Source organism: Acidovorax sp. NB1 (assembly GCF_005405905.1).
Taxonomy (GTDB): Bacteria; Pseudomonadota; Gammaproteobacteria; order Burkholderiales; family Burkholderiaceae_C; genus Acidovorax.
On the sequence record NZ_BJHU01000021.1, the window covers coordinates 396,071 to 509,849 of the forward strand.

Annotated in this window: 100 protein-coding genes, 1 tRNA gene and 1 other RNA gene (2 of these 102 cut by a window edge); 33 read left to right on the forward strand and 69 right to left on the reverse strand. The window is 65.8% G+C overall.

Going from position 1 to position 113,779, the window contains the following annotated elements; genetic code table 11:
• The 21 genes from ftsZ to AvAM_RS10235 form a co-directional block, all read right to left on the reverse strand.
• Positions 1-836, reverse strand: the 5' portion of a protein-coding gene (gene ftsZ / locus AvAM_RS10135) for a cell division protein FtsZ (RefSeq protein WP_137746931.1). It extends 406 nt beyond the left edge of the window; only the first 836 of its 1,242 coding nucleotides appear in the window; it begins with the start codon at positions 834-836; its stop codon lies beyond the left edge, outside the window.
• Positions 837-987: 151 nt separating this feature from the next.
• Entirely contained in the window at positions 988-2,217 is a 1,230-nt protein-coding gene (ftsA, locus tag AvAM_RS10140; protein ID WP_063460085.1) for a cell division protein FtsA, read from the reverse strand.
• A gap of 107 nt (positions 2,218-2,324) precedes the next feature.
• On the reverse strand, positions 2,325-3,143 hold the full coding sequence (locus AvAM_RS10145) for a cell division protein FtsQ/DivIB (RefSeq protein WP_137746932.1): 819 nt from the start codon (positions 3,141-3,143) through the stop codon (positions 2,325-2,327).
• 88 nt (positions 3,144-3,231) lie between these two features.
• Positions 3,232-4,233 carry a D-alanine--D-alanine ligase gene (locus AvAM_RS10150; protein WP_137746933.1) on the reverse strand — a complete coding sequence of 334 codons (1,002 nt, stop codon included), beginning with the start codon at positions 4,231-4,233 and terminating at the stop codon, positions 3,232-3,234.
• Positions 4,230-5,663: a UDP-N-acetylmuramate--L-alanine ligase gene (gene murC / locus AvAM_RS10155; RefSeq protein WP_137746934.1), complete on the reverse strand. Its 1,434-nt coding sequence runs from the start codon at positions 5,661-5,663 to the stop codon at positions 4,230-4,232. Before murC ends, AvAM_RS10150 begins: the two co-directional genes overlap by 4 nt.
• On the reverse strand, positions 5,660-6,727 hold the full coding sequence (murG, locus tag AvAM_RS10160; protein WP_137746935.1) for an undecaprenyldiphospho-muramoylpentapeptide beta-N-acetylglucosaminyltransferase: 1,068 nt from the start codon (positions 6,725-6,727) through the stop codon (positions 5,660-5,662). Before murG ends, murC begins: the two co-directional genes overlap by 4 nt.
• Positions 6,724-7,992 (reverse strand): putative lipid II flippase FtsW, encoded by a 1,269-nt coding sequence (ftsW, locus tag AvAM_RS10165; RefSeq protein ID WP_137746936.1) that lies wholly within the window; start codon positions 7,990-7,992, stop codon positions 6,724-6,726. The genes murG and ftsW overlap by 4 nt, the downstream gene beginning before the upstream one ends.
• A complete protein-coding gene (gene murD / locus AvAM_RS10170) occupies positions 7,989-9,992 on the reverse strand; it encodes a UDP-N-acetylmuramoyl-L-alanine--D-glutamate ligase (protein ID WP_375708146.1) in 2,004 nt (667 codons plus the stop codon). The genes ftsW and murD overlap by 4 nt, the downstream gene beginning before the upstream one ends.
• Positions 9,989-11,167 (reverse strand): phospho-N-acetylmuramoyl-pentapeptide-transferase, encoded by a 1,179-nt coding sequence (gene mraY, locus AvAM_RS10175; protein WP_063460079.1) that lies wholly within the window; start codon positions 11,165-11,167, stop codon positions 9,989-9,991. Before mraY ends, murD begins: the two co-directional genes overlap by 4 nt.
• Before the next feature lie 39 nt (positions 11,168-11,206).
• Positions 11,207-12,691 (reverse strand): UDP-N-acetylmuramoyl-tripeptide--D-alanyl-D-alanine ligase, encoded by a 1,485-nt coding sequence (murF, locus tag AvAM_RS10180; protein WP_137746937.1) that lies wholly within the window; start codon positions 12,689-12,691, stop codon positions 11,207-11,209.
• Complete coding sequence (locus tag AvAM_RS10185; RefSeq protein WP_137746938.1) at positions 12,688-14,196, reverse strand: UDP-N-acetylmuramoyl-L-alanyl-D-glutamate--2,6-diaminopimelate ligase; 1,509 nt, start codon at positions 14,194-14,196, stop codon at positions 12,688-12,690. The genes murF and AvAM_RS10185 overlap by 4 nt, the downstream gene beginning before the upstream one ends.
• Positions 14,193-15,938, reverse strand: coding sequence for a penicillin-binding protein 2 (locus AvAM_RS10190; RefSeq protein ID WP_137746939.1), 1,746 nt, complete (start codon positions 15,936-15,938; stop codon positions 14,193-14,195). Before AvAM_RS10190 ends, AvAM_RS10185 begins: the two co-directional genes overlap by 4 nt.
• Positions 15,935-16,264 (reverse strand): cell division protein FtsL, encoded by a 330-nt coding sequence (ftsL, locus tag AvAM_RS10195; RefSeq protein ID WP_137746940.1) that lies wholly within the window; start codon positions 16,262-16,264, stop codon positions 15,935-15,937. Before ftsL ends, AvAM_RS10190 begins: the two co-directional genes overlap by 4 nt.
• 4 nt (positions 16,265-16,268) lie before the next feature.
• Positions 16,269-17,195, reverse strand: coding sequence for a 16S rRNA (cytosine(1402)-N(4))-methyltransferase RsmH (gene rsmH / locus AvAM_RS10200; RefSeq protein WP_137746941.1), 927 nt, complete (start codon positions 17,193-17,195; stop codon positions 16,269-16,271).
• Positions 17,196-17,197: 2 nt separating this feature from the next.
• Entirely contained in the window at positions 17,198-17,626 is a 429-nt protein-coding gene (gene mraZ, locus AvAM_RS10205) for a division/cell wall cluster transcriptional repressor MraZ (RefSeq protein WP_137746942.1), read from the reverse strand.
• Between the two features lie 252 nt (positions 17,627-17,878).
• Positions 17,879-19,204, reverse strand: a complete 1,326-nt coding sequence (gene hslU / locus AvAM_RS10210; protein WP_137746943.1) for an ATP-dependent protease ATPase subunit HslU — start codon at positions 19,202-19,204, stop codon at positions 17,879-17,881.
• A gap of 99 nt (positions 19,205-19,303) precedes the next feature.
• Positions 19,304-19,867 (reverse strand): ATP-dependent protease subunit HslV, encoded by a 564-nt coding sequence (gene hslV, locus AvAM_RS10215; protein ID WP_063460071.1) that lies wholly within the window; start codon positions 19,865-19,867, stop codon positions 19,304-19,306.
• 229 nt (positions 19,868-20,096) lie between these two features.
• Complete coding sequence (locus AvAM_RS10220; protein WP_137746944.1) at positions 20,097-21,851, reverse strand: STAS domain-containing protein; 1,755 nt, start codon at positions 21,849-21,851, stop codon at positions 20,097-20,099.
• A gap of 59 nt (positions 21,852-21,910) precedes the next feature.
• Positions 21,911-22,717: an RNA polymerase-binding protein DksA gene (dksA, locus tag AvAM_RS10225; RefSeq protein WP_137746945.1), complete on the reverse strand. Its 807-nt coding sequence runs from the start codon at positions 22,715-22,717 to the stop codon at positions 21,911-21,913.
• A 178-nt stretch (positions 22,718-22,895) separates the two neighbouring features.
• Complete coding sequence (locus AvAM_RS10230) at positions 22,896-23,963, reverse strand: GTP-binding protein (protein ID WP_137746946.1); 1,068 nt, start codon at positions 23,961-23,963, stop codon at positions 22,896-22,898.
• 111 nt (positions 23,964-24,074) lie between these two features.
• Complete coding sequence (locus tag AvAM_RS10235) at positions 24,075-25,310, reverse strand: class I SAM-dependent rRNA methyltransferase (RefSeq protein WP_137746947.1); 1,236 nt, start codon at positions 25,308-25,310, stop codon at positions 24,075-24,077.
• 217 nt (positions 25,311-25,527) lie between these two features.
• On the opposite strand from AvAM_RS10235, the gene AvAM_RS10240 reads away from it, so the two are divergent.
• Entirely contained in the window at positions 25,528-26,055 is a 528-nt protein-coding gene (locus AvAM_RS10240) for a chemotaxis protein CheW (protein ID WP_137746948.1), read from the forward strand.
• 31 nt (positions 26,056-26,086) lie between these two features.
• Positions 26,087-27,742 carry a methyl-accepting chemotaxis protein gene (locus AvAM_RS10245; RefSeq protein ID WP_137746949.1) on the forward strand — a complete coding sequence of 552 codons (1,656 nt, stop codon included), beginning with the start codon at positions 26,087-26,089 and terminating at the stop codon, positions 27,740-27,742.
• Positions 27,743-27,895: 153 nt separating this feature from the next.
• Here the strand turns inward: AvAM_RS10245 and lepB are convergent, their stop codons facing one another.
• The 4 genes from lepB to dapF form a co-directional block, all read right to left on the reverse strand.
• Positions 27,896-28,564, reverse strand: coding sequence for a signal peptidase I (lepB, locus tag AvAM_RS10250; protein WP_137746950.1), 669 nt, complete (start codon positions 28,562-28,564; stop codon positions 27,896-27,898).
• A gap of 119 nt (positions 28,565-28,683) precedes the next feature.
• Positions 28,684-29,652: a tyrosine recombinase XerC gene (locus AvAM_RS10255; RefSeq protein ID WP_137746951.1), complete on the reverse strand. Its 969-nt coding sequence runs from the start codon at positions 29,650-29,652 to the stop codon at positions 28,684-28,686.
• A gap of 46 nt (positions 29,653-29,698) precedes the next feature.
• Positions 29,699-30,391, reverse strand: a complete 693-nt coding sequence (locus AvAM_RS10260) for a DUF484 family protein (RefSeq protein WP_137746952.1) — start codon at positions 30,389-30,391, stop codon at positions 29,699-29,701.
• A complete protein-coding gene (dapF, locus tag AvAM_RS10265) occupies positions 30,388-31,269 on the reverse strand; it encodes a diaminopimelate epimerase (RefSeq protein WP_137746953.1) in 882 nt (293 codons plus the stop codon). Before dapF ends, AvAM_RS10260 begins: the two co-directional genes overlap by 4 nt.
• Before the next feature lie 92 nt (positions 31,270-31,361).
• Here dapF and AvAM_RS10270 point away from each other — a divergent pair, with 92 nt between their 5' ends.
• Together AvAM_RS10270 and AvAM_RS10275 are read left to right on the forward strand one after the other, a co-directional pair.
• Entirely contained in the window at positions 31,362-32,066 is a 705-nt protein-coding gene (locus tag AvAM_RS10270) for a glutathione S-transferase N-terminal domain-containing protein (RefSeq protein ID WP_137746954.1), read from the forward strand.
• A 132-nt stretch (positions 32,067-32,198) separates the two neighbouring features.
• Positions 32,199-32,396 (forward strand): hypothetical protein, encoded by a 198-nt coding sequence (locus AvAM_RS10275; RefSeq protein WP_137746955.1) that lies wholly within the window; start codon positions 32,199-32,201, stop codon positions 32,394-32,396.
• Between the two features lie 28 nt (positions 32,397-32,424).
• On the opposite strand, the gene AvAM_RS10280 is transcribed toward AvAM_RS10275, so the two are convergent.
• Positions 32,425-33,309, reverse strand: a complete 885-nt coding sequence (locus AvAM_RS10280) for a LysR substrate-binding domain-containing protein (RefSeq protein WP_137746956.1) — start codon at positions 33,307-33,309, stop codon at positions 32,425-32,427.
• Between the two features lie 147 nt (positions 33,310-33,456).
• Here AvAM_RS10280 and AvAM_RS10285 point away from each other — a divergent pair, with 147 nt between their 5' ends.
• The 5 genes from AvAM_RS10285 to AvAM_RS10305 all read left to right on the forward strand — a co-directional run bounded on the left by AvAM_RS10285 (position 33,457) and on the right by AvAM_RS10305 (position 39,941).
• The gene (locus AvAM_RS10285; protein WP_137746957.1) at positions 33,457-34,659 is read left to right on the forward strand and encodes an MFS transporter; all 1,203 of its coding nucleotides are present in this window, start codon (positions 33,457-33,459) and stop codon (positions 34,657-34,659) included.
• A gap of 103 nt (positions 34,660-34,762) precedes the next feature.
• Positions 34,763-36,457, forward strand: a complete 1,695-nt coding sequence (locus AvAM_RS10290) for an MBL fold metallo-hydrolase (protein ID WP_137746958.1) — start codon at positions 34,763-34,765, stop codon at positions 36,455-36,457.
• A gap of 35 nt (positions 36,458-36,492) precedes the next feature.
• On the forward strand, positions 36,493-37,287 hold the full coding sequence (locus tag AvAM_RS10295) for an rRNA pseudouridine synthase (RefSeq protein ID WP_137746959.1): 795 nt from the start codon (positions 36,493-36,495) through the stop codon (positions 37,285-37,287).
• A gap of 138 nt (positions 37,288-37,425) precedes the next feature.
• Positions 37,426-38,688, forward strand: a complete 1,263-nt coding sequence (locus tag AvAM_RS10300; RefSeq protein ID WP_137746960.1) for a YjgN family protein — start codon at positions 37,426-37,428, stop codon at positions 38,686-38,688.
• A 2-nt stretch (positions 38,689-38,690) separates the two neighbouring features.
• Positions 38,691-39,941 (forward strand): M48 family metallopeptidase, encoded by a 1,251-nt coding sequence (locus AvAM_RS10305; protein WP_137746961.1) that lies wholly within the window; start codon positions 38,691-38,693, stop codon positions 39,939-39,941.
• 68 nt (positions 39,942-40,009) lie between these two features.
• Here AvAM_RS10305 and rnpB read toward each other — a convergent pair.
• Together rnpB and rtcR are read right to left on the reverse strand one after the other, a co-directional pair.
• Positions 40,010-40,349, reverse strand: an RNA gene (gene rnpB / locus AvAM_RS10310) — RNase P RNA component class A.
• A gap of 10 nt (positions 40,350-40,359) precedes the next feature.
• Positions 40,360-41,994 (reverse strand): RNA repair transcriptional activator RtcR, encoded by a 1,635-nt coding sequence (gene rtcR / locus AvAM_RS10315; protein WP_137746962.1) that lies wholly within the window; start codon positions 41,992-41,994, stop codon positions 40,360-40,362.
• Between the two features lie 352 nt (positions 41,995-42,346).
• On the opposite strand from rtcR, the gene AvAM_RS25635 reads away from it, so the two are divergent.
• The 8 genes from AvAM_RS25635 to AvAM_RS10350 all read left to right on the forward strand — a co-directional run bounded on the left by AvAM_RS25635 (position 42,347) and on the right by AvAM_RS10350 (position 50,722).
• Positions 42,347-42,410 (forward strand) — tRNA-OTHER (locus tag AvAM_RS25635).
• Between the two features lie 301 nt (positions 42,411-42,711).
• Complete coding sequence (locus tag AvAM_RS10320; protein ID WP_137746963.1) at positions 42,712-43,854, forward strand: slipin family protein; 1,143 nt, start codon at positions 42,712-42,714, stop codon at positions 43,852-43,854.
• A gap of 3 nt (positions 43,855-43,857) precedes the next feature.
• A complete protein-coding gene (locus AvAM_RS10325; protein ID WP_249368038.1) occupies positions 43,858-44,673 on the forward strand; it encodes a hypothetical protein in 816 nt (271 codons plus the stop codon).
• Positions 44,674-44,725: 52 nt separating this feature from the next.
• Complete coding sequence (locus AvAM_RS10330) at positions 44,726-45,943, forward strand: RtcB family protein (protein WP_137746964.1); 1,218 nt, start codon at positions 44,726-44,728, stop codon at positions 45,941-45,943.
• A 159-nt stretch (positions 45,944-46,102) separates the two neighbouring features.
• A complete protein-coding gene (gene rtcA / locus AvAM_RS10335; protein ID WP_171012196.1) occupies positions 46,103-47,164 on the forward strand; it encodes an RNA 3'-terminal phosphate cyclase in 1,062 nt (353 codons plus the stop codon).
• Between the two features lie 170 nt (positions 47,165-47,334).
• Positions 47,335-48,252 (forward strand): cysteine synthase A, encoded by a 918-nt coding sequence (gene cysK, locus AvAM_RS10340; protein WP_137746965.1) that lies wholly within the window; start codon positions 47,335-47,337, stop codon positions 48,250-48,252.
• 212 nt (positions 48,253-48,464) lie between these two features.
• Positions 48,465-50,183, forward strand: a complete 1,719-nt coding sequence (locus AvAM_RS10345; protein ID WP_137746966.1) for an NAD(P)/FAD-dependent oxidoreductase — start codon at positions 48,465-48,467, stop codon at positions 50,181-50,183.
• Entirely contained in the window at positions 50,180-50,722 is a 543-nt protein-coding gene (locus AvAM_RS10350; protein ID WP_137746967.1) for a VUT family protein, read from the forward strand. The genes AvAM_RS10345 and AvAM_RS10350 overlap by 4 nt, the downstream gene beginning before the upstream one ends.
• 30 nt (positions 50,723-50,752) lie before the next feature.
• Here the strand turns inward: AvAM_RS10350 and AvAM_RS10355 are convergent, their stop codons facing one another.
• Complete coding sequence (locus AvAM_RS10355) at positions 50,753-52,096, reverse strand: amidohydrolase (RefSeq protein ID WP_137746968.1); 1,344 nt, start codon at positions 52,094-52,096, stop codon at positions 50,753-50,755.
• Positions 52,097-52,223: 127 nt separating this feature from the next.
• Between AvAM_RS10355 and AvAM_RS10360 the strand changes: the two genes are divergently transcribed.
• Positions 52,224-53,303: a GlxA family transcriptional regulator gene (locus AvAM_RS10360; protein ID WP_249368040.1), complete on the forward strand. Its 1,080-nt coding sequence runs from the start codon at positions 52,224-52,226 to the stop codon at positions 53,301-53,303.
• A gap of 21 nt (positions 53,304-53,324) precedes the next feature.
• Here AvAM_RS10360 and AvAM_RS10365 read toward each other — a convergent pair whose 3' ends face one another.
• From AvAM_RS10365 to AvAM_RS10390, 6 genes are all read right to left on the reverse strand, one after another.
• Positions 53,325-54,896 carry a methyl-accepting chemotaxis protein gene (locus AvAM_RS10365; protein WP_137746970.1) on the reverse strand — a complete coding sequence of 524 codons (1,572 nt, stop codon included), beginning with the start codon at positions 54,894-54,896 and terminating at the stop codon, positions 53,325-53,327.
• Between the two features lie 224 nt (positions 54,897-55,120).
• Complete coding sequence (gene htpX / locus AvAM_RS10370) at positions 55,121-55,999, reverse strand: protease HtpX (RefSeq protein WP_137746971.1); 879 nt, start codon at positions 55,997-55,999, stop codon at positions 55,121-55,123.
• 183 nt (positions 56,000-56,182) lie between these two features.
• Positions 56,183-56,953 carry a DUF3025 domain-containing protein gene (locus tag AvAM_RS10375; protein ID WP_137746972.1) on the reverse strand — a complete coding sequence of 257 codons (771 nt, stop codon included), beginning with the start codon at positions 56,951-56,953 and terminating at the stop codon, positions 56,183-56,185.
• Positions 56,938-58,005 (reverse strand): dihydroorotase, encoded by a 1,068-nt coding sequence (gene pyrC / locus AvAM_RS10380; protein WP_375708147.1) that lies wholly within the window; start codon positions 58,003-58,005, stop codon positions 56,938-56,940. The genes AvAM_RS10375 and pyrC overlap by 16 nt, the downstream gene beginning before the upstream one ends.
• A 97-nt stretch (positions 58,006-58,102) precedes the next feature.
• On the reverse strand, positions 58,103-59,098 hold the full coding sequence (locus AvAM_RS10385) for a tripartite tricarboxylate transporter substrate binding protein (RefSeq protein ID WP_137746974.1): 996 nt from the start codon (positions 59,096-59,098) through the stop codon (positions 58,103-58,105).
• A 48-nt stretch (positions 59,099-59,146) separates the two neighbouring features.
• The gene (locus AvAM_RS10390; RefSeq protein WP_137746975.1) at positions 59,147-60,337 is read right to left on the reverse strand and encodes a M20 family metallopeptidase; all 1,191 of its coding nucleotides are present in this window, start codon (positions 60,335-60,337) and stop codon (positions 59,147-59,149) included.
• 100 nt (positions 60,338-60,437) lie between these two features.
• On the opposite strand from AvAM_RS10390, the gene AvAM_RS10395 reads away from it, so the two are divergent.
• Complete coding sequence (locus AvAM_RS10395) at positions 60,438-61,361, forward strand: MurR/RpiR family transcriptional regulator (protein ID WP_137746976.1); 924 nt, start codon at positions 60,438-60,440, stop codon at positions 61,359-61,361.
• 126 nt (positions 61,362-61,487) lie between these two features.
• Here AvAM_RS10395 and AvAM_RS10400 read toward each other — a convergent pair whose 3' ends face one another.
• The 6 genes from AvAM_RS10400 to AvAM_RS10425 form a co-directional block, all read right to left on the reverse strand.
• Positions 61,488-62,225 carry an amino acid ABC transporter ATP-binding protein gene (locus tag AvAM_RS10400; protein ID WP_015012504.1) on the reverse strand — a complete coding sequence of 246 codons (738 nt, stop codon included), beginning with the start codon at positions 62,223-62,225 and terminating at the stop codon, positions 61,488-61,490.
• 23 nt (positions 62,226-62,248) lie between these two features.
• Positions 62,249-62,914, reverse strand: a complete 666-nt coding sequence (locus AvAM_RS10405; protein ID WP_137746977.1) for an amino acid ABC transporter permease — start codon at positions 62,912-62,914, stop codon at positions 62,249-62,251.
• 1 nt (position 62,915) lies between these two features.
• A complete protein-coding gene (locus AvAM_RS10410; protein ID WP_137746978.1) occupies positions 62,916-63,674 on the reverse strand; it encodes an amino acid ABC transporter permease in 759 nt (252 codons plus the stop codon).
• Between the two features lie 112 nt (positions 63,675-63,786).
• Positions 63,787-64,686 carry an amino acid ABC transporter substrate-binding protein gene (locus AvAM_RS10415; RefSeq protein ID WP_137746979.1) on the reverse strand — a complete coding sequence of 300 codons (900 nt, stop codon included), beginning with the start codon at positions 64,684-64,686 and terminating at the stop codon, positions 63,787-63,789.
• Positions 64,687-64,805: 119 nt separating this feature from the next.
• Entirely contained in the window at positions 64,806-65,705 is a 900-nt protein-coding gene (locus AvAM_RS10420; protein WP_137746980.1) for an amino acid ABC transporter substrate-binding protein, read from the reverse strand.
• Between the two features lie 178 nt (positions 65,706-65,883).
• A complete protein-coding gene (locus AvAM_RS10425; RefSeq protein ID WP_137746981.1) occupies positions 65,884-66,816 on the reverse strand; it encodes a LysR family transcriptional regulator in 933 nt (310 codons plus the stop codon).
• A 284-nt stretch (positions 66,817-67,100) separates the two neighbouring features.
• On the opposite strand from AvAM_RS10425, the gene AvAM_RS10430 reads away from it, so the two are divergent.
• From AvAM_RS10430 to AvAM_RS10440, 3 genes are read left to right on the forward strand one after another with little or no spacing between them, the layout of a single operon-like run.
• Complete coding sequence (locus AvAM_RS10430; protein WP_137746982.1) at positions 67,101-67,649, forward strand: TRAP transporter small permease; 549 nt, start codon at positions 67,101-67,103, stop codon at positions 67,647-67,649.
• Entirely contained in the window at positions 67,646-68,944 is a 1,299-nt protein-coding gene (locus AvAM_RS10435) for a TRAP transporter large permease (RefSeq protein WP_137746983.1), read from the forward strand. Before AvAM_RS10430 ends, AvAM_RS10435 begins: the two co-directional genes overlap by 4 nt.
• A gap of 53 nt (positions 68,945-68,997) precedes the next feature.
• Positions 68,998-70,035, forward strand: coding sequence for a DctP family TRAP transporter solute-binding subunit (locus AvAM_RS10440; protein ID WP_137746984.1), 1,038 nt, complete (start codon positions 68,998-69,000; stop codon positions 70,033-70,035).
• 97 nt (positions 70,036-70,132) lie between these two features.
• On the opposite strand, the gene AvAM_RS10445 is transcribed toward AvAM_RS10440, so the two are convergent.
• The 3 genes from AvAM_RS10445 to AvAM_RS10455 all read right to left on the reverse strand — a co-directional run bounded on the left by AvAM_RS10445 (position 70,133) and on the right by AvAM_RS10455 (position 73,369).
• Positions 70,133-70,474, reverse strand: coding sequence for a nucleotide pyrophosphohydrolase (locus AvAM_RS10445; RefSeq protein WP_137746985.1), 342 nt, complete (start codon positions 70,472-70,474; stop codon positions 70,133-70,135).
• A 68-nt stretch (positions 70,475-70,542) separates the two neighbouring features.
• Positions 70,543-71,475, reverse strand: a complete 933-nt coding sequence (locus tag AvAM_RS10450; protein ID WP_137746986.1) for a 2-hydroxyacid dehydrogenase — start codon at positions 71,473-71,475, stop codon at positions 70,543-70,545.
• A gap of 43 nt (positions 71,476-71,518) precedes the next feature.
• Positions 71,519-73,369: an ABC transporter ATP-binding protein/permease gene (locus tag AvAM_RS10455; RefSeq protein ID WP_137746987.1), complete on the reverse strand. Its 1,851-nt coding sequence runs from the start codon at positions 73,367-73,369 to the stop codon at positions 71,519-71,521.
• A gap of 128 nt (positions 73,370-73,497) precedes the next feature.
• Between AvAM_RS10455 and AvAM_RS10460 the strand changes: the two genes are divergently transcribed.
• Positions 73,498-73,920 (forward strand): acyl-CoA thioesterase, encoded by a 423-nt coding sequence (locus tag AvAM_RS10460; protein ID WP_015012492.1) that lies wholly within the window; start codon positions 73,498-73,500, stop codon positions 73,918-73,920.
• A gap of 78 nt (positions 73,921-73,998) precedes the next feature.
• On the opposite strand, the gene AvAM_RS10465 is transcribed toward AvAM_RS10460, so the two are convergent.
• From AvAM_RS10465 to AvAM_RS10475, 3 genes are all read right to left on the reverse strand, one after another.
• On the reverse strand, positions 73,999-74,574 hold the full coding sequence (locus AvAM_RS10465; protein WP_137746988.1) for a polymer-forming cytoskeletal protein: 576 nt from the start codon (positions 74,572-74,574) through the stop codon (positions 73,999-74,001).
• 153 nt (positions 74,575-74,727) lie between these two features.
• Positions 74,728-75,213 (reverse strand): thioesterase family protein, encoded by a 486-nt coding sequence (locus AvAM_RS10470; RefSeq protein ID WP_137746989.1) that lies wholly within the window; start codon positions 75,211-75,213, stop codon positions 74,728-74,730.
• A 109-nt stretch (positions 75,214-75,322) separates the two neighbouring features.
• On the reverse strand, positions 75,323-76,120 hold the full coding sequence (locus tag AvAM_RS10475) for a crotonase/enoyl-CoA hydratase family protein (RefSeq protein ID WP_137746990.1): 798 nt from the start codon (positions 76,118-76,120) through the stop codon (positions 75,323-75,325).
• 204 nt (positions 76,121-76,324) lie between these two features.
• Between AvAM_RS10475 and AvAM_RS10480 the strand changes: the two genes are divergently transcribed.
• The 9 genes from AvAM_RS10480 to AvAM_RS10520 all read left to right on the forward strand — a co-directional run bounded on the left by AvAM_RS10480 (position 76,325) and on the right by AvAM_RS10520 (position 88,039).
• On the forward strand, positions 76,325-77,200 hold the full coding sequence (locus AvAM_RS10480) for a branched-chain amino acid ABC transporter permease (protein WP_094288787.1): 876 nt from the start codon (positions 76,325-76,327) through the stop codon (positions 77,198-77,200).
• 4 nt (positions 77,201-77,204) lie between these two features.
• A complete protein-coding gene (locus AvAM_RS10485) occupies positions 77,205-78,281 on the forward strand; it encodes a branched-chain amino acid ABC transporter permease (RefSeq protein ID WP_137746991.1) in 1,077 nt (358 codons plus the stop codon).
• A 169-nt stretch (positions 78,282-78,450) separates the two neighbouring features.
• Entirely contained in the window at positions 78,451-79,290 is an 840-nt protein-coding gene (locus AvAM_RS10490) for an ABC transporter ATP-binding protein (protein ID WP_137746992.1), read from the forward strand.
• Entirely contained in the window at positions 79,287-80,108 is an 822-nt protein-coding gene (locus tag AvAM_RS10495) for an ABC transporter ATP-binding protein (RefSeq protein WP_137746993.1), read from the forward strand. Before AvAM_RS10490 ends, AvAM_RS10495 begins: the two co-directional genes overlap by 4 nt.
• Before the next feature lie 7 nt (positions 80,109-80,115).
• On the forward strand, positions 80,116-81,972 hold the full coding sequence (locus AvAM_RS10500; RefSeq protein WP_137746994.1) for a long-chain fatty acid--CoA ligase: 1,857 nt from the start codon (positions 80,116-80,118) through the stop codon (positions 81,970-81,972).
• A gap of 124 nt (positions 81,973-82,096) precedes the next feature.
• Entirely contained in the window at positions 82,097-83,263 is a 1,167-nt protein-coding gene (locus tag AvAM_RS10505; protein ID WP_137746995.1) for an ABC transporter substrate-binding protein, read from the forward strand.
• A gap of 130 nt (positions 83,264-83,393) precedes the next feature.
• Complete coding sequence (locus tag AvAM_RS10510) at positions 83,394-84,560, forward strand: acyl-CoA dehydrogenase family protein (protein WP_137746996.1); 1,167 nt, start codon at positions 83,394-83,396, stop codon at positions 84,558-84,560.
• A 78-nt stretch (positions 84,561-84,638) separates the two neighbouring features.
• Positions 84,639-85,844, forward strand: a complete 1,206-nt coding sequence (locus AvAM_RS10515; RefSeq protein ID WP_137746997.1) for an acetyl-CoA C-acetyltransferase — start codon at positions 84,639-84,641, stop codon at positions 85,842-85,844.
• Positions 85,845-85,867: 23 nt separating this feature from the next.
• Positions 85,868-88,039, forward strand: a complete 2,172-nt coding sequence (locus AvAM_RS10520; protein ID WP_137746998.1) for a 3-hydroxyacyl-CoA dehydrogenase NAD-binding domain-containing protein — start codon at positions 85,868-85,870, stop codon at positions 88,037-88,039.
• A gap of 15 nt (positions 88,040-88,054) precedes the next feature.
• Here AvAM_RS10520 and AvAM_RS10525 read toward each other — a convergent pair whose 3' ends face one another.
• Entirely contained in the window at positions 88,055-88,630 is a 576-nt protein-coding gene (locus AvAM_RS10525) for a hypothetical protein (protein ID WP_137746999.1), read from the reverse strand.
• A gap of 228 nt (positions 88,631-88,858) precedes the next feature.
• On the opposite strand from AvAM_RS10525, the gene AvAM_RS10530 reads away from it, so the two are divergent.
• Positions 88,859-89,092 (forward strand): hypothetical protein, encoded by a 234-nt coding sequence (locus tag AvAM_RS10530; RefSeq protein ID WP_137747000.1) that lies wholly within the window; start codon positions 88,859-88,861, stop codon positions 89,090-89,092.
• Positions 89,093-89,184: 92 nt separating this feature from the next.
• Here the strand turns inward: AvAM_RS10530 and AvAM_RS10535 are convergent, their stop codons facing one another.
• The 21 genes from AvAM_RS10535 to AvAM_RS10640 form a co-directional block, all read right to left on the reverse strand.
• Positions 89,185-90,081, reverse strand: a complete 897-nt coding sequence (locus tag AvAM_RS10535; protein ID WP_137747001.1) for a 3-keto-5-aminohexanoate cleavage protein — start codon at positions 90,079-90,081, stop codon at positions 89,185-89,187.
• An 18-nt stretch (positions 90,082-90,099) separates the two neighbouring features.
• Positions 90,100-91,272 carry an acyl-CoA dehydrogenase family protein gene (locus tag AvAM_RS10540; RefSeq protein ID WP_137747002.1) on the reverse strand — a complete coding sequence of 391 codons (1,173 nt, stop codon included), beginning with the start codon at positions 91,270-91,272 and terminating at the stop codon, positions 90,100-90,102.
• Positions 91,269-93,287, reverse strand: a complete 2,019-nt coding sequence (locus AvAM_RS10545; RefSeq protein ID WP_137747003.1) for a biotin carboxylase N-terminal domain-containing protein — start codon at positions 93,285-93,287, stop codon at positions 91,269-91,271. The genes AvAM_RS10540 and AvAM_RS10545 overlap by 4 nt, the downstream gene beginning before the upstream one ends.
• On the reverse strand, positions 93,284-94,093 hold the full coding sequence (locus tag AvAM_RS10550; RefSeq protein ID WP_137747004.1) for an enoyl-CoA hydratase/isomerase family protein: 810 nt from the start codon (positions 94,091-94,093) through the stop codon (positions 93,284-93,286). Before AvAM_RS10550 ends, AvAM_RS10545 begins: the two co-directional genes overlap by 4 nt.
• A 1-nt stretch (position 94,094) precedes the next feature.
• A complete protein-coding gene (locus tag AvAM_RS10555) occupies positions 94,095-95,273 on the reverse strand; it encodes an acyl-CoA dehydrogenase family protein (protein WP_137747005.1) in 1,179 nt (392 codons plus the stop codon).
• A 53-nt stretch (positions 95,274-95,326) separates the two neighbouring features.
• Positions 95,327-96,457, reverse strand: coding sequence for a DNA alkylation repair protein (locus AvAM_RS10560; RefSeq protein WP_137747006.1), 1,131 nt, complete (start codon positions 96,455-96,457; stop codon positions 95,327-95,329).
• 23 nt (positions 96,458-96,480) lie between these two features.
• Complete coding sequence (locus tag AvAM_RS10565; RefSeq protein ID WP_137747007.1) at positions 96,481-98,094, reverse strand: acyl-CoA carboxylase subunit beta; 1,614 nt, start codon at positions 98,092-98,094, stop codon at positions 96,481-96,483.
• Complete coding sequence (locus tag AvAM_RS10570) at positions 98,091-99,011, reverse strand: SDR family oxidoreductase (protein WP_137747008.1); 921 nt, start codon at positions 99,009-99,011, stop codon at positions 98,091-98,093. Before AvAM_RS10570 ends, AvAM_RS10565 begins: the two co-directional genes overlap by 4 nt.
• 16 nt (positions 99,012-99,027) lie before the next feature.
• Complete coding sequence (locus AvAM_RS10575; RefSeq protein ID WP_137747009.1) at positions 99,028-99,786, reverse strand: TetR/AcrR family transcriptional regulator; 759 nt, start codon at positions 99,784-99,786, stop codon at positions 99,028-99,030.
• Between the two features lie 993 nt (positions 99,787-100,779).
• The gene (locus tag AvAM_RS10585; RefSeq protein WP_137747010.1) at positions 100,780-101,556 is read right to left on the reverse strand and encodes an enoyl-CoA hydratase; all 777 of its coding nucleotides are present in this window, start codon (positions 101,554-101,556) and stop codon (positions 100,780-100,782) included.
• Positions 101,557-101,631: 75 nt separating this feature from the next.
• Entirely contained in the window at positions 101,632-102,501 is an 870-nt protein-coding gene (locus AvAM_RS10590) for an acyl-CoA thioesterase II (protein WP_137747011.1), read from the reverse strand.
• 27 nt (positions 102,502-102,528) lie between these two features.
• Positions 102,529-103,416 (reverse strand): alpha/beta fold hydrolase, encoded by an 888-nt coding sequence (locus AvAM_RS10595; protein WP_137747012.1) that lies wholly within the window; start codon positions 103,414-103,416, stop codon positions 102,529-102,531.
• Between the two features lie 277 nt (positions 103,417-103,693).
• Positions 103,694-104,893: an acetyl-CoA C-acyltransferase gene (locus AvAM_RS10600; protein ID WP_137747013.1), complete on the reverse strand. Its 1,200-nt coding sequence runs from the start codon at positions 104,891-104,893 to the stop codon at positions 103,694-103,696.
• A gap of 15 nt (positions 104,894-104,908) precedes the next feature.
• Positions 104,909-105,418 carry a DUF4442 domain-containing protein gene (locus AvAM_RS10605; protein ID WP_137747014.1) on the reverse strand — a complete coding sequence of 170 codons (510 nt, stop codon included), beginning with the start codon at positions 105,416-105,418 and terminating at the stop codon, positions 104,909-104,911.
• Between the two features lie 11 nt (positions 105,419-105,429).
• Positions 105,430-107,832: a 3-hydroxyacyl-CoA dehydrogenase/enoyl-CoA hydratase family protein gene (locus AvAM_RS10610; RefSeq protein ID WP_137747015.1), complete on the reverse strand. Its 2,403-nt coding sequence runs from the start codon at positions 107,830-107,832 to the stop codon at positions 105,430-105,432.
• A 67-nt stretch (positions 107,833-107,899) separates the two neighbouring features.
• A complete protein-coding gene (locus tag AvAM_RS10615; RefSeq protein ID WP_137747016.1) occupies positions 107,900-108,337 on the reverse strand; it encodes a DUF2147 domain-containing protein in 438 nt (145 codons plus the stop codon).
• Between the two features lie 44 nt (positions 108,338-108,381).
• Positions 108,382-110,178 carry an acyl-CoA dehydrogenase C-terminal domain-containing protein gene (locus AvAM_RS10620; protein WP_137747017.1) on the reverse strand — a complete coding sequence of 599 codons (1,797 nt, stop codon included), beginning with the start codon at positions 110,176-110,178 and terminating at the stop codon, positions 108,382-108,384.
• Between the two features lie 5 nt (positions 110,179-110,183).
• The gene (locus AvAM_RS10625) at positions 110,184-110,927 is read right to left on the reverse strand and encodes a TetR/AcrR family transcriptional regulator (protein ID WP_137747018.1); all 744 of its coding nucleotides are present in this window, start codon (positions 110,925-110,927) and stop codon (positions 110,184-110,186) included.
• A 184-nt stretch (positions 110,928-111,111) separates the two neighbouring features.
• Positions 111,112-111,774 carry a nucleoid occlusion factor SlmA gene (gene slmA, locus AvAM_RS10630; RefSeq protein ID WP_137747019.1) on the reverse strand — a complete coding sequence of 221 codons (663 nt, stop codon included), beginning with the start codon at positions 111,772-111,774 and terminating at the stop codon, positions 111,112-111,114.
• Between the two features lie 232 nt (positions 111,775-112,006).
• On the reverse strand, positions 112,007-113,458 hold the full coding sequence (locus AvAM_RS10635) for a sensor histidine kinase (RefSeq protein WP_137747100.1): 1,452 nt from the start codon (positions 113,456-113,458) through the stop codon (positions 112,007-112,009).
• Positions 113,459-113,547: 89 nt separating this feature from the next.
• Positions 113,548-113,779, reverse strand: the end of a protein-coding gene (locus AvAM_RS10640) for a response regulator transcription factor (RefSeq protein ID WP_063459990.1). 461 nt of this gene lie beyond the right edge of the window; the window shows 232 of its 693 coding nt (coding positions 462-693); its start codon lies off the right edge, out of view; its stop codon occupies positions 113,548-113,550.

Genomic DNA, 113,779 nt, shown 5'->3' on the forward strand with positions numbered 1-113,779 from the left:
TGGCGCGACTCGGACAGCTTGAGGCTGCCCTTGCTCGCCGTGACCAGCACCAGCACGCCCTTGGCGCCCGACAGGTCGATGCCCTCGAGCAACGGGCAGGCGATGGCCTGCTCGGCGGCGATCCGTGCGCGGTCCGGGCCGCTGGCCGTGGCCGTGCCCATCATGGCCTTGCCGGGCTCGCCCATCACGGTGCGCACGTCTTCAAAGTCCACGTTCACCTGGCCGTACTCATTGATGATTTCGGCGATGCCGCCCACGGCGTTCTTGAGCACGTCGTTGGCGTGTGCAAAGGCCTCGTCCTGGGTGATGTCGTCACCCAGCACGTCGAGCAGCTTCTCGTTGAGCACCACGATCAGCGAATCCACATTGGCTTCCAGCTCCGCCAAGCCGTCGTCGGCGTTCTTCATGCGGCGGCCACCCTCCCAGTCGAAAGGCTTGGTCACCACGCCCACGGTCAGGATGCCCATTTCCTTGGCGACGCGCGCGATCACGGGGGCAGCCCCCGTGCCCGTGCCGCCGCCCATGCCGGCCGTGATGAACAGCATGTGTGCGCCGGAAATGGCGTCGCGGATGTCTTCCACGGCGGCTTCGGCCGCATCGCGGGCCTTTTCAGGCTTGCCGCCCGCGCCCAGGCCGCTGCCACCCAGCTGGATGACACGGTGGGCCGAGCTGCGCGTGAGCGCCTGCGCGTCGGTGTTGGCGCTGACAAACTCCACGCCCTGCACGCTGCGGGCAATCATGTGCTCGACGGCATTGCTGCCGCCGCCGCCCACACCGATCACCTTGATCTGGGTGCCCTGGTTGAATTCTTCGGCTTCGATCATTTCGATGGTCATCTTGGAGCTCCTGGTTCTAAATTCGTATGCAATTGCCAAATGGGAGATGGGGTATTGACGGACGGAGAGCGTGGCGGGCCTGTGCATCGCCATCGCTCTCGCGGTCTTCGGTGTGGGCTACCGCGCGCCAGCCAAAGGGGGTATTTCATGGTCAGAAATTCCCCACGATGAAATCTTTGAAACGCCCGAACGCGGTCTTCATGGACCCGCTCTTCTGCGCCACCTTGAACCCGCGCAGGCGTGCCAGCCGGGCTTCTTCCAGAAGGCCCATCACAGTGGCTGCACGGGGCTGGGCCACCATGTCCGCCAGAGCGCTCGAATACTTGGGAATGCCGCGCCGCACAGGCTTGAGGAAGATGTCCTCGCCCAACTCAATCATCCCGGGCATCACGGAGCTGCCGCCTGTGAGCACAATGCCCGACGACAGCACTTCTTCGTAGCCCGACTCGCGCACCACCTGCTGCACGAGCGAAAAGATTTCCTCGACCCGCGGCTCAATCACGCCGGCCAGCGCCTGCTTGCTCAGCATGCGCGGGCTGCGGTCACCCAGGCCGGGCACTTCCACCTGGGCTTCAGGGTCGGCCAGCAATTGCTTGGCGTAACCGCTTTCCACCTTGATGTCTTCAGCGTCTTTGGTGGGCGTGCGCAGCGCCATGGCGATGTCGCTGGTGATGAGGTCGCCCGCGATAGGGATCACCGCCGTGTGACGGATCGCGCCGCCGGTGAAGATGGCTACGTCGGTCGTGCCCGCACCGATGTCCACCACCACCACACCCAGCTCGCGCTCATCGTCGGTCAGCACCGCTTGGCTGCTGGCCAGCGGGTTGAGCATGAGCTGCTCCACTTCGAGGCCGCAGCGGCGCACGCACTTGATGATGTTCTCAGCCGCGCTCTGCGCACCAGTCACGATGTGGATCTTGGCCTCCAGGCGGATGCCGCTCATGCCGATGGGCTCTTTCACGTCCTGCCCGTCGATCACAAACTCTTGCGGCTCCACCAGCAGCAGGCGCTGGTCGCTGCTGATGTTGATGGCCTTGGCCGTCTCCACCACGCGCGCCACGTCGGCGGAGGTGACTTCCTTGTCCTTCACGGCCACCATGCCACTCGAATTGAGCCCGCGGATATGGCTGCCAGTGATACCGGTGTACACGCGCTGAATCTTGCAGTCGGCCATCAGCTCGGCCTCTTTCAAGGCCTGCTGAATGCTTTGCACCGTAGCGTCGATGTTGACCACCACGCCGCGCTTGAGGCCATTGCTGGGCGCCACGCCCAGGCCGGCCAGTTTCAGCTCGCCGCCGGGCAGCACTTCGGCCACCACGGCCATGACCTTGGCCGTGCCGATGTCGAGCCCCACCACCACGTCTTTGTACTCTCTTGCCATATCAGCCTCTGCCCTTTTCTGTTCTGTCCCGCTGCACGTCCCACCGCGCGCTCAACCGCCCGATGGCCTGCCCCGCGCTGTGTGCTGTTCTGCTGCCCAACATCGCATCACCTCCTGCGCACGCCGCCGGTGGCACCGGCCACGGCCCCGGCGGCATCGGGGATCACCGTGGTGACCCCCCGCAGCCGCAGTGCATAACCCCCGGCGTGCCGCAAATCGGCCGACTCCAGCGCGTCCACACGCCGCCCGTACTGCGCCGCCACCTGGGTCAACGTGCGCGTAAACCGCTGCGTGCGCTGCACCACTTCTTCGGGGGTACCACCGCCCAGCTCCACCACGGCATCGCTGTCCAGCCGCGCACGCCAGCCGCCCCGGCCGGTCAGCTCCAGCTCTTCCACCTCCAGCCCTAGCGGCCGGAACACAGGCTGCAGCAGCCCCACCATCTTCAGCGCCTCTGCCGACGAGCCCTGGGGGCCCAGCAGGCGCGGCAGCCCTTCCAGCTCCACATCGCCCACGTTGGCCTCGAACACCTCGCCGTGGCTGTTGACCATGGACGAGCCGGATTCCGGCCCCCAGAACGCCACGGCGTCGTGTTCCTGCAGCTCCACCCGCAGGCTGGCGGGGTACACGCGGCGCACCTGGGCGCTGCGCACCCAGGGCACTTGCTCGAAGGCCTCGCGCGCTGCGCGCAGGTCCACCGTGAAGAAGTTGCCCACTAGGTGCGGCCCCACATTGGCCCGCAGCGCCACGGCGTTGTTGTGCACCAGCTCGCCCTGCACCACGATGCGCGCAATCGCAAAGCCCGGGTAGCGCAGCACCCACCCGACCCCCGCTGCCAGCACGGCCAGGGCGCAGCCCACGAACAGGACCGACGCGGTCAGGTTCATGAGCTTGACGTCCAGGGGTGCGGGCAGCGTGTGGGTCATATCGTCCCCACGCTCCGCACTGGCGTGTCGTCGCTGCCCCCCGGGGGGGCCGCGTTTTGCCTTGGGGCGGCCCGGCGGCAAAACAAGGTCATTGCTGCGTCCCTCCCTGTGCCGCACGCGGCGGCGTGTCCAGTGCTGCGCTTGCCAGGATGCGCAGGCACAGCTCTTCGTAGCTGATGCCCGAGGCCCGTGCCGACATGGGCACGAGCGAGTGGCCCGTCATGCCCGGAGAGGTGTTCATCTCCAGCAGGAAGGGCTTGCGGTCGCTCGCGCGGATCATCAGGTCGGCGCGGCCCCAGCCCCGGCAGCCCAGGGTGCGGTAGGCCTCCAGCACGATGCGCTGGATTTCGCGCTCCTCGGCCTCGGGCAGACCGCTCGGGCACTGGTACTTCACGTCGTCGGTGAAATACTTGTTCTGGTAGTCGTAGGCACCATCGGGCGCGACGATGCGGATCACCGGCAGCGCGCGAGCGTCGGCGCCCTGGCCCAGCACGGGGCAGGTGACTTCTTCGCCATCGATGAATTCCTCGCACAGCACATCGGGGTCGTACTGGGCAGACAGCTGCACAGCCTCCTGCATGTCGGAATAGCCGCGCACCTTGGTCACGCCAATCGACGATCCCTCGCGCGGCGGCTTCACGATCAGCGGCAGACCCAGCTCGTCGGGCACGGTGCGCACCACTTCGCGCTGCTGGCGGTCGGGCGCCAGCCACACGTAGCGTGGTGTGGGCAGGCCCTCGGCCAGCCACACACGCTTGGTCATGACCTTGTCCATGGCGATGCTGGATGCCATCACGCCCGGGCCGGTGTACGGGATGCCCAGCAGCTCCAGCGCGCCCTGGACCGTGCCGTCTTCCCCATGGCGGCCATGCAGCGCGATGAAGCAGCATGCATAGCCGTCGCGCTTCAGGTCGCCCAGCGCGTTTTGCGCCGGGTCGAAGGCATGGGCATCCACACCGCGCGAGCGCAACGCCTGCAGCACGCCGCTGCCGGACATGAGCGAGACCTCGCGCTCGGCCGAGTCACCGCCCATGAGCACGGCCACCTTGCCCAGGGTTTTCACATCAATATTCGATTCAAAAGAGGTCATACCGCGCTCCCCTTCAGCGCCTTAAGCTCACTATTTTGTAGCATATCTACGACCTTGCCAGGCACGGCACCGATGGAGCCCGCACCCATGCACATCACCACGTCGCCGTCCCTGGCGTTGTCGGCAATGGCCTGGGGCAGGTCGGCCACGTTGTCGATGAACACGGGCTCCACCCGGCCCGCCACGCGCAGCGCGCGCGCCAGCGACCGGCCATCGGCCGCCACTACCGGCGCTTCGCCTGCGGCATACACCTCGGTCAGCAGCACGGCGTCGGCGTTGCCGATGACCTTCACGAAATCCTCGAAGCAGTCGCGCGTGCGGCTGTAGCGGTGCGGCTGGAAGGCCAGCACCAGACGGCGGCCTGGGAAGGCACCGCGAGCAGCGGCCAGCGTCGCGGCCATCTCCACCGGGTGGTGGCCGTAGTCGTCGATCACGGTGAACCGGCCGCCGTCCTTCGCGGGCAAATCGCCATAGCGCTGGAAGCGCCGGCCCACCCCCTTGAAGCCTGCGAGCGCGCGCTGCACGGCTTCGTCGGGGATGTTCAGCTCCACCGCCACGGCAATGGCCGAGAGTGCGTTGAGCACGTTGTGCTCGCCTGCGAGGTTGAGCACGATCTCCATGTCAGGCAGCGTGACACCATTGCGCCGCTGCACCGTGAAGCGCATCTGCCCCGCCTCGGCGCGCACGTTGATGGCCCGCACCTGGGCGTCTTCCGAGAAGCCGTAGCTGGTGATGGGGCAGGTCACGCTCTGCAGGATGTCGCGCACGGCCGGGCTGTCCACACACAGGATGGCCGTGCCGTAGAACGGCATGCGGTGCAGGAAATCGACAAACGCGCCCTTGAGCCGGCCAAAGTCGTGGCCGTAGGTCTCCATGTGGTCGGCGTCGATGTTGGTCACCACGGCCATCACGGGCAGCAGGTTCAGGAACGACGCGTCAGATTCATCGGCCTCGACCACGATGTAGTCGCCGCTGCCCAGCTTGGCGTTGGCGCCCGCGCTGTTGAGCTTGCCGCCGATCACAAAGGTCGGGTCCAGACCCGCCTCGGCCAGCACGCTGGTCACGAGGCTGGTGGTGGTGGTCTTGCCATGCGTGCCCGCAATCGCGATGCCTTGCTTGAGGCGCATCAGCTCGGCCAGCATGAGGGCGCGCGGCACCACAGGGATCTTCTTCTCGCGGGCGGCCAGCACCTCGGGGTTGTCAGGCGTCACGGCGGTGGACGTGACCACTGCATCCGCGCCATCGATGTGCGCCGCCGCGTGGCCCAGGCAGGTCTTGATACCCAGGCCCTCCAGGCGGCGCAGCGTGGCGCTGTCGGCCAGGTCCGAGCCCGAGATGCGGTAGCCCAGGTTGAACAGCACTTCGGCAATGCCGCTCATGCCCGCACCGCCCAGGCCTACGAAGTGGATGTGTCGAATCGCGTGTTTCATGGTTGGGCCAACTCCTCGCAGGCAGTCACCACTTCGCGGGTGGCGTTGATTTTTTGCATGTTTTTGGCCTTCTGCGCGCTATCCACGAGCGTGGAGCGCTCTAATTTCAATAGCATCTGCGACAGCCCTTCGGGCGTCAGGTCGCGTTGCTGCACCAGCCACCCGCCCCCGGCATCCACGAGGAACTGCGCGTTGGTGGTCTGGTGGTCGTCCACGGCCGAGGGGAAGGGCACAAAAATGGACGCGGCCCCCACAGCGGCAATTTCGGTCACGGTGCTGGCGCCCGCGCGGCAGACGATGACGTCGGCCGCCGCAAACGCGCTGGCCGTGTCGTCGATGAAAGGTGTCAACTCTGCCTCGACCCCGGCGGCGGCGTAGTTGGCGCGGAGCTGGTCGATCTGCGTGGCGCCGCTCTGGTGGATCACCTGCGGGCGCTGGTCGGCGGGCATCAGCGCCACGGCCTGCGGCACGATCTCGTTGAGCGCACGCGCGCCCAGGCTGCCCCCTACCACCAGCAGGCGCAGCGGGCCGGTGCGGCCCGCAAAGCGCTCGGCCGGGCCGGGCTGCTGCGTGAAGGCGGTGCGCAGCGGGTTGCCCACCCACTGCCCCTGCTTGAACACGTTGGGGAAGGCGGTGAACACGCGGTCGGCCACACCGGCCAGCACCTTGTTGGCCATGCCTGCCACCGAGTTCTGCTCGTGCAGCACCAGGGGCTTGCCCGCCAGCACGCCCATCATCCCGCCCGGAAAGGTGATGTAGCCGCCCAGGCCCACCACCACATCGGGTTTGACGCGCCGCACGACCTGCAGCGCCTGCCAGAACGCACGCAGCAGGCGCAGTGGCAGCAAGGCCAGCGTGACGAGGCCTTTGCCGCGCACGCCCGAGAAGTCGATGAGTTCCAGCGCAAAACCGTGCTGCGGCACGATGCGCGACTCCATGCTGCCGGGCGCGCCCAGCCAGTGCACGCGCCAGCCGCGCGCGCGCAGCTCTTCGGCCACAGCCAAGCCGGGGAAGATATGGCCGCCGGTACCACCAGCCATGATGAGGGCGGTCTTCTGCGTCATACCCGCCCCCCACGCATCAACAATTTATTCTCATAGTCCACCCGCAGCACCACCGCCAGCGCCACCAGATTCATCAGAATCGCCGAGCCGCCAAAGCTCATCAGCGGCAGCGTGAGCCCCTTGGTGGGCAAGGCGCCCAGGTTCACGCCCATGTTGATGAAAGCCTGGAAGCCGATCCAGATCGCCACGCCCTGCGCGACGAGGCCGGAGAACACGCGGTCCAGCGCAATGGCCTGGCGGCCGATGTGCATGATGCGGCGGATCATCCAGAAGAACAGCACGATGAGCGCCAGCACGCCCACCAGGCCAAACTCCTCGCCAATCACGGCGAGCAGGAAGTCGGTGTGGGCCTCGGGCAGCCAGTGCAGTTTTTCCACGCTGCCGCCCAGGCCCACGCCAAAAATTTCGCCCCGCCCGATGGCGATCAGCGAGTGCGACAGCTGGTAGCCCTTGCCCAGCGCGTGCTGTTCGCTGAACGGATCGAGGTACGCAAACACGCGCTCGCGGCGCCAGGGGGAGCTGGCGATCATCAAGGCGAACGCACCCACCAGCACGCCCGCGATCAGGAAGAACATGCGGGCATTGACGCCGCCCAGGAACAGGATGCCCATGGCGATCACGGCCACCACCATGAAGGCGCCCATGTCGGGCTCGGCCAGCAGCAGCACGCCCACAATGGCCACGGCCGCGCCCATGGGCAGCACGGCGCGGAAGAAGCGTTCCTTCACTTCCATCTTGCGCACCATGTAGTCGGCGGCGTAGATGAGCACAGCAAACTTGGCCACCTCGGAGGGCTGGAAACCGATGGGCCCGATGGACAACCAGCGGCGCGCGCCATTGACCACCTTGCCCACGCCGGGGATCAGCACCGCCACCAGCAGCAGCAGCGCCACCACAAACAGCCAGGGCGCCACACGCTCCCACAGCAGCATGGGCACCTGGAACGCCAGCAGCGCCGCCACAAAACCCACCACCAGATACATCATGTGGCGGGTGAGGAAATGGGTGGGCGCATAGTTGGCAAAGCGGGGGTTGTCCGGCATCGCGATCGACGCCGAATACACCATCACCAGCCCCCAGGCGAGCAGCGCCACCACCACCCACAGCAGGGTCTGGTCAAAGCCCAGCACGCTGGCCGGCGTAGCAGACGACTGGCGGTACTCGGTGCCGCCCACACGCACGGGCAGCACATCGGCCGCCTTGCCGGGCAGGCCGCCAAACCAGCCGGTCAGGCGTTGCAAAAAGGAGCTGGCAGACGTGGTCATTGCATGCCCTCTGCCGACTGCCCAGCATCGTCGGCCATCGTCCGCACGGTGTCGCAGAAGACCCGCGCACGGTGTTCGTAGTCCTTGAACATGTCGAAGCTGGCGCAGGCGGGCGACATCAGCACCGCGTCGCCCGCGTGGGCGCGCTGGGTGGCCAGCGCCACGGCCTCGGGCAGCGTGGGGGCGTCCAGCAGCGCCACGCCAGCGTCTTGCAGTGCGGTGCGGATCAGCGGTGCGTCGCGGCCGATCAGCACCACGGCGCGGGCATAGCGCGCCACGGGGGCGGCCAGCGGTGCAAAGTCCTGCCCCTTGCCCTCACCGCCCAGGATGACCACCAAGCGGCGCTCAGCGCCCAGCCCGACAAGGGCGGCCGCCGTGGCGCCCACGTTGGTGCCCTTGCTGTCGTCGAAATACTCCACCCCGTGGATGATGGCCACAGGCTCCACGCGGTGCGGCTCGCCCCGGTATTCGCGCAGACCGTACAGCATGGGTGCCAGCGGGCAACCGGTGGCCGACGCCAGGGCCAGCGCAGCCAGCGCGTTGGTGGCGTTGTGGCGCCCCCGGATACGCAGCGCGTCAGCAGGCATGAGGCGCTGGATGTGGAGGTCTTCCTCCACCTCATTGCGGCCGCGCTTGCGGGTTTCGTCGGCATCCATGGCGCGCACCAGCCAGGGCATGCCACTCACGACCTCGATGCCGAAGTCGCCCGGGCGCCGGGGCATGTCGGCGCCGAAGGTGATGTGGGCACGCACCTGCGGTTTTTGCAGCTTGACCTTGACGGGCGGGGGCAGCATGCCCATCACGGCGCTGTCTTCGCGGTTCAGGACCATGAGCCCGATCTGGCCGAAGATGCGGGCCTTGGCTGCGGCATAGGCCTCGATGCTGCCGTGCCAGTCCAGGTGGTCCTGGGTGATATTGAGCACGGTGGCGGCCGTGGGCTCGAAACCGGTGACGCCGTCGAGCTGGAAGCTCGACAACTCCAGCACCCACACCTCAGGCAGCGTGTCGGCGTCCAGGTGCGTGGCCAGCGTGTCCAGCAGCGTGGGCCCGATGTTGCCCGCCACCGCCACGCTTTTACCAGCGCGCTCCACCAGTTGGCCGGTGAGCGATGTCACGGTGGTTTTGCCATTGGTGCCGGTGACGGCCAGCACCGCAGGTGCATACGCATGCGAGGCGCGCAGCGCTGCCAGTGCATCGGAATACAAGCTTAATTCGCCCCCTGCGCACACCCCGCTTGCCACCGCCGCTTCCAAAACAGGAGCAACCTGCTGCGGACTCAGCCCCGGCGAGCGGTAGACGGCCTGCAGGTTCTGCCCCACCACCAGGCTGGCATCGAAGGCGCCCGCCACAAAGCGGACCTGGGGCATCTCTTGCTGCAGCGCGGGCAGTTGTGGCGGGGTGGCACGGGTGTCGGCCACGGTGACCTCGGCCCCGCAGCGCACACACCAGCGCGCCATGGCCATGCCCGAGGCACCCAGGCCCAGGATGAGGATGTTCTGGCCTTGCAGCAACTGGGCCATGGCCTCTACGGGGCTGACCAGGGGTTCTGCGGGCGAGGCGTCTTCCTCCAAATCCGCGTCTTGCACGACATCGGGCTCGGTAGGGGCGGGCCCTTCGGGCGCCGCCACCTCGGCAAAAATCTGGGCCACAAAATCGGCGGCGGCCTTGGCGGCCGAGACGGCTGGCACAGCCTCAGGGTTCCAGGCGGTGCCGGGGGTTGGGGCCGCAGCGGCATGGGCATCGGTGGCGGGCGCTGGGGCCTCGGCCTCGGAAGAAACCGTCATTTCGGGCGCGGCCTCTTCCGACTGGCCCATGTCCACGTTGGCATCACCATCCGTATCGGCGACCGGAGCAGCAGACGACCCAGACAAAACCACCTCATCAGGCACGGGCCCGGCGCTTGCAGCGCTGGGCGCGCCCACCCCCAGCCCCGCCTCGGTCGGCGTGGCCTCGGGCACACCCGGGGTGCCAGAGAGGGTGGAAGGATCGTTCGGATTCATCGCAGTTTCAGGGTGGACAGGCCAATCAGGCACAGCAGCATGGTGATGATCCAGAAGCGCACGACGACCTGCGTTTCCTTCCAGCCGCTCTTTTCGAAATGGTGGTGCAGCGGCGCCATCTTCAGCAGACGGCGGCCTTCCCCGTAGCGCTTCTTGGTGTACTTGAACCAGGTCACCTGGAGCATCACCGACAGGGCCTCGACCACGAAGATGCCGCCCATGATGGCCAGCACGATCTCTTGCCGCACGATCACGGCGATGGTGCCCAGTGCGCCCCCCAGCGCCAGTGCGCCTACGTCGCCCATGAACACCTGCGCAGGGTGGGCGTTGAACCACAGGAAGGCCAGGCCCGCGCCGGCCATGGCCGCGCAGAAGATCAGCAGCTCGCCCGAGCCGGGGATGTGCGGGAAGAACAGGTATTTGGAGTACACCGAGCTTCCGGTGACATAGGCGAACACGCCCAGAGCCGAACCCACCATCACCACGGGCATGATGGCCAGGCCGTCCAGACCGTCGGTCAGGTTCACTGCGTTGCTCGAACCCACGATGACCAGGTAGGTCAGGACCACAAAGCCCAGCACGCCCAGCGGGTAGCTGATCTCCTTGAAGAAGGGCAACTGCAGCCCGGCCTTGGGCGGCAGGTCGAGCGAAAAGCCGGACTGCACCCACGCCACGAACAGCTCCCACACCTTGGCGTTGGAGCTTTCGGAAATGCTGAACGCCAGGTACAGCGCGGCCACCAAGCCGATGATGGACTGCCAGAAATACTTCTCGCGCGAGCGCATGCCCTCGGGGTCCTTGTTGACCACCTTGCGCCAGTCATCCACCCAGCCGATGGCGCCAAAGCCCAGCGTGACGATGAGCACGATCCAAACGAAGCGGTTGGACAGGTCGAACCACAGCAGGGTCGAGATCGCGATCGACAGCAGGATCAGCACGCCGCCCATGGTGGGCGTGCCACTCTTGGACAGGTGCGACTGCATGGCATAGCCCCGGATGGGCTGGCCGATCTTGAGCGAGGTGAGGATGCGGATCACCTTGGGGCCCGCCACTAGGCCGATGAGCAGCGCCGTCATGGCCGCCATCACCGCACGGAAGGTGAGGTACTGGAACACGCGGAAAAAGCCGAATTCGGGCGACAGCCCCTGCAGCCATTGCGAGAGCATCAGCAGCATGGGGTACCTCCGACCAAGGCAGGCACCACGCGGGCAAGGTCAATGTGTTGCGCCATGGGGTCCCTCCGGTGATTCCATCTTCTTTTGTTGTTGTTCTGCGGGTGGTGCAGCAGCGGCAATGGCCCCCACCACCTGTTCCATCTTCATGAATCGCGATCCCTTGACCAGCACGCTGCCCACCGTGGGCAGGGCCTGGCGCACCGCATCCAGCAGTGCACCCATATCGTTGAAATGTCGGGCAACACCCCCCTGCCCGTCGCCATAGGCCGAAGCCGCGTGCACCGACTGTGCGCCCAACGCAAACAGCAGGGGAATACCCGCCGCGCGGGCCAGCGCTCCGGCTTCAGCATGGAACTGCGGCCCCTGATCGCCCACTTCGCCCATGTCGCCCATGACCAGCAGTTGCGGGCCGGGCAGTTCGGCCAGCACATCGATGGCGGCGTGCATGGAGTCGGGGTTGGCGTTGTAGGTATCGTCCACCACCGTGACCTCGCGGTCCGCCACCGCCACGCTGAAAGCGCGCGAGCGGCCCTTGACGGGCGTGAAGTCGCGCAGCCCCTGGGCGATGGCGGCCAGCGGCGCGCCTGCGGCCAGCGCGCAGGCGGTGGCTGCCAGGGCATTGGTCACGTTGTGGCGACCCGCAATGTGCAGGCGCGTGACGACCTCGCCCCGGGGCGTGGCCAGGGCCACGGTCCAGGCGCCGCGCTCCCACGCGGCGCGTGTGCAGCGGACATCGCCGCCCTCGCCAAACGTGAGCGTGCGGCGGCCCGGCTGGGCCAGTGCCAGCGACTGCCACAGGCCCGTGTAGGCATCGCCCGCCGGGAACACCGCCACGCCATCGGCGGGCAGGCTGGCAAACACCGAACCGTTCTCGCGCGCCACGGCCTCCACGGTGTGCATGAACTCCAGGTGCTCACGCTGCGCGTTGTTGACCAGGGCCACCGTGGGCTGGGCCATGGCAGCCAGCGTGGCGATTTCACCCGGGTGATTCATGCCCATCTCGATCACGGCGGCGCGGTGTGCGGGTGTGAGACGCAGCAGCATCAACGGCACGCCGATGTCGTTGTTGAAATTGCCCTGCGTGGCAAACGCGCGCTCTTCGTTCGGGCCCTGCCAGGCGCGCAGGATGGACGCGATCATCTGCGTCACCGTGGTCTTGCCGTTGCTGCCCGTCACGCCGATCAGCGGCAGGTGGAATTGCGCGCGCCAGCCGGTGGCCAGCGCCCCCAGAGCGGCGAGGCTGTCGGGCACCTCGATGCCCGGCAGGCCCACAGCGGCCAGGCCGCTATGGGCAAGGGCCGCTGCGGCGCCCCCGGCGCGTGCGTCGGCCAGGAAGGCATTGGCATCAAAACGTTCGCCTTTGAGGGCCACAAACAGGTCGCCCGCCTGCAGGGTGCGGGTGTCGGTGTGCACACGGGCCAGGGGCGTGCTGCCCTCGCCCACCAGGCGCGCGGCGGGGATCTGCGGCTGCAGCAGCGCCAAGGCCTGCTGCAGGGTGAGCATGGTGCCAGGGGTGGCGCTCATGGGTGGGCTCCTCGGGCCTGCAGCGCACCGAGCGCATGGGCCATGTCGGAGAACGGCTGGTGCACACCCGCTGTCTCCTGGGTGTTTTCATGGCCCTTGCCAGCGATCAGCACCACATCGGCGGGGGCGGCTTCGGCCACGGCCAGAGCGATGGCGGCAGCGCGGTTGGGCTCGGCCCGCACAGCAGTGCTGGCGATGGTGCCTTGCAGGATCTGGTGCAGGATGGCGGCGGGGTCTTCGCTGCGCGGGTTGTCGCTGGTCACGACCACCTGGTCGGCCTGCTGCTGCGCCACGGCACCCATCAGCGGGCGCTTGCCCGCATCGCGGTCGCCGCCGCAGCCAAACACGCACCACAGCTGCCCACCGCGCTCGGCAGCGATGGGGCGCAGCGCTTGCAGGGCTTTGTCCAGGGCGTCGGGCGTGTGGGCGTAGTCCACAGCCACCAGGGGCTGGCCGCTTTGGTGGATCTGCTCCATGCGGCCCGGCACGGGCGAGAGCTGGGCACAGGCATACAGCGCGTGCTCCAGCGGCACGCCCAGCGCGCGCAACCCCGCCAGCACACCCAGCAGGTTGGAAACGTTGTACAGACCGATCACGCGCGTCTGCAGCACATGCGCCTGCACGCCTTCGGCCACGGTAAAGCGCAGGCCGCCTTCGCCCATGCCAATGTCGCGCGCCGCCAGCCGGGCGGGGCCGGTGATGGAGACGCTCCACAGGTCCAGGTGGCGCCCCGCCAGTGCCGCGTGCAGCTCGGCCCCACGTACATCGTCGATGTTGACCACGGCGGCCTGTAGCCCGGGCCAGTCGAACAACATGCTCTTGGCCTGCCAATAGGCCGCCATGCCCGCGTGGTAATCCAGGTGGTCTTGCGTGAAGTTGGTGAACAGCGCCACCCGGATGCGGGTGCCTGCCATGCGGTGTTCGGCCAGGCCGATGGACGAGGCTTCAATGGCGCAGGCGCCACGGCCTGCATCGGCAAACTGCCGGAACGCACGCTGCAGGCGGACCGGGTCGGGCGTGGTCATGCCCGTGCTGGTCAGCGCGGGGGGCGTTCCCATGCCCAAAGTGCCTACCAGCGCGCAACCATCCTGCCCATAAAGCTCATTTTTCGATAGCACATTGAGTGCTTCGGCCAGCCACCAACTGGTGCTGGTTTTGCCATTAGTGCCTGTCACGGCCAGCACGTCCAGACCCTGCGTGGGGTGTTCGAACCAGTCGGCAGCGATCAGGCCCGTGGCGGCCTTCAGTCCGTGCAGTGCGGCCACAGGCAGGCCAGACAGCGCAAACGCTTCGGCGCCTTCATGCTCCACCAGGCAAGCCACGGCCCCGCGTGCGATCGCATCGCCAATGTGCGCGCGGCCATCGGTGGCGGCACCGGGCCAGGCAATGAAACCATCGCCCGGGCGGATCTGGCGGCTGTCGGTCTGCAGCGTGCCCGTGACGCGCTCGCGCAGCCAGGCCACTGCGTCATGCACCGAGGTGAGCAAGGGCAGCGCCAGCGTCATAGCGACTCCTCCACCGCGTTGGCCACGATCTGCGGCTTGACCGCCATGTCGGGCTGCACACCCATCATGCGCAGCGTCTGCTGCACCACTTCGCTGAACACCGGCGCAGCCACGGCGCCGCCGTAATACACGCCGTTGCTGGGCTCGTCGATCATCACGGCCACGACGATGCGCGGCTTGTCGATGGGCGCCATGCCGGTGAACCAGGCGCGGTACTTGCCCACGGCGTAGCTCTTGCCGACCTGCTTGCGCGCCGTGCCGGACTTGCCGCCCACCGAGTAGCCCACGGTCTGCGCCTTCTGGCCCGTGCCGCCGGGGCCTGCGGCCATCTGCAGCATCTTGCGCACCTGGTCGGCCGTGCGCTCGGAGAACACGGGCACGCCCACGGCGGGCTGCTCGGACTTGAGCATGGTGGCGGGGATCACGCGCCCGCTGTTGGCAAACACGGTGTACGAGCGCGCCATCTGGAACAGGCTGGCCGACAGGCCGTAGCCGTAGGACATGGTGGCCTGCTCCACCGGGCGCCAGCTCTTGTAGGGGCGCAACCGGCCGCTGACCGCACCGGGGAAGTCGATCTGCGGCTTCTGGCCAAAGCCTGCGGCGGAGAAGGTCTCCCACATCTCGCGCGCGGGCATCTGCATGGCGAGCTTGGTCGTGCCCACATTGCTGGATTTCTGGATCACGCCCTCCACCGTGAGCACGCCATAGTTGTGCGTGTCCGAAATGGTGGAGCCCGTGATATTGATGCGGCCTGGGTTGGTGTCCACCACGGTCTCGGGCCTCACCCGGCCGCTTTCGAGCGCCAGGCCGATGGTGATGGGCTTCATGGTCGAGCCCGGCTCGAAGGTGTCGGTAAGCGCCCGGTTGCGCAGCTGCTCGCCCGTGAGGCTCTGGCGCTTGTCGGGCACGTAGCTGGGGTAGTTGGCCAGCGCCAGCACCTCGCCCGTGTGGGCATCGAGCACCACCACGCTGCCCGCCTTGGCCTTGTGCGCCGTGACCTGGTCGCGCAGCTTCTGGTAAGCAAAGAATTGCACCTTGCTGTCGATGGACAGCTGCATGTCCTTGCCGTCCACAGGGGGTACTGTCTCGCCCACGCCCTCCACCACCCGACCCAGGCGGTCCTTGATCACGCGGCGCGAGCCCGGCTTGCCCGCAAGATCCTTGTTGAAGGCCAGCTCCATGCCTTCCTGACCATGGTCTTCCACGTTGGTGAAACCCACCACGTGGGCGGCTGCCTCGCCCTCGGGGTACTGGCGCTTGTATTCCTTGCGCTGATAGATGCCCTTGATATCGAGCTTGGCGATCTGCTGGCCCACATCCCAGTCCAGCTGGCGCTTGACCCATACAAAGGTCTTGTCTTCGTCGGCCAGCTTCTTCATCAGCTCGGCCTGGGGCATGTCGAGCAGCTTGGCCAGCTGCTTGAGCTTGGCGCGCACCTCGGGCTTGTCCTGGTCTACATCCTCGGGGATGGCCCAGATGCTGGCCGCCGGCACGCTGGACGCCAGGATCAGGCCGTTGCGGTCCAGGATCTTGCCGCGGTTGGCGGGCAGCTCCAGCGTGCGTGCAAACCGCACCTCGCCCTGGCGCTGGAAGAAGTCGTTGCCGAACACCTGCACATAGGCCGCGCGCGCGCCCAGGCCCACAAAGCCCAGTGCGATCACCGCCACGATGAACTTGCTGCGCCAGACTGGCGTCTTGCTGGCCAGCAGGGGGCTTGCGGTGTAGACCACGCTGCGGCTCATGGCTGCGTGCCCCCCGGTTGTGCCGCCGTGCTGGCCGCCGCCACCGCAGCACCGGACACCCCTTGGGGGTCGGACACATACTGCGTGATGGCGGGGGTGGCCGTGCGCATTTTCAGCTGGTCGCGGGCAATTTTCTCCACACGCAGCGGCGTGGCCTGCGCGCGCTTTTCCACCTGCAGGCGCTGGTGTTCGGTTGCCAGGCGGCGGGCTTCGGCAATGGCCCGGTCCAGCTCGGTGAACAGGCGGCGCGACTCGTACTGGGTATGCACCAGATAGACGGCGCTGGCCAGCACGGCCACCAGCAGGACGAGGTTGAGCCGGGTCATGTTTTCAGACCCCAGTGCGTTCGGCCACGCGCATGATCGCGCTGCGCGCGCGGGGGTTTGCCTCGACCTCGGCGGCAGAGGGCTTGATGCGGTCCAGCGCCACGAGCTTCATGGCCTGCGGCTTGGCAAAGGGCGCACGGCGGTCGTACACCTCCTTGGAGTGCTTGGCGATGAACTGCTTCACGATGCGGTCTTCGAGCGAATGGAAGCTGATCACCACCAGGCGCCCGCCCGGCTGCAACACCGAGAGGCTGGCCTCTAGCGCCTGTTGCAGCTCTTCAAGCTCGGCGTTGATGAAAATCCGAAGAGCTTGAAATGTGCGCGTTGCAGGGTTCTGGCCCGGCTCGCGGGTTTTGACCGCGCCAGCCACGAGATCGGCCAGTTCGGCGGTGGTTGCAAGAGGGCCCCGCTCTTCGCGCCGAGCGACAATCGCCTTTGCAATGGGGCCAGCAAACCGTTCTTCACCGTAGTCACGTATCACCTCCGCAATCTGACCGACTTCGGCCGTGGCCAACCAATCGGCCACGCTTTCGCCGCGCGTGGTGTCCATGCGCATGTCCAGCGGGCCGTCAAAACGGAAACTGAAACCCCGACCGGGGCTGTCGATCTGGGGCGAACTCACGCCCAGGTCCATCAGCAAGCCCGCAGCACTGGCAGGCGGCAGGTCGGCCAGATGGCGAAAACCTTCGTGCCGAATGGAAAAACGCGCATCGGTGATGCGCGTTGCTTCGGCGATGGCTTCGGGGTCCTTGTCAAAAGCGACAAGACGCCCTTGGGGGCCCAGCCGCAGCAGGATGCGCCGCGAATGCCCTCCGCGCCCGAAGGTGCCATCGACCCAGGTGCCTGCAGGCTCGGGGCCGGCGCCGCCCAGCAGGGCGTCCACGGCTTCATCGAGCAGAACGGTGGTGTGTTGCAAAGGAGTGGATGTCATGGTCAGAAGGAGAAGTCCTTGAAGACATCCGGCATCTCACCCTGCATGGCCTTGGCCTCCTGCTCGTCGTAGGTGGCCTTGTCCCAGAGTTCGAAGTGGTTGCCCATGCCCAGCAGCATGGTGTCCCGGGAAATCCCGGCGGCTTCGCGCAGCTCGGGCGAAATCAGCACGCGGCCCGTGGCGTCCATCTCGACATCCATGGCATTGCCCAGAAAGATGCGCTTCCACCACTGGGCGGACATGGGCAGCTGGGCGATGCGCTCGCGGAACTTCTCCCACTCGGGACGGGGGAACACCATCAGGCAGCCGTGCGGGTGTTTGGTGATCGTGAGCTGGCCCGCCGCGGTGGCCGCGAGCACGTCACGATGCCGGGTCGGCACGGACAGCCGACCCTTCGCATCGAGACTTAGCGACGAGGCACCTTGAAACACGGACAGATTCCCAGTTCGGTTTTGCGCCTCGCAGTTCCAGAAACGGACTTTGAGGGCACTTTTCACCACTTAATTGCACTTTTTTGCACTGTAGCAGGAAAAGCACACCGAACAAGAGGGTGTCCACCAAACTTTGGTAATGAAATCAACAACTTAGGCGTGACTTTGCAGCCTGCAAAGTGCCAAAAGTTGTTGAAAAAGAAGAACTTACGGAAGCCTATGAAAGTGACCTCTCAAGGCCGGGCCGTATCGTCACAGGATGTAGCGTGACAGGTCTTCGTCCTGGCTCAGGGTCTGCAGGCGGGCGTCCACGTAGGCCGCGTCCACCGTTACCGTCTGCCCCGAGAGGCGTGCTGCGTCAAAACTGACCTCGTCGAGCAAGCGCTCCATGACGGTGGACAGCCTGCGTGCACCAATGTTCTCCGTGCGCTCGTTCACCTCGAAAGCAATGTGTGCGAGGCGTGTGATCCCCTCGGGCGCAAACTCCAGCGTGACACCCTCGGTGGCCAGCAGTGCCTGGTACTGCTTGACCAGCGAGGCATGGGTCTGCGTGAGGATGGCTTCAAAGTCCTGGACCGACAGAGACTCCAGCTCTACACGGATCGGGAAACGCCCTTGCAGCTCAGGGATCAGGTCGCTGGGCTTGGACAGGTGGAATGCGCCCGAGGCGATGAACAGGATGTGGTCGGTCTTGATCATGCCGTACTTGGTGGAGACCGTCGTGCCCTCCACCAGCGGCAACAGGTCGCGCTGCACGCCCTGGCGCGACACGTCGGCGCCGCTGCTTTCCTGGCGCGCGGCCACCTTGTCGATCTCGTCGATGAAGACGATGCCGTTCTGCTCGGCATTCGCCACAGCGCGGGTCTTGATCTCTTCCTCGTTCACGAGTTTGCCCGCCTCTTCATCGGTGAGCAGCTTGAGCGCTTCGGCGATCTTGAGCTTGCGCGCCCGGCGCCGGTCCTGGCCCATCTGGCTGAACATGCCGCGCAGCTGCTCGGTCATTTCCTCCATGCCCTGCGGCCCCATGATTTCCAGCGGCGCACGGGCCTCGGCCACGTCGATCTCGATCTCCTTGTCGTCCAGAGCCCCTTCGCGCAGCTTTTTGCGGAACACCTGCCGGGCGGTGCTGTCGGCTGCAGGCTCAGTGCCAGCAGCGGCCCGGGCGGGCGGGATCAGCACGTCCAGGATGCGCTCCTCGGCAGCGTCTTCGGCGCGCATGCGCACCTTTTTCATCTCGGCCTCGCGCGTCTGCTTGACGGCCATCTCGGCCAGGTCACGGATGATGGAGTCCACATCCTTGCCCACATAGCCCACCTCGGTGAACTTGGTGGCCTCGACCTTGATGAAAGGCGCATCGGCCAGCTTGGCCAGGCGCCGCGCGATTTCGGTCTTGCCCACGCCGGTGGGGCCGATCATGAGGATGTTCTTGGGCGTGATCTCGTGGCGCAGGCTGCCTTCGACCTGCTGGCGGCGCCAGCGGTTTCGCAGTGCGATGGCCACGGCGCGCTTGGCGCTGGCCTGGCCCACGATGTGGTGGTCGAGTTCGGAGACGATTTCCTGGGGGGTCATGGAGGACATGCGCTGCCTGCCTTCAAATTCAAAGCCAAATCAGCCGTCTGCGCGCGATGGATAAGCGCAAGCAGCTATCAAAATATGAGTAAACGCCCACGCGCCGCCTTACAGCGTCTCGATGGTGTGATTCATGTTGGTGTAGATGCAGAGTTCGCCCGCGATTTCGAGCGACTTCTTCACGATCTCCTGCGCGGACAGATCGGTGTTGACCAGCAGCGCTTTGGCCGCCGAATGCGCGTAGGCGCCGCCCGACCCGATCGCCACGATGCCTTGCTCGGGCTCCAGCACATCGCCGTTGCCCGTGATGATGAGCGAGGCACTGGCATCGGCCACGGCCAGCATGGCTTCGAGGCGGCGCAGCACGCGGTCGGTGCGCCAGTCCTTGGTGAGTTCGATGGCCGCGCGCGTCAGGTGGCCCTGGTGTTTTTCCAGCTTGGCCTCAAAGCGCTCGAACAGCGTGAAGGCGTCGGCCGTGGCGCCCGCAAAACCTGCCAGCACCTTGCCGTGGTAGAGCTTGCGCACCTTGCGCGCCGTGCCTTTGACCACGATGTTGCCCAGTGTGACCTGGCCGTCGCCGCCAATGGCCACCTGGATGCCCGTTGGCGTCTGGCGGCGTACGCTGAGGATGGTGGTGCCGTGGAACACCGGGGTGTTTTGAGATGAGTCCATAGCTGCGGAAGATGGGGGCACGGGCGCCACTTTCAAGCCAAGGTGGCACCGCATGCCGTGCGCAAATCTAAGCCACTGTCAGGCGGCTCACGCTACTGGCACGGCCCAGGCCAGCGCCCCCGCGCAAGGGCCGCCAAGCTGCGGATGCGGCGCTTCGCTTGCGTGCGCTGGGGGCGTCACCCTCCCGCGCAGCGAGAGAGGGGGAAGGCGCGAAGCGACTCAGGGGGAGTCAGTTCTTTCGTGGAACCACCCAGGCGTGCTCGTTGATGCCGATCACGTTGAAGAAAATCGCCACCAGCCGCTGCAGGTTGTGGAACTGGACCACATGGCCATGCCCTTGCTGCTCGGCCGCCCAGTTGAGCACCGAGCCAGCCGCCGCAAAATCCACGCGGATGAGCTTGTCGCAGGCGATGGTCAGGGGCACGCCCGGCCGCAGGAAAGCCTCGAATGGCTGCAGCAGCGGCGTGGCATCGCCGTCAATGTGGCCACTGAGCTGCGCCACGGGCCCGGACTCCAGCGGCGCCGGGGCCGACAGCTCACCCAGGTCGGAGGCCATGAAGTCACTGTCGGCCGCCAGGGGTGCTGCGCCGGAGGACACACCTTCGTTGTCGGAATACCCACAGCGCGGCGACACCCAGGACGGGGGCGAAACCTCGTAGGTCACGCAGTAGTCCAGCGCCACCAGCTCGAACTCATCGGGCTTGCCCATGAGCCGCATCATGGCCATGCGCAGGCGCCACCATTCAGGGCTGTTGGACCGGTCGCCCGACTGGGTCTTGGCGTCCATCAGTGCGTTGAGCTTCTCTACCCCCGAGAACACCAACTGGCCTTCGCGGTCAGACCACTGCGAGACCAGATCAGCCAAGAGGGGCACCGCCGCCTCGTCGATGCCAGTGAGGCGCGACCAGGACAACGTCCAGGGGGAGGCTGCGCGCGCCAGCGAGGCCTGCAGTGCCGCCACCGACGACACCGCCAGGGTGGGGGGCGCATTCCAGCTGAAATCGCGGCGCATGCCAGGCGCAGGCGCGGCTTCCACGGCGCCCGCAGCGGGCACGGCTGCTGCCACCAAGCCCAATTGCTCGGGTATCGAGAACCACAGGGGGGCCGAGCGGCTGTACTGGGCCGCAAAGTCGATGGCCAGCGCATCGAAACGATCGTGTTGTCCGGTGGCGCGGTACAGGTCAAACAGCGTCATCCAGATTTCGAGCTGCTGTTCGGGCTCGTCCTGCTGGTGCTGGGCCAGCACATCCAGCAGTCCGGACTCTGCACCCGCGTGGTCACCATTGGCAAACCGGATGGCGGCTTCTTCTAGGTCGGGTTCGTGCACGAATTCCTCCGGTTCGAATGCGGTCGCGGGCGATGCCGCAGGGGCCGCAGGGCTGAAGGACGCCTCGACAGGGTGTTGGCTGCCGGCAAGCATCTGCGCGTCGGTGCCACCAAACTTGCCAATGGCCATGCTGTCGTCCGCAAACAGCGGCTGGACAGCGGCTTTGTTATCGAGCGGCGCAGGCAGGCTGCCAGGTGCCGTGGGGGCATAAGCCCGGGCGTGGGCGGAGTCGGAGGGCTCCGCACTGGATTCGGGCATCACACCAGGCTGGGTGGGTGCGTCGGCGCCCTGCTTGCTCTTCCACCACTGCTGCGACATCTGCGCCTCGATCTCGTCGATCTTCTTGAGCGTGACGGCGCGCTCATCGGGCGAGGCCATGCTGCTCTGGAAGAACGAGGGACGGCCTGCCGCGTCTTCCACGCGCTGGCCTTGCAGCACTTCACGCTGGCGCAGCTTGCGTAGCTGATCGAACTCGCGGCGCCGCACAAAGTCGTTGCGGCGCTTGCGCTCGATCATCTCCTTGAGCATCTGCTTGCTGTACTGGCTCTCCCGGTCGTCCTGGATGGAGTCCAGCTCCGTCCAGTTGACGGTCGGGTTTTTCACGAACCGAACCACCTTTGATAGCAGGCCGCCGGGGGTGGTTTCTTCCTTGCTCATGGCTCAGGGTAGAGGAGAGAGTGCGCAGCGATGATCGTCATCAGGCCAGGGCGGCCGGATCAGTCTCCGAACATCTTCTGCTTGAGTTCGCGGCGCTGCTGCGCTTCCAGCGACAGCGTGGCCGTGGGGCGGGCAATCAGGCGGCCCGTACCGATGGGCTCACCGGTCTCGTCGCAATAGCCGTAGTCGCCAGCGTCGATGCGGGCGATGGATTGCTCGATCTTCTTGAGCAGCTTGCGCTCGCGGTCGCGGGTGCGCAGCTCCAGGGCGTGCTCTTCTTCGATCGTGGCGCGGTCGGCCGGGTCGGGCACCACCACGGTGTCTTCCCGCAGGTGCTCGGTGGTTTCGCCAGCGCTGTTGTGGATGTCCTGCTTGAGCTGAACGAGCTTGAGGCGGAAAAACGCCATCTGCTTGTCGTTCATGTACTCGCTGTCGGGCATGGCCATGACTTCAGCGTCGGTCAACTCGGCGGCGGACTTGGTCTTCCAGTTGTTCGCCAGCTTGGGGTCTTTTTTGGCAGCCGTGAAAGTGGGCTGCGCTTGCGCGGTCGTGGGCATGGTATGTAGATAACTGGCTTTGGCAGCGGTGGAAGCCACTGCCTGTGCCATGGATGGTACGGTCAATTGGGCCAATCGGGAAGAAGGCCGGGTTGTGCGCACGGGTACCTGTGGATCGACCGGGGCAGCAGGGGCTGCCACGGGCGCTGCGGCGGGACTGGCGGCCTTGGCCACAACAGCCTTGGGAGCGGCTGCGGCCACTTTGGCCACAGCGGCCTTGGCTGCTGCCTTGGGCGCTACCGCAGGGGCTGCAGCGGCGGGCTTGGTTGCCTTCGTGGCCGCCTTGGGTTTGCTGGTGTCGGCTTTCACTTCCTGGTCTCCTCGCTGTACGGGCGGGCCCTTGGCCGCTCTCACGGCCCGGGACTGGTGGCAAGCCTTGGGTGGTTTTACCGGGGCGCGATTGTATCGACCTGGGCTGACGCAAACGGAAACGTTGCAGATACAACACAAATCGGGCCGAATCGGCGCCCACGCACCGGCGAAAGGCTCAGACCAGGCTCTGCTCCAGCCCCTGCAGGAAGATGTCCTTGGGCAGGTCGATGCCGATAAAGACCATCTTGCTCATCCTTGGCTCGCCCTCGGCCCACTGGGGGCCCAGGTCGCTGCCCATGAGCTGGTGCACGCCCTGGAAGATCACCTTACGCTCGGTGCCCTTCATATTAAGCACGCCTTTGTAGCGCAGCATGCGCGGGCCATAAATGTTGACAATCGCTCCGAGGAAGTCTTCAAGCTTTGCCGGGTCGAACGGGCGCTCCGAGCGGTAGACAAAACTCTTCACATCGTCGTCATGGTGATGGTGGTGGCCATGCCCGTGGTCGTGCTGGTGCGAGGGATGGTTGCAGTGCTCGCCATGTTCATGGTCGTGATCATGATGGTCATGGCCATGGTCATCGCCCTCCTCCTTGAGGAAGTCCGGGTCGATGTCGAGCTTGGCGTTGAGGTTGAAGCCGCGCAGGTCCAGCACCTCGCTCAAAGGCACTTCGCCAAAGTGCACGGCCTTGATAGGCGCACGCGGGTTCATGTGCTTGAGGCGATGGGTCAGCGCCTCGGTCTCTTCCTTGGATACCAGGTCGGTCTTGGACAGGAAAATCTGGTCCGCAAAGCCCACCTGGCGGCGCGCCTCCTGGCGGTCGTTAAGCTGCTGCGGTGCATGCTTGGCATCCACCAGGGTGATGATGGAGTCGATGAGGTAGGTCTCGGCGATCTCTTCGTCCATAAAGAAGGTCTGCGCCACCGGGCCTGGGTCGGCCACGCCGGTGGTTTCGATCACGATGCGGTCGAATTCGAGCAGGTTCTTGCGCTTCTTGGCCGCCAGCAGCTGCAGCGTCTCGCGCAGGTCTTCGCGGATGGTGCAGCAGATGCAGCCGTTGCTCATCTGCACGATCTGCTCCTTGGACTCGGTCACCAGGATGTCGTTATCGATGTTCTCTTCACCGAACTCGTTCTCGATCACGGCGATCTTCTGGCCATGGGCTTCGGAGAGCAGGCGCTTGAGCAGCGTGGTTTTGCCCGAGCCCAGGAAGCCGGTGAGGATGGTGACGGGGATCAGTGCCATAAATCTGTCTTTCAAGGGGATCAAATACTTGCGCTGCAGGCCGCAGGGGCCCGGTCAGGGAGCGCTTTTCAGTTTACCGAGGCTGTCAAGCCCCTGCTGACGCCGGAACGTTCACCCCTTGCGCATTACCACCAGCCCCTTGAGGTACTCGCCCTCCGGGAACTCCAGCGTCATCGGGTGGTCGGGCGCGCCGCCCAGGCGCTCCAGGATGTAGCCGTCCACTCCTGCATCCGCGCCGGCCGACGCCACGATCTTGTGGAACAGGTCGGCGCTGATACCGCCCGAGCATGAGAAGGTGAACAGCACCCCGCCAGGCGACAGCAGCTGCAGCGCTAGCCGGTTGATGTCCTTGTAGGCGCGGGCTGCCCGTTCGGCGTGGGCCGCCGTGGGCGCGAACTTGGGCGGGTCCAGGATGATGGCGTCGAAGCGCTGGCCTTCCTTGAGGAACTGGCGCAGCGAGGCGTTCACATCAGCGTCCATAAAGCTTGCGCGGTTCGGGTCGAACCCGTTGAGCGCCGCGTGCGCACGGGCGCGCTCCAAGGCGGGGCCGGACGAGTCAATGGACGTCACATGCCCATCGGCTGCTGCGCCCGCCGCACGCATGCCCGCCAGCGCTGCCACGCTGAAGCCGCCGGTGTAGCAAAAGCAGTTGAGCACATGTTTGAAGCCCAGGCGCTGCGTGTAGTCGGCAAAGCGCTTGCGGCTGTCGCGCTGGTCCAGATAAAAGCCCGTTTTGTGGCCCTCAGCGATGTTGAGGGTCAGGCGCCACTGGTGCTCGCGGATCGTCAGCTCCAGCGGTGGCCCTTCGCCATCGCCCGCCGCGCCCGTGGGCCCGCCGCGCAGCCAGCCGGTGGCGGGCTCCAGGCCCTCCAGCGAACGCACGCTGGCGTCCGAACGCTCATACAGCTTGGTCAGGCCCGTCTCGCGCAGCAGCGCATCGGCAATCACGCTTTTCCAGCGCTCCGTGCCCGCACTGGTGAACTGCGCCACCAGCGTATCGCCATAGCGGTCCACGATGAGCCCAGGCAGGCCATCGGACTCGCCATGCACCAGACGCACGCCGTCACTTTGCACGTCAAAACGGGCTCTGGCGATTATGGATCGTGCGCAAGCAGCTATAAAAAATGGAGCATCAATGCGCTGCGCCTCGTCAAAGCTCCACACCCGCGCGCGAATGCGCGAACTGGGGCTGAAAGCGGCCCAGGCCAGGAACTGGCCCTCGTGCGACTCCACACGCACGGTCTCGCCACTGTCGCCGCCGCCTTTGGCGATGGCCGATTCAAAAATCCAGGGATGGCGGCGCAAGAGCGAGCGCTCTTTGCCAGGGCGAAGGCGGAGGGTTTTCATGCCCCGGATTGTGCGGGTTGGGAGCCGGCCTCGGTCCCGGACCGCTCAAAAACAGCGATGCCCTCTGCATCCAGCGGCCTTCACACCCCAATGGGGACTTGGGCCATGCGACACAACAGCCGCCCCTTCCCCTCCATGACTTATCAGATTTGCACTTTTATTTGACAAATATGATTTATCAAATTTAGAATTGCGAAAAATATCATTTTTATCAAACATGACCGCAACCCACGCTCTTCCCCCTGCCACCCGACTGGCACCAGCGCCCGGCGCCGCACAGGCCACCATAACCGACCTGCGCGAGTTTCTGGCGTTCAAGATCGGGAACGAGGAATACGGGGTGGACATCCTGCGCGTGCAGGAGATCCGCTCGTACGAAAAGCCCACCACCATCGCCAATGCCACGGGCGAACTCCAGGGCGTGATGAACCTGCGCGGCGTGATCGTGCCCATCATCGACCTGCGCCTGAAGCTGGGACAGACCGCCGTGCAATACGACCACCTGAAGGTAGTGATCGTGCTGCACATCGGCCAGCGGACGGTGGGCGTGGTGGTGGACGGGGTCTCCGATGTACTCACTCTGGAGCGCGAACAGCTGCGCCCCGTGCCCGCCCTGCGCGGCAACGTCAAGCCCGAACACCTGCTGGCCATCGGCTCGGTGGGCTCGCGCATGCTGATCCTCTTGGACATCGAGAAATTCCTTGCCAGATCGGTGGAGGGCGAAGCCCTTGCCACCACCCACTGAACGGCCCCATACCCCAAAAACTGGACACACCATGAAATTCAATGACTTGAAGATTTCGACCCGCCTCACGCTGGGCTTCGGCTTCATGGCGCTGCTCATCGGCCTCATGGGCACGCTGTCGGTGGTGCTGGCAAGCAGCGCTGACAAAGCCTTTCACTCCATCATTGACGACCGCTTTCCCAAGGTGCTGCACCTGCATGTGGCCAAGGAAGACGCAACCGGGGTCGAGCTGGCCCTCACGCAGATGCTGCTGGATACCAGCCCCGAAAACGTGCAACGGCACCAGGCCACCATCAACGCCAAGCGCCAACAGATCACGCAGCTGTTCGAAACCCTCGCACAGCAGATCACCACGCCCCAAGGCAAGGCCGCGCTGGCCGAAACCCTGCGCGCACGCGGTGAGTACGCCGCGCAGTTGTCGCGCTACTCCGAACTGCTGACCGCCGGCCGGATGGACGATGCACGGGCCGTCCTGACAGGGTCCATGGCGGCGCCGCGAAAGGCGTACTTTGATGCCCTGGACGGGCTGATCGAATTCCAGGAGTCGCTGGCGAAGACGGCCCAGGGCGATGCCGTGGCGGCTGTGTCCACGCTGAACGTGTCTGTGCTGGCGCTCACGGGGCTGGCCCTGGTGGCCGGTGCGGCGATTGGTTTTGGCATCGTGCGCTCCACCACCGCCCCCCTGCGCCGTGCGGTGGATGCTGCCCGCGCTGTGGCGGCCGGGGACCTGAGCCTGCCCATCACCTACCGTGGCACCAACGAAACCGCACAATTGCTGCAGGCCCTGCAGGAGATGCAGCAGTCACTGGTGCATCTGGTCGGCCAGGTGCGGACCAACAGTGACAGCGTTTCCTACGCATCGGCCGAAATCGCACAGGGCAACAACGATCTGTCGGCCCGTACGGAGCAACAGGCCAGCGCACTGCAGGAAACCGCCGCCTCCATGGAGCAGCTCAACGCCACCGTGCGCCAGAACGCCGACAACTCGCGCCAGGCCAACCAGCTGGCCCAGGCCGCCACATCGATTGCCGTGCAAGGTGGCGAGGTGGTGGCAGATGTGGTGAGCACCATGAAGGACATCAACGACAGCAGCAACAAGATCTCCGAAATCATTGGTGTCATCGACTCCATCGCGTTCCAGACCAACATCCTGGCGCTGAACGCTGCCGTGGAGGCCGCCCGCGCAGGCGACCAGGGCCGGGGCTTTGCCGTGGTTGCCACCGAGGTGCGCGTGCTGGCAAGCCGCTCGGCCGAGGCGTCCCGCGAGATCAAGGGCCTGATCGGGACCAGCGTGGAGCGCGTGGAAGCCGGCTCGGCCCTGGTGAACCGCGCCGGTCAGACCATGAGCGAGGTCGTCGCCTCCATCCGCCGTGTCACCGACATCATGGGCGAGATCAGTGCCGCCAGCACCGAACAAAGCCAGGGCGTAGACCAGATCAACGAGGCCGTAACGCAGATGGACCAGGCCACACAGCAAAACGCTGCCCTGGTGGAAGAAATGGCCGCCGCCGCTGCCAGCCTGAACCAGCAGGCGGGCGAATTGGTCCACACGGTCGCCACCTTCAAGCTGCCTGATGGCCAGGACCAAGCCCAGACGCCCGTCCAGGAGCCACGCGCTGTCGTGCAACACCGCCCCGTACGCCGCCCCTTGCTGGGCCACGCCCATCTGCCGATGGCGGCCGCCTGAGCGGCTCAGCGCGGCTAACAAAACGCCCCTGGCGTCGTTGTCTCGCCTTGTCGTACTGGCTGTACTGCCTGCGGCGAAACGCCTAGCCAGTGCCGCTTCGCTGAGTTTTTTGGCCCCTCTTAACCAGGCAGGTCACGCCGTGGATGAACCGGACTACAGCGCCTGGCCAAAGCGCTCCAGGCGCGGCGCCCAGTGGCCCAGTACATCGGCCGACAGCAGCACGCGGTGCGCCTGCCCGATGAGCAGATGGCGCGGCACCAGGCCGATGTAGCGCGAATCGGCGCTGTTGTCCCGGTTGTCACCCAGCACCAGGTACTCGCCCTCGGGCACCTGCACCGGATCGAAGCTGCTGCGCGCTGTCACGCCCTGCAGCCACTGCACGCGGCGCTCATGCCCCAGCAGGCGCTCCGTCCAGCGCGTGGCGGTGAGCGTGTGGCCCGGCAGCACCGCCTCTTGCACAGAATCGGGCATGTCGTATTCGGCCGCCTGGCCGTTGATGTAGAGCACCTCGTTGCGCATCTCCACCGTGTCGCCGGGCAAAGCGGCAATGCGTTTGATCAGGCGGGTGCCATCCAGCGGTGACGAGAAGGTGACCACATCGCCGCGCTGTGGGTCGTCGATGTGCGCCAGTATCACGTCGGTGAGCGGCAGCTTGAGGTCGTAGGCCAGGCGATTGACCAGCACTACGTCCCCCTCCAGCAGTGTGGGCCGCATCGAGCCCGAGGGGATGGGGTTCCAGTCGGCCACAGCAGTGCGAAAAACGCCGAAGCACAACAACAGCACGATGAACCACCGGTTCGATTTGATCCAGTTCAGCAGCATGACGACAACTCCAGGGCGCCCACTGCGGGCGGCAGTTTGATCGGAGGCGCCAGGTGGCCACTTGGTTCCGCGCAGCAGGCGGGCGGTTGCTTCGCTTTCGCGCAAACCCGCGCAGCGGCTCAGGGCGGCTTTTTGCGCGCGCGCGGATGAGCGGCGTCGTAGACCTTGGCCAGGTGCTGAAAGTCGAGCCGCGTGTAGACCTGCGTGGTGGTGATGTTGGCGTGGCCCAGCAGTTCCTGCACGGCACGCAGGTCACCACTGCTTTGCAGCAGGTGGCTGGCAAACGAGTGGCGCAGCATGTGCGGGTGCACCGGTGTGGTCAGCCCCGCCTGCTGGCTGCGCTGGCGCAGGCGCAGCCAGATGGCCTGCGCCGTGAGCCGCGCGCCGCGCTGGCCCACAAACAGCGCAGTATCCAGCCGTGCCGAGCCCTCGCCACCAAACGGCGTGGCGCGGATGGCCAGCCAGGCCTGCAGCGCGGCCGTGGCGGCACTGCCCACGGGCACGCTGCGGCGCTTGCTGCCTTTGCCGAACACATGGGCCTCGCCCGCCTGCAGATCAATCCAGCCGCGCCCCAGGCGCTGGGTGTCGGCATGGGGGATGGCGTCCAGCCCTGCGAGCTCGCCCACGCGCAGGCCACAGCCGTACAGCAGCTCGACCATGGCTGCGTCGCGCGCTTCGAGCCAGGGGTCGGCGCCGGTGTTGTCAAACTCGGCCAGGCGCACGGCGTCGTCCACGCCCAGCGCCTTGGGCAGCGGCTTGGGCGCCTTGGGGGCGCGCACGTCCTGCACGGGGTTGTGCGGGATCAGCCCCTGCCGCCCGGCCCAGGTGAAAAAACCACGCCAGCCCGAGAGGATGAGCGCAATGCCCCGCCCGCTGCGCCCCGCGCTGTGCATCTGCGCCACAAACCGGCGGATGTGCGCGCTGGTGAGTTGCAAGAGCGGCACATTCACGCCCGCCGCGAACTGCGCCAGCTTTTCCAGATCGAGGGTGTAGAGCGTGAGCGTGCGCGCTGCCAGCCGCTTTTCGACACGCACATGCTCCAGGTAGCGCAGCACCTGGGGGTCGAGGGAGGTGGGCGTGTCAGACATGCTTGCCTTGGCTGGGCGCCCACCGGCTTGCTGCGCGTGGGTGGGATTACTTCAGCCGCAGCAGGGCGGCGCTGGCCAGCTCGGCCATGCGCGACAGGAAGTCCGTGCCCATGGTGGCGTCAAAGCGCTGCGGGTCGTGCGAACCCAGCACCAGCAGGCCAAACGCGGGGGTGGCGCTGTCGATGGCGCCCGCGCGCAGCGGCAGCAGCGCCAGCGACTGGGCGGGCTCACCCGCCTCCTGCGCCAGCCAGCCTGCGGGCTCAAAGCCCAGGTTGGGTCCACAAAAGGGCATGGTCAGGGACGAGGCAAACGCGCGCGCATCCTCGCTTGCGCCCTGGGTGAAGTCGGCGTCGATGTAAGGGCCGGCCACGTCCCACACACGCACGGTGGCCTGGGGCACATCAAACAGGATGCGCACCCCATCGACCACGGCCTGGGGCAGGTCGAACGGGTCCTTCACCTGCAGCAACGCGCCCGTCCACTGGTGCACCTTGTGGGCAATGGCGGCGTTTTCGGTGCTGTTGCGCACCATCTCCATGATGCGGTGCTCCAGGCCCTTGATCTTTTCGCGCAGCATCTCGGCCTGGCGCTCCTGCAGGCTCACGGCACGCGCGCCATGGGGGCTGGTGATCTGCACACTGGCCAGCACCTCGGCATGGCGCTCGAAGAAGCCAGGGGTGTTGGTCAGGAACTGGGCGATGTCGTCTTCGGTGATCGGAGGGATGTGGGAGGTCGTCATACGAGGGTGTCAGGAATGTCGATCTGGCCTTCGAACACCGTGGTGGCGGGGCCGGTCATGAAAACGGAATCGGCCTCCTGGCCGCTCCAGGCAATGGTGAGGCGGCCGCCACGCGTGTCCACATGCACCTCGGGGTCCAGCAGGCCCAGGCGGATGCCTGCCGACACTGCAGCGCAGGCACCAGTGCCACAGGCCAGGGTTTCGCCCACGCCGCGCTCAAACACGCGCAGACGCACATGGCGGCGGTCCACGATCTGCAGGTAGCCCGCATTCACCCGCTGCGGAAAGCGCGCATGGCTTTCGATGAGCGGGCCGGTCTCCAGCACAGGCGCGGTGTCCACGTTGTCCACCAGCTGCACGGCATGGGGGTTGCCCATGGAGACAACCGCTACCAAAACAATAGCTGAAAGCGCTTTACCATCAGGCGGTAGCGGCCATTTTTGCCCCAAACCTTGCGCCACGGGCTCCAGGCCCGAAGCATCAAACGGCACCTTGGCGGGGTCGAACTCGGGGCGCCCCATGTCCACGGTGACGCGGCCATCGGCCGTGAGGCGCGGGGCGATCACGCCACTTTGGGTCTGCACCCGGATCTGGTCCTTGCCGGTGAGCCCCTTGTCGTGCACAAAGCGCGCAAAGCAGCGCGCGCCGTTGCCACACTGCTCCACCTCGCCGCCATCGGCGTTGTGGATCACATATTCGAAGTCGATGCCTTCGCCCGGCGAGGGCCGCACGGTGAGGATCTGGTCGGCCCCCACGCCAAAGTGGCGGTCGGCCAGAAAGCGGTATTGCGCCGCAGACAGCCCCAGGCGGCCCTGGGTTTCGTCGAGCACCACGAAATCGTTGCCCGCGCCTTGCATTTTGGTAAAGCGAATCTGCATGGGAAGGGATTATGGCCCCGGCCCTGCGCCAAACCGCGCGCGCGGGTAGGCTTCGCCACTCCATTCGTCCCCCGGCTTTTCAGGAACCGCGCATGACCGATCTTTCCACTTTTGCTATCACCCGCAAGTGGCCCGCCCAGCATCCGGACCGCATCCAGCTGTATTCCCTGCCCACGCCCAACGGCGTGAAGGTGTCAATTGCGCTGGAAGAGATGGGCCTGCCCTACGAGCCCCACCTGGTGAGCTTCGAGACCAACGACCAGACTTCGCCCGAGTTCCTCTCGCTCAACCCCAACAACAAGATCCCCGCCATCCTCGACCCGAACGGGCCGAACGGCCAACCGCTGGCGCTGTTCGAGTCCGGCGCCATCCTGGTGTACCTGGCCAGCAAGACAGGCCAGTTGCTGCCGCAGGACACCGCCGGGCGCTACGAAACCCTGCAGTGGGTGATGTGGCAGATGGGCGGCGTAGGCCCGATGTTTGGCCAGCTGGGCTTCTTCCACAAGTTTGCCGGCAAGGACTATGACGACAAGCGCCCGCGCGACCGGTATGTCGCTGAATCGAAGCGCCTGCTCAAGGTGCTGGACGAGCGTCTTGCGGGCCGCCAGTGGGTGATGGGCGACCAGTACACCATCGCCGACATCGCCATCCTGCCCTGGGTGCGCAATCTGGTGGGCTTCTACGGCGCGGGCGAGCTGGTGGAATTCGACCAATTCAAGCAGGTGCAGCGCGTGCTCGCCGCCTTCGTGGCGCGCCCGGCCGTGGCCCGGGGGCTGGCGATTCCGGCACGCGGCTGACGCAGCACGGGGGCGGACGGGCCAGCATACGCCGGGTTTCTCATTCGCCCTTGATCTTGATCATGCCGGGCAGCCCGGCGCCCGGCCGCCCCGCACCTACCATGGGCCTCCTTAAAAAATAGAGAGTGCCCCATGGGATTGACCGTTGACGTTCTGCAGGATCTGGACACCCACAACCTGCAGGCTGCCGCACGCGCCGCGCTGCAGGAAAACAATGCCATCGCGCTGATCGAGCTGCTGGAAATGCTGTGGAGCTGCGATGTGGAGGGCGCTAACGCCGTTATCGACGCCGTGCTGCAGCGCCTGCAGCAATTGCGCGCATTGCGCTGAGGCCGGTATCGCGCGGCACGCGGGCGGTTCAGCCCATGCGCTCCTGCAGAAAATCCAGAAAACACGCGATCCGTGCGGCCAGCTGTGTGTTGCGGTAATACACCGCGTTGATGGGCTGTCGCACCTCCACCGTGTCGCGCGCCAGCACCTGCACCAGGCGGCCGCTCTCGCGGTCGGCTGCGGTCATGAAGTCGGACAAACACACCAGCCCCACATGTGCCAGCGCGAGCTGGCGCAGCGTCTCGCCGCTCGACGCCGTGAGGCTGGGCGCGATGGGCCACTGGTCCCCATGTGCCCCCCGCAGCGGCCAGCGGTTGAGCGACTCGGGCTGGTTGAACCCGAGCAGCGTGTGCCCGCCCAGGTCGGCCACGCTTTTGGGTTTGCCCGCACGGGCCAGATACGCGGGGCTGGCCAGCACCCGCAGACGGCTGGTGCACAGGGGCCGCGCGTGCAGGGTCGAGTCCTGCAACTGGCCGATGCGGATGGCCACGTCCGTGCGCTGCTCCAGCAGATCGATGTAGCCCTCATCCGTGTTGAGCTCCAGCGCGATCTGCGGATAGGCGCTGCGAAACGCAGGCACCAGCGGCACCACCGCGTGCAGCATGAAGGGTGTGGCCGCATTCACGCGCAGGCGGCCTGCAGGCTGCTGGCGACGCGCCGCCATGTGCTCCTCGGCATCTTCGATGGACGCCAGGATGGCGCGCGTGCGCTGCAAAAAGGCCTGGCCCTCCTCCGTCAGCTCGGTGCGGCGGGTGGTACGGCGCAGCAGCGTGGTGTCGAGCTTTTTCTCCAGCCGCGCCAGTGCCCGGCTGATGCCCGAGACCGTCTGGTCCAGGTGGTCGGCAGCGGCGGTGATGGAGCCACCGTCCACCACGGCGACAAAGGCCTGCAGCTCTTCCAGAGTGGTCTTCATGGTGGGGGTGTCAGCAAGGATTCCGTGTGGGATCGTCACACGATTATTGACTCCGCAGCAAATATTTTCTTCCGATAACCCTATTTTTTAGCAAAGGCAAAGCACCCACACTCCTGCCACTCACACGTTGTCCCAGGAGTTTTTTCCATGCCCATTGCCTTGCTCGCGCTGACACTCAGCGCATTCGCCATCGGCACGACCGAGTTCGTGATCGTTGGCCTGCTGCCCACCGTGGCGGCGGACCTGGCCATCAGCCTGCCTTCGGCCGGGCTGCTGGTCAGCCTCTACGCGCTGGGGGTTGCCATCGGCGCGCCCGTGCTCACCGCCCTCACCGGCAAGCTGCCGCGCAAGGCGCTGCTGCTGGCGCTGATGGCCCTCTTCACTGCCGGCAACCTGCTGGCCTGGCAGGCGCCCAGCTACGAGACGCTGGTGGCCGCACGCATCCTCACCGGGCTGGCGCATGGGGTGTTCTTCTCGATCGGCTCCACCATCGCCACCGGCCTGGTGCCGCGCGAGAAGGCAGCCAGCGCCATTGCGATCATGTTCACCGGCCTCACGGTGGCACTGGTCACGGGCGTTCCGCTGGGCACCTTCATCGGCCAGCACTTCGGCTGGCGCGAGACCTTTCTGGCCGTGGCAGCGCTGGGCGTGGTGGCCTTCATCGGTAGCGCCCTGTTTGTGCCGCGCCACCTGGCCCATACCCCGCCCGCCTCGCTGCTGCAGCAGGCCAAGGTGCTGGCCGAGCCGCGCCTGCTGCTGGTGTACGCCAAGACGGCCATCGGCTACGGCGGCACGTTCATCCCGTTCACCTTTCTCGCCCCCATCCTCACCGACATCTCGGGCTTCAGCGCGGGCGCTGTGGGCTGGGTGATGCTGGTGTACGGCATCTCGGTGGCTGCAGGCAACCTCTGGGGCGGCAGGCTGGCCGACCGGCTGGGGGCCATCCCGGCACTGCGCATCATCTTCGCGCTGCTGGCGGCCGTGTTGCTGCTGCTGCAGTTCACCGCGCCCCACCCCTGGCTGGCCGTGGGCACCGTGCTGCTGTGGGGCGCCGTGGCATTCGGCAATGTGCCGGGGCTGCAGGTGTACGTGGTCAAGCAGGCCGAACGCTTCACGCCGCAGGCCGTGGACGTGGCCTCGGGCCTGAACATCGCCGCCTTCAACCTGGGCATTGCAGGCGCCGCCTGGGCCGGGGGTCTGATCGTGACGCACCTGGGCCTGCAGCACACGCCGTGGATCGGCGCGGTGGTGGTGCTGGTGTCGCTGGCGCTCACACAGTGGAGCGGCGTGCTCGACCGACGCAGCGGCATCCCTGCGCGCACCAGCGGCGCCGTGCCCGTGGGGCATTGACGGTGGCGCGCCCCTCACACCAAGGGGCACGCCATGGGCCGCTCGCCGGTGCCAGTGCGCTGGCAGGAGTGCAAGGAGGCCAGCACAGCTCGATAATGGCCTGATGCCTCGCTCCACCCAACAGCTCCACCCCTTCCGCGAACCCGTCGTCACCCGCCCCGCCGCCACCGTGCTGCTACTGCGCGATGCCACCGCCGCTGACGGCGGGGGCGGGATCGAGGTGCTGATGACGCGGCGCTCCGACAAGGCCAGCTTTGCTCCGGGCGCCTACGTGTTCCCCGGCGGCGGCATCGACGCGCTGGATGCGGCCCCCGACACCCACGGGGCCGCTGACCGCCGCCCCACGCAGAGCGACCTGCACCTCACGCAGGCGATCGCCGCCATCCGCGAGAGCTTTGAAGAGCTGGGCATCCTGCTCGCGCGCCATACCGACGGCCCGCGCCAAGGGCAGATGGCCAATGCGCAGGACATCGCCGCCATCGACCGCCACCAGCCCTTTGTGGCGCAATGCGCCGCACGCGGGCTGCGGCTGGCGGCAGATGGCGTTTTTCTGCTCGCGCACTGGATCACGGACCGCGACCTGCCGCGCCGCTTTGATGTGCCGTTTCTGGTGGCACGCATGCCCGATGGCCAGGAGCCCGTGGCCGACGAGGCCGAGCAGTTCGAGCCCGTGTGGGTGCGCCCGGCCGACGCGCTGGCGCGGCACGAGGCGGGGCAGTTCTTCATGATCTTCCCGACCATCCGCACCCTGCAGCGGCTGGCCGCATTTGGCAGCACGCAGGCGGTGTTCGACGCGCTGAAAAGCGAAGCGCCGCTGTGGACCAGTTGCCCCCGCGCGGGCACGCTGGCAGGCAAAGAAGCGCGCTACATGGAAAGCGACATGCCCTACGGCGAGCTGGCCCTGGTTTGCCCCGACGGGCAGATCGTGCACCCGCTGGACTGGCAGACCGAGCGCCCCGTGCCCCTGCTGCGCAACGTGATGCGCCTCACCGCGCCCAACCCCGGCGTGATGACCGGCCCCGGCACCAACAGCTACCTGGTGGGCGACCCAGCCACGGGGTTCATCGCCATCGACCCCGGCCCGGCGGACCCCGAGCACCTGGACAAACTCTGGCGCGCTGCAGGCGGCGACATCCGCATGATCGTGTGCACCCATTCGCACCCCGATCACTCGCCGGGCGCCGCGCCGCTGCAGGCGCTGTGTGTGCAGGCAGGCAAGCCCCAGCCGCCCATCCTGGGCCTGCCCTCGGCCCCCACGGCACGCGCCGCCAGCCAGTTCACGCCCGACCGATTGCTACAAAATAATGAGCTACTAAGGCTTGATGGTCGCGCGGGGGAGGCCCAAATCACCCATACCCTGCAAGCCATCCACACCCCCGGCCATGCGGCCAACCATGTGTGCCTGCTGCTGGTGGAAGACGGCCTGCTCTTCAGCGGCGACCACATCCTGAACGGCAGCACCACGGTGGTGGACCCACCGGACGGCAACATGGCCGACTACCTCGATTCACTGGACCGGCTGGATGCCGTCTGCGCCGAGCATGGCGTGGAGTTCATCCTGCCCGCGCACGGCTATGTGCTCGGCGATGCGCGCGGCGCCATCGCCAAGCTCAAGACCCACCGCCTGGCGCGCGAGGCCAAGGTGCTGGCCGCCATGCAGGCCCTGCCCCAGGGCAGCATGGAAGACTGGGTGCGCCACGCCTACGACGACGTGCCGCCGCGCATGTGGCCGGTGGCGCAGCGCTCGCTGCTGGCGCATGTGGAGCGCATCCGCTCCCAGCGCCCCGGCAACAACTGAACCGAAGAACACCCAAACACAATCCCCCCGATTCAATGACCGAGAAGAACCCCGACCCCACCCACATCCGCTTGGCCAAACGCGTGGCCGAACAACTGAACTGCTCGCGCAGCACGGCCGAGCAATTCATTGAGGGCGGCTTTGTGAGCGTGGACGGCCAGATCGAGGAAGCTCCTGGTGCCCGCGTGCGCCCCGATCAGGCTGTGGCCGTGGCGCCCGATGCCAGCCTGCTGGAGCTGACCCCGGTGACCTTGCTGCTGCACAAGCCCGCAGGGTTTGAAGCCGGCCTGGGGCTGCCAGGCGCACCCACAGGGCCAGCGGCCCACGCCAGCCGCAGCCAGGGGGCGCAGCAGGCGCTCGCGCTGCTCAACGCCGTGTCCCACCTGCCCGAAGACGCCTCGGGCATCCGCGTGCTGCAGCGCCACTTCAAGCAGCTCGAATGCTTCACGCCCCTGCCCACCGAGGCCAGTGGCCTCGTGGTCTACACGCAGGACAAGCGCATCGCGCGCAAGCTGGCCGAAGACATCGAGGTGCTGGAGCAGGAATGCATCGTCGAGGTGAAGGGCGACATCGCCCCCAACGGCCTGCAGCGCCTGTGCCACGGCCTCAGCTTCAACGGCCGCCCGCTGCCGCCCATCAAGGTGAGCTGGCAAAACGAAACCAAGCTGCGCTTTGCGCTCAAGGGCATTCGCCCCGGCCAGATCCCGGCCATGTGCGAGGCCGTGGGCCTCTCGGTGGTGGGCATCAAGCGCATCCGCATCGGCCGCGTGCCACTGGCCAAGGTGCCCGAGGGGCAATGGCGCTATCTGCAGCCGTGGGAGAAGTTCTGAGACGGTATGAATCATGCCCGGATATGCTCCTGAAAACATAGCTATCCAGGCATGATGGCCGCGCGCTGACGGCCTTTTTTTCATGATTCCCTTGCGCAGGGGCCGCTGCTACACTGCGCAGCACTCAGGAGGGAGTTCATGAACCAACAACAATCCGGTGGCGCGGCAGGGCCGATGTCCACCTTCATGCCACAGAACATCGATGCCCACCCCATCGAATTCACCGGCAGCGGTGGCGAGTATTTCCGGGTGTGGATCGTCAACGTGCTGCTGTCCATCGTCACGCTGGGCATCTACACCCCCTGGGCCCGGCGCCGTACCGCCCAGTACTTTTACAGCCACACCCTGGTGGCGGGCAGCCCCCTCGAATTCACCGCGCAGCAGCGCAAGATGGTGATGGGTTTTGTGATGCTGATGATGCTCACCATTGCCTACAACATCGCCGTCCGAACCGGGCAGGACACGGCCGTGGGCCTGTTCCTTCTGGCGGGTGCGGCGCTGGCCCCGTTCATCTGGGCCAGCGCCATGCGTTTTCGCCTTGGGGCCACGCGCTGGCGCGGCCTGCGGCTGCAATTCACCGCGAGCTGGAAAGAGGTCTACATCGCCAGCTGGCCCGTGTTTGCACTGGCACTGGTGTGGTTTGGCGTGTTCTTCGGCCTGCAGATGCTCTCACCCGACCTGGCGCAGGCCATGGACGCCGTCGAGGAAGAAGGCAAGAAAGCCCCCATGCCCAGCTTCACCCCGGCCATGGGCGGCTTGCTGCTGCTGGGCCCGGTGCTGTCGATCCTGTGTTTCATCCGGCTGGAATACAACTTCAAGAGCCTGCTGGTGCTCAAGGCCCAGATCGGCGCCGAAAAAGGCCGCTGGAAGCCGGTCTACATGGACTTTGTGAAGATCTGGCTGGCCACTGTGGCCGTGTTCATCCTGTGTGTGGTGGGCATCGCCGCCCTGGTGGGCGTGCTCGCGGGCAGCTCCATCGCGCTGATGGCCAGCCAGAGCGAGCGCATGGGCCTGTGGATGATCGTGGTGGGCATCGTGGCTGCCGTGGTGGGTTTCTTCATGCTGATCCTGGCCTCGGCCCCCGCCCGGGCCTACCGTGAGGCGCGCATGTTCCAGCTCATGTGGAACAACATCGGCGTGAGCCATGTGGCCCGCTTCAAAAGCCGCCTCAAGAGCAGCAGCTATGTGTGGCTGCGCATCAAGAACATCCTGCTCACCCTGCTCACGCTGGGCCTGTACCGCCCGTTTGCGCGGGTGAGTGAATACCGCATGAAGGTCGAGTCCGTCACCCTGCACGTCAAGGGTGGCGTGGAACAGGTGGCCGGTGCCATGGTGCGCCAGCAGCAGGGCGGCCTGGGCGATGCGCTGGCAGATGCTGCTGGCCTCGACCTCATCGGTTGAGCATGTCGGCATCCGAGCACACCACCCTGGTCCCAGGGCGCTGGTTTGACGGCCAGAGCAGCAAGGCCCGGCATGTGATGGTGAGCCTGCGACCCACGCCGCAGGGTCCATCGCTGGTGCTGCACCCGCTTTCGCAGCCCGGAGCCGAGCCCGTGGTCTTTGCCTGGAAACAGGTGGGCTGGCCCGAAGCCTGGAACGAGCGCAAGCCCCAGCCCCGCGTGGTCGTGGATCTGCGCGACCATGGCAGCGTAGAGATCGACGCCGTGACCGAATGGCGCGTCGCCCTGGCCGCTGCAGGCGAACGCCCCGGCATCGCACAACGCATGCAGACCCGCTGGCCCGTACTGCTGGGCGTGACGGCCGCCGCCGTCATCGGCCTCACGCTGTTCTACCGCTACGGCACGCCCTGGGCCGCCACGCAGCTCACACGGTTTGTGCCCCTGGGCTGGGAAACCAGCGTGGCCGAGAACGTGCTCCAGCAGATGGACAACGGCACCTTGAAGCCCAGCAAGCTCCCCAAGGAGCGGCAGCAGCAACTCCAGGCACGCTTTAATACATTGGTGCAACAAGCCCCCGCCACGCTGCACCGCTACGCACAGTACAACCCGCCCCTGTCACTGGAGTTCCGCTCGGGCATGGGCGCCAACGCCTTTGCCCTGCCCGGCGGCAAGATCGTGATGACCGATGGCATTGTGAAAGCCGCCGCCGACAAGGGCCTGCCCGACGACGCCCTGGTGGGCGTGCTGGCCCACGAGATCGGCCATGTCGTGCACCGCCACACCACCCGCATGGTGGTGGAGCAAGGCGTGCTCAACGTCGGCCTGGGCCTTGCACTGGGAGACGTGTCGGCCATTGTCTCCACCGGGGCCTCGGTGATGACGGGCCTGGCCTACAGCCGCAGCCACGAGCGCGAAGCCGACTGCTACGCCATCGCCCTCATGCGCCACACCGCGCTGCCCACGGCGCCCATGGGCAAGCTGCTGCTGGCCATTGCGCGTGACGAGGAAGACGAAGAGAGCAAGGACAAGGGCAGCGACAAGGACAAAAAAGCGGCCGGCGACAACCCAGCCGATGCTGCCCACGCCCCCACGCCCCAATCCGCCGCCAGCGCACCCGACGCCACACGCAAACGCAAGCTGGGCCAGGAGGCCGAATCCCACCCGGTCTGGTCGCTGCTCAGCAGCCACCCCGAGACGGTGAAACGCGCCACCGAACTGGAGCAAGGGCATGCGCCGCACTGCGCCAAAAATTGAATGAATGGTTGAAAGCGGTGCCCAGGGCGGGCACCGCACCCGCGTGCCAGCGCGGGACAAAAAATAAAGTGTGAAGCACGCCGATAAGCCGGATTCTGTGCACCACGGTTGCCCGCAGTGTGACCGCCATTAATCTGGGCCGGGTGTCGCCACCACGGCTCGGTGCTACCTACCCGCCAGCTCTGCGGAACCACATCAACGCTGGCCTACTTGGTATTGCTGCGCGTAGAGATTGCCCGTTTCACCCCCGGTGGTTTGCCTTGCGGCACTCCCCCGGGACTCGTCTCTGTTGCTCTGATCCTCACCTCACGGTGGGCAGCCGTTAGCTGCTACGCTGTCCTGTGCAGTCCGGACGTTCCTCCAGTGCCTGGTTTCCCAGATTGCACCAGCGGCGGTCTGGCGTGCTTCACAAGCGAGATTATCGCCCAGCACCCGATGCCCGCTCCCAATCCAGCCCAAATCGCGCCAGGTACTTGCGCAGCCGATCCGCATCGTTGACCACGGTGCGCTGCGTGCGCGAGGCCTGGAACAGCACGCGCCCCGCGTCCGACAAGGTGCGGGACTGGCGGCAGACCTGCAGTACGGCGGCCAATTGCAACTGGTCGAAGAGGTCCATGGACTCCACCACCTCGTCCCCCAGCAAAGCCTCGAGTTCGTCGCGCCCTACCGCGCCTGCGACGGGAGCCAGGCCATGGCGCGCGTCGCTTGCGGCCTGCCACAGCCAGCTCAGACGGGCGATCTCGGCCTCCACCAGCGGCAGGCCGATGCGTCCGCTGTCTGCAAGCGTGGCCAGGCGCGTGACACTGGCCGACAGGTCGCGGAAGTTGCCGGTCCACAGCGCTTCGGGCGACTGTGCATAGCGCAAGTAGGCGGCGCGCGCCTCGTTGGAAAAGCGCACGCTGCGGCCCAGCTCTTCGCCCGCGCGCTGCAGCAGGTGGTCCACGTTGGGCTCGATGTCTTCGGGCCGCTGGGCCAGGCCAGGCAGCACATAGCTCCAGAGGTTGATGCGCGCAAACAGGTCTTCGCGAAAGCGCCCGGCTGCCACCTCGGTGCGCAGGTCGCGGTTGGTGCCGGCCACCAACTGAAAATCGCTCTCCACCTCGCGGTCGCTGCCCAGGGGGTAGAAGCGCTTTTCTTCCACGGCCTTGAGCAGCATGGCCTGCTCATCCGGGCCCAGCTCGCCAATCTCGTCGAGGAACAGCACGCCCTTGTGCGCCGTGCGCAGCAGGCCCGCGCGGTCGGCCGCCGCGCCGGTGAACGAACCTTTCTTGTGGCCAAACAGCGTGGACGCCGCGCCGTCACCATGCAGCGTGGCGCAGTTCACTTCCACAAACTCGCCCTCCACCTGGTGGCGCGCCTTCTTCAGTTCGTACATGCGCCGCGCCAGGTGTGACTTGCCCGCGCCCGTGGGCCCAGTGAACAGGATGGGCGCGCGCGAACGCACTGCCACCCGCTCCACCTCGTCGATCAGCGCATTGAAGCGGGCATTGCGCGTGGCAATGCCGCTTTTGAGGAACTGCACCGCGTTCTGCTGCTCGGCGCCAAAGCGCTGCGCGATCACGTCGTAGCGCGACAGGTCCAGGTCGATCAGCGTGTAGCTGCCCGGGTCGCCGATGCGCTGGCGCTTGGGGGGCGAGGTCTGCACCAGCACGCCCGGAATGCGGCGCGACTCCACCAGCAAAAACAGGCAGATCTGCGCGACATGCGTGCCCGTGGTGATGTGCGTCCAGTACGCCTCGCGCTCGGTGTCAAACCGGTAGGCCTGCGTCCAGTCGTACAGCTGGGCATAGACCTCGCCAAAGTCCCAGGGGTCGGCGATGGGCAGCGGCACCAGGTTCACCGTGGTCTCGGGCGAGGCGGTGGCCATGTCCGCACGCACCTGGTGGGCCAGCTCGCGGTGCGGCGGGGTGTAGAGCAGTTCCAGCCGCTCGATCACCACGTCCTCATGCTGCACCAGGGACACGGTGGGACGCCATTTCTCCCACCGGCCAGCGCCCTTGCCAGAGTCCAGCTGGGTGCCCAGGAAGCCGATGACCACCTTGTTTTTGCGCATGTATTTTTGTCTATTTAACTAGCTTTCATTCTAGTTATTTTGACATATGCATACCGCCCCAATCTCGTGCAATAGAAAATATCTCCATAAAAATCAACAGCTTGCGCAAATTAAATGCCACTCACTGCAAGCTGGCACACATCTGGCAATAGAAAAAGCATCCAGCGCAAGCGGTGACCGCTCACAGGCCGGGGTTAGGACAGCCGTCTGCCCCGCCGGTGCCGGGCCTCCGGGGCCTTCGGGTTCTGTCGATGTTCTGCATGCCGCACATCGCAAACGCTGGGTATTGGCAAGGTCTTGGTGACGCCTCGCAAGAGGAGATGCCGGGTTCGACTCCCGGCTTGCCACCTTTGGTAGCTCATTGGTAGAGCAACCTCGCAAGAGGTCTGTAGCAGGTTCGACTCCTGCCCATTACTCCGGCCGCAAGGCTGGAACTTTGTACCGGTCGAAAGACCACCCGCCGAACGCGGGGAGAGGCCCCGAGGTTGCGCCGCAACCGCAAGGGAGTCACCCCGTCAGCCGGTGGCGGTTTGTGCCAGCACCCGGCACAGCCCGCGCCCGCAGCCAGCCGCGCTGCCTCCCTTCCCGCTGGGGATGGGGGCAGCCACCACGGCGCACTGCACGGCCCAGGCTGCGCCCCCTGGCACCCCGCCACTGCTGTAACGGCAACCCGATATGTGACGAGTGACTACAACGAAGAAGAAAGAGGAAAAAGAGATGCTGAAGTTGTTCCAACGCGCCACCGTGAAGAAAAACGAACGCGCCCTGCTGCTGCGCAATGGCAGCTTTGACCGCGTGCTGCGCAGCGGCACCTACTGGCTGTTTGCAGGCACCGACGATCTGCGCGTGGAGACCTTCGCCCTCGAACAACCCGCCTTCACCCACGGCCTGGCCGAGTACCTGATGGCGCAGGAGCCCGCCGTGGTGGCGGCCGAGTTTGTGCAGGTGAGCCTGTCGGAAACCGAAGTGGGCCTGCGCAGTGAAAACGGTGTGCTGGTCGAGATCCTGCCCCCTGGCACCCACCGTCTTTATTGGAAAGGCTTGGTGGATGTGAGCGTGCAAGTGGTGGACTTGCAAGCAGGCGCTGAACTGCCCGCCGCACTGGTGGCGCGATTGACGCAAACCCAGCTGCGCCAGCGCAGCGTGACCGGATTGGCCGGTGTGCTGCAGGTGCAGGTGCCCGAGTGCCAGTGCGGCCTGCTGACGGTGGATGGCAAGGTGGAACGCCTGCTGGCCGCAGGCACCTACGCCTTCTGGAAGTACGGCCGCACCGTGGCTGTGGAGCTGGTGGACCTGCGCCTACAAGCCGTGGAAGTGTCGGGCCAGGACATCATGACCCGCGACAAGGTGAGCCTGCGCCTGAATCTGTGCGCCACCTACCGCTACACCGATGTGCTGCGCGCCTTTGCCCAGTTGCAAAAGCCTGCCGACCACCTGTACCGCGAGCTGCAGTTTGCGCTGCGCGCCGCCGTGGGCACCCGCACGCTCGATGAGCTGCTGGAGAACAAGACGGTGATCGACGAGGTGGTGACCGCACACATGGCCGCCAAGCTGCAGCCCTATGGCATGCAACTGGAAAGCGTGGGCGTGAAGGACATCGTGCTGCCCGGCGAGATGAAAGCAATCCTGACCCAGGTAGTGCAAGCCCAGAAGCAGGCCGAGTCCAACGTGATCCGCCGCCGCGAAGAAACCGCCGCCACACGCTCGCTGCTCAACACGGCCAAGGTGATGGAGGACAACCCCGTCGCCCTGCGCATGAAAGAGCTGGAGACACTGGAACGCGTGGCCGAACGCATCGACAAGATTTCGGTGTTTGGCGGCCTGGACCAGGTGCTGAATGGGCTGGTGAAAATGAGATGAAAGATGAGCATGAAGAAGCAATCGACACCCGCCGCTACCCCGCTGGAAGCCGCCACACAGGCGGTCTACCAGGCCTTTGCACGCTACGACGCACCGCATGGCCTGCTGGACGTGTGTACTGCCTGCTGCATGGATGCTGAACTGGAACGCGAAATGCGACATCTGCCGCTGCGCCAACTGACCCAGAGGCACTTCTACGAGTACAACGATTCGGCCAAGAGCCAGGTGCAGCCCGCAGATGAGATCAAATATCTGGCCCCACGGCTGCTGGAACTGCTGGCCGAAGGCGCCCGACTGCACCACTCCACCGAGCTGTACCTGGACCGCTTGGGGCGGTGCGAGCCCGGCTCGTTCTCAGCGACGAAACAGGCGGCGCTGCAGGGCTTTGCGCTGGCGTACTTTGCACAAGGGTTGGAGCAATGGCCCGCCACCAGCGATTCACTCTTCCAGGGCGATAACGCTTTCTCCATTCTGCTGATGTGGGCCTATGCCCGCGTGCCGCTGGAGCCCCTGCTGCAACACTGGCTGGACTGCGAAAGCGACGCATCGACCCTGAACTTTGTGGACGCGTGCTATTGGGACTATGTGTGGAATGCCAACCAGATGGGCAATGCGTTTGCCACGGACCAGGTCGAATACAAACGCACCATGGAGGAATGGCTGAACAGGCCAGCCACCAAAGCGCGTTGGACGGAAAAGCTCATGCGGCTGGTGGATGCGGGCCCCACCAGTTCCTGGCTGCCAGCGGGGGCCTTGGACCATCAGTGCTACCCGCTCCCGGAACGGATCAGCGCGGTCTTTGACGCAATGACGGCATGACGAACATCGCCGCCAAAAAGAAACACAACGAAGAAACAACGAGAAAAGAACCATGAACTACGAACAACTCGAAATCCCGAACGGCGTGCCCGTGAAGATGTGGACCAACGGCGTGCCCGTGGAAGAAGACGCCAAGAACCAGCTGCGCAACATTGCTCGCCTGCCCATCGTGTTCAAGCACGTGGCGGCGATGCCCGATGTGCACCTCGGGATCGGCGCGACCATCGGCTCGGTGGTGCCCACCCTCAAGGCCATCATCCCTGCTGCGGTGGGGGTGGACCTGGGGTGCGGAATGATGGCGTGCAAAACCACGCTGACCGCGAGCGATCTGCCGGACAACCTGTCTGGCGTGCGCACCGCCATTGAACGCGCCGTGCCCGTGGGGATGACCCCCAAGCGCTTTGGCCGCGACAAGGGAAGCTGGGACACGCCGCCTGCAGAAACCGACCGCGCCTGGGCCGCGCTGGTGGATGAGTTCGATGAGATTTGCGAAGCGCATCCGCGCATCAAGAACACGAACAACTACAAGCACCTGGGAACGCTCGGAACGGGCAACCACTTCATCGAAATCTGCCTGGACGAACACCAGAGCGTGTGGGTGATGCTGCACTCCGGCTCGCGCGGTGTGGGGAACGCCATCGGCACCCACTTCATCGAGCTGGCCAAGAAAGACGCCGAGATGAACCAGCGCAACCTGCCCGATAAAGACCTGGCGTATTTTGAAGAAGGCGCGCAGTACTTTGGCGACTACGTGAAGGCCGTGGGGTGGGCGCAGAAATTCGCCGCCGCCAACCGCGAAGTGATGATGGGCCGCGTGATTGCCGCGCTGCGCAAGGTGATCACCAAGCCGTTCGAGACGCACATTGAGGCGGTGAACTGCCACCACAACTACGTGCAGCGCGAAACGCACTTCGGGCAGGACGTGTTCGTGACCCGCAAGGGCGCAGTGAGTGCTGAGCAAGGCAAGCTGGGAATCATCCCAGGGAGCATGGGGGCCAAGAGCTTCATCGTGCGCGGAAAAGGCAACCCCGAGAGCTTCAACAGCTGCAGCCACGGCGCGGGCCGAACGATGAGCCGCACCAAGGCCAAGAAGCTGTTCACCGTGGAAGACCAGATCAAGGCGACCGAAGGCGTGGAATGCCGAAAGGATGCCGATGTGATTGACGAGATCCCGATGGCGTACAAGAACATCGACGCGGTGATGGCGGCGCAGGAGGATCTGGTGGAGGTGGTTTACACGCTCAAGCAGGTGGTGTGTGTGAAGGGGTAGCCCCGTGCGGCGCTGAGGACAGCGTCGCACCATTTACTATATTTTTGATAGCTACCAGCGCTTAACCATCAGGCGCAGGAGCCATTTTTCATGCAAAAAGAACAACAAGAAATGCTGCACTCCGCCCACCCGGTGGAGCCGCACATGCGCGCCCAGGTGATGCAGGAGCTGCAGCGGATCACCCTCGACGGCTCCACTGGCGAGGGTGGCGGCCAAATCCTGCGTACCGGGCTGGCGCTTGCCATGGTCACGGGTCGGCCGCTGCACATCACCCGCATCCGCGCCGGGCGCACTAAGCCGGGCCTCATGCGCCAGCACCTGGCCTGTGTGCAGGCGGCCGCCGCCGTATGCGGCGGGCAGGCGGAGGGCGCCGAGCTGGGGTCGCAAACGCTGGTATTCACACCGGGTGCGGTGCGCGCGGGCGACTACCAGTTTCAGATCGCCACAGCGGGCAGCTGCCTGCTGGTGCTGCAGACCGTGCTGCCCGCGCTGATGCTGGCCGATGGCGAGAGCCGCGTGCAGCTTTCGGGTGGCACACACAATCCAATGGCACCGCCGTTTGATTTTCTGGAGCGGGCCTTTGCGCCGCTGGTGCGGCGGCTGGGCGTGGGGCTGGAGCTGCAATTGCAGCGGCGCGGTTTTTACCCCGCCGGGGGCGGCGAGCTGGTGGCGCGCATTGCGCCCTCAGCGCAGCCGCTCACGCCCGTGGATGCAAGGGAGCGCGGGGCATTGCTGAACGCCTATGGCGAAGCGCTGGTGCCGGGCCTGGCGCGCAACATTGCCACGCGGGAGCTGGAGGCGCTGGGCCAGCGCATGGGCTGGACGTTTGAGGGCGGCCAGTTGCGCCAACCGCCCACGCGCCAGAACGAAGGGCCGGGCAATGCGCTGATCGCCACGCTGGAATACGAGCAGGTGATCGAGGTGTTCTGCCAGCTGGGCGAACGCCACCTGTCGGCCGAGCAGGTGGCCAAGCGGCTGGTGGACGAGGTGCGCGGCTACCAGCGCAGCACGGGCGCCCTGGGCCCGCACCTGGCTGATCAGTGGATGCTGCCGCTGGCCCTGGCGGTGTGGCGCAGTGGGCAGGCCGCCAGCTACACCTGCAGCGAGGTGACGCAGCACACGGCCACCAACGCGCAGACGATTGCGCTCGGGCTGCCGGTGCGTGTACAGATCACGCCCGTGGAACGCGCCATGCAGGTGGAGATCCTGCCCGCACCCTAAGAGCCTGTTTGCGATCTCGCAGAGGATCGCACACAGGTTCTGACAGGGCGGCCAAGCACCTGGATCAACGTCCTGGCTATATCCATATCACCAGGGCTGTAGAACAACTGGTTCAGAATGCGCCTCACATCCTTCCCCTTGGACCCACCCGACATTTCACAGGAGACGCCATGAAAGTTGACAACATTCTGCAGACCATCGGCAACACGCCCCACGTGCGCATCAACCGCCTGTTTGGCCCTGCCGCCAGCGTGTGGGTGAAGTCCGAGCGCAGCAACCCAGGCGGCTCCATCAAGGACCGCATTGCGCTGTCGATGGTGGAAGACGCGGAAAAGTCCGGCGCACTGAAACCCGGCGGCACCATCATCGAGCCGACCAGCGGCAACACCGGCATCGGCCTGGCGCTGGTAGCGGCGGTCAAGGGCTACAAGCTGATTCTGGTGATGCCCGACAGCATGAGCATCGAACGCCGCCGCCTGATGCTGGCCTATGGCGCGCAGTTTGACCTGACCCCGCGCGAGAAGGGAATGAAGGGCGCGATTGCCCGTGCGCAGGAGCTGCAGGCGCAGACGCCCGGATCGTGGATCCCCCAGCAGTTCGAGAACCCCGCCAACATCGACATCCATGTGCGCACCACGGCACAGGAGATCCTGGCGGACTTCCCCGAGGGCATCGACGTGCTGATCACGGGCGTGGGCACGGGCGGCCACATCACAGGCGTTGCCAAGGTGCTCAAGGCGAAGTTCCCCCAGCTGAAGGTGTTTGCGGTCGAGCCCACGGCCTCGCCCGTGATCTCGGGCGGCCAGCCTTCGCCCCACCCGATCCAGGGCATTGGCGCAGGCTTCATCCCCAAGAACCTGGACACCAGCCTGCTCGACGGCGTGATCCAGGTCGATGCCGAACCCGCGCGCGAATTTGCGCGCCGCGCAGCGCGCGAAGAGGGCCTGCTGGTGGGTATCTCGTCGGGCGCCACGCTGGCGGCCATTGCCCAAAAGCTGCCCGAGCTGCCTGCGGGCGCCAAGGTGCTGGGCTTCAACTACGACACGGGCGAGCGCTACCTGTCGGTGGAAGGTTTCCTGCCTGCCTGAGGGCAGAAAATACAAGCAAAAAAGGCCGTTTGCGCGCGACCATCAAGCGCTTAAAGCTACTTAATTGATAGCATTCAAGCTTTGACAGCTTGCGCCCCAAGGCCCGCCGCCCGGCGGGCCTTTTGTCTTGGCACTGGTCAGCGGGTCCACCCCGGTAAAATCATGGCCCCACGACTTTGCAAGCCGCCCGATAACCACGGGCCCGCAAGACCATGATCCGACTCTCCGAAATCCGGCTGCCCTTCACCGTGGCCGAAGCCCCCGAGGCACCCCTGCGCGCCGCTGCCGCCAAGATCTTGGGCCTGGCAGACACCGACATTGCCCACCTGCACGTCTTCAAGCGCAGCTTTGATGCACGCAAGGTAGACCTGCTGGCCGTCTACATCGTGGACGTGACATTGGCCCAACCCGCACGCGAAGCCGCGCTGCTGGCCCAGTTTGCAGGCAACCCACACATCCAGCCCACGCCCGACATGGCCTGGCACCCCGTGGGCCAGGCACCTGCCGACCTGCCCCTGCGCCCCGTGGTGGTGGGCTTTGGGCCCTGCGGCATTTTTGCGGCGCTGGTGCTGGCGCAAATGGGCTTCAAGCCCATCGTGCTGGAGCGCGGCAAGACCGTGCGCGAACGTACCAAGGACACCTGGGGCCTGTGGCGCAAGCGCGAGCTGCATGCCGAAAGCAACGTGCAGTTTGGCGAAGGTGGCGCCGGCACGTTCAGCGACGGCAAGCTCTACAGCCAGATCAAGGACCCGCGCCACCTGGGCCGCAAGGTGATGAACGAGTTCGTCAAAGCCGGTGCGCCCGAAGAAATCCTGTATGTCGCCCACCCGCACATCGGTACCTTCAAGCTGGTGAAGGTGGTGGAAAACCTGCGCGAGCAGATCATTGCGCTGGGCGGCGAGATCCGCTTTGAGCAGCGCGTGACGGATGTGGTCATCGAAGGCACAGGCGGTGCGCGCCACCTGCGCGGCCTCAAGGTGCTGAACCAGGCCACGGGCGAGACGACTGAGCTGCGCGCCGACCATGTGGTGATGGCGCTGGGCCACAGCTCGCGCGACACCTTTGCCATGCTGTACCAGCGCGGCGTGGCCATGGAGGCCAAGCCTTTTTCCATCGGTTTCCGCATCGAGCACCCGCAGGGCGTCATCGACCGCGCCCGCTGGGGCCGCCACGCGGGCCACCCGCTGCTGGGCGCAGCCGACTACAAGCTGGTGCACCACGCCGCCAATGGCCGCGCGGTGTACAGCTTCTGCATGTGCCCCGGCGGCACCGTGGTGGCCGCCACCAGCGAGCCCCACCGCGTGGTGACCAACGGCATGAGCCAGTATTCGCGCAACGAGCGCAATGCCAACGCGGGCATGGTGGTGGGCATCGACCCCCGCGACTACCCGCAGGACGCGCAGGCGTTTGAAACCCACCTGGGCCAGACCTATGGCGTGGAGGCGCTGCCGGCCGGGCAGTTCCATCCCCTGTCGGGCAGCGTGCTGCAGCGCCAGCTCGAATCCAACGCCTTTGTGCTGGGCGGGCGCGACTACAGTGCGCCGGGCCAGTTGGTGGGCGAGTTCATCGCGGGCAAGCCTTCGACCCAGCTGGGCAGCGTGGAGCCCTCGTACAAGCCCGGCGTGGCGCTGGGCGATTTGCACGCCGCCCTGCCCGGCTACGCCATTGAGGCACTGCGCGAGGCCCTGCCCGTGTTCGGCCGCAAGATCAAGGGCTTTGACATGCACGACGCCGTGCTGACGGGCGTGGAAACACGCACCTCGTCGCCGCTCAAGATCGGGCGCGGCGAGAACCTGCAAAGTCTGAACACGCCGGGCCTGTACCCGGCGGGCGAAGGCGCCAGCTATGCGGGCGGCATTCTGTCGGCCGGGGTGGATGGCATCAAGGTGGGCGAGGCCGTGGCGCGCAGCCTGCTCGGCACCGCCGCATGATGCGGGCGCCCAGCCTGCCGCAGTTTGCAGCGGCGGCCCTGGCCATGGCCGCCGTGGTGCTGGCGTCCAACATCCTCGTCCAGTTCCCGCTCAATGACTGGCTCACCTGGGGCGCCATCACCTACCCGGTGGCCTTTCTGGTGAGCGAGCTGGTGAACCGCGCCCACGGCCCGCAGCAGGCGCGGCGGGTGGCGTGGGTGGGGTTTGCGGTGGCGGTGGCGGCCTCGCTGGTGCTGGCGCCGGTGCGCATTGCCATCGCGTCGGGCACCGCGTTTTTGCTCTCGCAGTGGCTGGACATCAGCGTGTTCCACCGCCTGCGCCACGGCACCTGGTGGCGCGCGCCGCTGGTGGCCACGCTGCTCGCAGCGGTGCTGGACACCGCCGTGTTCTGGAGCATTGCGTTTGCAGGCACCAGCGACCCGTGGATCACCTGGGCACTGGGTGACCTCGCGGTGAAGCTGGGGCTGGGCGTGGCGCTGCTGCTGCCGTTTCGCCTGCTCATCGGCAGCCGACTGGCTTCGCCCCGCCGCACGGCCTGAGCCGCGGGGCGCCCCTCTGCTTTTCGCTTCTTACTTGCGCTGCAAAAAGTCCACGGCCAGCGCGGCCAAGCTGCGTGCGCCGGTGGGCAGCTGGTCTTCGTCAATGTCGAACAACGCAGAGTGGTTGGGCGGGGCCTTGGCAAACTCCTTGCCCTTGGGCGGCGCGCCCAGGAAGTAGAAGAAGCCCGGCACAACCTTCTGGAACTCCGAGAAGTCCTCCGACCCTGCGACCTTGGGGATCACCATGGTCTTGCCGCCCATGGCCAGGTTCAGCGCGGGCAGCGAGGCCTGCGTGAGTTGCGCGGGGTTGGTGGTCACGGGGTAGGCCACAGGGCCAAAACGCACGCTGGCCTTGGCGCCGCTGGCGGCGGCGATCGACTCGGCCGTGGTAGTGATGCGCTTGAGCGCTTCCTGGCGCATGTCTTCGTCGAAGGTGCGCAGCGTGCCCATCATTTCCACCTTGTCGGGGATGATGTTGTAGCGCGTGCCACCCTGGATCTGGCCGATGGTGACCACGGCCGGTTCCTGGCTGATGTTGAGCTGGCGGCTCACCACGGTCTGCAGGCCCATCACCACCTGGCTGGCGGCTACGATGGGGTCGATGGTGGCCCAGGGCGACGAGCCATGGCCGCCGCGCCCTTCCACATGGATGGTGATGTTGTCCGACCCGGCCATCAGCGGGCCGCTGCGGTAGCCCACCACGCCACCAGGCAGGTTGGAGGTGATGTGCAGGCCGTAGATGGCCTGCACGTCCTTGAGCGCACCGGCTTCGATCATGGCCTTGGCGCCGAAGCTGGGCACCTTGCCGTTGGCATCAGGCTCCACCGGCGCGCCCTCTTCGGCGGGCTGGAAGATGAACTTCACCGTGCCGGGCAGCTGGGCCTTCATGCCCGCCAGCACCTCGGCCGCGCCCATCAGCATGGCGGTGTGGGCGTCGTGGCCGCAGGCGTGCATCACGGGCACTTCCTTGCCCAGGTAGTTGGCCTTGGCCTTGCTGGCAAACGGCAGGCCGGTGTTCTCCAGCACCGGCAGCGCGTCCATGTCGGCGCGCAGGGCCACCACCTTGCCGGGCAGGCCGCCCTTGAGCGTGCCCACCACGCCGGTGCCGCCCACGCCGGTCTGCACTTCCATGCCCAGCTTCTTCAGGTGCTCGGCCACGAGCTTGGCGGTGCGCACTTCCTGGCCCGAGAGTTCGGGGTGGGAATGGATGTCGCGGCGCCAGTTGACCATCTTGGGCGCCACGGCCATCACGGCAGCGTCGATGGCCTGCAGGCCGGCGGCATCCAGCGCCTGGGCCTGGGCCGACGAGACAAAAGTCAGCCCGCTGGCGACGAGGCTGGCGGCAAGCGCAATGGCAGAAAGGGGTTTGTGCATGGGCAGATCCGTAGGGAGTAAGCAGCCTCAAGGGCCTGGGTGGGGGAAGCGAAATGCACGTTCATGCTAAAAGCCGCCCGTGCCTTCATGACAAGCGAAAATGGCCATCCACAGAGCCAATATCGCCATGCCACCGTCCCTTTTGTCCTTGCCCTCAGCCACCGCGAAGCCCCCGGTGTTCCGCGTGGACATCCCGCTGCTGCCCGAGTCGGCCGTGGGCAGTGCCTTGCAGTTCATCGACCTGCTGCGCGGCGCCAACCTGCTGGCCAGCCAGCGCCAAGGCGCGCAGGCACCGCGCCTGGCCTGGCGCCTGCTGGATGCCGAGGGCCTGCCCCTGGCGCCGCTGCCTGGCCCCCTGGCGGCCTACACCACACCCGATGAGCAGGCCACGGGCCCCGCGCCCGCCCATGCCCTGCTCATCCCCTCGTTCCACGCACCAGACATCCCGGGCATCCGTGCGGTGGCAGCCCGCCACCAGGCGCTGTCGCGCCAGCTGGGCATCGCGCTCGACGCAGGCCAGAAACTGCTCACCGTGGGCAACGGCGCCTGGCTAGCTGCGCAAAGCGGGCGGCTGAACGGGCGCCAGGCCTGCCTGCCCTGGTTCTACGTCGCCGGGTTTGAGCGGGACTTCCCGGGCATCGGCCACAGCCTGGGCCAGGACCTGTCGGAAGACGGACCCTGGCTGAGCTGCGCACTGCCCAGCAGCGTGAACCTGCTGGTCATGGCCCTGGCACGCCATGCGCTGGGGCCAGAGCTGGGGACCGCCTGCGAAACCGTGATGGCCCCGGACCACCAGCGTGCCCGCGCGGCGCTGCAGGCCAACGCGCAGCAGCACATCCCCGCCACGCGCGACAGCGCACTGGCCCGTGCCATCGCCTGGATGGAGGCCCACCTCGACGAGCCCTACTCACTGGCCCGGCTGGCCGAGGCCGCATCGGTGAGCACGCGCACCTTGCTGCGGCACTTTCAGCAGGAGCTGTCACAGTCGCCCCTGGACCACCTGCACAGCCTGCGCTGCGCACGCGCCCGGGTGATGCTGGAGGTGACGCTGGAGAGCGTGCCTAGCATTGCCGTGGCCTGCGGCTATGCGGACCCGGCGGCATTCAGGCGCATTTTTGTGCGCTACACGGGCATGGCGCCCGCCGAGTACCGCAAGCGCCATGCGCTGCGCGCGCCGCGCAGGCGCTGGCGGGTGGATGTGAAGTAGCGGAACGCCCCTGCGCCCAGCTCAGCGCAGCGCGTTGCCAGCGGGCAGGCGGAACGCCTCCACCAGCTCGGCCAGCTGCTGCGCCTGCACGCGCAGGCCCTGCGCGGCGGCAGAGGATTCCTCCACCAGCGCCGCGTTCTGCTGCGTCATCTGGTCGAGCTGCGACACCGCCTCGCCCACCTGGCTCAGGCCCGTGGTCTGCTCACGGGCAGCGGTGCTGATCTCGCCAATGATGGTGGCCACCTGCTGCACGGACTGAACAATCTCGCCCATGGTGCCGCCTGCAGCGTGGACCAGCTGCGTGCCCTCGTCCACCTGCCGCACGCTGTCGCTGATCAGTCCGCCGATCTCCTTGGCCGCCGTGGCAGAGCGCTGGGCCAGGTTGCGCACCTCACTGGCCACCACCGCAAAGCCCCGCCCCTGCTCACCGGCACGGGCGGCTTCCACGGCGGCATTCAGCGCGAGGATGTTGGTCTGGAACGCAATGCCATCGATCACGCTGGTGATGTCGGCAATGCGGCGCGATGACAAGGCAATGCCATCCATGGTGCCCACCACGCGGTCCACCGCCTCGCGCCCGCGCTGGGCGACGTTGCTGGCACCGGCGGCCAGGGTGCTGGCCTGCGCGGCGGCGTCGGCACTGTGGCGCACGGTGGCCAGCAGCTCTTCCATGCTGGCAGCGATTTCTTCGAGGTTGGAGGCCGTGTGTTCGGTGCGGGCCGACAGGTCGCTGTTGCCTGCTGCGATCTCGCTGCTGGCCCCGGCCACCGAGGTGCTGGCCTGGCGCATGCCCACCACCAGCCCCGCCAGACGGGCCTGCATGCCACCCAGGCGCGACAGCAGCGCCTGCAGCTCGTCGCGGTTGCCTGCACTCTGTGCGGGGATGGCGGAGGTGAGGTCACCGTCGGCAATGCGGTCCGTCACCTCCGACGCCTGGGCCAGCGGCTGCAGGATGGAACGCGACAGCCACCATGCGCAGGCCAGGCTCAGCAGCAGCCCCACCACCGAGCCTGCCACCAGCAGGGTGATGCCCTGGCGCTCACTGCTGGCGGCGGCATCGCGGGCCTGGGCCACGCGCTGGCGCTGGAATTCGGCCAGCTTGTTCACGGCCGCCGCATAGGCATCGGCCGCCGGGCGCAACTGGTTGGCAATGGCGTCTGCAGGCAGGGCCTCGCCCGCCTTGCGGCGCTTCACCAGGTCGTCGCGCACCGTACGAAAGCCGTTGCCCGCCTTGTCGATGGCGTCGAACAGTGCCTGGGATTCAGGGTCTGCGGCCAACTCATCCAGGCGCTTGCGCACCTCGGACGAACGGGCGGAGGTGGTTTTGCGGTCCGCATCGATGCGCGCGGCGTAGGCAGGGTTGTTGTCGATTTCCAGCAGCGTCTCGGCACGCGCCGAGCTGAGCACAACGATGGCGTGCAGCTCGCGCGCGAGCAGCGCACGTTCGGAGGACGCGCCGCCCAGATCGTCCGCAATGTCCTGCAGCCCCGCCAGCCGCCAGATGCCCACGGCCGCCGACAGGGACATGACGAGGCAGACCACACCAAAGGCCAGGGCCAGGCGGACGGCAACACGTGCGTGGGAGATGGACATGGGGCGGCTCGCGTGAGGGTGAAGGGGACAACATGGCGCCACCGTTTTGGGTGGCAGCCTTTGCGGAGGTATCGACAAAAGGTTACGAGTCCTTGAGCCGCCCTACAACAGGCGGCTCCCTAACGGAGCGGCAAAGCAACAGCCTCAATGCACAAACAAAAGACCGCCACAGTGCGAGACTGTGGCGGCCCTCCGGGCCCAACAGGCATTGCGCCCGAGGCTGCTTATTGCTGCTGTGCGTTCTGCAGCGCAGCAATGCGCTCTTCAATGGGCGGGTGGGTGCTGAACAGCTTGCCAATGCCACCGGCAATGCCCATGGCCGCCACGCTCTTGGGCAGTTCGCCGGGGTGCATGCCGCCCAGGCGGGCCAGGGCGTTGATCATGGGCTGGCGGCGGCCCATCAGCTGGGCAGCGCCCGCATCGGCGCGGAACTCGCGCTGGCGGCTGAACCAGGCCACGACCATGGCAGCGGCAAAGCCCAGCACGATGTCGAGCACGATGGTGGTCACGTAGTAGCCGATACCGGGGCCCGAGCTGTTCTCGTCGTTCTTGCGCAGGAAGCTGTCCACCGCGTAGCCGATGACGCGTGACAGGAACACCACGAAGGTGTTCATCACGCCCTGGATCAGCGTCATGGTGACCATGTCGCCGTTGGCGATGTGGGCTACCTCGTGGCCGATCACGGCCTCGACCTCGTCGCGGGTCATGCCCTGCAGCAGGCCGGTGGACACGGCCACCAGCGCCGAGTTCTTGAACGCGCCGGTCGCGAAGGCATTCGGGTCGCCTTCGAAGATGCCGACTTCGGGCATGCCGATGCCCGCCTTGTCGGCAAACTTGCGCACCGTCTCGACAATCCAGCGCTCATCGGGCGAGCCGGAGCCATCGATCACGCGCACGCCCGAGGTCCACTTGGCCATGGGCTTGCTGATGAGCAACGAGATGATCGCGCCGCCAAAACCCATGATGAGCGCGAAGCCCAGCAGCGCGCCCAGGTTCAGGCCGTTGGCCGTGAGGTAGCGGTTGACGCCCAGCAGGCTGGCCACCACCCCCAGCACGACAACGACGGCCAGGTTGGTCATCACAAACAAAAGGATCCGCTTCATGGAATGGTTTCTCCGTGGGGTAAACAACAACGAGTGTTTGCTGGCTCAGATGGGGGCCGGGGGCCGCGCTTCAAGCGCCGCTGTCCTTGGTGGCAACGGCACCCGCCCCATGGCCGCGATTGCATCGCGCTATGGTAGGTGCAAACCCCGGCCAGGGCCTTATCACACAAGGCTTGGCGGGAATTACGGCACAGGCGCTGCCCGCAAGGGCCGGAACACCTGGGCGTCGGCATAAAAGCCCGGCACCTCGTTGGCGGGCCACCAGCCGGGCACGCCCAGCACGGGCAGCGGTGTGAAGGGCTTGGCGGCCCAGGTCTGCGACTGGATCTCCTGCGCCAGCCAGGCGTCCACATCCGCTATCGATTCAATAGCTGATGGGGCTTGATAGACGTGCGCAACCATGGGTTTTCGGGGCACAACCAGCTTTTCGAGCAGCGCATGGCCCACCAGCACCAGCCGGGCCTCGGCCCACAGCGGGCGCAGGTCGATGAACAGGCGCTGCCAGTCCCGCGCCCGGAGCGCATCCCACAGGGCATCGGGCGCCTGCAGCAGTGCGCCGTTTTCGTCGAACACGGTGAGCGCATCGCGCAGCGGGCCACGCACAGCCTGCACACCATCGGCGGCAATCGCCTGGGCCTGCAGCTGGTTCAGGCGACGCTTGGTGTGCGGCAGGTGTTGCCACACCAGGCCGTTGAAGAAGTCGTGCAGGTTGTCGCGGGTGGGCACGCTGCGGGTGTCCCAGATGTGCTGCTCGTAGGCGGTGGCTTCGGGCAGGTCGGACTGGGGCACAAAAGCTACCGGTGCACCCGGTGGCGCTGCCGTCTGTAACGCCCGGTGCACTGTCGGATCGTGCTGAAGCTGCTGCGCCAGGGGCTGGCCCAGGCCGCGCCACGGCGCTAGCCAGGGGGCGCTCCAGTCAATGGCGGCGAAGGTTTCGCTTACACCAGCCGCCACGGCAGGGCTTCACCGGCGCGCAGGGGCTTGAGTTCGGCTTCGCCAAACGCAAAGCTGTCGGGCGGTGTCCACGACTCGCGGCGCAGGGTGACGGTGCCAGTGTTGCGCGGCAGGCTGTAAAAGTCCGGGCCGTGGAAGCTGGCAAAGCCTTCGAGCTGGTCGAGCGCACCCGCGTTGTCGAACGCCTCAGCGTACATCTCGATGGCGGCGTGGGCGGTGTAGCAACCTGCGCAGCCGCTGGCGTGCTCCTTGAGGTGCGCAGGGTGGGGGGCGCTGTCGGTGCCCAAAAAGAACTTGCTGCTGCCGCTGGTGGCGGCCTGCACCAGGGCCACGCGGTGGGTTTCGCGCTTGAGCACGGGCAGGCAGTAGTAGTGGGGGCGCACGCCGCCCACAAAGATGGCGTTGCGGTTGTACAGCAGGTGGTGCGCGGTGATGGTGGCGGCGGTGAAGCGGTCGGCCTGCATCACGTAGTCGGCCGCGTCCTTGGTGGTGATGTGCTCGAAGACGATCTTCAGCTCGGGGAAGTCGCGGCGCAGCGGGATGAGTTGCTGCTCGATGAACACCGCCTCGCGGTCGAACAGGTCGATGTCGCTGCTGGTCACCTCGCCGTGCACCAAGAGCAGCATGCCCGCCTTCTGCATGGCTTCGAGCGTTTTATAGGTCTTGCGGATGTCGGTCACGCCCGCGTCGCTGTTGGTGGTGGCGCCTGCGGGGTAGAGCTTGCAGGCGACCACACCGGCCGCCTTGGCGCGCACGATTTCTTCGGGCGGCAGGTTGTCCGTCAGGTACAGCGTCATCAGCGGCTCAAACTGCATACCGGCGGGCACGGCGGCCAGGATGCGCTGCTTGTAGGCCAGGGCCTGCTCGGCCGTGGTCACGGGCGGGCGCAGGTTGGGCATGATGATCGCGCGGCCGAACTGGGCGGCGGTGTGCGGCACCACCGTGTGCAGCGGCTCGCCGTCGCGCACGTGCAGGTGCCAGTCGTCGGGGCGGGTGATGGTGAGGGTGGTGGGCGCGGTGGGGGTGTGGAGTGCGGCTGTCATGGGCGACATTGTCCCATTGGCATGATTACTATCATTTTTATAGCTATCAGCACTTATCCATTGCGCGGAGGCAGCCAAAAACACTCATATTCCAGCGGCCCACACCTTATTCGGCGGTGATGCCGGCCTTGCGCACCACCTCGCCAAACTTCACCAGGCGCTCGGACATCATCTTCTCGAAGGCGGCGGGGGTCATCTCTTCCGGGGCGATCACGCCGCGTTCCTTGAGGTTGGCCAGCATGGCGGGCGAGGTGGCGACCTCGCGCACGGCCTTGTACAGGGTCTGCACCACCGCATCGGGCGTACCGCCCGGCGCAGCCAGGCCGATCCACGAGGTGAGGTTGAGCTGGGGGTAGCCCACTTCGGCCAGGGTCGGCACGTCGGGCAGCTGCGGCAGGCGCTGGTCGTTGGCCAGGGCCAGCGCACGCACCTTGCCCGCCTGGATGTGCGGCAGCATGATGACCAGGTTGTCGAGGATGAATTGCACCTCGTTGCCCAGCACCGCCGTGATCAGCGGCGTGCCGCCCCGGTAGGGGATGTGGGTGGTGAAGGCACCGGTGGTGGCCTTGAGCATCTCCACGTTCAGCTGGCCCATGCTGCCCACGCCGCCGCTGCCGTAGTTGAGCTTGCCGGGGTTCTTCTTGGCGTAGTCGATGAACTCTTTGAAGGTCTTGAACGGCAGGCTGCTGTGCACCACCAGCGCATTGGGCAGGCGGCCCAGGATGGCGATGTTTTCAAAGTCCTTCACCGGGTCGTAGCCGACCTTGGGCTGCGTGAGCGGGTTGGCCAGGTGGCTGCTTTGCGACGACACGACCAGCGTGTAGCCGTCAGCCTTGGCACGCGCCACATACTGCGCGCCCACCGAGCCGCCCGCGCCTGCCCGGTTTTCCACCACGATGGGCACGCCCAGCACCTTGGACAGCGGCTCGGAATACTGGCGCGCCATGATGTCCACCGACCCACCGGGCGGGAACGGCACCACCAGCGTGATGGGGCGCGAGGGGAACTTGTCCTGCGCCAGCGCAGGCAGCGCTGCAAGACCGGCCAGGCCGAGGCCTAGGCCGGTAGACAGGAGGTGGCGGCGGGAAGGGATGTGGTTCATGGCAGTCTTCAAAAACGCAAAAAACAAAAATGGGGAATAAGGCAGGAATCAGGGATGGCCCAGCACGGCCAGCGCCACGGCCTGCGCGCGCGGCACAAAAGTGGCCAGCTCGCAGTACTCGCGCTCGGTGTGTGCGTGGCCGCCCACCGGGCCCGTGGCACACAGCGTGGGCACGCCCACCGAGGCCGTCAGGCCGCTGTCGGCCGCGCCGCCGGTGAATTCGCCCTGCACCTCAAAGCCCAGCGCGCGTGCGCCCTGCTGGTACAGAGCCAGCAGGTAGTCGGGCGTGGGCTTCATCGGCAGCGTGCGGCGGTGCAAGGTGATGCGGCCCTGGGTGCGGGGCACGGATTCTTCCTCGACGATGGCGCGCACGCGCTCCAGCAGGTCGTCGGGGTTGGTGTCGGCGGTGAAGCGCAGGTCCACCTCGGCCTTGGCATGCGGGGCAACCATGTTGGGGACGATGCCGCCCTGCACCACACCCACGTTGCAGGTCACGCCCGTGGCCGGGTCGGTGAGCGCGTGCAGTGCCAGCGTCTTGCGCGCCAAGGCCTCGATGGCGCTCGCGCCTGCGGCGTGGTTGATGCCTGCGTGCGCAGCCACGCCCGTCACTTCGAACTCCACCACCATCGAGCCCTTGCGGCTGGTGACCACGTTGCCGCTCACGCGGCCGGGCTCGGCATTGAGCACGGCCCGGGCGCCGCGCACCCGGGCCATGATGAGGTCGCGCGTGGCGGGCGAGCCGATCTCTTCGTCGCACGAGAAGAACAGGTGCAGGGGCGCCTTCAGCCCGCCGCAGCGGGCAAAGGCCTCGGCCACAAACACGTTGAGCACCAGGCCCGACTTCATGTCGGCCACGCCGGGGCCGTAGGCACGGCCGTCTTCCACACGGAAGGGGCGGCGCGCCACGGTGCCTGCGGGATAGACGGTGTCCATGTGGCCCATGAGGATCAGGGGCGCGCCCTCCCCGCCTGCCCCGGCCGCGTTGACCTGTGCGTGCAGCAGCACACCGTAGCCGGGCACGGGCTCGAACTGCACGGGCACGCCCGCAGCCAGCAGGCGCTCGGCCAGTGCATGGGCCACAGCGGTCACGCCCGCCTCATCGCGGCTGCCGCTGTCGATGTTGACCACTTTCTGCAACAGCTCTTGCATGGCCTGCCCCTGGCCCGCCAGCCAGGCCAGTGCCGGCGCGGATGGGGCAGATGGCGCCTGGGATGCTGTGTTTTCAAGCGTTTCGAGCATGGTTGTCCTTGGGTCGGACCCCGGGTCGGGGCAAAATTTGGGCCGCAGTGTTGCATGCGTTTCGGCTGTTTGCAATACATTTTTCATAAATGAGACATAAATGAAATCATCATTGCAAACATCCACCGCACTGCTGACCGAGCGCCTGGCCCGCCAGGGCGGCGAACTCACGGCCAGCGAACGCGCCCTGGCCGAGGCCCTGGGGCGGGACTACCCCCACGCGCTGCTGGAGTCGGCCACCGCCCTGGCAGCGCGCACCGGCACCAGCGCATCGACCGTGGTGCGGCTGTTTGCCAAGCTCGGTTACGCGAGTTATGCCGAGGCGCAGCGCGAGGCCCGGGGCGAGGTCACGGCCCTGCTGCAAACCGCCGGGCAGCGTGCGCCCGTCACCATCGGCACCGAGCGCAGCTTGCAGCAATGTGTGGACGACGCCCTGCTGCACGATCAGCACAACATCACCGCCACGCGCGACGGGCTGGACATGGCGGCGTTCGAGGCCATCGTCGCGCGCATCGCGCAGAGCAACGGGCGTGTGTTTGTGCTGGCGCAGATCAACAGCGCCCCCGTGGCCGCCTGGCTGGCGCTGCACCTGAACATGTGCCGCCCCGGCGTGCACGAGCTGGGCGCGGGCGCCGTGGCCGCCACCGACCAGTTGCTCTGGATCCAGCCCGAGGACACGCTGCTGGTCTTCAGCATCCGCCGCTATGCCAGCGGGCCGGTGAAGGTGGCGCAGCGGTTTCGCGACGCGGGGGCCCAGGTGCTGGCCATTGTGGACAGCACCGCCGCGCCGCTGGCGGCCCTGGCCCACCACCGCGTGCAGGTGCGCATCTCCAACGCCTCGCCATTTGACTCGTACACCGCCGCGTTCTTCGTGTGCAACGCCCTGGTGTCGGCCGTGGCCCAGCTGCGGCACGAAGCCGTGTCCGAAGCCCTGCAGCGGCGCGACGACCTGTGGAAGGACGTGGAAGCCCAGCTCATCGTGGAAGGCAACCCGCCAGCGGGGCGGCGGGGAGGCAAGCGCTGACCTGCGTGATCCTGGCTACTGGCCCGCGCAAGGTTTTCAGGCGTTCCGACGCCCATGAAAAAAGCGCTCCGAAGAGCGCTTTTTTTGCTTCCAATCCCGAGACCTGACGGTCTGGGGCGACGCTGATCAGTGCTGCAGGATCTTGTTAAGGAAGTCTTTTGTACGCGGCTGGCGCGCATCGGGGTTGTTGAAGAACTCGTCCTTCGAGCAGTCTTCCAGGATCTTGCCGCCCACGTCCATGAAGATCACGCGGTTGCTCACCTTGCGCGCAAAGCCCATTTCGTGGGTCACGCACATCATGGTCATGCCTTCATTGGCCAGGCCCACCATCACGTCCAGCACTTCGCCGACCATTTCGGGGTCGAGCGCGGAGGTGGGCTCGTCGAACAGCATCACGATGGGGTCCATGCTCAGCGCACGGGCGATGGCCACGCGCTGCTGCTGGCCGCCCGAGAGCTGGCCGGGGAACTTGTCCTTGTGCGCAATCAGGCCCACACGTTCCAGCATCTTGAGGCCGCGCTTCTTGGCGTCGTCCGCACTGCGGCCCAGCACCTTGATCTGCGCGATGGTCAGGTTGTCCGTCACCGACAGGTGGGGGAACAGCTCGAAGTGCTGGAACACCATACCCACGCGGCTGCGCAGCTTGGGCAGGTTGGTGCTGGGGTCGTGCAGCTTCACGCCATCGACCGTGATCTCGCCCTTCTGGAAGGGTTCGAGCGCGTTGATAGTCTTGATGAGCGTGGACTTGCCCGAGCCCGAGGGGCCGCAGACCACCACCACTTCGCCCTTGTTGATGGTGGCCGAGCACTCGTTGAGCACCTGCACGGGGCCATACCACTTGGATACGTTTTTGAGTTCGATCATTGTTTATTCCTCAATCTCTCGGATCACCGGATGATGGCGATCTTCTGGTGCAGGCGCTTGACCGCCCAGGACAGCGCATAGCACATCACAAAATACAGCACGGCGGCAGCCAGGTACGCCTCGATGGGGCGGCCGAAGTTCTTGCCCGCCACTTCAAAGCCCTTGAGCATGTCGTAGGCACCGATGGCATACACGAGCGACGTATCCTGGAACAGGATGATGGTCTGCGTGAGCAGCACCGGCAGCATGTTGCGGAACGCCTGGGGCAGCACCACCAGCTTCATGTTCTGGCCATACGTCATGCCCAGCGCCTGCCCGGCATACACCTGGCCACGCGGGATGGACTGGATGCCGGCGCGCATGATTTCGCTGAAGTACGCCGCTTCAAAGGCGATGAAGGTGATGACTGCCGACACTTCCGCGCCGATGGGGCGGCCGATGATGGCGGGCACCAGCAGGAAGAACCACAGGATCACCATCACCAGCGGAATGGAGCGCATGCCGTTGACGTAGATGGTGGCGGGCACATCGAGCCACTTCTTGCCCGACAGGCGCATCAGCGCCAGCAGGGTGCCGAAGAACACGCCGCCAATGGTGGCGATCACCGTGAGCATCAGGCTGAAGTACAGCCCCTTGAGCACGAAGTTGGAGATCAGGTCCCAGTTGTAGAAGGAAAAATCGAGATTCATATCAATGCCCCCCTCCAGCGGCACCTGCGACCACCATGCCCGGGATGCGCACGCGTTTTTCGATGAACGCCATGATCCGGTTGATGGCAAAGGCCGAGATGATGTAGAGCGTGGTCACGGCCAGGTACACCTCGATGCCGCGCGAGGTTTCTTCCTGCGCCTGCATGGCAAACATGGTGAGTTCGGCCACCGACACGGCAAACGCCACCGACGAGTTCTTGAAGATGTTCATCGTCTCGCTGGTCAGCGGCGGGATGATGATGCGGAACGCCATGGGCAGCAGCACGTAGCGGTAGGTCTGGAAGGTGGTGAACCCCACAGCCATGCCCGCGTAACGCTGGCCGCGCGGCAGGGCCTGGATGCCCGAGCGCACCTGCTCGGCGATACGCGCGGAGGTGAAGAAGCCCAGGGCCAGCACCACGAGGGCAAAGCCGGGAACACCCTTGAGCACCGGGAACAGGCTGGGGAGAACGTGGTACCAGAGGAAAATCTGGACCAGAAGCGGAATGTTGCGGAACAGCTCAACCCAGGCGTTACCCAGCCGAACAATCATGGGCCGGTCCTGCAGCGTGCGCAGCGTGCCGATGAAAGAGCCCAACACAAGCGCCAGCACCAGGGCCAGCAACGAAACGGACACCGTCCAGCCCCAGGCCGACAGCATCCAGTCCAGGTAAGTGATGTCGCCGCCCTTGCCAAAGCAGCTCTGCACAACTTCCCGGTCCATGGTGTCCTGGCAGAACACCTGCCAATCCCAACTCATAGGAGCACCCCTTTAATTCTTGGTATTGCGCTGGGCACGGCGCGCAGGCAGCGTGCCCAACAAAAAAGCCCCTTCAAACCGGCTGGCCGAAGGGGCACGCGCGTCAAGAAGATTACTTCTTGGCGTAGTCTTCCATGGGCTTGTCGTTCGGGTTGGCCCAAGCTTCCTTGGTCGCATCCGACATCGGCAGGCCGATCTTCACGTTGGTGGGGGGTACGGGCTGCATGAACCACTTGTCGTACAGCTTGGCCAGCGAACCATCCTTGATCTGGCGCTTGATGGAATCATCCACGGCCTTCTTGAACGCAGGGTCGTCCTTGCGCAGCATGCAGGCGATGGGTTCCACGTTCAGCACTTCGCCGACGATCTTGTAGTCGGCAGGTGCCTTGGACTTGGAGATGTTGGCGGCCAGGATGGAGCCGTCCATCACGAACGCTTCGGCACGGCCGGTTTCCAGCATCAGGAAGCTGTCGGCGTGGTCCTTGCCCATGACTTCCTTGAAGTCAATGCCGCCAGCACGTTCGTGCTTGCGCAGCGTCTGCACCGAGGTGGTGCCCGTGGTGGTGGCCACGGTCTTGCCGTTCAGGTCCTTGATGGAGGTGATGCCCGAGTTGGCCTTGACGACCATGCGGACTTCTTCCACATAGGTGGTCACGGCAAAGGCCACGTCCTTCTGGCGGGCGGCGCTGTTGGTGGTGGAGCCACACTCCAGGTCCACGGTGCCGTTGGTCACCAGGGGAATACGGTTCTGCGAGGTCACTGGCTGGTACTTGATGTCCAGCTTGGCCAGGCCCAGTTGCTTCTGAACGTCGTGCAGGACGATTTCACCCATTTCGGTGTGAAAGCCCACGTACTTGCCGTTGCCCAGCGTGTAGGAAAGACCCGAAGACTCGCGCACACCCAGCGTCACGCTGCCCGAGGCCTTGATCTTGGCCAGGGTGTCGGTGGCTTGAGCGAACGCGCTGCCTGCGGCCAGGGCGGTCACAGCAATCGCGAGCAAATGTTTCTTCATAGGGATCTCCTTGTGTTGAAAACAGAAAAAAGGGGGGAATTCTAGAGACTGGCCGCAACCCGCCCGGACTGCAAGCCCAAACGTCTAGAAATGGGGGAGGACTTACCCGAGGATACTCGTCAGAAGGGGACCTGATCGGTAGGGTATTTCCAGAAGTCGCGCAACAGATAACTGACCGGAAGGTTCAGCACCGTGTTGTTCGGGGGGATGGGTTTGTTGAACCACTTGTCATAGATAGGGTAGATGTCGCGGCTGGTGATCAGGCGGCGCATCTCTTCGTCTACCAGTTTTTTGAACTCGGGGTCGTTCTTGGGCAGCATGATGGCCAGCGGCTCGGTGGTCATGAAGCGGCCCACCACCTTGAGCGCCTTGGGGTTGGGCCGGCCAGCCGCCAGGCCATACAGCAGCACGTCGTCCATCACGAAGGCATCGGCCTCGCCCTTTTCGACCATATCTACGGCCTTGGCATGGTCGGGGGCTTCCACGATGGCGATGCCCATCAGGCGCTCGCGGTTGGCCTGGTCGGCCGCCTTGAGCGGTGTGGTGCCTTTGGTGGACACCAGCTTCTTGCCGTTGAGGTCTTCCACCTTATCGATGGCACTGGCGGACTTCACGAGCAGCCGGGCACCGGTAATGAAATGGGGGATGGTGAACGCCACTTGTTGACGCCGCTCGGCGTTGTTGGTGGTGGAGCCACATTCCATGTCGGCCTTGCCCTGCTCGATCATGGTGATGCGGTTGGCGGGCGTGACAGCCACAAACTCCACCTCCATGTCCTTCTTGCCGGTCTTCTTGCGCACCACATCGGCCAGGCGCAGGCACAGGTCCACGGCATAGCCCACGGGCTTGCCCGACTGGGAATCCACATACGAGAACGGCACCGACGACTCGCGGTGGGCAATCACCAGCTTGCCGCCAGCGCTCACACGCTCCAGCACCGTTGCCGCCTGCACAGACGCCGCCAGCAGGCAGCCCAGGGCGACCAGGCCCTTAGCGAATCTCCAGTGCTGAACTTTCATACGACGTCCCGGTAAAAGAAAGGAATCGGGTTTGCAATGTTCGTGCCATCGCGGCAGTTGCAGGCATGTGTTGTTGCCACCGACCCAGCGATGGCGCGAACTGTACGTGTCGTTACTATGAAACTCCAATGCCGTTTGCGGGCGCAACTATGCAAAGTGTTTATATCCGTATTTACCCTTAGCATGACCCGGCCTGGGCCTGGAGGTAGGTCCACAGCGCCTGGGCCGTGCCTTTGGGGGCCTCCTTGCCCGCTGGTTTCTCGCGGTAGGCCCGCACGTCCATGGTCATCTGCAGGCCTTCGGCCTCCGAGGGCGCCGCGCTGACCAGGCGGCGCGAGCGCAGTTCCTTCTTCACGGCGCTGTGCGGCAAAAAGGCCACGCCATGGCCCTCCAGCGCCATGGCCTTGAGGCCCTCGGCCATGTCGGTCTCATACACACGCTCCAGGTGGATGGGCGTCTGCGACTGCTTGAGGATGAGTTCAGTCACCCGCCCCAGATAGGCGCCGGGCGCGTAGCCCAGGTAGGGCAGCGGCTGGCCCGCGCGGCCCGGCAGGCGGTGCACGGGCTGGCCCTCGGCGTCGGCCTTGCTGTAGGGCGACAGCACCTCCTGCCCCAGGCTGACCATTTCATAACGGTCGGCATCAAGCTGAAAGGGCTGAGAAGGGTGGTGGTAGGCAATCAGCAGATCGCAGCCGCCCTCTACCAGGCGCATCACGGCGTCGTGCACGTTCAGGGCGATCAGGCGGCTCTTGAACGGGCCGAACTTGTCGGCCAGGCTGGACACCCAGGCGGGGAAGAAGGTGAATGCCAGCGTGTGCGGCACGGCGAACTCGATCATGTCCTTGCCCGCGCTGGTGTGCGCGCGCAGCATGGCGCGGGTGTTCTGCAGCGCCTGCAGCATTTCCAGGGCCTGGTCGTAGAGGGTTTTGCCAGCGGGCGTGAGGCGGGTGGGGTAGGAGCTGCGGTCCACCAAGTCGGTACCGGCCCAGGCCTCCAACGCCTGGATCCGCCGCGAGAACGCTGGCTGGGTCACATGCCGCAGCTGCGCTGACCGGCTGAAGCTGCGGGTTTCCGCAAGACTGACGAAATCTTCAAGCCACTTGGTTTCCATCGGCGCATTATCCGCGCGCAGGCTGCGCCTTGCTGGCGCCCGGCATGAGGGTTTCTACAGATCACGGGTGGAGCGATCCAGTGTGGTTGGGGCACCTGCGCGGGCCCCGGCCGCGCCCGGTGGCATCGCTTGCGGCACTGCACCAATGCTGTGCATGCATAGCAGGCAACGCATAATGCTCGGCGCGCTCACCCCGCCGCTCCATCGGTCAACGCCCAGGTGCACAACACCGCCGGGCCACAAGATCGGTATCCGCCCCTTGTGTTTTCTGACTCCCCGCGTCCATGTCCACCTCCACTCCCGATGGGCGGCCCGCTGCGCCCGACGCGCCAGCGGCTGCTGACGCCCCCCGCTCCCTGCGCCTGGAAGACTGGCTCATCGTCCTGACGATGGCCGCCCTGGCACTCATCACCTTCGTCAATGTGGTGGTGCGCTATTTCACCGATGCATCGTTTGCCTGGACCGAGGAGATCTCGGTGTTCCTGATGATCGTGCTGGCGCTGGTCGGCGGCTCGGCGGCAGTGGCGCGGCAGCTGCACATCCGCATCGAGTTCTATGCCGATGGCGGCTCGGAGCAACGCAGGCAGCGGCTCGCACAGTTCGGCGCGCTCATGGTCGCGCTGCTGTTTGGGCTGATCACGGTGCTGAGCGTGCGCGTGGTGTGGGACGACTACCGGTATGAAGAAACCTCCCCCGGCATCGGCGTGCCGCAGTGGTGGTACTCGGTGTGGCTGCCGGTGCTGTGTGCGCTGACGACGGCCCGGGCGCTGCAACTGTGGGCACGCCTGCGGCGCGCAGCGGCCACATCAGCCACAGCGGAGGCACGCACATGATCGCCACGCTGCTGTTTGTGGCCTTTCTGGGCATGATGTTTCTGGGCGTGCCGATTGGCGCCGCCCTGGGCCTGGCGGGCGCTGCCGCCATTGCGCTGGCCAATGCCGAGACCCCCTGGTTCGGCCTGCTGGCCGTGCCGCAGAACTTCTATGCCGGGCTCGGCAAATACCCGCTGCTGGCCATCCCCATGTTTGTGCTCGTGGGCTCGATCTTCGACCGCTCGGGTGTGGCGCTACGGCTGGTGAACTTTGCGGTCTCCATCGTCGGGCGCGGCCCGGGCATGCTGCCACTGGTGGCGATTGCGGTGGCCATGTTTCTGGGCGGCATCTCGGGCTCGGGCCCGGCCACCGCAGCTGCTGTGGGCGGGGTCATGATTGCGGCCATGGCGCGCGCGGGCTACCCCGCCGCCTACTCGGCCAGCGTGGTGGCGGGCGCGGCCGCCACCGACATCCTCATACCGCCGTCTGTGGCCTTCATCGTGTACTCGGTGTTGGTGCCCGGCGCCTCGGTGCCCGCGCTGTTTGCTGCCGGCATGTTCCCCGGGGTGCTGGCGGGCATTGCACTGATTGTCCCGGCCGTGTGGCTGGCGCGGCGCCACAAGATGGGCGGCGCCGAGGCCGACATGCCGCGCCCGCCGTTCTGGCGCAGCCTGCGCGAGGCCTCCTGGGGCCTGGCGGCGCCCGTGGTGATCCTGGGCGGCATGCGCGCGGGCTGGTTCACGCCCACCGAGGCCGCCGTGGTCGCCGTGTTCTACGGCCTGTTTGTGGGCATGGTGGTGCACCGCACGATCCGGGTGCGTGACCTGTTCGGCATCCTGCGCGAGGCGGGCGAACTCTCGGCCGTGATCCTGGTGGTGGTCTCGCTCGCGGGCATCTTTGCGTTCTCGCTGTCCACGCTGGGCGTGATCGACCCCATCACCCGCGCCATCGTGCAGTCGGGCCTGAGCGAGCAAGGCGTGCTGGGCGCGCTGATTGTGGTGCTGCTCGTCGCGGGCATGTTCCTCGATGGCATTTCCATCTTCCTGATCTTTGTGCCCCTGCTCATGCCCATCATGCAGCACTACCAGTGGGACGTGGTGTGGTTCGGCGTGGTGCTGACGCTCACCGTGGCGATTGGCCAGTTCACGCCCCCCATGGCCGTGAACCTCATGGTGTCCAGCAAGATCGCGGGCGTGCGGATGGAGCAGACCACCCGCTGGGTCGTGTGGCTGGTGCTGGCCATGACCGTGGCCATGCTGCTGGTCGTCGTGTTCCCGCAGATTGCACTGTGGCTGCCCCAGCGCCTGGGCTACTGATTGCCTTTTGCTTATTCACTCAACCCACCATCCATCCAACAAGGAGACAACCCATGAAACTGCGCACCTTCCTCACCTCGGCCGTGGCCGCTGCGGCCGCCCTGGCGTTCACCGCGCCCGCCGCCATCGCACAGACCACCTACAAGAGCGAATACCGCATGTCGCTGGTGCTGGGCACCGCCTTCCCCTGGGGTAAGGGCGGCGAGCTGTGGGCCAACAAGGTGCGCGAGCGCACCCAGGGCCGCATCAACATCAAGCTCTACCCCGGCGTGTCGCTGATCCAGGGCGACCAGACGCGCGAGTTCAGCGCGCTGCGCCAGGGCGTGATCGACATGGCCGTGGGCTCCACCATCAACTGGTCGCCCCAGGTCAAGCAGCTCAACCTGTTCTCGCTGCCCTTTTTGTTCCCCGACTACGCCGCCGTGGACGCGGTGACGCAGGGCGATGTGGGCAAGAGCATCTTCGCCACGCTGGACAAGGCGGGCGTGGTGCCCCTGGCCTGGGGCGAAAACGGCTACCGCGAAATCTCCAACTCCAAGAAGGCGATCAAAACCCCGGAAGACCTCAAGGGCCTGAAGATTCGCGTGGTGGGCTCGCCACTGTTCCTGGATACCTTCACCGCCCTGGGCGCCAACCCCACGCAGATGAGCTGGGCCGACGCACAGCCCGCGTTTGCCAGCGGCGCGGTGGACGGGCAGGAGAACCCCTTGTCCATCTTCACCGCCGCCAAGCTGCACAGCGTGGCGCAGAAGAACATCACGCTGTGGGGCTACGTGAACGACCCGCTGATCTTTGTGGTGAACAAGGAAATCTGGAACAGCTGGACGCCCGCCGACCGCGAGATCGTGAAGCAGGCCGCCATCGACGCAGGCAAGGAAGAAATCGCCATCGCCCGCAAGGGCGTGGTCGAGGCCGACAAGCCCCTGCTCAAGGACATCGCCGCCCTGGGCGTGACCGTGACCCAGCTCTCCCCCGCCGAGCGCGCCGCGTTTGTCAAGGCCACCCGCCCCGTGTACGACAAGTGGAAGGGCCAGATCGGCGCCGACCTGGTGAACATGGCCGAGAAGGCGATTGCGGCGCGCAAGCAGTAAAAGAAAGCAAACGCCCGCCCACCCCGCGCCATCAGCGACCTGACGGCGCTATACAAATAATAGCTGCCAGCGCTTTTCCATCAGGCGCAGGCAGCTATTATTTCTTCGAATCGCCATCTGGCACCGGGTGCTTGACCGCGTTCTTGCGCAGCTTGTGCTCCACCGCCTCGGCCAGGTCCACGCCCGCGTGGTCGGCGATCTGCAGCAGGTAGAGCAGCACATCGGCCACCTCGTCGGCGATGGGCTCCTTCAGCGCCGGATCGCCTGCCACCGCCAGCGATTGCTCGGGCGTCATCCACTGGAAGATCTCGGCCAGCTCGGCCGCCTCCACCATCAGCGCCATGGCCAGGTTCTTGGGCGTGTGGAACGGCTGCCAGTGGCGCTCGGCCGCAAAGGCGCGCAGCCGGGCTTGCAGGGCTTCGAGATCGACAGCGGACATCAATACTCCTGATTTGATAGCTAAAAGCGCTTACCCATTGCGCGCAGACGGCCTTTTTTATTCAAATTTCAGAGCGGCGACACCGGCGCCTCACCCGCCAGGTGGCGCCGGGCGTTCTCCATGAACCGATCCACCGACGCCTGCACCGCCTCGGGCGACCAGCCCGCCACATGGGGCGTGAGCACCACGTTGTCCAGGTCCAGCAGCTCGGCCGGAGGCGCGGGCTCGCTCTCGTACACGTCCAGCCCTGCGGCGGCAATCCGGCCGCCGCGCAGCGCTGCTGCCAGGGCGGCGGTGTCGATCACGCTGCCGCGTGCGATGTTGACCACCACGCCACGCGGGCCCAGCGCGTTCAGCACGTCGGCGTTGACCAGATGCCTGGTGCCCGCGCCACCCGGCGTGGCCACGACGAGGAAGTCTGCCCACGCGGCCAGCGCCTGCACATCGGCAAAGTAGCGATAAGGCACATCGGTGCGCGCGCTGCGGTTGTGGTAGCCCACCTCGATCTCGAAGCCCAGCGCGCGCTGCGCAATCTTTTTGCCGATAGTGCCCAGGCCGATGATGCCCAGCCGCTTGTGCGACACGTTGGGCGGCAACGGCAGGGCCGTGCGCCAGATGCCTGCGCGCGTGGCCTTGTCCAGCGGCAAAATGCGGCGCTGCGCCGCAATCAGCAGGCCCCAGGTGTGGTCGGCCACGCAGTCGTCATTGGTGCCTGCACCGGTTGCCACCACAATGCCGCGCGCCTTGGCATGGGCCACGGCAATGTTCTCGTAGCCCGCGCCCAGCGCGCAGATGAGCGTGAGCGCAGGCAGCGCATCGATCTGCGCCGGGCTCAGGCCCACCGCACCAATGGTCAACACCACCCGCACGCGGGGGCCGTGCTGCGCGATGGCAGCGGCGGCCTGCGGCGCGTCGGGCGCGTAGATCACTTCAAAGGTCTGGGCCATCTGGGCGATGTGCTCTTCAGACAAAAACATGAGGGCGAGAAGGACGGGCTTCATGGATCAAAAATCGCGAAACAAATGAAAGAGAGAGGGATGCCGCTCAGGCGGCGGCATCACTTTGCTGGAGCGACCACATGCTGGCGTAGCGCCCACCCAGGGCCAACAGCTGCGCGTGCGTGCCGCGTTCGATGATGCGGCCCGCGTCCATGACCAGGATTTCGTGTGCGTCCACCACCGTGGACAGGCGGTGGGCAATCACCAGCGTGGTCTTGTTCTGCGCCACGCCCTGCAGCTCGGCCTGGATGGCGCGCTCGTTAGCCGAATCCAGCGCGCTGGTGGCCTCGTCAAAGATCAGGATGGGCGGGTTCTTGAGCAAGGTGCGCGCAATCGCCACGCGCTGCTTTTCGCCGCCCGAGAGCTTGAGCCCCCGCTCGCCCACCATGGTGGCGTAGCCCTTGGGGGTGCTGGCGATGAAGTCGTGGATGCGCGCGGCACGGGCGGCGGCTTCGATCTCGTCCTGGCTGGCGCCGGGGCGGCCATAGGCGATGTTGTAGGCCACGGTGTCGTTGAACAGCACGGTGTCCTGCGGCACGATGCCAATCGCCTGGCGCACGCTGCCCTGCGTCACGCTGCGGATTTCCTGCCCCGCAATGGTGATGCGGCCCTGCTGGATGTCGTAGAAGCGGAACAGCAACCGCGCCAGCGTGCTCTTGCCCGAGCCCGACGGCCCGACCACCGCCACCGTCTTGCCCGCCGGGATCTCGAAGCTGATGCCTTGCAGGATGGTGCGCCCACCAGTGCTGATAACGCCAGGATCGTAGGCAAACACCACGTCCTCGAAGCGCACGGTGGGCTGGTCCAACCCCGCCAGCGGCTGGGCGCCGGGGGCGTCGGCCACCTCTCGCTCCTTGTCCATCAGCGTGAACATCTTGTCCAGGTCGGTCAGGCTCTGCTTGATCTCGCGGTAGATCACGCCCAGGAAGTTGAGCGGGATGTAGAGCTGGATCATGAACGCGTTGACCATGACCAGGTCGCCCAGCGTCATGCGCCCATCGACCACGCCCTGCGTGGCGCGCCAGAGCATGGCCACCAGGCCCACGGCAATGATGAGCTGCTGACCGGTGTTGAGCATCGACAGCGTGGTCTGGCTCTTCAGGCGCGCACGGCGCAGTCGCTCCAGGCTTTCGTCGTAGCGGCGGGCCTCGAAGCCTTCGTTGTTGAAATACTTCACCGTCTCGTAATTGAGCAGCGAGTCCACGGCCTTGGAGTGCGCGGCCGAGTCAAACTCGTTGGCCTCGCGGCGGAACTGGGTGCGCCACTCGGTCACCAGCACCGTGAAGGTGATGTACAGCGCCAGCGCCGCCAGCGTGATCCACGCAAACCAGGCATCGAACTTGATGGCCAGCACCGACAGCACCAGCACCACTTCGACCAGCGTGGCGACCACGTTGAACAGGGTGAAGGAGATCAGCGACTCGATGCCGCGCACACCGCGCTCGATGTCGCGCGTCATGCCGCCGGTCTGCCGCTCCAGGTGAAAGCGCAGACTCAGGGCGTGCAGGTGCTCAAAAGTCTGCAGCGCAATCGAGCGCGCCGCGCCCTGCGTGGCCTTGGCAAACACCAGCTCGCGCAACTCGGTGAACAGCGAGGTGGACAGCCGCAGCGCGCCATAGGCCACCAGCAGCCCCACCGGCACCACCAGCAAGGCGGCCGGGTCGCCGGGCTGCAGGCTCATGGCATCGACCAGCGTCTTGAGCAGGATGGGCACGCCCACATTGGCGAACTTGGCGCCCACCATGAAAACGATGGCGGCGATCACGCGCCATTTGTATTGCCACAGGTAGGGCAGGAGCCGGTGCAGGGTGGCCCAGTCGGACGGGGCGGGCGGGGTGCCAGCGGCGGGGGCAATGGCACCGGCAGCGGTGGGGGCAGTTTCGCCGTGGTGGCGCATGGGGGACAATTCCGGTTGTTGTTTTTACCGACCTGGCTGATGCCCAGGTGGTTTTTCTCGGGGCGCAAGGCCTGGTGAAACCACCGGTTTCCCCAAGGATTGGCTCAGCCCCAACCGAGATTGTGCCCATGTCTGCCGTTTTCAGCCCACCACCCGCCGCATTGCCCACCGACAAGGAACTGGTGCTCAAGGTCATCCCCATGCCCGCCGACACCAACGGCAATGGCGACATCTTTGGCGGATGGGTGATGGCGCAGGTGGACCTGGCGGGCTCCGTGCTGCCCGCGCGCTACATCCAGGGCCGCATGGCCACGGTGGCGGTCAATGAATTCATCTTCAAGCAGCCCGTGCGCGTGGGCGACATCCTGTCGTTCTTCTCAGCCATCACGCGCGTGGGCAACACCTCGGTCACCGTGGAGGTGGAGGTGTATGCCGAACGTTTTTCTGCCCAGGGGCAGTATGTGAAAGTGACGGAGGCGCGCCTGACGTACGTGGCCATCGACCACCAGGGCAGACCGCGCCCCGTGCCCAAGCACAACGCGCCCGCCTGAACACGGCGCGCTGGCAAGGCCACACCGCAGTGGTGTGCCGCGCGCGCAGCGCCAAGGCGCGCGCAGGTGCGGCGGCGGTCAGGCCGCCAGTGCGGTGGCCGGTTCTGTTCGCAAAGGCGCAGCCCCGCGCTGCAGATGGCTGCTGCCGGAAGACGACGATGAGGCCGAGAACCCTGCCTCGATCTCACCCGCCAGCTGGCCACCCTCTTCCACCACCAGCTTGCCGTAACGGATCTTGCCGTTGACCTTGCCCGAGCTGTAGATCACCAGCTTCTGGCGCACGGTGAGCGTGCCGTTGAATTCGCCGTGGATCTCGGCAATGTCGATCTCGGCTGAGCCCTTGAACGCCCCGTTCTCCGAGATCTGGATCACGCGCGAGTCCATCGTGGCCTCCACCGTGCCCTCGACCACGAGCGTGTCGCAGTCGGTGATCTCCACGCCCTTGAGCTTGATGTTGGGGCCCACTGTGAGCTTGCTGCCCGTGCTGTCGCTGGCACTGCTGAGCTTGGGGGCTGCCGCTGGGGGCACCGGCTGTGCCGATGCTGCGCTGCTGCTCACCGCACTGCTGCCCAATACGGAGCCTGAAGTGGTGCTGCTGCGGGGTTGGAACGACTCGGGTTCACGCTTGCCAAAGAAGGGGTTTTGCACGGCCATCAGATCTCCTTGAAAAGAGGCCATGCTAGGTTTCACGCTCCGCGAAAGATGCCTTCGTTACGCAAGAACGGTAACCAAACGGTTCGATGGTTGCATGCACTTGCAAGGCTTGCGGGATCACACATCCCGCAGTTACATCCTGCGGCGCACACCTCAAGACACGATGTAGGCAGCCGCGCCCGCCGACATGATCTGCCCGTCCGGCCCCAGGAACTCCATGCGTGTGGTGGCCACACGCGAGCCCAGGCGCAGCACCTGGGCTCGCAGCTCGAAGTGGCTGCCAATGCCGGGGCGCAGGTAGTCGATGCGCAGGTCGATCGTGCCCAGCTTGGCAAAGCGGTGCAGGCGCTGCTCGGGCAGCTCGTCCAGGTGCTTGGCGCCAATCGCGGCCATCACGGCCAGGCCACCCATGGCGTCGAGCCCCGCGCTGATCACGCCGCCGTGGATTCGGTTGTAGGCATAGTGCCCCACCAGGTCGGGCTTCATGTCAATACGGCCCACCACGCCATCGGGCGCCAGCGATGTGATCTTGAGGCCCAGCACCTGGTTGAACACGATCTTCTCTTCAAAGATGGCCTTGAGCCCGGCGACGAAGGCGGGCTCGAAGGCTTGCGGGGCGGGGGGCGCGGATTTGCTCATGGGTCTCCTGGGATGGATGTTGTGTGAGGAACAAGGGGCCACGCCCCTGAATGCTCCTGATTTTGTAGCTATCAGCGCTTGATGGACAGGCGCAAGCGGCCATTTTTATCTAAAACTTGCCGTGGCGCCCTTCCCCGGTGGCAAACCGGGTGGCTCCGCGCAGCGCTTCGGCCAGGCATTCGCGCCCACCGGCCCACTCCTGCAGCAGCGCCTGCTGCAGCGGCAGCCCCTCGCCCGCCAGCGCGCTCGCGCGGACGGCACGCAAGGTGGCTTGCGGAAAGGCGGCCAGTGTGTGTGCCAGCGCCAGCGCCGCCTGCAGCGCCTGGCCCGCAGGCACCACGCGGTTGCACAGGCCCATGCGCAGGGCCTCGTCCGCCTCGACCTTGCGGCCGGTCAGGATCAGGTCGAGCGCGTGCGACAGGCCCACCAGGCGCGGCAATCGCACCGTGCCGCCGTCAATCAGGGGCACACCAAAGCGGCGGCAGAACACGCCCATGTAGGCGTCCTCGGCCATCACACGCAGGTCACACCACAGCGCCAGCTCCATGCCGCCCGCCACGGCCGCACCTTCTATCGCCGCGATCACGGGCTTGGACAACTGCATGCGGCTCGGTCCCATCGGCCCCTGCGGGTGGACCGCATCGGCGGCGAAATCAAGCGTTTGCGCCAGCGCCTCAGGCGCCACGCCGTCGGCCAGCAGGCGCGCGCCCGCCTGCAGATCCCAGCCCGCACAGAAGTGCCCGCCCGCTCCGTGAAACACGGCCACGTCCGCGTGCTCGTCCTGGTCGAACGCGAGGAAGGCCGCATGCAGGGCCTGCGCCGTTGCCGCGTCCACCGCGTTGCGCACATCGGGCCTGTGCAATGTCACCAGCGTGACACGGCCTTGCGTTTCCACCTCTACGGACATGTGCTTCTCCTATGGGCCGATGCTCAGAGCCTGTTCACCCACCCGACGTTATTCCTATTGCGCGGGGTGCAGTGCTGCGTCAATATCCGCCGCGACCCGATCGTCACCCCTCTCAGGGTTAGCCCCGAGTGCGGTAAGCAGCGGTCGCAGTCAACATTATTTATGCAAAGCAACCGCTTTGTAAAAATCTTCTGGAGAGCCAGGGTGCAATTTGTGCAACTGTTGATCAGCGGTGTCTCCCAGGGGTGCATCTACGGGCTGATCGCGCTGGGCTTTGTGCTCATCTACAAGGCCACCGAAACCGTGAGCTTTGCGCAAGGCGAACTCATGATGCTCGGCGCGTTTTGCGGCCTGGCGCTGATGACCGTGCTGGGCTTTCCCTTCTGGGTGGCGGTGCTGGCCAGCGTGGTGGCCATGGGGCTGTTCGGCGTGCTGGTCGAGCGCGCAGTGATCCGCCCCATCCTCGGCCAGCCCGCGTTCTCCATCGTCATGCTCACCATCGGCATCGGCTACGTGATGCGCGGCCTGGTCACCATGATCCCCAACATCGGCACCGACACACACACGCTGCCCGTGCCCTACAAAGACCAGTCCCTGCGCCTCGGTGAGTTGGTGGTCAGCGCCGAGCAGCTGGTGGTGATCGGCGCTACGGGCGTGTTGTGCGTGCTGCTGTTTGCGATGTTCCGCTACAGCAAGCTGGGTATAGCCATGCAGGCCGCATCGCAGAACCAGCTGGCGGCCTACTACATGGGCATCCCGGTGCAGCGGCTCAACGGCCTGGCCTGGGGGTTGGCAGCCGTGGTGGCGGCGGTGGCCGGGCTGCTGCTGGCGCCCATCACTTTTGTGCATGCCAACATGGGTTTCATCGGCCTCAAGGCCTTCCCGGCCGCCGTGGTCGGGGGCTTTGGCAGCCTGCCGGGCGCCATCGTGGGCGGGCTGGTGATTGGCATTGTCGAATCGCTCTCGGGCTTCTATCTGCCTGATGGCTTCAAGGACACGGCGGCGTACATCGTGGTGCTGATCATGCTCATGGTCAAACCGAATGGACTGTTCGGCGAAAAGCTGAGAAAGAAAGTCTGACCCCATGCGCTTTCTTTTCAAGACCTCTTACGCGCAAGACATCCGCCTCGCCAAACACGGCGGCCATGTGTTCTGGTACAGCCTGCTGGGCCTGGCCCTCGTCGCCGCGCCCTGGGTCGCGCCTGAATACTGGCTGGCGCAGCTGACCTTTGTACTCATCTACGCCATCGTGGGTCTGGGGCTGATGCTGCTGGCGGGCTTCACAGGGCTGTTCTCGCTGGGGCACGCGGCCTTTCTGGGCGTGGGGGCCTACACACAGGCTGTGCTCACGGGCATGGGCTGGCCGTTTGCGCTGTCGCTGGCCTGTGCAGCCGGTCTGTCGGCCGCCGTGGGCGTGGTGGTGGGCCTGCCCGCGCTGCGCGTCAAGGGCATCTACCTGGGCATGGCCACGCTGTCGTTCGGCTTCATCGTAGAGGAGGTATTCGCGCGCTGGGAGTCGGTGACGGGCGGCAACTCCGGCAAGCACCTGGTGCCGCCGCAGATGTTCGGGTACTCGTTCGAGTCCACCGAGTCGTTCTACTTTTTGTGCCTGGTGATTGCGGTGGTCAGCACACTGGCCATCCTGAACCTGCTGCGCTCGCCCACGGGTCGCGCGTTCGTAGCCATCCGCGATTCGGAGATTTCGGCGCAGAGCATGGGCATCCACCTGGCGCGCTACAAGACGCTGTCGTTCTCGCTCTCGGCCGCGCTCGCGGGCGTGGGTGGCGCACTGTATGCCCACAAGCTGCAGTTCATCTCGCCGGACCAGTTCAACATCCTGCAGTCCATCGACCTGCTGCTCATGATCGTGATCGGTGGCCTGGGCTCGGTGCACGGTGCGTTCCTGGGCGCGATCTTCCTGATCTCGATGCCGCAGCTCATCTCGCTGTCCAAAGACTGGCTGCCGGATTCCATCGGCCAGGCGCCGGGGTTGCAGGCCGTGGTGTATGGCGCGGTGCTGATCGCCTTTGTGCTGTTCGAGCCCATGGGCCTGTACGGCCGCTGGCTCAAGGTGCGCACCTGGCTGCAGATGTTCCCGTTCTACCGCCAGGGCATGTTCAAGCGACAGAAGTCGTTCCAGAAATCGGATCGCTTGAAATGAAACACCCCCCTGAGTCGCTTCGCGCCTTCCCCCCGCTCTCGCTTCGCTGCGCTGCGCGGGCAGGGGGACAACGCCCTCGCTGCGGGGCGGCCCTTGCTCGGCGTTCCTGGCCTGGGCCACGCCAGTCTCAACCCACACGCAACAGTACGAGCGCCATGGAGGGAGCACTGTGACGACCGATGTGCTTCTCAGCGCCCAGAGCCTCAGCGTGCGCTTTGGCGGCGTGCTGGCCGTCAACAACGTGAGCTTCGACGTGCGGCGCGGCGAGGTGTTCACCCTCATCGGCCCCAACGGCGCGGGCAAGACCACGGTGTTCAACCTCATCAGCCGCATCTACACCCCCACCACCGGCACCATCGCCTATGCGGGGCCCGGCGGCGCCATGCTGCCGCTCACCGACCAGCCGCCCCACAAGGTGGCGGGCCTGGGCATCGCGCGGACGTTTCAGAACATAGAACTCTTCGAGCATGCCAGCGTCCTGCACAACCTGCTGATCGGCCGCCACACCCGGCAGCACAGCAGCCTGTGGGCTGAGATGTTCTTCACGCGCAAGGTGCGTGAGGGCGAAATTCAGGCGCGAGAGAAGGCCGAGCAGGTCATCGACTTTCTCGACCTGCAGCACTACCGCGACACCATGGTGGCCGGCCTGCCCTACGGTGTGCGCAAGGTGGTGGAACTGGCCCGCGCGCTGTGCACCGAGCCGCAGTTGCTGCTGCTCGACGAGCCATCGTCGGGCCTGAACGTGGAAGAGACCGACGACATGGCCTTCTGGATCCAGGACATCCAGCACGAGCTGGGCATCACGGTGCTGATGGTGGAACACGACATGTCGCTGGTGTCCAAGGTGTCCGACCGTGTGCTGGCCATGAACCAGGGTGAGGTGGTGGCCATGGGCACGCCGCGCGAAGTGCAAACGCATCCTGGGGTGATCGAGGCGTACCTGGGCACCATCGACGATGTGAGCAACCTGCGCCGCCCAGCGGGTTCCAGCATGGGAGTCCGCACATGAGCGCCGTGCTGTCCGCCCCCGCCACCAGCCCGGCAGCCAGCGCCGCCGACCAGCCCCTGCTGCGCCTCCAGAACGTGGAAAGTGCCTACGGCCCCATCAAGGCCATCCGGGGCGTGAGTCTGCAGGTGCGGCGCGGCGAGATCGCCGCCGTGCTGGGCAGCAACGGCGCAGGCAAGACCACCATCCTCAAGACCATCAGCGGCATCATCGACCCGCGCAAGGGCTCCATCGAATTCCAGGGCCAGGACATCACCGCCCGCGACCCGGCCGCCATCGTGCGCCGGGGCCTGATGCATGTGCCCGAGGGGCGCGAGGTGTTTCCGCTGCTGTCCGTGCGCGACAACCTGCTGATGGGCGCCTACACGCGTGCCGACAAGGACGCAGTGGCGCGCGACATCGAGACGGTGTTCGGCTACTTCCCCATCCTCAAGGAGCGCGCCGCGCAAGATGCTGGCCTGCTCTCGGGCGGGCAGCAGCAGATGCTGGCCATCTCGCGCGCACTCATGGCCAACCCCGAACTCATCCTGCTTGACGAGCCCAGCCTGGGCCTCTCCCCCAAGCTCACCAAGGAGATCTTCGAGATCGTGGTGCGTATCAACCGCGAGCGCGGCACCACCATCCTGCTGGTCGAGCAGAACGCCAACATGGCGCTCAACGCATCGGACTACGGCTACGTGCTGGAGAACGGCCGCATCGTGATGGAAGACAGCTGCGAGCGCCTGCGCGAGAAGGACGACATCAAGGAGTTCTACCTCGGCATGAAGGACGAGGGCGTGCGGGGCGAGCGGCGGTGGAAGAAAAAGAAAACATGGCGATGAGGACAACATGAGCAATCTCTGGGACCTCGATCACATCCAGCCCGCAGGCACCGACGTGCTGGCAGGCGACACCATCGCCGCCATGTTCTGGAACGCCGTGGCCGAGCGCGGCCCGCGCGTGTGGATGCGCCAGAAAGAGCTGGGCATCTGGAAGAGCTGGACCTGGGACCAGACGGCCGAGGCCGTGCGCGAGATTGCGGGCGGCCTGATGTCGCTGGGTTTTGCGCCGGGCGAATGTGCGTCCATCCTGTCCAACACCAACATCGAGTGGGTGCTGGCCGACCTGGCCGTGCTGAGCTGCGGCGGCGTGGCCAACGGCATCTACCCCACCGACGCTGCCGCGCAGGTGCACTACCTGAGCGAAGACTCGCGCACCACCGTGCTGTTTGTGGAAGACGACGAACAGCTCGACAAGGCGCTGGAAGTGCGCGGCCAGCTGCCGCTGCTGCGCAAGATCGTGGTGTTCGACATGGAAGGCCTGCGCGGCCTGCAGGACGCCGATGTGCTGAGCCTCACGGCCCTGCGTGAACTGGGCCGCGCGTGGAACGCACAGCACCCCGACGCGCTTATGCAGCGCGTCAAGGCCTGCCGCCCCGACGACGTGGCCATCCTGGTCTACACCTCGGGCACCACGGGCAAACCCAAGGGCGCCATGCACACGCACGCCGCGCTCACCTACACCGTGCGCGGCTACAACACGCTCATCTCGCGCAGCGAGGCGGACGAGACCATGTGTTTCCTGCCGCTGTGCCACATCGCCGAGCGCATGGGCGGCGAATACTTCTCGCTCTACACCGGCGCACGCCTGAACTTTGTGGAGAACCCCGACACCGTGCCCGAGAACGTGCGCGAGATCGCCCCCACGGTCTTCACCGCCGTGCCACGCGTGTGGGAGAAGTTCTATTCGGGCGTGATGATTGCCCTCAAGGAGTCCACCCGGCTGCAGCAGGCGGCCTATGCCTGGTCCATCGGCGTGGGCACACGCATCGCCGAGAAGGTGCTGGCGGGCCAGCCGGTGGGTGGCCTGCTGAAGGCGCAGTTCATGCTGGCGCGCTTTCTGGCGCTGAACAATGTGCGCAAGCTCATCGGCATCCACCGTGCGCGCTTCCTGGTTACAGGGGCGGCGCCCATATCGCCCGAGCTGGTGAAGTGGTACCTGGCCTTGGGCGTGCCCATGCTGGAGGTGTGGGGCATGACTGAGACCTGCGGCGCGGCCACGGGTGTGCCTGCCACGCGCATCAAGCCCGGCTCCATCGGCCCGGCCGCCAGCTACAACGAGGTGCGCATCGACCCCGCCACGGGCGAGATCCTGGTGCGCGGCCCCAATGTGTTCAAGGGCTATCTCAACCTGCCCGAGAAGACCGCCGAGACCATTGACGCCGACGGGTGGCTGCACACGGGTGACGTGGGCAATATCGACGCCGACGGCTACCTGCGCATCACCGACCGCATGAAGGACATCATCATCACGGCCGGTGGCAAGAACATCACGCCCAGCGAGCTGGAGAACGAACTCAAGTTCAGCCCCTATGTGACGGACGCGGTGGTGATTGGCGACAAGCTGCCCTACCTCACGGTGATCATCATGATCGACCAGGAGAACGTGGAGAAGTTTGCGCAGGACCACGACGTGCCCTTCAGCAACTACGCCAGCCTGACCCGCGCGCGCGAGGTGCAGGACCTGATCCAGGCCGAGATCGACCGCGTCAACGCCAAGTTCGCGCGTGTGGAACAGATCAAGAAGTTCTTCCTGCTCGACACCCAGCTCACGGCCGAGGATGAAGAGCTGACCCCCACCATGAAGCTCAAGCGCAAGCTGGTGCAACAGAAGTACGCGCCCCAGATTGAAGCCATGTACCGGTAGGCACGCACGTCACGCAACGACAGGCCACGCCCATCAGGATAGGGAAAGTGCTGGTGCCCCACCCGGGGCATCGTTCTATAACGAGCGATCGTTTTTGTTTCGATCCAACCGAAGGAGACGTGCCATGAAGTTTCATCACATTGCCGCGCTGGCCCTCGTGGCCATGGCCGGTGTCTCGGTGCAGGCCCAGCCCAGCCAGGGCGTGAGCAAGGACACCATCACGCTGGGGTCCATCCAGGATCTTTCGGGCCCGCTGGCCGGGTTTGGCAAGCAGGTGCGCCTGGGCATGATGCTGCGCGTGGACGAGGCCAACGAGCAAGGCGGCGTGAACGGCCGCAAGCTGGACCTGAAGGTGGAAGACTCGGGCTACGACCCCAAGAAAGCCGTGCTGGCCGCGCAGAAGCTGGTCAACCAGGACAAGATCTTCATGATGATTGCGCACATCGGCACGGCGCAGAACCTGGCCGCCATGCCCGTGCAGTTCAGCAAGAACGTGATCAACTTCTTCCCCGTGACGGCCGCGCGCGAAATGTACGAGCCCTTCCACAAGCTCAAGTATTCGTTTGCCGCCACCTACTACGACCAGATCCGCCTGGCCGCGCCCAAGCTCATCAAGGAAAAAGGCGCCAAGAAGGTCTGCACCATTTACCAGGACGATGAGTTTGGCCTGGAAGTGATGCGCGGCGGCGAGGCAGCGCTCAAGTCCATGGGCATGGACTTCGCCGAGAAGACCTCGTACAAGCGCGGCGCCACCGACTTCTCCTCACAGGTCGCCAAGATGAAGTCGTCCGAGTGCGACTTCGTGATCCTGGGCACCATCATCCGCGAGACCATCGGCACGATTGCCGAGGCACGCAAGACGGGCTTCAACCCCACCTTCCTCGGCTCCAGCGCCGCCTACACCGACCTCATCCACAAGCTGGGCGGCAAGCCCATGGACGGCCTGTACGCCACCATGACGGTGCAGCACCCCTACCTGGACGAGGCCAGCCAGCCCATCCGCTTCTGGGCCAACAAGTACAAGACCAAGTTCAACGAAGACCCCACCGTCTTCTCGGTCTACGGCTACAACGCGGTCGATGCGTTCATCAAGGCGGCGCAAAAGGCGGGCCCCAACCTGAGCACCGACAGCTTCATCAAGGCCATGGACACCATGGTGATCCCGCCCGACATGTTCGGCAGCGCCGAAGGCACCTTTGGCCCCCAGAAGCGCCTGGGCAGCGACCTCTCGCGCCTGTCGCAGATCACCGACGGCAAGTGGAAGGTGGTCTCCGACTACGTCAAGCCATGAGCGCCTGACCCGCCGCACCCAAGCCGCCTTCGGGCGGCTTTTGCATTTCAGGGGATGCGTTTCGGCGGCGTCGGTGGCAAAATGATTTTAACCAAGCAGTAACTTTGCATAAATAGGATCTGCCAGCACCATGATCGAACGCACCCTCTTCCAACCCGACCACCAAGCCTTTGCCGACAGCTTCCGCCGCTTTATCGAGAAAGAAGTGACGCCCCACCACGCCGACTGGGAAGACCAGGGCTACGTAGCGCGCGAGGTGTGGAGCCAGGCGGGCGCCAACGGCTTTCTGTGCATGAGCCTGCCCGAGGAATACGGCGGCGCCGGGGCCGACAAGCTGTATTCGGTAGCGCAGATGGAAGAGCTGGCGCGCGCTGGCACCACCGGCATCGGCTTTGGCCTGCACAGCGAGATCGTGGCGCCGTACATCCTGCACTACGGCACCGAGGCGCAAAAACAGAAGTACCTGCCCCAGATGGCCAGCGGCGCGATGGTGGGCGCCATTGCCATGAGCGAGCCTGCCGCAGGCAGCGACCTGCAGGGCATCAAGACCACGGCCATCAAGAGCGCCGACGGCAGCCACTACGTTCTGAATGGCAGCAAGACCTTCATCACCAACGGCTGGCACGCCGACCTGGTCATCGTGGTCGCCAAGACCGACCCGGCAGCAGGCGCCAAGGGCACCAGTCTGTTACTGGTCGAGCGCGGCATGCCCGGCTTTGAAAAAGGCCAGCGCCTCAAGAAGATGGGCATGAAGGCCCAGGACACCTCCGAGCTGTTCTTCAATGACGTGAAGGTGCCGGTGGACAACCTGCTGGGCGGCCCCGCCATGGAAGGGCGCGGCTTTATCTGCCTGATGGAGCAGCTGCCGTGGGAACGCCTGCAGATCGCCATCACCGCCGTGGCCGCTGCCCAGGCCGCGATTGACTGGACGCTGGACTATGTGAAAGAGCGCAAGGTCTTCGGCCAGCCTGTCGCCGCCTTCCAGAACACCCGCTACACCCTGGCCGAGCTGCAGACCCAGGTGCAGGTGGCCCGCGTTTTTGTGGACAAGTGCTGCGAGCTGATCGTGAAAGACCAGCTCGACACCCAGACCGCCAGCATGGCCAAGTACTGGACGACCGACCTGCAGTGCAAGGTGATGGACGAATGCGTGCAGCTGTTTGGCGGCTACGGCTACATGTGGGAATACCCCATCACCCGCGCCTATGCTGACGCCCGCGTGCAGCGCATCTATGGCGGTACCAACGAGATCATGAAAGAAGTCATCTCGCGCGGCATGGGCCTGCCCGCGCGCTGATGCTTCAATTTTTATAGCTAATAGCGCTTGATGGACGCGCGCAAACGGCCAATTTCATTCAAATCTGGAGACCACACCATGACCGAAGCCTACGTTTTCGACGCGCTGCGCACCCCGCGCGGCAAGGGCAAGAAGGACGGCACCCTGCACGAAGTCAAGCCCATCGACCTGCTGGTGGGCCTGCTGACCGAGCTGCAAGCGCGCCACCGCTTTGACACCGCTGCGGTGGACGACGTGGTCATGGGCATCGTCTCGCCCGTGGGCGAGCAGGGCTCGGTGTTGCCCAAGGTGGCGGCGCTCAAGGCCGGGTGGGACTTTCGCTGTGCAGGTGTGCAGGTCAACCGCTTCTGCGCCTCCGGCCTCGAAGCCGTGAACCTGGCCGCGCAAAAGGTGCGCAGCGGCTGGGAGGACCTGGTGGTGGCGGGCGGTGTGGAGAGCATGAGCCGCGTGCCCATCGGCTCCGACGGGGGCGCCTGGGCGCAAGACCCGGAGACCAATTCCGCCACGCTGTTCGTGCCGCAGGGCATCGGCGCCGACCTGATCGCCACGCTGGACGGCTACAGCCGCGCCGATGTGGACGCCTTCGCGCTCGAATCGCAGCGCCGCGCCACCGCCGCGCGCGCAGCGGGCTACTTCAAGAATTCCGTCGTTCCCGTGCGCGACTTCATCGGCCAGACCATCCTGGCGGAGGACGAATTCATCAAGCCCAAGACAACCCTCGAAGGCCTGGGCGCGCTCAAGGCATCGTTCGAGCAACTGGGCGGCATGGGCTTTGACGCCGTGGCGCTGCAGCGCTACCCGCAGGTGGAGCGCATCCACCACGTGCACCACGCGGGCAATTCGTCCGGCATTGTGGATGGCGCCGCCGCCGTGCTCATCGGCAACGAGGCCGCCGCCAAGGCCCACGGCCTCACGCCCCGCGCGCGCATTGTGGCGACAGCGCTCAGCGGGGCCGACCCCACCATCATGCTCACCGGCCCCGTGCCCGCCGCCAAGAAGGCGCTGGCCCGTGCAGGCATGACCATCGACCAGATCGACCTGTTTGAAGTCAACGAGGCCTTTGCCGCTGTGCCCATGCGCTTCATGCGCGAGCTGGGCGTACCGCACGACAAGGTCAACGTGAACGGCGGCGCCATCGCCATGGGCCACCCGCTGGGCGCCACGGGCGCGATGATCCTCGGCACCTTGATTGACGAGCTGCACCGCCGTGGCCAGCGCTATGGCCTCGCCACGCTGTGCGTGGGCGGTGGCATGGGCATCGCAACGATTGTTGAACGCATTTGATGGACTGGGTAGGAGACAAGAACATGCAAACCATTCGCTACGAACTCATCCCCGCCCAGGGCACAGAAGGCCAGGTCGCCGTCATCACGTTTGACGAAACCAACTCCTCCGTCAACACCATGTGCCGCCAGTGGCAGCAAGAGCTGGATGAAGTCACCGCCCAGGTGCTGGGCGACCGCGAACGCCTGGGCGCCGCGCTCAAAGGCATCGTGCTGGCATCGGCCAAGACCAGCTTTTTTGCGGGCGCCGACCTCAAGGCCACCATGCGCCTCACGCCCGCCGATGCCCCCGCCGTGTTCGGCGAAATCGAGCGCATGAAGAAGCACTTCCGCACGCTCGAAACACTGGGCATCCCCGTGGTGGCTTGCCTGAACGGCGCGGCGCTGGGCGGCGGCTGGGAGGTGGCCCTAGTCGCCCACTACCGCATCGCCGTCGCCGACCCCAAGATCCAGTTCGGCCTGCCCGAGGTGACGCTGGGCCTGATGCCCGGCGCCACCGGCGTGACCAAGATGACGCGCCTGCTGGGCCTGATGGGCGCGCAGCCCTACATCCTGGAAGGCAAACTCTTCAACCCCGCCGAGGCGCTGGAGCTGCAACTGGTGCACGAGCTGGTGACCACGCGCGAGCAACTGCTGCCCGCCGCCCTGGCCCACATCGCCACCCACCCGCACGCCGTGCAGCCGTGGGACGACAAGAACTACAAGATGCCCGGCGGCACACCCGCCAACCCCAAGATCGCGGGTGCCCTGACGGTGGCGCCCGCCATGCTCAAGAAGACCACGCGCGGCCGCTACCCCGCGCCCGAGGCCGCGCTGGCCGCCATGGTCGAAGGCGCCATGGTGGACTACGACACCGCCCTGCGCATCGAAAGCCGCTACCTCGCCCGCCTGATGACCGGCCCCGTGGCGCGCAACATGATCAACACGTTCTTCTTCGACATGAACGCGATCAAGAGCGGCAAGTCACGCCCCGGCTCGGCCCCGCGCTACAAGCCGCAAAAGGTCGGCATCCTGGGCGCGGGCATGATGGGCGCGGGCATCGCCTGGGCCCAGGCGAGCAAAGGCATCGCAACCGTGCTCAAGGACGTGAGCACCCAGAAGGCCGAGGCTGGCAAGACCTACAGCGCCAAACTCACCCAGGCCCGCGTGGACAAGGGCCGCATGACCGCCGAGGCGCAGCAGGCGCTGCTGGCACGCATCACGCCCACCGCCAGCGCGGCCGACCTGGCGGGCTGCGACCTCATCATCGAAGCCGTGTTTGAAAGCCGCGACCTCAAGGCCAAGGTCACGCAAGAGGCCGAGCCACACCTCGCGCCCGGCGGCTTCTTTGCCAGCAACACCTCCACCCTGCCCATCAGCGGCCTGGCCACGGCCAGCAGCAAGCCCGAGAAGTTTGTCGGCATCCACTTCTTCAGCCCCGTGGACAAGATGAAGCTGGTGGAGATCATCCGCGGCAAACAAACGGACGACGAGACCGTGGCCCGCGCGTTCGACTACGTGCAGGCCCTGGGCAAGGTGCCCATCGTGGTCAACGACTCACGCGGCTTCTACACCAGCCGCACCTTCGGCACCTTTGTGATGGAAGGCGCCGCCATGCTGGGCGAAGGCATCCCCTCCGCCGCCATTGAAAACGCCGCCATGCAGGCCGGCCTGCCAGTGGGCCCGCTGGCCGTGCTGGACGAAACCGCGCTGACCCTGAGCGTGCACGTGCTGGACCAGACCCGCGCCGATTACGCGGCCGAAGGCAAGACCTACACCGCCACACCCGGCGAGCTGCTGGTAGAGCGCATGGTCAAGGAGCTGAAGCGCCCAGGCCGCGCCGGTGGCGGCGGCTTTTACGACTACCCCGCAGGCGCCAAGAAGCACCTGTGGCCGGAGCTGAAACCTCTGTTCGAAAAGCCCGGCGTGGAGTGGAGCGTGCAAGAGATCCAGGACCGTTTGCTCTACCGCCAGGCCATCGAGACCGCGCGCTGCCTGGCCGAGGGCGTGCTGACCAGCGTGCATGACGCGAACATTGGGTCGATTTTTGGGATCGGGTTTCCGGCGTGGACGGGGGGGGCGATGCAATTCATCTACGGGACGGGAGTAGAGGCGTTCTTGAAGCGTGCGGATGAATTGGCGGCGAAATACGGCTCGGGGTTCACGTTAGAAACAAAAGTCCGAGACGCCGTCCGCGAATTTCAGCCACGCTATTGACTGAACCTGGGCCCTTCAAGTCGGATACCTGAAGGAGCTCACTTCAGGCTCACGCAATGCATCCCCGACCAACTGCCACATATGCTGGTCTGGGGTTGTCGCGAACACGAACCACAACTCTGCAATATGCAGGGCGGGAAACACAACCTCCTCTAGAGAGAAACGGCCCTCTCTGTTGAGAAAGATTGCCACTATCAAATCATCGCCGGAATACTTGCTCAACCCATCGACCAGTGCCTGGACAGTTGCACCTTCGTTCAAATGCGCTGGCACCAACTCCTTGAGTTGCACCCGCGCAAAGTGCTGAACATCAGCAATCAGCCATGTAGCAACGAAGTCATAGTCACTTGATTCCACGGGAGAAAACAGAACCTGGCGCCCCAGACGCAAGGACATGCCATGGCAAAAAAGCGCAGCATGCCGAAATTCGCGTATGGGCTTCAAGCCGTTGGTTCGTAGATTGCGGACTTGTGGGGACAAGTTTGCGCCTACCATTTGAGACTCGATCTGGCGGAGTTCACGCAGAACCACTGCGGGGTCACGATACGACAGCGCGGCAAATCCCTTGAGGGCCGAGGAGGACTGCGTCACGGACTTTCCCCTTCACCAGCTGTAGAAGACGTTCATGTGATTTGTCCAGTTCGAACGGACTCGTTACGGTCCTGCGTACTCAGTCACCTTAAATGCTCGGTAGAGATGACACCACAAATAGTAAAGAAGCTCGTTTGCGTACTCATTGGACAAGCAGTTCTCTCTTTCTGTGTAGCGGGCGTGTTCATGGTGTTTCACTCTCCCATGATCAAGAGGGACACCATTGGGATGATCGAAAACATCGACAGAAATTATGTGCTCCGCGACCAGCTGACTCCTGCGCAGGTCAGTGAGTTGAACGAATACAAACGCGCCATCCAAACCAACGAAGACGCTCATTGGGGAAGGCATCGCTTTTCTCGGATGGTGGTGATTTACGGATTCTCGCTATCGACAGCTTTGAGCCTTGTAGTCGCCTGGTTTCTTGCGCGGCGGGTGCGTCCAGACCCCTCGCAAAGTTAACGCAGCGCTACCCGAGGCCACTTCAACGCTGGGTAAAGTGCCAACTGGCGCTACTAGCTAACCCAAGCTGCGGCGCTGGGCGCTATTCCCACTCACGGAATGCCCGCGGCCTTCAACCCCAACATCCCCCGCGCCTCCTGCGGCGAAGCCACCTCCCGCCCCGCATTGCGCGCGACCTTTGCCAGCTGCTCAATCAACGGTCCGTTCGAATCCGCCTTGGTCCCATCCGGCAGATAGAACGTGTCCTCCAGCCCCGTGCGCAGGTGCCCACCCAGCTCGGCCACGCGCTGGTGCACGGGCCAGATCTCGCTGCGGCCGATGACGGTGGCTTGCCAGGGGGCATCCTTGATCTTGAGCTTGAGCAGGATGGGCAGCAGGTCCGGGTCGGCGGGCATGCCGGACTCGACGCCCATCACAAAGTTGTATTCGGGCAGGCGCTCGGTGTACATGCCGGTCTGCACATACATCTCCACGCAGCGCACGATGCCCACGTCAAAGCATTCAAACTCGGGCAGCGTGCCGGTCTCCAGCATCACGTCGATGAAGTCCTTCACCTTGGCGGGCTGGTTGTCGAACAGCATGGGCGGCCAGGCCCAGGTGCCGTTGCTGCGCACCTTCAGGTAGTTGAGCGAGCCGGCGTTGCACGCGGCCATCTCGGGGCGGGTGGCGCGCAGGCAATCCAGCGGGCCTTGGTAGTGGGGGCCGACCACGCCGGTGGTCTGGTTGATGATCAGGCCAGGGCAGGCCTCGCGCATGGCTTGCACACAGTCGCGCGCCACCTGCGGATCCCAGCTGGGCAGGTGGCCCTTGCCGGGCTCCTGGTTGCGAAAGTGCACGTGGACCACGGCGGCGCCTGCGTCGTAGGCGCGGCGGGCTTCTTTCGCCAATTGCTCGGGCGTGACGGGCACGTGGTGCTGGCCAGGGTCCGTCAGCACGCCGGTGATGGCGCAGGTGATGATGGCTTTGTTGCCGTGGTCGGTGTTGTGCATGGGGCCTGTCTCCTTCATTCAAATGCCGAGCTGTTTTGCAGCCAGGTCTTTCATGATTTCTTCCGCACCGCCGCCGATCATCATGACCTTGACCTCGCGGTAGATGCGCTCGCTGACGGTGCCGCGCATGAAGCCCATGCCGCCCAGGATCTGCACGGCCTGGTCGGCGCAGAACTGCATGGTTTGGGTGGCGTGGTTCTTGAGCAAACACACCTGAGCCACCCAATCGGGCCCTGTGCACCCAGCGTCGGCTTGCGCGGCCACAGATTCGCACCACGCGGCGGTGGACTGGATGCGCATCTGCATGTCCACCAGCTTGTGGCGGATGACTTGGTGCTCCACCAGCGCGGCGCCAAAGGTCTTGCGCTGGCGCGCCCAGGCCAGAGCCTCGTCGTAGCAGGCCTCGGCAAAGCCCAGGGCCGATGCGGCCAGGCCAAAGCGCTCGCCGTTGAAGTTGGCCATGATGATGCGAAAGCCTGCGCCCTCTTCGCCCAGCAGGTAGCGGGCGGGCACGCGCACGTTGTCAAACCGCAGATGGGCGGTGTCGGAGCAGAGCCAGCCCATCTTGTCGAGCTTGCTGCGCGACAGGCCTGCGCTGTGGCCGGGGATGAGCAGCATGGAGATGCCTGCGCTGCCCTTGCTGCCCGCGTCGCCGGTGCGCACGGCCACGGTGATCCAGTCCGCGCGCATGCCTGACGTGATGAAGACCTTTTCGCCGTTGACGATGTACTCATCGCCTTCACGCCGCGCCGTGGTCTTGAGTTGGGCCACGTCGGACCCGCCCCCGGGCTCGGTGATCGCTAGCGCGGCGATCTGTTCGCCCGCCAGCACGGGTGGGATGACCTCGGCGCGCACCGCGTCGCTGCCATGCGCCAGCACGGGCGGCAGGCCGATGTTGTGCGAGAGCAGGCTGGCCAGCACACCGCCGCTCGCGCCGTGGCGGCTGAGCGCGCGCCACAGCGGCAGGCGCAGCTGGTAGGTGGCGGGGGTGCCGCCGTACTGCTCGGGGTAGCCCAGGCCCAGCAGGCCCAGGTCGGCCGCGCGGCGGTACAGGCTGCGAGGGAATTCACCGGCCGCATCCCACGCGTCCACATGCGGCGCGATCTCGGTGCGGGCAAAGCGGGTGACGGTGTCAGTGAGGGCGGCGCGGTCTTCGTCGCTCACAGCACTTGCATCGGATCCGGCGGTCATGCGGGCACCCCTTGCGTGGCGGGTGCAAAGCGGGCCAGCACCTGGCCGGGCGACACCTGCTGGCCGGGGGCCACCAGCAGCTCGGCCACGGTGGCAGCTGCAGGGCTGGCCAAGCTGTGTTCAAGCTTCATGGATTCGATGACCACCACCGTGTCGCCCGCCGCCAGCGCCTGGCCTGCGGCCACAGGCAGCGCAACCACCTTGCCGTTGAAGGGGGCGCGCAGCTCCGTGACGCCGCCCGCCGCATCTGCGCGCGCTGCGGGCTCCCACGATGCGTCTTCCACCCAGCCGTCCACACCGCCCGACTGCCAGTGCCAACGCCGGGAGCCCACTGCCAAGCAATACACGCCGTGCTGGGGCAGTTGCAATGTCACAGGTTCTGCCCCGGCCTGCTCCACCTGCAGCCGCCCACCGCCCAACTCCCGCACGGTGACGCCATGCACCTGGCCCTGGTGGCGCAGGCGCATCGGGCGGGCGAGCGCACAGGGCAAGTCAGACGAAATTTTTGAAGAAAAAATAGCCTCTACCGCGCAGTGAGCAAGCGCTTTAAGCTCACTTTTCAATAGCAAATCTTGCAAATCTGCGGCATGTTCGGACAAGAACGGCACCAGCGCCTGCCCGCTGGCAAACACCGGGTGCTGCAGGCAGGCCGCCAGAAACGCGCGGTTGGTGGGCAGGCCCAGCACGCGGGTGTTGTGCAACGCACGCACCAGCGCGGCGATGGCCTCGGCCCGCGTGGGCGCGTGCACGATGAGCTTGCCCAGCATGGCGTCGTAGTGAGGCGTGACCTCTGCCCCCTCCTCCAGCGCATGGTCAAAGCGCAGCGCGCCCGGCGCAGCCCGTTCAAACGCGGTGGCCGGTGGCGCGCTGAACTGCAGTACACGACCGGTATGGGGGCGGAAGTGCGCGTCTTCGGCGCACAGGCGCACTTCGATGGCGTGGCCTTGCAGATGCACCTGGTCTTGCGCGAGCGGCAGCGGCTCGCCCCGCGCCACGCGGATCTGCCACTCCACCAGGTCCAGCCCCGTGAGCGCTTCGGTCACCGGGTGCTCCACCTGCAGGCGGGTGTTCATCTCCATCAAGAAGAATTGCGCCCCCACGCTCCCCGCTTCGCGTGGTTCGCTGCCCCCCGAGGGGGCCTTCGCGCCTTGGGGCGGCCCGGCGGCGCTCAAGTCACTGCCGTCGAGCAAGAACTCCACGGTCCCTGCACCCACATAACCGGCGGCCTGGGCCAGCGCCACGGCGCAGGCGCCCATGCGTTCGCGCAATGCGGCATCCACCGCTGGGCTGGGTGCCTCTTCAATGATCTTCTGGTGGCGGCGCTGCACCGAACAATCGCGCTCGCCCAGGTGGATGCACGCACCGTGGGCGTCGGCAAAGACTTGCACCTCCACATGGCGCGGCTGCAGCAGCGCGCGTTCGATGAGCAGGTCGCCACAGCCAAAACCCGCCAGGGCCTCGGACCGGGCACTCGCTAACGCCGCAGGCAACTGCGCCAGGTCGGTGACGAGGCGCATGCCGCGCCCTCCCCCACCCGCCACGGCCTTGACCATGAGGGGCGTGCCGATACGAGCAGCCTCGGCGGCAAAACGCTCGTCGCTCTGATCCTCCCCCGCATAGCCGGGCAGGCAGGGCACGCCATGCGCCTGGGCCAGCGCCTTGGCCCCGGCCTTGCTGCCGAGTGCAAGGATGGCAGCGGGTGGCGGGCCGATCCAGGTCAGGCCCGCATCGACCACGGCCTGGGCAAAGTCGGCGTTCTCGCTGAGGAAGCCGTAGCCGGGGTGCACGGCATCGGCGCCCGTGGCGCGGGCGGCAGTCAGGAGCTTGTCGGTGCGCAGATAAGTGTCGGCACTGGCCGCACCGCCCAAGGCCACGGCCTGGGTGGCTTCGCGCACGTGCAAAGCGTTGGCATCGGGGTCGGAGTAGACGGCTACCGTTTCGATGCCCATACGATGGGCGGTGTGGATGATGCGGCGGGCGATCTCTGATCGGTTCGCTACAAGGATCTTTTTCATAGCTTCGCACTCCACGGCGGTGCCTTGCGCGCGGCAAATGCCGCCAGCCCTTGCGGCGCCTCAGGCCCGCGCAGCGCTTGCGCAAAAGCCATCGCTGCCTCATCCAGCAGCGCGGGCAACGGCGTATCAGTCTGGGCCAGCAACAAACGTTTGGTGGCGGCCACGGCCTGCGGCGCTGCGGCGGCGTGGCGCGCGATGGCGGCTTGCACAGCAGCCTCCATGTCGCCAGCGACCACCTCATCCACCAGCCCCGCACGTTGAGCTGTCGCAGCATCCCAGCGCTCGCCTGTCAACAAACACCGCCGCGCTGCCGCTTGGCCCAGGCGCCGCACGACAAACGGTGCAATCTGCGCAGGCACGATGCCCAGTGTGACCTCGGGCGTGGCGAACTGTGCACTGGTGTGGGCCAGCACATGGTCGGCGCAGCACACGAGCCCAAAGCCGCCGCCCATCGCGGCGCCCTCCACAGCCACGATGAACCACTGCGGCAACGCACACAGCGCCTGCAGCAGCGTGCCAAAGCGGCGGTTCAGCGGCACCAGCGGGTCGGATGTACCCGCAGCCAGTGGCTGGCCGATGGTCTTGGCAAAACCGCCCAGGCTGCCGCCCGCACAGAAGTGCCCACCGGCACCCCGCAGCACCACGCCACGCAAGTCGGCATCTGCCGCAGCGCGCTCGCACGCGGCCAGCAGGGCGTCCACCATGGCTTCTGACAGCGCATTGCGGCTGGCCGGGTCGTTGAGCGTCCAGGTTTCCACGCTGCCGCTGGGCAGCGGCATGCGGCTGATCAACAGCGAATCAGTCATGTCAGTGCACGGGTCGCTTGGCGATGCCCATGAGCTTGGCGAGGATGCCCAGCATCACTTCGTCGGCCCCGCCACCAATCGACGCCAGCCGCCCGTCGCGGTACATGCGCGAGACCTTGTTCTCCAGCGTGAAGCCCATGCCGCCCCAGAACTGCAGACAGGTGTCGGGCACCTCGCGGTTCAGACGACCGGCCTTGAGCTTGGCCATGCTGGCCAGCTCCAGCACGTCCTGCCCGTTCACATACAGGTCGCAGGCGCGGTAGGTGAGTGCGCGCAGGGCTTCGACCTCGGTCTTGAGCTCGGCCAGCTTGAACTGCACCCACTGCTGGTCGGCCAGCGTGCTGCCAAACAGCTTGCGCTCCTGTGCGTAGTCGATGGTCCACTGGATGCAGTGGTTCAGCGATTCGAGGGTGCTGGCGGCGCACCACAGGCGCTCTTCTTGGAACTGCTGCATCTGGTAGATGAAGCCCTGGCCTTCGGCACCTATGCGGTAGCGCTGCGGCACGCGCACTTCGTCAAAATAGATCAGCCCGGTGTCGCTGCTGTGCATGCCGATCTTGCGGATCTTTTGCGCCACTTCAATGCCCTTAGTGAGCTTGCCGTTAGGGCCATCGCGCATGGGCACCATCACCAGGCTCTTGTTCTTGTGCACTGGGCCTTCGCCCGTGTTGACCAACATGCACATCCAGTCGGCCTGCAGGCTGTTGGTGATCCACATCTTCTGGCCGGTGATCACGTAGTCGTCACCATCCTTGCGCGCCACACTCTTGATGCCCGACACATCGCTGCCCGCCGCAGGCTCGCTCACGCCTATGCAGCCCACCATGTCGCCCGCAATCGCCGGGGCCAAGAAATCGCGCTTGAGCTCCTCGCTGCCGTAGCGGGCCAGCGCCGGGGTACACATGTCCGTCTGCACACCAATCGCCATGGGCACGCCGCCGCAGTGGATGTGGCCCAGCGCCTCGGCCATGGCCAGGCTGTACGAATAGTCCAGGCCCTGGCCTCCGTATTCCTCGGGCTTGCACAGGCCCAGCAGGCCCAGGTTGCCCATCTTCTTGAAGACCTCGTGCGCGGGGAAGATCTCGGCCGCCTCCCACTCATCCACATGGGGGTTGATCTCTTCGTCGATGAAACGCTTGAGGGTCTTCTGGATCTCGCGGTGCTCGTGCGTGAACTGCATGGTGCTTGTCTCCTGCTGTTGCGTTTGTGTGTTGGTGTGCCTGCAAACCTCGATCACGAAAGCTGAAACTGCCCCAGCGGCTGGGGCCGCCCGTTGAGCACCAGCTCCACCTGGTGCGCGCCGGGGTAGTGGGTGCGCGTGGTCATCTGCTGCAGCGACAACGTCTTGCCCACGGCCACGGTGGCGCCGGGGGCGATGTCCAGCGTCTGCAGCTTGAACACCTTGGGCGCCGCACCGCCGTGGGCCTTGACGTAGTGCACCTTGAGGTCGGCCAGCACTCGCTGGGGCTGGGGTGTGGGGTTGTGCAACTCCGCCTCGATGCGCACCTTGTCGCCAATGCGTGCGCGGGCAGGCACCACACGGGCGGACCGCACATCCAGCGCCACGGCATGGCCCACGCCCAGGGCGTCGAGTGCGCCAGCGTCGCCACGTTTGATGAGAAAGCGCAGGCCGTGGCGCACCAAGGCCTCACGCGGCGCAGGTGCGCCCTGCAGCCAGGCACGCGCGGTGCCTACGGCCAGATCGGGGTGGTCCTTGGCGATGTCGCCCAGGTGGTTAGCGACCGAGCGGCGCACGTAAGACGATGGGTCGTCCTTGAGCGCATCGAGCAACGGCAGGGCCAGCTGCGGGTTGGCCTGGAATGCGGGCAGGCGTGGCGCCCAGGGCAGGCGGGGCCGCGTGCCTTCGCTCACCAGACGGCGCACATGGGCGTTGTCGTCCTGCGCCCAGTCGCGCAGCCGCGCGAGCGTGCCGCCCTGGTGGTGCAGCAGGTAGGGACGGATGCAGAACTCTGCGGTAAAGCGCTGGGTAAGCGCGTGCTGCGCGGCCATGGCCGCCTCGAAATGCGCGAGCCCCTGCGCGCCGATGTACATGCTGTGCGGCAGGTACAGAAATGCGCTGTAAGGGCGGTCACCCGCATCGGGCTCACCCGCTGCATCCAACCCCATGGGTGGGTCCATCGAATCGACCAGCACGCCCAGCGCGCGCGGCACGTCTTGCGGCAGGTGCGACTGCAGGGCCTGGGCGATGCGCTGGCCGCGCGCCATCAGCTCCAGCGATTCGTAGCCGGGCTCAATCTGACGCAAGAAAGCCTGGGTGTCGAAGGACCGCCACGCGCGCCGCACCATGGCCGCGATGCGCGGGGGCACGGTTTCGTTCAGCAGGTATTTGAGAGGCTCGGCCATCGTAGGGATTGCGTGCGAAGCGCTTACATCCGCGCCACGCCAAAGCTCAGGGGCCGCAGCGTGCGGGCCTGGGCCTCGGCGCAGGTATCCAGGCAAAACGCCAACACGGCCCGCGTGTCGCGCGGGTCGATCACGCCGTCGTCCAGCAGCAGGCCGCTGGTGTAGAACGCATCGGCCTGGGCCTCGAACATGGCGACGATCTTGTCGAACTGGGCTTGCGACTCGGCCGGGTCGGGCGTGATGCCTTTGCGCGCCAGCGCCGCCTCGGTCACGATCTGCATGGTGCGCGCGGCCTGCTCGCCGCCCATCACCGCTGTCTTGGCCCCCGGCCAGCTGAACAAAAAGCGCGGCGCATAGCCCCGCCCGCACATGCCGTAGTTGCCCGCACCAAAACTGGCGCCGCACTGGATGGTGATCTGTGGCACGGTGGCATTGGTCACGGCCTGGATCATCTTGCTGCCGTGTTTGATCATGCCGCCCTGCTCGCTGTCCTTGCCCACCATGTAGCCCGTGGTGTTCTGTAGGTAGACGATGGGGTGGCCCAGCTGGCACATCCACTGGATGAAGTGCGTGGCCTTGTTCGCGCCCGCCACGTCGATGGGGCCGTTGTTGCTGATGAAGCCCACGGCATGGCCCTGGATGCGCCCTTGCGCGCACAGGGTGGCTGCACCGTAGCGGGCCTTGAACTCCAGCAGCTCGGAGCCGTCCACCAGCCGCGCGATGACCTCGCGCATGTCCACAGGTTGGCGCAGGTCGGCGGACATCAGGGACAGCAGATCGTCGTCGGGCAAGGTGGGGCCGGGTGCGCTGGTTCGCGGGGACATATTCCACCCCAGCTGCGCGACCACATCGCGCGCCAGGCCAATCGCCTCGCGGTCGTCCTGCGCCAAGTATTCGCCCAGGCCCGAGACGGAGGTGTGCATCTCGGCGCCACCCAGTTCTTCTTCCGTCGCGATCTCGCCGGTAGCCGCCTTGAGCAGCGGCGGCCCGGCCAGAAAGGCGCGTGAGCGGCCCTGCACCATGATGACCACGTCCGACAGGCCCGGCATGTAGGCGCCGCCTGCCGTGCCCGAACCGTGCTGTACGGTGATCACCGGAATGCCCGCCGCGGACAGCCGCGCGAGGTTGCGGAACAGCGTGCCGCCATGCACAAAGCCCTCCACCCGGTAGCGCATGAGGTTGGCGCCCGCGCTCTCCACCAGGTGAATAAACGGCAAGCGGTTTTGCAGCGCGATCTCCTGCACGCGCAAGATCTTTTCCAGGCCCATGGGCTGGATGGCGCCGGCCTCGATGCCCGAGTCGCTGGCCACCACCATGCAGCGCACGCCGCTGACAAAACCAATGCCAGCAATCATCCCGCCACCGGGCACGGACTTCTCGGGGTCTCTCACGTCCTGCAGGTAGCCCGCCAGCGTGCACAGCGGCAACCAGGGCGCACCGGCATCCAGCAGTAGCGCCACACGCTGGCGCGGCAGCAGCTGGCCGCGCTTTTCAAACTGAGGCAGCGACCGGGCCGAGGCGGCGGCGGCACGCTCTTCCAGCGCGCGCAGGGCCTCCAGGCGGGCCTGCAGCGCCGCGCGGCGCTGCGGGGCCTCGGCACTGCCTGGGTTGAATCGGGAAGTGAAGACGGCGGTCATGCGGCCTCGGTCTTGGGGGTGCGGGAAGGTGCAAACACCTGCGGCACCTGCGCGCGGTGGAAGCCATCAAACGGCCGCACGGCCGGGTGTGCTGCGGCAGTGGCACCGGGCGGGCGCTGCGGCCAGCCCATGCGCACCTGGGGTCGTGCACCGTCCACCCGTAACGTGGTGCCACTGATGAAGCTGGCTGCGGGGCTGAGCAAAAAGGTGATGGCCGCCGACACCTCGGCCTCGTTGCCAAAGCGGCCGAGCGGCACCGTGCGCGGCATGGCGCGCAGCATGTCTCCTGCCTCGGGCGGGTAGTTGTCCATGCCGCTGGAGGCGATGTAACCCGGCGCCACGGCGTTCACGCGCACACCGCTGTGCGCCCATTCGAGCGCAGCGGTTTCGGTGAAGCTGACCATGCCCGCGCGCGCCGCCCCGCTGTGCCCCATGCCCGGCATGGAGCCCCACATGTCAGCCACGATATTGACTACTGAGCCGCCGTGTTGCGCCATCCACTGCCGGTAGCACTCTCGCGCCATCAAGAAGCCGCCGGTGAGGTTGGTGTGCAGCACCGCCTCCCAGCCCTTGGCGCTGATGGATTCGAGCGGCGCCATGAACTGGCCGCCCGCGTTGTTGACCAGCCCATCGATGCGCCCCTGCTCGGCCAGCACCTGCTGCACCAGCAAGGCCACAGCATCTTCGGAGCGGATGTCGCAGGCTTGCCAGGACACGCGGCCGCCATCAGTGGTGATTTCATCGGCCACGGCCTGCAGCTTCTCAGGCTTGCGCCCCACCAAGACCACCTGCGCGCCCAGGCGCGCCAGCTCGTGCGCCGTGCAGCGGCCGATGCCCGAGCCGCCCCCCGTGACGATGACCACCTGGCGATCGAACAGGCCTGGCGCAAAGACCGACTGGTACGTGGAAGAACTCATCGCCGTCTTTCCTTCTTCAGGCCGAATGGATGAAGAGATTCAATGCGTCTTCGGTCAGCTCGTCGAGCGACCGGCCCTTCTTGGGCGCAAACCATTGCACCGCCCAGTTGAGCGCACCAAAGATGAACAGCCGCGCCACACCGGGGTCAGCCTGCAGCGCTTTCTGGCGTGCCAGTGCTTCCAGCGTGGGCATCCATGCAGCCTCGTAGGTGTCTTTCACGCGCGCAATGCTCTTGCGCTGCGCGGGCGTGAGCGAGCGCCATTCGTACAGCATCACCGGGATGAACCCGCTGTGGGGGCCGAGCAGCACCTCGAAGTGGTGGCGGATGAGCACCCGCAGGCGTTCCCGCGCCGTGGCTTTGGAGTTGGCAGCCGCCAGCGTATCCAGTGCCTGCTGCTGGCTTTGCACGGCGGTGGTCATGCCTTCGTTCATCACGGCAAACAGCAGCGCGCTTTTGCTTTCGAAGTGATAGAAGGGCGAGCCGCTGTGCATGCCCACGGCGGCGGCGATGTCGCGTGTGCTGGTAGCCGCAAAGCCTTTGTCCAGAAACAGCTTTGCGGCGCTGTCCATGAGCTTGCGGCGGCGGTTGCCATCGTCCAGCTCTTCGGCCGTCTTGCGCGGGCGGCCGCGGGGGCGGCGGGGTTGTTCTTGTGGGGTTGCTGCAGCTTCCGCTGAGGCAGCGGTCAGCTTAGGTGCAGCAGCCTTGCGCGGGCGGGCTGCTGGGGTGGCTGCGGCGGGAGCAGTGGCACGGGTGCGCCGAACGGGGGATTCCATATGCAGCACGATAGCAAAACCGTTTATTTTTAGCAAGCAAGTGCTTTGTAAAAATATCTTTGCTGTCTTGACGTGCTAATGCGTGGGCTTTTCTGGAGGTGAGAGGGAGCGTTATTGCGAGCCGACTTGTGATCGGCGGTGGCCGTTCGGGCTGAGCGTGCCGAAGCTGTTGCTTGCTGGTTTGGGTGGTGTGCTTGGGTTGAGGGCGGAGGCCGGGGTGTGCGCCCGGCGGCGCAGTGGCTTTCTTTTGCTTCGCCAAAAGAAAGTCACCAAAGAAAAGGCGACCCTACAGGCTGCGTCCCTTCGCTTCGCTGCGGGCAACCTGCGGTGCTCGCGTCAAGCGGGGTCTCGCTCCAACTCGCTTCGCTCAGACAATCGCGAGCCCTGATCGGCTGGCCGCTGCGCTCCTCGGCGCATCCTGAAGGGAACCCAGGGGGCTGACATCCATTCGGGCCATTGCTTCGCTGCGCTGCGCTCGGCCCCCTCTCGCGGGCGCAAGCGCCACGCGCTGCGCGGGCGGGGCCGAGCGAAGCAATGGCCCGTGTGGTTATTCGGCTGTTGGATATTTGGCTACCCCACCCCCTGCTGGCTGCGCCTGCGGCGGGGCGGTTGCGGGGTGAGCATGGGCGTCGAAGCGCCCATGCCTCGTGCTCTGACTCGCCGTGGCTGCCCGAGCGGCGCGCGCAGCGCAAAACGAGTTCCACGGCGCACCCCACAACCGACACGACGCAGGTTTACCCCTTCGCACAGCGAAGGGGTCGCAGACTGGGGGTCGCCATTCTTTTGGGTACTTTTCTTTGGCGAAGCAAAGAAAAGTACCTCGCCCGCCGGGGCGACTCACGGCTCCCGCGCCCCGCTCAAGCAGCCAGTCAGGCCCGCAAAGAAAGTCCAAGCCTCAGCAGGCTGAGTCCAAAAGGAAAATACTATAAAAACAATAGCTACCAGCGCTTGATGGACAGGCGCCAGCAGCTAAAAATCCTCAAACTCAAAGGATCAAACCGCGCTGAAATCTGGCTTTCTCTTTTCCATAAACGCCGAGAACGCTTCCCGTGCCGCAGGCTCGCGCAGCATCCGCCCAAAGCTCTCGCCCTCTTCCGCCATCACCTCCAACACCTTCGCCGTCTGCCCACCCTTCATCAACCGCTTAGTTTCGATGAGCGACGACAAGGGCTTGGCCGCCAGCTTCTTCGCCTGCGCCTGCGCCACGCCATTGCATTCGGTCGGCGGCACCACGCGATTCACCAGGCCCACCTCCAACGCTGCCTCAGCCATGAAAGGCTCGCCCAGCAGCAGCGCCTCGGCGGCGCGGTGATAGCCCAGCATCTGCGGCACGAGCAGGCTCGACGCCGCCTCGGGGCACAAACCCAGATTCACGAAAGGCATCGAAAACGCCGCGTTGTCGCCCGCATAGACCAGGTCGCAATGGAACAGCATCGTGGTGCCGATGCCCACGGCCGGGCCGCACACCGACGCGATCACGGGCTTGGGAAAGGTAGCGATGCCGCGCAGAAAGCGGAACACCGGCGAGTCCTGCGTGGCGGGCGGCTGCTGCAAAAAGTCGCCAATGTCGTTGCCCGCGCTGAAGATGGCGATGTCGCCCTGGAACACCACCACGCGCACACCAGCATCGGCCTTGGCGGCGTCCAGCGCGTCGGCCATGGCGGCATACATGTCGCGCGTGATCGAGTTCTTCTTGTCCACGCGGTTGAAGGTTACGGTGGTCACGCCCGCTTCGGAATGGACGAGGATGTCTTGGGTGGCTTCGGTCATGGTGGTGAAGGTTCCGGGGTCTGATGGATGTGAACGAGAGGAATGGTGCACGGCGCAGGGCAACAGGCCGACTCCCTACTCCTTGTAGTAAACGATCTGGTGGCTGGTGGCGAGCATGGTGCCTGCTTCGTTCCACAGCTGCACGGTCTGGTCAAAAAAGCCATTGCGGAACTCCTGCCCGCGCGCCTGGCCGAGGAGATAGCCCGTGCCCGTGGCCTGCAGTTGTGCGGCGCTGGCATGAAAGTAGACCGTGATCGACACCGTGCCTGCCGGCACGTGCCGCGCACGGCGCAGCCAGACGCGGGGAAAGAACACATCGGCCAGGGCCGCCAGCGCCACAAAGTCCAGCGGACGGGTTGGCGCATCGCGCATCCACAGCTGGGTCAGGCTGTGGTCGCCACTGCCGTCCCACTCGCGCGGAATGGCGCCGGTGACGGGGCGCATCTCGTAGCGGTTGAGCCACTCCACGCCAAAGCCGGGGGGAATGGCGGGCTGTGCCGACGGCGTAGGCACTTCGGGCATGGGCACATCGCCCACGCTCCAGGTCTCGCGCCGCACGGCGGTGACGGCCGTGGCCGTGGTGGTGACCACCTGGGCACCATCATCACCCGCCTGCAGGATCGACAGCGTCCAGTGCTGGGTGGATCGGTTGGTGCGCACGGGCGTGGCCTGCACGGTGAACGCACCGGCGGTCAGAGCGCCTGCGTAGTTGACGGTGAGCGACAGCGGATCGCCCAGTCGGTCGGGGTGCTGCAGGATGGCCTGCAGCAGCGTGGCGGCGGTGATGCCACCGAACGGGCCCACCATGTTCCAGTAGCCGGGGTGGGTCTGCCCTTCGTACTGGCCTGTCGCAGTGGACGAGGCCGTCAGTTGCAGCGCTTCATCCAGCGGGTGCCGAGCCGAGGACGAAGACGAAGACGAAGAAGTGGATGAAGAGGATGTCATGCTGCGAGTGTGCCGCGAAACGACTGCTCAGGCCGTCGTACCGGAGACTTCGCCGTGGGGAACGCTACCACCCAGGGCCGCCAGCGCTGCCGCAGCGCGCGGCCACAGGCTCTGGCGGAACTGGTCGCGGAAGAAACCAAAGTGCCCGATGCGCCGCACCTGCAGGTCGGCCGGGGTGATGCTCTCCACTCGGCGTTCGGCATTGGCGTACAGGTTGACAAGGTTGTGCGTGCCGCGCAAGGTCATCAGCTCGTCGTCGGCGATCGACAAGGCGAGCACCGGGAACCGCACCGCGCCGTAACTCTGCGCCACCGCAGGCCCTTCGGCACCGACGCTGTAGGCCGGGTCAAGGCACCAGCGCCGCCACTGCAGGATCACGCCCGCAGGCAGGTCACCCACCTTCTTGAGCGTGCGCCCCGGAAAGTACCCGCACAGCCGCGTGGCCAGCGGCACCAGCACCCACCAGAAATACGGAACGATGCGCTTGAGCTGCGGCGCGTTGTCGCGCCAGTAGCCGCTGCCCGCCGCCACGCTGAGGAGGCCAGCGACCTGCTCGGGCTTCTTGAGCAAGCCAGGCAACTGCGCGCCCAGGCTATGCCCCAGCAGGTACAAAGGCTGCTCAGGCAGCGCGGCCTTGGCCGCAGATATCACCGCCTCGTAGTCCTGCGCCCAATCAAACAAGTTCGCCTTCACATCGCGCATCGCCCCCTGCAGTGAGTCGCCATGGCCCCGGTAGTCGAACGTGGTGACCCGAAACCCCTGCTGGGCCATCCACAACGCAAAGGCCTCGTAATACGACTGCCGCACCCCCATCGCGCCGCCGATGACAACGCTGGCGCGCGGTGTGCCCTCGGGTTCATAGACACGCAGTGCCAAAGACACCGCCCCGTTGACCTGCAAGGTTTGCTTATCCATGTCTGTCTCCTTGGTTCGAAACCGATCTGCGCCGGCTTGAAAAGAAAACTATCGCTGAGGGGGCAGAACCCTGGCTTCGACAAGCTCAGCCCGAACGATGTGGGTGAGAGCAATCAAGTCTTGCCCGCCCCTTCCCCTGCCTTCACACCCCGCTCTCAAGGGCGTAGCGAGCGGGATCAGCTGCTAGGCGGACGGAGCACAGGAACCGGAACGTACTTCCTGTACGTGAGGATTCCGAGCACCGCCCAACGACGCAGATGGCCCGCGCAGTAGCCAGTTACAACGCCTCGATGATGCCGGCGGCGCCTTGGCCTGTCCCTACACACATCGTGACCATGCCGTACTTCAGCTTGTGACGGCGCAGCGCATGCACCACGGTGGCGGCGCGGATGGCACCGGTAGCGCCCAGCGGATGCCCCAATGCAATCGCGCCGCCCATCGGATTCACGTTCGCAGGGTTCAGGCCCAGCGTATTGATCACAGCCAGCGACTGCGCCGCAAACGCTTCGTTCAGCTCATACCAGCCAATGTCGTCGCTCTTGAGCCCCGCATACCGCAGCGCCGCAGGAATCGCCTCGATGGGGCCAATGCCCATGATCTCCGGCGGCACGCCACGTGCGGCGTAGCTCACAAATCGCGCCAGGGGCGTCAGGCCAAACTGCTTCACCGCCTTTTCGCTGGCCACGATGAGGGCGCCCGCGCCGTCGCTGGTCTGCGAGCTGTTGCCCGCCGTGACGCTGCCGCGTGCGGCAAACACGGGCTTGAGCTTGGCCAGTCCTTCCAGGGACGTGTCGGGGCGGGGACCTTCGTCCAGGCTCACGGTGCGGCGCTTTTCCACCACTTCGCCGGTGGCGAGGTTGGGCGAACGCTCCACGACCTCGAAGGGCGTGATTTCGTCGGTGAACTCACCCGCCTTTTGTGCCTTGATGGCACGCAGGTGGGATTCGAGGGCGAACGCGTCCTGCGCTTCGCGGCTCACCTTCCACTGCTGGGCGACCTTTTCGGCGGTCAGGCCCATGCCGTAGGCGATGCCCACGTTCTCGTCGCGCGCAAAGATTTCGGCGTTGAACGAGGGCTTGTTGCCGCCCATGGGCACCAGGCTCATGGACTCGGCGCCACCGGCGATCAGTACATCGGCCTCGCCCACACGGATGCGGTCGGCAGCCATCTGCAGCGCGGTGATGCCCGATGCGCAAAAGCGGTTCACCGTCACGCCGCCCACGGGGTGGTTGAACGCCAGGCCCACGGCGATGCGGGCCATGTTCATGCCTTGCTCGCCCTCGGGGAACGAGCAGCCAATGATGGCGTCTTCAATCGCCTTGGGGTCCAGCGTGGGAACCTGGGTCATCGCGCTCTTGATGGCTGCGACCAGCAGATCGTCGGGGCGGGTGTTCTTGAAATAGCCGCGGCCCGAGCGCCCGATGGGCGTGCGCGTGGCGGCGACGATGTAGGCGTCCTGGACTTGTTTTTGAGCCATGGTGATGAAACTCCTTCAATTCTTGGGGGGGCGGCTGGAAGGAACCCAGGCCCACGTAAATACACATTCGACCGGCTCCACACCGGCTTCGTCGGTCACGGTGACTTTCACCTGCACCTCGCCCTTGTCGCTGGCTAACATGGCGGCGCGCTGCTCGGCCGTCAGCGTGGCCACGGCCTTGAGGCCGCCCGTGGCGCGCTTCTTGAACGCCATGGAGAGCTCCTTGGCCAGTGGGATGCAGTCGTCGCGCACGTTCATGCCCACGACCATGCCGGTGGCCGTTTCGGCCAGCAGGTTCATGGCCGAGGCGTGCACGCCGCCGATGTGGTTGTGCACGCGGTGCTCGTTGGCGAGATGCACTTCCACACGCTCGGGCGTGAGCGACACGAACTTCACCCCGGCGGTGCCGGTGAACGGCACGGCCCGGCGCAGGATGATGTTCTGCACGAAGCCGCGCATGAAGGCGGGTGCCTCGTCCAGGCGCATCAGCGAGCGCTGGAGTTTGTTGGGGGCTTGGCTCGTCATGGTGATACCGGTCAGTTGCGGACCGGTTTGCCGGTGGACAGCATGCCCAGGATGCGCTCGTGCGTCTTGGGCTGGGCGATCAGGTGGCAAAACACTTTGCGCTCCAGCGTGAGCAGGTATTCCTCGCTCACCAGGGCACCGGCATCCACGTTGCCGCCGCAGACCACCTCGGCGATCATGGTGCTGACCTTGAAGTCATAGGCGCTGATGAAGCCGCCGTCGCGCATGTTCACCAGCTGCGCCTTGATGGTGGCCAGGCCGCTGCGGCCTGCCACGGGGAACAGGCGCTTGTGCGGCGCACGCCAGCCGCTGGCAGCCATGGACTTGGCTTCGTTGATGGCGACAAACAGCAGTTCGTCCTTGTGCGGAACGATGATGTCGGACTCCAGCAGGAAGCCCAGCTTGCGCGATTCAATGGCGCTGGTGCCCACCTTGGCCATGGCCGCAGCGGTGAAGCCTTCGGTCAGGAAGGGCAGGATGTCCTTGCTCGTCGAAGCAGCCATGTTCTCGGCCGCGCGGCGGGCGATGTAGGTCAGGCCGCCCGCGCCGGGCACCAGGCCCACGCCCACTTCCACCAGGCCGATGTAGCTTTCCATGTGCGCCACACGCTTGGCCGAATACACGGCCAACTCGCAACCACCGCCCAGCGCCATGCCGTGGATGGCAGCCACCACGGGCACCTGCGCGTAGCGGATGCGCAGCATCAGGTTTTGCAACTCTTGCTCGATGCTTTCCACCGCATCGGCGCCGCCGACCATGAAGGCAGGCATGGTGGCTTCCAGGTCGGCGCCCACACTGAACGGTGCATCGCCGGACCAGATGACCATGCCCTGGTACTCGGCCTCGGCCAGCTCCAAGGCTTCCATCAGCGCTTCCATCACTTCGGGGCTGATGGCGTGCATCTTGTTCTTGATGCTGGCGATGAGCACTTGGCCGTCCAGCGTCCAGGTGCGCAGGGCCTTGGATTCCGCAATGGTCGTGCCAGCAGTGCGCCAGTCGGGCAGGCTTGTCTCGCCCAGCAGAGCCTCGGGGAAGATCTGGCGCTGATACACGGGCAGCTCGCGGCGGGGTACAAACTTGCCCTGCGACGCGCTCCACGAGCCTTGCGCGGTGTGCACGCCACCGGCTTCGGCCACGGGGCCCTTGAAGACCCACTCGGGCAGCGGTGCCTTGCACAGGGCTTTGCCAGCGTCGATGTCTTCCTGAATCATCTTGGCGACTTCGAGCCAGCCGGCTTCCTGCCACAGCTCGAAGGGGCCTTGCTTCATGCCGAAGCCCCAGCGCATGGCCTGGTCCACGTCGCGCGCGTTGTCGGCGATGGTGCCCAGGTGCACGGCTGCGTAGTGGAAGCTGTTGCGCAGGATGGCCCAGAGGAACTGGCCGGGCGCGCCTTCGGCGTTGCGCAGCAGGCGCAAGCGTTCGGCGGCGGGCTTCTTCAGCATGCGGCCGTACACCTCGTCGGCCTTCTGGCCAGCAGGCACGTACTCTTCGCTTTCGAGCTCGAAGCGCATCACGTCGCGGCCGACCTTCTTGAAGAAACCGGCCTTGGTCTTCTGGCCCAGGTTGCCCAGTTCCAGCAGCTTCTTCAGCACGGCGGGCGTGCCAAAGCTTTCGTAGAACGGATCGGTCTCGATGCTCAGGTTGTCCTGCAGCGTCTTGATGACGTGGGCCATGGTGTCCAGGCCCACCACGTCGGCGGTGCGGAAGGTGCCGCTCGATGCACGGCCCAGCTTCTTGCCGGTGAGGTCGTCCACCACGTCGTAGGTCAGGCCGAAGTTTTCGACTTCCTTCATGGTGGCCAGCATGCCGGCGATGCCGACGCGGTTGGCCACGAAGTTGGGCGTGTCGTGCGCACGCACCACGCCCTTGCCCAGGCCGCTGGTGACGAAGGCTTCGAGCTGGTCGAGCACTTCAGGCTGGGTGGTGGGGGTGTTGATCAACTCTACCAGCGTCATGTAGCGCGGCGGGTTGAAGAAGTGGATGCCGCAGAAACGGGGCTTGATGCTCTCAGGCAGCACTTCGCTCAGTTTGGTGATCGACAGGCCCGAGGTGTTGGACGCCAGGATGGCGTGCTTGGCCACGTGGGGCGCGATCTTGGTGTACAGGTCGAGCTTCCAGTCCATGCGCTCGGCAATGGCCTCGATCACGAGGTCGCATTCCTTGAGCAGGTGCATGTGCTCTTCGTAGTTGGCCTGCTGGATCAGCGCCGCGTCGTCGGCCACGCCCAGGGGCGAGGGCTTGAGCTTCTTGAGGCCTTCTACGGCCTTGGTGACGATGCCGTTCTTGGGGCCTTCCTTGGCAGGCAGGTCGAACAGCACCACGGGCACCTTCACGTTGACGAGGTGGGCGGCAATCTGCGCGCCCATCACGCCTGCGCCGAGCACGGCGACTTTTTTCACTTGGAATCGGGACATGGGTTGGGTTCCTGGTTGGGGCGCTGCGCAACTCCGCACGGGGTGCGCAAGGCCACGGGAATGGGGTTTACTGGACGCGGATCCAGGTTTGCGTGCGGCCAAACGGGCCGATCGAACCGCGCACTTCGAGCTTCTTGCCGCCCTCGATGGGTGTCATGCGCAGGGTGTAGTTGCGGCCGTTCTCGGGGTCGAGAATCTTGCCGCCTTCCCACACTTCTTTGCCGTCGGCCTTTTTGGCGCCACGGATGATCTCCAGCCCGAGAATGGGCTTGCCCTTGCGGTCGTCCGAGCATTCGTCGCAGACCTCATCGGGCTTGGCGTCCTTGGACAGGCGCTTTTCCAGCGCTCCATTCAGCACGCCGCCGCCAATGTCGCGGATGCGGATTTCGGCCTTGGCCTCGCCGGTCTTGTCGTCGATGTTGCGCCACAGGCCTTCGGGCGTTGCCTGTGCCCATGCGGGCGCCGCAAACGCTACAAAAACAATAGCTGCTACCGCTTTATACATAGGCGCTCCGTGCCAAAAAAGCTTGAAATCCGCAGATCCACCGGTCAGGCCAGGGCCAGATCCGTGTCCATCAGCACCTTGCTGCCCGCACGGGCCGTGCGCATCAGCGTGACCGTTTCGGGGAACAGCTTGGCGAAGTAGAAGCGCGCGGTCTGCAGCTTGGCGCCGTAGAACGGGTCGGTGTTGCCGGCAGCGATCTCACGCAGCGCAACCTGTGCCATGCGGGCGAACAGGTAGCCAAACACCAGGTGGCCGGCGACGCGCAGGTAGTCCACGGCAGCGGCGCCCACTTCGTCGGGGTTCTGCATGCCCTTGAAGCCGATCTCGGTGGTGAACTTGGTCATCTGGTCGCCCAGCATCGCGATGGGGTTGATGAACTCGGCCATCTTCTCGTTCACGCCTTCTTCTTCCACCAGCTTGCCGATCAGCTTGCCCAGCTTTTTCAGCGTGGCGCCGTTGTTGCCCAGGATCTTGCGGCCCAGCAGGTCCAGCGACTGGATGGTGTTGGTGCCTTCATAGATCATGTTGATGCGGTTGTCGCGCACGTACTGCTCCATGCCCCATTCCTTGATGAAGCCGTGGCCGCCGAAGACCTGCATGCAGGCGTTGGTGGAGATGTGGCCGTTGTCGGTGATGAAGGCCTTCACGATGGGGGTGAGCAGCGCCACCATCTCTTCGGATTCGGCACGCACCTTTTCGTCGGGGTGGCTGTGCACCTTGTCCAGCAGCAGCGTGCAGAAGATCTGCAGCGCGCGGCCGCCTTCGGCGTACGCCTTGGCGGTGAGCAGCATCTTGCGCACGTCGGGGTGCACGATGATGGGGTCGGCGTCCTTGTCCTTGGCCTTCACGCCCGAGAGGCTGCGCATCTGGATGCGGTCCTTGGCATAGGCCAGGGCGTTCTGGTAGGCCACCTCGGTCAGGCCGAGCGACTGGTTGCCCACGCCCAGGCGGGCGGCGTTCATCATCACGAACATGGCGGCCAGGCCCTTGTTGGGCTGGCCCACCATGGTGCCGATGGCGCCGTCGATGGCGATCTGTGCCGTGGCGTTGCCGTGGATGCCCATCTTGTGCTCCAGGCCCGTGCAGAAGATGGGGTTGCGCTCGCCCAGCGAGCCGTCGGCCTTGATGTTGAACTTGGGCACGACGAACAGGCTGATGCCCTTGCTGCCCTTGGGCGCATCGGGCAGGCGGGCCAGCACCAGGTGCACGATGTTGGCGGTCATGTCGTGCTCGCCGGCGCTGATGAAAATCTTGTTGCCGGTGATCTTGTAGGTGCCGTCGGCCTGGGGTTCGGCCTTGGTGCGCAGGAGGCCCAGGTCGGTGCCGCAATGGGGTTCGGTCAGGCACATGGTGCCGGTCCACTCGCCGCTGGTCAGCTTGGGCAGGTAGACCTTCTTTTGCTCGTCGGTGCCGTGGGCGTGCAGGGCTTCGTACGCGCCGTGCGACAGGCCGGGATACATGGTCCAGGCCTGGTTGGCCGAGTTCATCATTTCGTACAGGCACTGGTTCAGCACGAAGGGCAGGCCCTGGCCGCCGTAGGCGGGGTCGCACGACAGTGCCGCCCAGCCGCCTTCGACGTACTTGGCGTAGGCGTCCTTGAAGCCCGTGGGGGTCTTCACTTCGTGGGTGGCCTTGTTGAGCACGCAGCCTTCAGTGTCGCCGCTGATGTTCAGCGGGAAGGTCACTTCGGCGGTGAACTTGCCGGCTTCTTCGAGCACGGCGTTGATGGTGTCCACATCCACCTCGGCGTGGGGCGGCATGGCCTTGAATTCATCGCTGACCTTGAGCACTTCGTGCATGACGAATTGCATGTCGCGCAGGGGCGGCGTGTACATAGGCATGGGGTTTACTCCTTGGAGGTGGTGGTTTGGTTGAAAACTTTGCGGCGCTTGGCTGCGGCAGCGGGCGCTGTCGTGGCGGCTGCGCCCGGCATTGCGGCGCTGTAGCGCGCCAGGATGTTGTGAAAGCCTTGCACGGCCCGGCCCATGGAGCCCGGGGTCTGCAGGAAGCGCGCTTCGTAATGCAGCGCGAGGATGAGGCCGTGGATCTCGAACAGCATCTGCTCGGCATTGGTGTCTGCGCGCAGCTCTTCCAACACCTTGCACTGCTCGATGGCACGGCGCATGGCAGCGTGCCAGGTCAGCACCGAGCTGGCCAGCGCATCGCGCACGGGGCCGGTGCGGTCATCAAATTCGACGGCGCCGCTGATGTAGATGCAGCCCGAGTCGATTTCGATGGAGGTGCGCTTCATCCAGTTGTCGAACAGCGCCGACAAACGCGCCACGCCGCGCGGCGCGGACATGGCGGGGTAGAACACTTCCTGCTCGAAGCGGGTGTGGTATTCGCGGATGACGGAGATCTGCAGCTCTTCGCGCGAGCCAAAATGGGCGAACACGCCCGACTTGCTCATGCCCGTGACATCGGCCAGCGCCCCGATGGACAGGCCCTCCAGCCCGATGTGCGTGGCCAGGCCCAGCGCCGCCTCGACGATGGCCGCCTTGGTTTGCTGGCCCTTTTGCAAGGCGCGGCCCGTGCTGCTGCGGGTGCGCGGGCTGCGGCTGACCGGGCTGGATTCAGAAGTTACGGGCATGCTGGCAAATAAAAACGAACGTTCGTTCTATTCTGCAGCAATTTCAGGGCACGGCCAAAACCCCTGGAGAAAATAGGGAGGGTCACCCAAACGCGCGTTGTGGCGGCACCACCGCGCGGCAGAGCCCCTCGCCCTCTGCCACGCCCGCCCTCAGCCCGCAGACGCGGGCCATAGCAAAAACCCTTTACAGGATCAGTGCCAGGCTGGCATCCAGGTGTTCGGACGGCAGGCGCTTGAAGCCCGAGCGAGCATAGCGCTGCAGCCGCCCCAGCGCAAAGGCCGTGAGCACGCTGGCCGCCACCTGCGCATCCACCGTGGGCGTGGCCGACGCCGCCGTAGCAGGGCGCAGGCACTGGCGCAGCGTGGATTCGATGCGGTCAAAGAACTGGTTCATGCGCTGCTGCAGGCGCTCATGCTCGAACACCAGGGCATCGCCCACCATCACCCGCACCATGCCGGGGTTGCGTTCGCCAAACTGCAACAGCAACGCCACGATGCGCGCCGCCTGGCGCGCACCGACCTCCGGCGCCTGATCGGGGTCGGGCACGTCGCGGCCCGTGATCTGCGCCACGAGGGTGAACACGGTCTGCTCGATGAAGTCGATCAGCCCCTCGAACATCTGCGCCTTGCTCGCAAAGTGCCGATACAGCGCGGCCTCGCTCACCGACAGGCGCGCAGCCAGCGCGGCGGTGGTGATGCGCTCGGCGCCCGGCTGCTCCAGCATCGCAGCCAGGGCTTGCAGAATCTGCACGCGGCGCTCACCCGGCTTGGGTCGCTTGCGCGCGGCGGGGGCATCTCCGGAGTCATCGGTAGATACAGGCTCGGGCTGGGGCGAGAGTTCGGACATGCGGGACAGGGGCTCCGGTAAGGCCTTGCCCCCTCCCATGCCAGCAGGGCATGCGCAAGGGTGCGGCAAGGCAGGAAGAATCGTCGCGGCTGGTGCGGTCACCGGCGGTGCAGGCAGGCCACCAGCGCCGGGGGTGCGCTGTCGCCGCACCTGTTTGCACAAGTCAATCGTGTATGGAAATGATTCTCGCACAGCCCTTTGGGACCCGTTCGCTGCGCCTTGCCAGCACCGGCTACAAAGGGAACACCACCGTCACCAGCAGCCCACGCCCCTGCGGACCCGCGCCCAGCGTGAGCGCGGCTCGGTGCACGCGGGCGATCTCGTCGGCAATGGCCAGGCCCAGGCCCGTGCCTTCACCACCAGCCCCCGGCACGCGATAGAACCGCTGCAGCACCCGGGTGCGCTCGGCCTCGGGCACGCCGGGACCATCGTCTTCGACCTCGACATAGGCACGCGGGGGGCCGCTGCGGCCCTGGCGCAGTCCACAGCGGATGGTGACAACCCCGCCGGGCGGCGTGTACTTGATAGCGTTGTCCACCAGATTGGACAGCAGCTCGCGCAGAAGCCAGCCATGGCCGGTCACATGCACCAACTGCACATCCAGCCCCAGGTCCAACCCCTTGCCAGTGGCGGCGTCCAGAAAATTCTCCAGCAGGGACTCGCACAGGTCCTTCAGATCCACCCGCTGCGGCGGCTGGGCATCCAGGCTGCGCGCATCGGCGCGGGACAACGCCAGCAGCTGGTGCGCCAGCTGCGAGGTGCGGCGCGTGGCGTTGCGCAGCTTCTCGATCTGATCAACTCCTAAAACAATAGCACCCTGCGTACGATCCTCGCGCGCAAACGGCATTTTTCGATCAAAGTCCGGGAACGAAACCTGGGGGGGAGCCGCCGCTTTGGCCATCATGGCCCAGGCTTCGACCTGCGCTTGCAGCCCCGCCAGCGGCGTACGCAGCTGGTGGGCCGCATCGGCCACAAAACGGCGCTGCCCCTCGGCCTGCGCATTGACCAGAGCGAACAGGCGGTTGAGCGAATGCACCAGCGGGCGCACCTCGTCGGGCGAGGCGGCTTCATCGATGGGGCTCAGGTCGCGCGGCGAGCGGCGCTCCACCGCCTCGGCCAGGCCCACCAGGGGTTTGAACGCCTGCCGCACCGCCCAGTGGATGGCAAACCCTGCCGCCAGCAGCAGCACCAGGTTGGGCAGCAGCACCCGCAGCAGCAATTGCTGGGCCCATTTCTGGCGCGGGTCGGAGCCGTCAGCCAGCGCCACCACCAGCTCGCCCGCGCCCGTGCGGCCGCGCTGCACAGCCACCCGGTAGGTCACGCCGCCAAACTCCACGCTGTGGAACTCGGGGGCCAGCGTGGAGGGCACCGCCCCATGCACCCAGTCGTCCCCCAGCAACAGCCGCCCCGACGTGTCGCGCACGCTATAGGCAGAAAACCCAGCGTTCTGGCGCAGGAAATCTTCAATGGGTGGCGCCAGCAGCAACAAGGGGGAGGCGTTGTCGCGGATAGGCGGCGCGAGCACCGAGTCGGCCAGCGCGGGCAACAGGCGCACCAGGCGCTGGTCATGCTGGACGGCTGCTTCATCGGCCGAACGGTAGTCCAGCCACACCCCCACCAGCGCCAGCACACACAGTGGCAGCACCAGCATCAGCAGCAGCCGGGTCCGCAGGTCGGACGTCATGGCACGCAAACCGGGCCGCTTGGTAGAGGAGTTCCGAAGCAGCATGGCGGGCGGTCAAGAAAAAGAAAGAAGCCGGGGCAGTCGCCCCATCAGGGATTCTGGAGTTCCAGCCGGTAGCCAAACCCACGGATCGACCGCAGCGCCACTCCATGGGGCTCCAGCTTGCCGCGCAGGCGGGAGACATAGACCTCGACCGCGTTGGGCGTGATCTCCTTGTCCCAGCCGGTCAGCGCCTGCAAGAGCTTGTCTTTGCTGGCGGGCTTGGGGGCATTGATGAGAAGGTATTCGAGCACCGTCCACTCGCGCGGCCCCAGCTCGATC

What these genes read in the sequence shown, in the direction of transcription:
- AvAM_RS10260 (WP_137746952.1), bottom strand. Translation starts at nt 30,391, where the DNA reads ATGACGACCTCCCACATCCCTCCGATCACCGAAGACGACATCGCCCAG.
- AvAM_RS10385 (WP_137746974.1), bottom strand. Translation starts at nt 59,098, where the DNA reads ATGAACCACATCCCTTCCCGCCGCCACCTCCTGTCTACCGGCCTAGGC.
- AvAM_RS10495 (WP_137746993.1), top strand. Translation starts at nt 79,287, where the DNA reads ATGAGCGCCGTGCTGTCCGCCCCCGCCACCAGCCCGGCAGCCAGCGCC.
- AvAM_RS10605 (WP_137747014.1), bottom strand. Translation starts at nt 105,418, where the DNA reads ATGACGAGCCAAGCCCCCAACAAACTCCAGCGCTCGCTGATGCGCCTG.
- AvAM_RS10565 (WP_137747007.1), bottom strand. Translation starts at nt 98,094, where the DNA reads ATGACCGCCGTCTTCACTTCCCGATTCAACCCAGGCAGTGCCGAGGCC.
- AvAM_RS10470 (WP_137746989.1), bottom strand. Translation starts at nt 75,213, where the DNA reads ATGAGCAAATCCGCGCCCCCCGCCCCGCAAGCCTTCGAGCCCGCCTTC.
- AvAM_RS10415 (WP_137746979.1), bottom strand. Translation starts at nt 64,686, where the DNA reads ATGAAGAAACATTTGCTCGCGATTGCTGTGACCGCCCTGGCCGCAGGC.
- AvAM_RS10485 (WP_137746991.1), top strand. Translation starts at nt 77,205, where the DNA reads ATGCGCTTTCTTTTCAAGACCTCTTACGCGCAAGACATCCGCCTCGCC.
- AvAM_RS10420 (WP_137746980.1), bottom strand. Translation starts at nt 65,705, where the DNA reads ATGAAAGTTCAGCACTGGAGATTCGCTAAGGGCCTGGTCGCCCTGGGC.
- cysK (WP_137746965.1), top strand. Translation starts at nt 47,335, where the DNA reads ATGAAAGTTGACAACATTCTGCAGACCATCGGCAACACGCCCCACGTG.
- rtcA (WP_171012196.1), top strand. Translation starts at nt 46,103, where the DNA reads ATGCAGGAGCTGCAGCGGATCACCCTCGACGGCTCCACTGGCGAGGGT.
- AvAM_RS10325 (WP_249368038.1), top strand. Translation starts at nt 43,858, where the DNA reads ATGAGCATGAAGAAGCAATCGACACCCGCCGCTACCCCGCTGGAAGCC.
- hslU (WP_137746943.1), bottom strand. Translation starts at nt 19,204, where the DNA reads ATGTCCTCCATGACCCCCCAGGAAATCGTCTCCGAACTCGACCACCAC.
- AvAM_RS10430 (WP_137746982.1), top strand. Translation starts at nt 67,101, where the DNA reads ATGTCCACCTCCACTCCCGATGGGCGGCCCGCTGCGCCCGACGCGCCA.
- AvAM_RS10535 (WP_137747001.1), bottom strand. Translation starts at nt 90,081, where the DNA reads ATGCACAACACCGACCACGGCAACAAAGCCATCATCACCTGCGCCATC.
- slmA (WP_137747019.1), bottom strand. Translation starts at nt 111,774, where the DNA reads ATGTCCGAACTCTCGCCCCAGCCCGAGCCTGTATCTACCGATGACTCC.
- AvAM_RS10410 (WP_137746978.1), bottom strand. Translation starts at nt 63,674, where the DNA reads ATGAGTTGGGATTGGCAGGTGTTCTGCCAGGACACCATGGACCGGGAA.
- dapF (WP_137746953.1), bottom strand. Translation starts at nt 31,269, where the DNA reads ATGCAGATTCGCTTTACCAAAATGCAAGGCGCGGGCAACGATTTCGTG.
- AvAM_RS10625 (WP_137747018.1), bottom strand. Translation starts at nt 110,927, where the DNA reads ATGCCCGTAACTTCTGAATCCAGCCCGGTCAGCCGCAGCCCGCGCACC.
- AvAM_RS10620 (WP_137747017.1), bottom strand. Translation starts at nt 110,178, where the DNA reads ATGCCTATGTACACGCCGCCCCTGCGCGACATGCAATTCGTCATGCAC.
- AvAM_RS10330 (WP_137746964.1), top strand. Translation starts at nt 44,726, where the DNA reads ATGAACTACGAACAACTCGAAATCCCGAACGGCGTGCCCGTGAAGATG.
- AvAM_RS10635 (WP_137747100.1), bottom strand. Translation starts at nt 113,458, where the DNA reads ATGACGTCCGACCTGCGGACCCGGCTGCTGCTGATGCTGGTGCTGCCA.
- AvAM_RS10540 (WP_137747002.1), bottom strand. Translation starts at nt 91,272, where the DNA reads ATGACCGCCGGATCCGATGCAAGTGCTGTGAGCGACGAAGACCGCGCC.
- rtcR (WP_137746962.1), bottom strand. Translation starts at nt 41,994, where the DNA reads ATGCGCAAAAACAAGGTGGTCATCGGCTTCCTGGGCACCCAGCTGGAC.
- AvAM_RS10275 (WP_137746955.1), top strand. Translation starts at nt 32,199, where the DNA reads ATGGGATTGACCGTTGACGTTCTGCAGGATCTGGACACCCACAACCTG.
- AvAM_RS10455 (WP_137746987.1), bottom strand. Translation starts at nt 73,369, where the DNA reads ATGCGCCACCACGGCGAAACTGCCCCCACCGCTGCCGGTGCCATTGCC.
- AvAM_RS10405 (WP_137746977.1), bottom strand. Translation starts at nt 62,914, where the DNA reads ATGAATCTCGATTTTTCCTTCTACAACTGGGACCTGATCTCCAACTTC.
- murG (WP_137746935.1), bottom strand. Translation starts at nt 6,727, where the DNA reads ATGACGCAGAAGACCGCCCTCATCATGGCTGGTGGTACCGGCGGCCAT.
- AvAM_RS10520 (WP_137746998.1), top strand. Translation starts at nt 85,868, where the DNA reads ATGCAAACCATTCGCTACGAACTCATCCCCGCCCAGGGCACAGAAGGC.
- murC (WP_137746934.1), bottom strand. Translation starts at nt 5,663, where the DNA reads ATGAAACACGCGATTCGACACATCCACTTCGTAGGCCTGGGCGGTGCG.
- AvAM_RS10145 (WP_137746932.1), bottom strand. Translation starts at nt 3,143, where the DNA reads ATGACCCACACGCTGCCCGCACCCCTGGACGTCAAGCTCATGAACCTG.
- AvAM_RS10320 (WP_137746963.1), top strand. Translation starts at nt 42,712, where the DNA reads ATGCTGAAGTTGTTCCAACGCGCCACCGTGAAGAAAAACGAACGCGCC.
- AvAM_RS10435 (WP_137746983.1), top strand. Translation starts at nt 67,646, where the DNA reads ATGATCGCCACGCTGCTGTTTGTGGCCTTTCTGGGCATGATGTTTCTG.
- murD (WP_375708146.1), bottom strand. Translation starts at nt 9,992, where the DNA reads ATGAATCCGAACGATCCTTCCACCCTCTCTGGCACCCCGGGTGTGCCC.
- ftsW (WP_137746936.1), bottom strand. Translation starts at nt 7,992, where the DNA reads ATGACCACGTCTGCCAGCTCCTTTTTGCAACGCCTGACCGGCTGGTTT.
- AvAM_RS10255 (WP_137746951.1), bottom strand. Translation starts at nt 29,652, where the DNA reads ATGTCTGACACGCCCACCTCCCTCGACCCCCAGGTGCTGCGCTACCTG.
- murF (WP_137746937.1), bottom strand. Translation starts at nt 12,691, where the DNA reads ATGAGCGCCACCCCTGGCACCATGCTCACCCTGCAGCAGGCCTTGGCG.
- AvAM_RS10185 (WP_137746938.1), bottom strand. Translation starts at nt 14,196, where the DNA reads ATGACGCTGGCGCTGCCCTTGCTCACCTCGGTGCATGACGCAGTGGCC.
- lepB (WP_137746950.1), bottom strand. Translation starts at nt 28,564, where the DNA reads ATGCTGCTGAACTGGATCAAATCGAACCGGTGGTTCATCGTGCTGTTG.
- AvAM_RS10465 (WP_137746988.1), bottom strand. Translation starts at nt 74,574, where the DNA reads ATGGCCGTGCAAAACCCCTTCTTTGGCAAGCGTGAACCCGAGTCGTTC.
- AvAM_RS10440 (WP_137746984.1), top strand. Translation starts at nt 68,998, where the DNA reads ATGAAACTGCGCACCTTCCTCACCTCGGCCGTGGCCGCTGCGGCCGCC.
- AvAM_RS10500 (WP_137746994.1), top strand. Translation starts at nt 80,116, where the DNA reads ATGAGCAATCTCTGGGACCTCGATCACATCCAGCCCGCAGGCACCGAC.
- AvAM_RS10235 (WP_137746947.1), bottom strand. Translation starts at nt 25,310, where the DNA reads ATGAAAACCCTCCGCCTTCGCCCTGGCAAAGAGCGCTCGCTCTTGCGC.
- AvAM_RS10230 (WP_137746946.1), bottom strand. Translation starts at nt 23,963, where the DNA reads ATGGCACTGATCCCCGTCACCATCCTCACCGGCTTCCTGGGCTCGGGC.
- AvAM_RS10295 (WP_137746959.1), top strand. Translation starts at nt 36,493, where the DNA reads ATGACCGAGAAGAACCCCGACCCCACCCACATCCGCTTGGCCAAACGC.
- AvAM_RS10570 (WP_137747008.1), bottom strand. Translation starts at nt 99,011, where the DNA reads ATGAGTTCTTCCACGTACCAGTCGGTCTTTGCGCCAGGCCTGTTCGAT.
- AvAM_RS10460 (WP_015012492.1), top strand. Translation starts at nt 73,498, where the DNA reads ATGTCTGCCGTTTTCAGCCCACCACCCGCCGCATTGCCCACCGACAAG.
- AvAM_RS10615 (WP_137747016.1), bottom strand. Translation starts at nt 108,337, where the DNA reads ATGTATAAAGCGGTAGCAGCTATTGTTTTTGTAGCGTTTGCGGCGCCC.
- AvAM_RS10365 (WP_137746970.1), bottom strand. Translation starts at nt 54,896, where the DNA reads ATGTCCATCTCCCACGCACGTGTTGCCGTCCGCCTGGCCCTGGCCTTT.
- AvAM_RS10595 (WP_137747012.1), bottom strand. Translation starts at nt 103,416, where the DNA reads ATGGATAAGCAAACCTTGCAGGTCAACGGGGCGGTGTCTTTGGCACTG.
- AvAM_RS10270 (WP_137746954.1), top strand. Translation starts at nt 31,362, where the DNA reads ATGACCGATCTTTCCACTTTTGCTATCACCCGCAAGTGGCCCGCCCAG.
- htpX (WP_137746971.1), bottom strand. Translation starts at nt 55,999, where the DNA reads ATGAAGCGGATCCTTTTGTTTGTGATGACCAACCTGGCCGTCGTTGTC.
- AvAM_RS10425 (WP_137746981.1), bottom strand. Translation starts at nt 66,816, where the DNA reads ATGGAAACCAAGTGGCTTGAAGATTTCGTCAGTCTTGCGGAAACCCGC.
- AvAM_RS10585 (WP_137747010.1), bottom strand. Translation starts at nt 101,556, where the DNA reads ATGACCGAAGCCACCCAAGACATCCTCGTCCATTCCGAAGCGGGCGTG.
- AvAM_RS10305 (WP_137746961.1), top strand. Translation starts at nt 38,691, where the DNA reads ATGTCGGCATCCGAGCACACCACCCTGGTCCCAGGGCGCTGGTTTGAC.
- AvAM_RS10600 (WP_137747013.1), bottom strand. Translation starts at nt 104,893, where the DNA reads ATGGCTCAAAAACAAGTCCAGGACGCCTACATCGTCGCCGCCACGCGC.
- mraY (WP_063460079.1), bottom strand. Translation starts at nt 11,167, where the DNA reads ATGCTGCTGATGCTCTCGCAATGGCTGCAGGGGCTGTCGCCCGAATTC.
- AvAM_RS10510 (WP_137746996.1), top strand. Translation starts at nt 83,394, where the DNA reads ATGATCGAACGCACCCTCTTCCAACCCGACCACCAAGCCTTTGCCGAC.
- AvAM_RS10400 (WP_015012504.1), bottom strand. Translation starts at nt 62,225, where the DNA reads ATGATCGAACTCAAAAACGTATCCAAGTGGTATGGCCCCGTGCAGGTG.
- AvAM_RS10345 (WP_137746966.1), top strand. Translation starts at nt 48,465, where the DNA reads ATGATCCGACTCTCCGAAATCCGGCTGCCCTTCACCGTGGCCGAAGCC.
- AvAM_RS10390 (WP_137746975.1), bottom strand. Translation starts at nt 60,337, where the DNA reads ATGCTCGAAACGCTTGAAAACACAGCATCCCAGGCGCCATCTGCCCCA.
- AvAM_RS10445 (WP_137746985.1), bottom strand. Translation starts at nt 70,474, where the DNA reads ATGTCCGCTGTCGATCTCGAAGCCCTGCAAGCCCGGCTGCGCGCCTTT.
- AvAM_RS10350 (WP_137746967.1), top strand. Translation starts at nt 50,180, where the DNA reads ATGATGCGGGCGCCCAGCCTGCCGCAGTTTGCAGCGGCGGCCCTGGCC.
- AvAM_RS10560 (WP_137747006.1), bottom strand. Translation starts at nt 96,457, where the DNA reads ATGGCCGAGCCTCTCAAATACCTGCTGAACGAAACCGTGCCCCCGCGC.
- ftsA (WP_063460085.1), bottom strand. Translation starts at nt 2,217, where the DNA reads ATGGCAAGAGAGTACAAAGACGTGGTGGTGGGGCTCGACATCGGCACG.
- AvAM_RS10355 (WP_137746968.1), bottom strand. Translation starts at nt 52,096, where the DNA reads ATGCACAAACCCCTTTCTGCCATTGCGCTTGCCGCCAGCCTCGTCGCC.
- AvAM_RS10545 (WP_137747003.1), bottom strand. Translation starts at nt 93,287, where the DNA reads ATGAAAAAGATCCTTGTAGCGAACCGATCAGAGATCGCCCGCCGCATC.
- AvAM_RS10505 (WP_137746995.1), top strand. Translation starts at nt 82,097, where the DNA reads ATGAAGTTTCATCACATTGCCGCGCTGGCCCTCGTGGCCATGGCCGGT.
- AvAM_RS10220 (WP_137746944.1), bottom strand. Translation starts at nt 21,851, where the DNA reads ATGAGCAAGGAAGAAACCACCCCCGGCGGCCTGCTATCAAAGGTGGTT.
- AvAM_RS10515 (WP_137746997.1), top strand. Translation starts at nt 84,639, where the DNA reads ATGACCGAAGCCTACGTTTTCGACGCGCTGCGCACCCCGCGCGGCAAG.
- AvAM_RS10290 (WP_137746958.1), top strand. Translation starts at nt 34,763, where the DNA reads ATGCCTCGCTCCACCCAACAGCTCCACCCCTTCCGCGAACCCGTCGTC.
- AvAM_RS10280 (WP_137746956.1), bottom strand. Translation starts at nt 33,309, where the DNA reads ATGAAGACCACTCTGGAAGAGCTGCAGGCCTTTGTCGCCGTGGTGGAC.
- AvAM_RS10245 (WP_137746949.1), top strand. Translation starts at nt 26,087, where the DNA reads ATGAAATTCAATGACTTGAAGATTTCGACCCGCCTCACGCTGGGCTTC.
- AvAM_RS10530 (WP_137747000.1), top strand. Translation starts at nt 88,859, where the DNA reads ATGATCGAAAACATCGACAGAAATTATGTGCTCCGCGACCAGCTGACT.
- AvAM_RS10550 (WP_137747004.1), bottom strand. Translation starts at nt 94,093, where the DNA reads ATGACTGATTCGCTGTTGATCAGCCGCATGCCGCTGCCCAGCGGCAGC.
- rsmH (WP_137746941.1), bottom strand. Translation starts at nt 17,195, where the DNA reads ATGACATCCACTCCTTTGCAACACACCACCGTTCTGCTCGATGAAGCC.
- AvAM_RS10475 (WP_137746990.1), bottom strand. Translation starts at nt 76,120, where the DNA reads ATGTCCGTAGAGGTGGAAACGCAAGGCCGTGTCACGCTGGTGACATTG.
- AvAM_RS10190 (WP_137746939.1), bottom strand. Translation starts at nt 15,938, where the DNA reads ATGAGCCGCAGCGTGGTCTACACCGCAAGCCCCCTGCTGGCCAGCAAG.
- AvAM_RS10300 (WP_137746960.1), top strand. Translation starts at nt 37,426, where the DNA reads ATGAACCAACAACAATCCGGTGGCGCGGCAGGGCCGATGTCCACCTTC.
- hslV (WP_063460071.1), bottom strand. Translation starts at nt 19,867, where the DNA reads ATGGACTCATCTCAAAACACCCCGGTGTTCCACGGCACCACCATCCTC.
- AvAM_RS10450 (WP_137746986.1), bottom strand. Translation starts at nt 71,475, where the DNA reads ATGAAGCCCGTCCTTCTCGCCCTCATGTTTTTGTCTGAAGAGCACATC.
- AvAM_RS10555 (WP_137747005.1), bottom strand. Translation starts at nt 95,273, where the DNA reads ATGCAGTTCACGCACGAGCACCGCGAGATCCAGAAGACCCTCAAGCGT.
- AvAM_RS10610 (WP_137747015.1), bottom strand. Translation starts at nt 107,832, where the DNA reads ATGTCCCGATTCCAAGTGAAAAAAGTCGCCGTGCTCGGCGCAGGCGTG.
- AvAM_RS10285 (WP_137746957.1), top strand. Translation starts at nt 33,457, where the DNA reads ATGCCCATTGCCTTGCTCGCGCTGACACTCAGCGCATTCGCCATCGGC.
- AvAM_RS10590 (WP_137747011.1), bottom strand. Translation starts at nt 102,501, where the DNA reads ATGACATCCTCTTCATCCACTTCTTCGTCTTCGTCTTCGTCCTCGGCT.
- pyrC (WP_375708147.1), bottom strand. Translation starts at nt 58,005, where the DNA reads ATGTCGCCCATGACAGCCGCACTCCACACCCCCACCGCGCCCACCACC.
- ftsL (WP_137746940.1), bottom strand. Translation starts at nt 16,264, where the DNA reads ATGACCCGGCTCAACCTCGTCCTGCTGGTGGCCGTGCTGGCCAGCGCC.
- AvAM_RS10240 (WP_137746948.1), top strand. Translation starts at nt 25,528, where the DNA reads ATGACCGCAACCCACGCTCTTCCCCCTGCCACCCGACTGGCACCAGCG.
- AvAM_RS10360 (WP_249368040.1), top strand. Translation starts at nt 52,224, where the DNA reads ATGCCACCGTCCCTTTTGTCCTTGCCCTCAGCCACCGCGAAGCCCCCG.
- AvAM_RS10575 (WP_137747009.1), bottom strand. Translation starts at nt 99,786, where the DNA reads ATGGAATCCCCCGTTCGGCGCACCCGTGCCACTGCTCCCGCCGCAGCC.
- AvAM_RS10150 (WP_137746933.1), bottom strand. Translation starts at nt 4,233, where the DNA reads ATGACCTCTTTTGAATCGAATATTGATGTGAAAACCCTGGGCAAGGTG.
- AvAM_RS10395 (WP_137746976.1), top strand. Translation starts at nt 60,438, where the DNA reads ATGAAATCATCATTGCAAACATCCACCGCACTGCTGACCGAGCGCCTG.